Raw genomic sequence first — 112,891 nt, forward strand, 5'->3', positions numbered from 1 at the left:
TGCCGACCTGCGCGCCTTGCGTGCGGTGGCGCGGCGCATCCTGGGCGGCGTGGACCTCGCCTGGTGACGCTTCGGCTGCGACAGCGGCAGGCCTCTCCGCCGGCCACCTGCAAAATGGCCTTTGGGCGCCACCTCGCGGCCGGATACGCTGGTATCGGCGAGAGGTTGAAGGATGGGGCAGGGCGCGAGTGAACAGCCGTCAGATCGAGGTCTTCGCCGCCGTCATGAAAGCCGGGACGGTGTCCCGGGCGGCGGAAATCCTGGGCGTCACCCAGCCCGGCGTCAGCCGCCTCGTCGCGGAGCTCGAGCGATCGCTCGGATTCGCCCTGTTCGATCGGGTGCGCAACCGCATCGTGCCGACACCCGAAGGGCGGACCTTCTTCGCCGAGGTCGAGGCCAATTTCCGGGGCATGGACAGGCTTCGCGCCAGCGCCGCCCGCATCCGCGACTACGGGGCCGGGCAGCTCAGGGTCGCGACCCTTTCGGCTTTGAGCTCGTCGATCGTCCCCAACGCCGTGCTGCGCTTCCGCAATCTGCGGCCGGATGCGACAGTCACCCTTATGGTGCTGCCGTCGCGCGACGTTCGCGACGGTGTCGCGTCCGGCATCTACGACATCGGCCTCGCCGCCGACGAGATCGACGTCACCGGGGTGGTCCACCAGGTCTTCGTCCAGCCGCGCGCGCTCTGCGCGATGCCGCTGGGCCATCCGCTTGCCGAGCGCGAGACCATCGGTCCGCACGACCTCTCCGGCATCGACTTCGTCGCCTATGTTCCGGAGGACCGGGCGCGGCAGCGCTTCGACATGATCCTGTCGGAGGCCGGCGCCGCACCGCCGCGCGTCGTCGTCGAGACGATCTATGCCGCGACGGTCTGCGCGCTCGTGGCCGAGGGGGTCGGCGTCGGCCTGGTCAGCCCCTACGCGATCGCGGGGCATGACCAGAGCCGCCTCGTGCTGCGGCCCTTCGAGCCGGCGGTGCAGAGCCGCAGCTTTCTCATCCTGCCGCCGGACAGGCCGAAATCCCAACTCGTGCGCGACTTCATCGACTGCCTGATGGCGGCGCGCTGAACCATAACGATCCGGCATCGAGCCATGCCGCGGGGATGATTGTCGTTTCGATGTTGGGCGCCCGAGTATCGGCCCGACAAGGGAAATCGACGATGCATGACCTGACACTCTGTGTTCACCACCCGGCCGTCGACGAGGAAGGCTATGCCTCGCTCGCCGTGCCGACGCACCGCGCCTCGACCATCGTCTATCCCGATGGCGCGAGCTTCATGGCGCGCAAATATCGCGGCTTCGACGGCTATACCTACGGGCTGCACGGCACCCCGACGACGCGCACGCTCGAAGCGCAACTGACCCAGTTGCACGATGGCATCCGCACCGTGCTGGTGCCGTCCGGGCAGGCGGCGGTCACCATCGTGATGCTGTCGGTGCTGATGCCCGGCGACAAAGTGCTGATCCCCGATCATGTCTATCCGCCGGTCCGCAGCTTCTGCGCCGATTATCTGGCCCCGCGCGGCATCGCCTATGGCGTCTACGACCCGCTGATCGGGGCCGGCATCGCCGATCTCGTCGACGAGACCGTCAAGCTGGTCTGGGTCGAGTCGCCCGGCTCGAACACGATGGAGGTGCAGGACGTGCCCGCCATCGTCGCGGCGGCGAAGGCGAAAGGCGCGCTCGTCGGCTGCGACAATACCTGGGCGACGCCGCTGATCTTCAAGCCGCTGCAGCACGGCGCTGATTTTGCCTGCGAGGCGCTGACCAAATATGTCGGCGGCCATTCCGATCTGCTGCTCGGCTCGATCACCGTCAGCGACATGGCACTGCGCCAGAAACTGAAGGAAACCTTGCGCGGCTTCGGCGTCGGCGTCTCGCCGGACGAATGCCAGCTCGCCTTGCGCGGCATCGAGACCATGGGCCTGCGTGTCGCCCATATGGGCGGGGTTTCCGAGGATTTCGCCCGCCGGCTCGTCGATCACCCCATGGTCGAGCGCGTCCTGCATCCGGCCCTGCCGTCCTGCCCCGGTCACGCGGTCTGGAAGCGTGACATGGGGCGCTCCTCGGGTCTGTTCAGCCTCGTGCTGCAGCCGGTCGACGACGACGCGATGAGCGCGGCGCTGAGCGCCTTGCGCGTCTTCGCGATCGGCGCCTCCTGGGGCGGTACGCGCAGCCTCGTCGCGCCGCAGGCGATCGCGCAGGACCGCAGTGCGACCGCCTGGACGGCGAAAGGCCCGCTCCTGCGCATCAGCATCGGGCTCGAGGAGCCGGATGAGCTCTGGGCCGATCTGAGCCGCCTGCTGTCGGTGCTTGGACAGGCATCCGCGACCAGAGCCGCCTGACGGCAAGCGGCAAGGAACCGCAGCGGCCAAGGACACGGCGCGGATACCGCGCCGTGCGGGGAGGATTTTGCCCGGAGACGGCAATCCAGACACAACGAGGAAGGGGAAGACATGATGAGATCGTTACGAGCCTTGGCCGCCTTGGCCTTCCTGGCCGCGCTGTGTGCGCCCGCGGCGGCGCAGACCAGCCCCACGCTGGCGAAGATCCGCGAGCGCGGTGAACTGATCTGCGGCAGCAGCCCCGGCGTCGCCGGCTTCTCGATCCAGGATGCGACCGGGCGCTGGAACGGCTTCGATACCGATATCTGCCGGGCGCTGGCAGCCGCGATCTTCGACGATCAGGACAAGATCAAGTTCATTCCGCTGAGCTCCAAGGACCGGCTCATCGCGCTGCAGGCGGGCGAGATCGATGTGCTGCCGCGCACCACGACCTGGACGCTCTCGCGCAACCTCAGCCAGGGCGTCACCTTCACGACCGTCAACTACTACGACGGCCAGGGCTTCATGGTGCCGAAGAAGCTCGGCGTGACCAGTGCGAGCAAGCTCGACGGCGCCTCGATCTGCGTGGCCCAGGGCACGACCAGCGAGCTCAACCTCGCCGACTATTTCCGGCGCAACCGGATGAAATACGAGGTCGCGGCGTTCGGCACGGCCGAGGAAGCGCTGAAGGCCTATGAATCCGGCCGCTGCGACGCCTACACGACGGACATCTCCTCGCTCTCCGCCGTTCGTCTCAAGCTTCAGGACATCGACAACCACGTCATCCTGCCCGACGTGATCTCGAAGGAGCCGCTCGGCCCCTGGGTGCGCACCGGCGACGAAGGCTGGTTCAACCTCGTGCGCTTCACCGTGCTCGCCCTCGTCAACGCCGAGGAGCTGGGCGTGACCAAGGCCAATGTCCGGGAGATGCTCAAATCCGACAATCCCGAGATCAAGCGCTTCCTCGGGCTGGAGGGAAAGTTCGGCGAGGCGCTCGGGCTGACGAATGACTGGACGGTGCGCATGATAGCCGCCGTCGGCAATTACGGCGAGAGCTTCGACCGGTATCTTGGCAAGGGCTCGCGCCTCGGCCTCGAGCGAGGTCCCAACGCGCTCTGGACGAATGGCGGCCTGCAATACGCGCCGCCTTTCCGCTGAAGCACCGCGCCGCACCGCCCGCCGGCATGAGCCGGCGGGCGACTTTCAGTCGATGCCGGCGCCGCCGCTCCCGGGCTCCGTCTCGACGAGATATTCGATGTGCCGGCGTCCGGACGCGCCGCTCCCGATCGCGACCGAGACGCCGAAGATGCGCTGGATCGCGTTCGGCGTCAGCACGGTGTCGGGCGGTCCCGCCGCCTGCAGCCGGCCCTCGTGCAGCAGCGCGATCTCGTCGCAGAACATCGCTGCGAGATTGAGGTCGTGCAGCGCCATGATGCAGGTGATGCCGAGCCGGCGTACCAGGCCGAGGATCGCGAGTTGGTGGCGGATGTCGAGGTGGTTGGTCGGCTCGTCGAGGATCAGCTCGCTCGGCTCCTGGGCGAGCGCGCGCGCGATATGGACCCGCTGGCGCTCGCCGCCGGACAGCGTGTGCCAGGGCTGGTCGTGGCGGTCCGCCAGGCCGACGCGCTCCAGCGCCTGGTTCACGGCCGCCTCGTCCTGGCCGTTCCAGGAGGCGAGCGCGGTCCGGTGCGGCGTGCGGCCGAGGCGGACCACGTCGCAGACGCAGAGCTGGATGTCGGTCGTCGCCTGTTGCTCGACGAAGGCGAGGCGCCGCGCCAGCCTGCGCCGGGGCACGCCGGCGATGTCCTGCCCGTCGAGCGTGACGACGCCGCTCGCGACGTTGCGCAGCCGGCAGAGCAGCCGCAGCAGGCTGGATTTGCCGGAGCCGTTCGGGCCGATCAGCCCGAGCACCCGCCCGGGGGCGGCCTGCAGCGTCACCCCGTCGACGATCATCCGGCCGGCGGCGCCCCAGCGCGCCTCTCGTGTGGCGAGCGTCATGCCGGCAGCCGTGCGCGATGGAGGATGATCGCGAAGACCGGCGCGCCGAACAGCGCGGTGACGACGCCGATCGGCAGGATCTGCTGCGGGATCAGCACGCGGGACAGGATGTCGGCGAGGATCATGAAGATCGCGCCGACGACGAGGCAGGCTGGCAGCAAGCGAGCATGGCCGGAGCCTACGAGGAAGCGCGCGGCATGGGGAATGATCAGCCCGACGAAGCCGACGGTGCCGACGATAGAGACCATGACCGCGGTCATCACCGCCGTCGTCGCGAAGAGCACGACCTTGACCCGCGTCACCGCGACGCCGAGGGAGGCGGCGGCATCGACGCCGAAGGCGAAGGCGTCCAGCACCTTGGCGTGCAGCATGCAGATGGCGAAGCCGAGGACGGCGACCGGCGCCGCGATCCACAGATCCGGCCAGCGCACGCCGCCAAAATTGCCGAGAAGCCAGAACATCACGCCCCTGGCCTGCTCGGCGCTGGCAAGCGTCGTCACGATCGTGGCGGTCGCCGCGTTGAAGATCTGAGAGGTGGCGACCCCGGCGAGGATGACGCGGTCGCTCGCTCCACCGGCCCCGGCCGCCAGCATTGCGACCACCGCCAGCGCTGCGCAGGAGCCGATGAAGGCGCCGGCCGAGACCGTCAGCGTCGTTCCGCCGATCCCGACGCCGAGGATCAGCACCGCGACGGCGCCCGTCGAGGCGCCGGCGGAGATGCCGAGGACGTATGGCTCCGCCAGCGGGTTGCGCAGCAACGCTTGCAGGATGGCGCCCGAAAGTGCCAGCGCCCCGCCGCACAGCCCGGCCATCAGCGCCCGGCTGAGCCGATAGTCGAAAATGACGCCCTGCTCGATCGCGCCGACCGGGAAGTCGAGCGCGAAGAGTCCGTTCGCCAGCGCTTCCAGCGCGGTGCGGAGCGGAATCCGCATCTCGCCGATCGTGACCGCCAGCGCCACCGCGAGGATCAGCGCGATCAGCGCCGCCAGCGCGATGACGATGCGTGCCGGCCAGTTCGGCTCGTGGACGGCGTGGCTCACGGTGCGAGGCCGAAGCCGGCGATCGCCCGGGCGAGCGTCTCGATCCCGTCCACCGTGTCGAGGCCGGCGCGGGTCGCGCCGACATCCAGCACCACGATGCGGTTCTTCTTGACCGCGTCGAGCTTGCTCGCGACGGGGTCGGTCCGCAGGAACGCCAGCTTCTTCTCAATGTCGTCGGCCGGAAAGCGCCGGCGGTCCATCCGGACGGCGACGATCACCGCCGGGTTGGCGGCGGCGATGCTCTCCCAGCCGACGAGTGGCCATTCCTCATTGGTGGTGATGACGTTGCGCGCGCCGAGCTTCGACAGGATGTAGGCGGGCACGCCGTTGCGGCCAGCCATGAAGGCGTCGCCCTTGATGTCCTTGCTCGAGAACCAGACGACGACCGGCGCGTCTTTGGCCTTGAGATCGGCCACGGCCCGGACGGCCCTGGCCTCGCGCGCCTGGAGTTCGGCGATCAGGGCTTCCGCTCTGTCCGACACGTCGAAGATCTGGCCGAACTCGCGAATGTTGCGATAGACGAGCTCCATCGTGAACATCCGGGTGCGCACGCCGTCGCCGCCGCCGGAGTTGTCCTTGCCGACGCAGTCCGTCGGAGACACGTAGGTCGGCACCTTCACCTGCGCGAACTGGTCGCGCTTGCCGACGATGCCGTTGGGCCCGACATGCCATTCGAACATCGCGGTGACGAGGTCGGGCTGCCGGGCCAACACCGCCTCGAAGCTCGGGTCGTTGTCGGCCAGGCGCTTCACCTTGGCGTCGATCGCCTGATAGGGCTTGGCGACGGGCGAGAACCAGACCGCGGTACCGACGACCCGGTCGCCGAGGCCGAGCGCGTAGAGGATTTCCGTCTGCGTCTGGCCGATCGCGACGACGCGCTGCGGCGCGACATTGAAGGTGATGGTCTCGCGGCAGTTTTCCAGCGTCAGAGGGTATTTCGTCGGCGCCGCGGCGGCCGTGCCCGCGGCCAGCGCGCCGAGCAGCGCGGCGGCCGGGAGGCGAAGCAGGTGATGGAACGGGCGCGCAGCCGACATCGGCGTCATCCAAAATGTTACAATGTTGCATTTCCGATAGAATGCGCGGCGGGCAGCCGTCAAGCCGCGCCGAGCGGCCTGGGTTGTGGTCTTCGTGAACATGGATTTCATCGCTCCCCGAGATGACGGCCGGGGTCGCGCTGGGCATGTGGGGCGGAGTGCCGGCCACAAGGACCGCCATCGACTCACAGGCTCCGGAACACCCCGTCCGAAAGACGTCTTCGACGACCGGGGCAGGTCTCCTGGCTCGCGGGTCGGTGCCGGTTCCGCCCGGCCTTCCCGGCGCAGAGCGCCAGTGGACGATGGACGGAGAGCTCGCCGCTTACAGTTGCGGGGGCAGCTTCGGCTTCGGCGCATGGCGCCTCACCGAATTCCCTCTTAGCTCCGGGAGCAACCCGGAGAACCTCGATCGCGGCCAGCCTATCCAGCCGGGCCGCGCCGTCAAGGGCTGTGAGCCTCAGCCGGCCCGCAGCAGGAAGAGGCCGACATCGATGCTCCTGGCGCGGAAGCCGGCCTCGCAATAGCAGAGGTAGAATTCCCACAGCCGGCGAAACCCGTCGTCGAAGCCGAGCGGGGCGATCTCATTCCAGCGCTCGAGAAACCGGCGGCGCCATTCGCGCAGCGTCAGAGCATAGCTGTCGCCGAAGCGGAACGGCGCGTCCATGCGCAGCCCGGCCGCTTGAGCCTGCGCGTCGAGGGCCGCGACGGAGGGCAGGCAGCCCCCCGGAAAGATATAGCGCTGGATGAAGTCCGTCCCCGACTGGTAGCTCTCGAACAGGGCTTCGTCGATGGTGATCGCCTGCAGCACGATTCGGCCTCCGGGGCGTAGCGTGCTGTTCAGTCTGGCGAAGTAGCCCGGCCAGTAGGCGCGGCCGACCGCCTCGATCATCTCGATGGAAACGATGCGGTCGAACTGACCGGTGATGTCGCGGTAATCCTGCAGGCGCAGCTCCACCCGTTCGGCAAGGCCCGCCTCGGCGATCCGGCGCTGCGCGAAGGCGAGCTGGGCCGGCGAGAGCGTCACCGCCGTGACGCGGCAGCCTCGCTGCGCCAGCCGCTCGGCGAGGGCGCCCCAGCCGCAGCCGATCTCGAGCACGTGCTCGCCCCCCTTGAGGGCGAGCATCTCGATGATCCGGTCGAGCTTGTCCTGCTGGGCCGCCTCGAGGCTTTGCGTCGGCGCGGTGTAGAGCGCGGAGGAATAGGTCATGCTGGCGTCGAGCCAGTGGCCGTAGAACGCATTGCCGAGGTCGTAATGGGCCGGGATGTTGCGGCGGCTGCCGGCGCGGCTGTTGGCGTTGCGCCAGTGCCGCAGCCGGTTGAGGAGCCGCGCCGGCCAGGTTCCGGAGACGAGCGCGCGCAGCGTCGCATCGTTGCGGGCCCCCAGCTCGATCAGCGCGGTCAGGTCCGGGGTAGTGAAATCGCCGTCGCGATAGGCATGGGCCAGGCCGACATCGCCATCGAGCAGCAGGCGGCGCATGGCGCGCCAGCGCCGCAGCACCATCATGGCCTGCGGACCCGGCAGCGAGCCGCCGCTCGACAGCCGCTCGCCCTCCGGCGTGACGACATGCAGCCGGCCGATCGCGATGCGCGCCAGCAGCTGCCGCAGGAACCAGCGCGAGAGCCCGAGGCCGCTTGGCAGCGCAAGGGCGGCATCCTTTGCCGGCGCATGATCGGTTTCGGGTAATGTCATCGCTGCATCGATCCTTTCGGATGAGGTGCCGAGATCTGTGCCGGGCTAAACGGCTGCGCCGGCGGCGCGGGGTGCGGCCACCACGGAATCCGCTTCGCCAGGAGCCTTAGCGCATGCCAGTGGATGGCGGCCGTGACCTTCAGGGTCAGAAGCGGATGGGTCGCGAGCAGGCGCAGCAGCGTCGCATCGTCGAGCCTGCGGCGCGTGCCGCTCAGCACCGCCGCGATCAGGCGCCCACCGGCGTCGTGGCCGTCGATGGCGACGCAGACCTGCTCTCCGGGAGGCTCGACCCGGAAGGCGTAGCGCATCGAAAGTCCCATGAACGGCGAGACGTGAAAACGCTTCTGCGCCTCCTGCCGCAGCGGCCGCGCGCCGGACCCGGCCGGCGCGACATAGCTGTGCGTCTCGCCGAAGGTGTTGTGCACCTCGTAGACGGTCGCGCGCAGCTCCCCGTCGCTGGCGTAGCAGAAATAGGTGCTCAGCGGGTTGAAGGCATAGCCGAGGATGCGCGGCATGGTCAGCAGCCTGGCCGTGGCGCCGTCCCAGTCGATGCCGGCGGCCGCCAGGACTTCGGCGAGCTGCGCCTTCAGCGGCCGTCCGCTGCCGTCGCCGTAATCGGCGTCGCGGAAGGCGTAGAGATTGAAACGATTGCGCGAGAACAGGCGCGAGCCCCCGGCGATGGCGTCGATCTCGTCGAGATCGAGCAGCATCCAGAAGACGCGATAGGCCAGGGCGTGCGGCTTCGGACGGAAGCGATGATGCCGGACCCTGCCGACATAGAGGGCGGAGGCGATGCTCATGCCGCGAGCTCGCGCGGGGCGGACGCGGGGATGCGGCCCGATTCGTCCTGGACCCGCCAGGGCCGGCGGGGCGCGCCCAGCGCCTCGGCGACGGCGAGCCCGGACTGCAGGCCGTCCTCGTGGAAGCCCGAGCCGAAATAGGCGCCGCAGAACCAGATCCGGCGCCGTCCCTGCAGGCCCCAGAGCCGGTCCTGGGCGGCCAGCGCGGCCCGGTCGAAGATCGGGTGCTCGTAGATCTCCTCGTGCAGCACGCTTTCGTCGCGCAATGTCGGGGGCGGGTTGAGGGTGACGAACAGGGCTCGCTCGCACGACAGGCCCTGCAGCCGGTTCATCCAGTAGGTCACGGCGCAGGCAGCGTCCGGCCGGCTGCGGTCGCCAAGGTGGTTCCAGCTCGCCCAGGCGCGGCGTCGCTTCGGCATCAGGGCAGCATCGCCGTGCAGGACGGCGCGATTGCGGCTGTACCGGAAGGCGCCTAGCGCCTGGCTTTCCTGCGCGTCTGGGTCGGCCAGAATCGCCAGGGTGCGGTCGGCATGCGTGGCGAAGACGACCTGGTCGAAGCGCTCGCTCCAGCCTTTGCCGGCGACCACGACGCCATCGGCAGCACGGCGGACCTCGCGCGCGGCCGAGCCGAGCCGGATCTCGCCCGTGAACGCCTGCCGCAGCTTTTCGACATAGCGCGCGCTGCCGCCGGCGACGGTGCGCCAGACCGGCCGGTCCGTGAGCTGCAGCAGCCCGTGATTGTGGTGGAAGCGCAGAAAGGCTTCGGCCGGGTAGGACAGGATTTCGGAGCAGGGGGCGGACCAGATCGCCGCGGCCATCGGCAGCAGATGATCGTCGATGAAGGCGCGGCCGTAACCGCCGGCAGCGAGGTAGTCGCCGAGCGTCGCAGCCGTGGCGGCGCCGCCGAGCGCGTCGCGGGTGGCGCCGCGATAGAAGCGCGCGATGTCCTGCAGCATCGCCCAGAAGCGCGGTTTGGCGAGGTTGCGCGGTTGGGCGAACAATCCGCCGAGGCTTGTTCCGCTATATTCGAGCCGTCCTGCGTCGAGCGAGACGGCGAACGACATTTCGGTCGGCTGCGTCTCGACCGCGAGATGGTCGAGCAGGGCGACGAAGTTGGGATAGGTCCTCTCGTTGTAGACGATGAAGCCGGTATCGACCGCGATCTCTCCGCCGGCCTCGTCCGGAACGCGCACCGTGTTCGCATGGCCACCGAGCCGGTCATCGGCCTCGATCAGCACGACCTCGTGCGCTTGGCCGAGAAGCCAGGCCGCGGAGAGGCCGGCGATGCCCGCCCCGATCACCGCGATCTTCTGCCCTTGTCCGATCATCCGTCGCATGGCCGCTCCCGGCGCTTGTTGCGCCATTGGGGTCTATACGGCGCCCGCCGTGCCCTGGATCTGCCGGGGTGGGCCGGAAATTTCGAGGTCGCGGTGAGCCGCCGGCGCTCCTGGTTCGTAAGCGGCAGGATGGAGACAGGAGGTCCTGGTCATGCTCGTCGAGGCTTGGAGGCGGCCGTTTGCCGCAGTCGGCAGATATGCGGCCCATCGCGAGCCGCGTGCGGCGATCGCCAATACCGTGGCGCTGGTGGTCGCATCGAACCAGCCATTCTATCCGCTCTATGTCGGCTGGCTCGTCTCCCCCGTCATCTGGCCGTCTTTCCTCACCTTTCTGTCGACGCCGCTTTTCGTGGCGGTTCCGCTCGCGATGCGTCGCGATTCCCGGCTCGGCCGATCGCTGCTGCTGTTCGCCGGAATCGGCAACACGCTGCTCTGCCGCCTGGCTTTCGGAGCCGGGTCCGGCGTCGAGGTCTTCCTGCTCCCCTGCCTGATGCTGGCGATGCTGCTGTTCGCGGGCCGCGAGCGCGTGCTTGCTCTCGGTTTCGGGGCGCTCTGCTTCGCGGCCTATGCCGTGCCGGTCGCGGCGGTGATGGCACCGCTCCACTCCTACCGGATCGAGGACTACGCGGCGCTGGAGCGCCTCAACTTTCTGAGCGCGGCGTCGCTGACCGCTCTGATCGGCTGGCTTTTTGCCAGGACATCGCCGGATCTGCCGCCCCAGGAGGAAACCGAAACCGGGCGGCGAGCGTAGAAGGGGAAAGGATCCGCAGAGAGGACACCCGCATGAGACGCCTTCTGCTCGCTTCGGCGCTGTTGCTCGCACCGCCGGCCGCGGCCGGCGCCGCCTCCACCGCACTGGACGGCGTCTGGCTGCGCGATGACGGCAACGCCCGCGTCCGGATTGCGCCCTGTGGAGACAAGATCTGCGCCACGAATCTCTGGATCGGCGATACGAGCAAGGGCGAGGAGCCCGGAGACAAGCTGATCATGAGCCTGTCGCGCCAGCCCGACGGCAGCTTCTCCGGCACGGCCTACGATCCCAAGCGGGACTGGACCTATGCGATGACGGTGAAGACCGGTCCGGGCGAGCTCAGCACGCGCGGCTGCGTGCTGGGCCGCCTGCTCTGCCGCGATGTCGGTTGGAAGGCCGCCGAATGATCGGTCTGGCCGCGGCAGGCGAGATCGCAGCCGGATTGATCCACTGGAACGCCGCGGCCGTATCTTGCCTATGGCTGTCGCATTCGCCTTCACTGTCGAACAGATGCGCGAGGCGCCGGCCGTCGCGCGGGGAGATCGGTTCGTCGCTTTGTTCGATCCCAATGCCTTGATCGCCGCGATCGCGCGCTCGGGTGACCGGGCCGCTTTCGCCGAGCTGTTCGATCATTTCGCGCCGCGCGTGAAAGGGTTGCTGATGCGCGGCGGAGCCTCGGCCGAACTGGCCGAGGAGATCGCCCAGGAGACGCTGCTGTCGGTCTGGCGCAAGGCGGCCCTGTTCGATCCCGCCAAGGCCAGCGCCTCGACCTGGATCGCGACCATCGCGCGCAACCAGCGTATCGACATCGCCCGGCGGGAGACCCGCTCGCGGCTTTCGCAGGTTTACGAGATTCTCGATGAAGAAGCGCCCGAACGCCCTGACGAGATGGTCGCCGGAGCCCAGCGCGAAGCGCGGGTCAAGGCGGCCATGACGGAGCTGTCCGCCGATCAGTACCGGGTCGTGGAGCTCGCCTTTATCGAGGGCTTCAGCCATCAGGACGTGGCGAAGCGCCTCGCCATTCCGCTCGGTACCGTGAAATCGCGGTTGCGGCTTGCCCTGTCGCATCTGCGCGGCAAGCTGGAGGACCTGCGATGAGCGCCGCCCATCGCCCGTCGGACGAGACGCTGGCCGCCTTCGCCGCCGGCAGCCTCGATGAGGGGCTCGCCCTCGTGGTGGCCGCCCATGTCGAGCTCGACCCCGAGAGCCGCCGCCGCGTGCGCGAATTCCAGGCCGTGCAAGGCCTGCTGCTCGATGCCGCGGAGCCGGTCGCGATGGCGGGCCGCCCATCGGTCGGCGGCGGCCGAGCCGTCCCCGTGGCGTTCGGGGCCGGCGCCCCGCCGGTCGAGGCTGGAATGCCCCGCGTCCTGAGCCCCTACGCCCTCGGCGCCTGGCGGCCGATCGGCATCCGCATCGCGATGCGGCGGCTGTCGGTGCCGGGCGCGCAATCGCGCGTCTTCATGCTGCGGGCCGGACCCGGTATCGCCCTTCCGCATCACCGCCATACGGGCTTCGAATGGACGACGATCCTCTCGGGAGCTTATGAGCATGAATATGGCCGCTATGCCGCCGGCGATTTCGACGAGGCCGATGCGGAGCACGATCACACGCCGCGGGTGGATCCGGTCGAGGGCTGCACCTGCATCGTCGCCATGACCGGCAATGTGCTGTTCCAGGGGTGGCTCGGGCGGTTGCTGCAGCCGCTGGTGCGGCTGTGACCGCGCTCTCGCTCGGCGCGGCGCTGCTGCTGGCCGCGGCGGCCATGTCGGCGGTAATGGCACTTGCCGCGGCGATCGAGCGCCGATCGGGGAATTCCGGCTGGATCGACGTGGTCTGGACCTTCGGTCTTGGGGCCGTCGCCGCGCTGGGCGCGCTGCTGCCCTTCGGCTCCGGGCCGCACGACCGTCGCCTCTTCGTCGCCCTGCTGGCGATCGCATGGGCCTTGCGGCTCGGGCTGCATATCGTCCGTCGCACCCGCGGCATCGGCGACGACCCGCGCTATGCGAAGATGAAGCGCGACTGGGGGGCGAACGCCGCTGCGAGGCTCGCCTGGTTGCTGCAGCTTCAGGCTCTGGCGAGCGTCCCGCTCGCGCTCGGCGTCGTCCTCGCGGCGCATCGACCTGCGTCGCTCTGGCAGCCGCAGGACCTGATCGGGCTCGCCGTCTTCGTCACGGGTATCGTCGGAGGCGGCATCGCCGATGCGCAGTTGCGCGCCTTCGCGCGCTCGGGAGGGAAGGGCGTCTGCACGCGCGGTCTTTGGGGCTTCTCGCGGCATCCCAACTACTTCTTCGAATGCGTGCTCTGGTGCGCCTACCCTCTGATCGCTTTCGGCTTCGCCTATCCGTGGGGCTGGCTCGCCTGGCTCGCGCCGGCCTGCATCACGCTGCTGCTCGTGCGCGTTTCCGGCATTCCCCCGCTGGAGGAGCACATGCTGGCCAAGCACGGCAGCGCCTATCGCGACTATCAGCGCCGGACCAGCGCCCTGATTCCGCTGCCACCAAAAGGAGCGATGCGATGACGATGATGCAGAGGCTCTCCAATTGGGGCGAGGCGCTGCCCCTGCCGGATGCGATCAGTCGCCTGGTGATCGGCTCGCTCGTCGGACGCACGCAGCGCAGGCTCGCCGGCGAGCCGTCGAACGCGGCCGGCTTCGCCAGGGGCATGGCCGATTTCCCGATCGCGCTTCACACCGACACGGCCAATGCCCAGCACTACGAGGTGCCGGCATCCTTCTTCGACCAGGTGCTCGGGCCGCGCCGGAAATATTCCTGCTGCTTCTATGCCGATGCCGGCGACAGCCTCGCGCAGGCCGAGGAAACCGCCCTGGCGCTGACGGCCGAGCATGCCGATCTCGCCGACGGCCAGGCCATCCTGGAGCTCGGCTGCGGCTGGGGTTCGCTCTCGCTCTGGATGGCCGAGCGCTACCCGCGCTCGCGGATCGTGTCCGTCTCGAACTCCGCTTCGCAGCGCGCCTTCATCGAGCGGCGCGCCCGGGAGAGCGGCTTCGACAACCTGCGGGTCGTCACCGCCGACATGAACGATTTCGCCACGGAAGAGCGTTTCGACCGCGTCGTCTCGGTCGAGATGTTCGAGCACATGGCGAACTGGCGCGCGCTCCTCGGGCGGGTGCGCGGCTGGCTGAAGCCGGACGGGCGCCTCTTCATCCATGTCTTCGTGCACGAGAACGGTTGCTACCGGTTCGATATCGCGGATCGCGGGGACTGGGTCGCCCAGCACTTCTTCACCGGCGGCATCATGCCCAGCGTCGCGCTGGCTCATCAGTTTCCGGAGCTGTTCGAGGTCGAAGCCGAGTGGCGCTGGAGCGGCGAGCATTATCGCCGCACCGCGGAGGACTGGCTGGCGAACTTCGACCGCAATATCGCCGGCATCGAGCCGGTGCTGCGCGAGACATATGGCGCGGAGGCGGGGCTCTGGCGGCGGCGCTGGCGGCTGTTCTTCCTGGCGACCAGCGGCCTGTTCGGCCATGCGGGAGGAACGCCCTGGGGCGTCGGTCACTATCGGCTGCGCCCGACCCCTGCCGATTGAGGGCGAAGCCGAGGCGTCCTAGCCGACCAGGCGCCGCACGGCCTGGTAGGCGATCCAGCTGCACCCGCCCACGACGACCGTGCCGTAGATCACGTCGGCCACGGTGATCGCCAGCGTCCAGGGCCGCAGCGTAGCGTAGTTCGTCAGGTCATAGGTCGCATAGGCGAGAAGCCCGATCAGCGCGCCGTTGATCAGGGCCTCGCTTGCCTGGCCGCTGCGAAGAGCCGGCATCACCGCGAAATGCAGCACACCGAGCGGAAAGCCGAAATAGAACAGGGCCGCGGGCACATAGCGCACCGGCTCGGCGATGAGATCGCCGAGCGCCGGGCGATAAAGCCTCGCCGTCATGGTGCCGAGCCAGGCGGCATCGCAGAGCCCGAAGGCGACGAGGAAGGCGATGTAGCCGGCAACGAAGCGCATGAGGACCTCCAGGCTGTTCTCCAAGATACGCCGGCCGCGCCCGGTCGGTTCAGTCGGAGGCGGCCGTCGCCGGCGATCCGGAACGCCTGCCGGCGCGTATAGCTGGCCATGCAGACCGGATGGCGGCGCCGATCATGATCGCGAATTCACGACGAGCCTTCGTGGCGGCCGTGGCGGCGGGGCTGTCCTCGGGTTGCGCGGTCCTGCGGCCGGGACTCTTCGCAGCAGGCGCCCGCGACGTCGCCTACGGCCCCCATCCGCGCCAGACCATGGACATCTATGTTCCGCGCAGCGGCGGGGCGGATCGCCCGGTCGTGTTCTTCATCTATGGCGGCTCCTGGGCCAATGGCGACAAGGAAAGCTATGCCTTCGTCGGCGATGCCCTCGCGGCGCGCGGCTTCGTCGCCGTGATCGCCGACTACAGGCTGGTCCCCGACGTCCGCTTCCCGGTCTTCGTCGAGGACGGGGCTTCGGCGCTTCGCTTCGTTTATGACAACGTCGTGCGCTTCGGCGGCAATCCGCGCCGCATCCACCTGATGGGCCATTCCGCCGGCGCCTACAACGCGATGATGTTGACGCTCGACGAACGCTACCTCGCTCGTGCCGGCCTGCCCGCCGATCTCGTCCGGTCGACGGTGGGCCTGTCGGGGCCGTATGATTTCCTGCCGCTCGATATCCCGGTGACGAAGGCCGCCTTCGGCAATGCGCCCGACCCGCGGCAGACCCAGCCGATCCGGTTCGTCCGCGAGGACGCTCCGCCGATCTTCCTCGGCACGGGGGGCGACGATCGCACCGTCTTGCCGCGCAACAGCGAGCGCCTCGCGGCGGCGCTGCGGCGCGCCGGCGCGCATTCCGTCGAGCTCAGGATCTATCCGGGGCTGGGCCATGCGGGAACGGCCGCCTCCCTGGCGCGGATCATGAGCTGGCGTGCGAGCGTGCTCGACGACGTGGTCGCTTTTCTCGGCGCTCCGGCCTGACGACCGGACGCATCGCCCTCTCCGGTCAGATCGGCGCCCGCGCCGTTTCCGCCGGCTTATGCGCCGCGCAGTTGACCATGCAGCTCGCTTGCCGTCAGGCGTTCGAGCCCGAGGGCTGGGAGCAGGTCGTTCCCTGCGCGGAAGTCCTGCGCGCAGATCGCGTCGAACAGGGCGATGCCGGCCTGGTGCAGCGGCAGCGGCACGCCGGCCACCCGGCCGAGCGCTTCGAGCGGCACCAGCCCGAAGGGCACGTCCTCGGTGATGAAACGCGTGTCGAGCGTCTTCGGGCCCATCAGTTCCGGACGGTTCCTGTAGACCGCCGCGGCCATTTCGCCGACCGGCCCCGGCGACACGCCGAAGGAATGCACATAATGATCCTGCACGCTTCGGACCGAAAGTCCGAAGGCCCGGGCCAGCGCCAGTCGCTCGACATCCATGGCGTCTACGATGCGGCCGACGCCCTGGGTGATCGAGCCGTAGTTCGGCCAGTCCTCGCCGCGTTCCGCCCGGGTCAGGTTGCCCAGCATGTTGGCGACATGGGCCGGGGGGTTGAGGTTGCTGAGCATGATCGCCAGCACGTCCTCGCTCGCTTTGAAGCGATCGCCGAACAGCGTCTGGCAGACGGCGAGGCCCGCCTGCGCATGGCGGACCGGCAAGGTGGCGACATCGAGTTGTCCCCGGATGCCCGAGATGTGAACGCTGCGCGGCCCGCTCTTGCGCGCGGTGAGTGCCGTCGTCGCCCAGCTTGCGATGGGAATGTCGAGCCCGCGCTCCTTCAGCAGGCGATGGAGGTAGAGCGCCGCAAAGGAGCAATGGGCACTGATGATGACCAGCTGCCCGGCGGCAAGATGGGGCGCGAGAGCATCCAGCACCGCCTTGAAGCCATTGGCCTGCACCGCGACGATGACCGCCTCGGCTCCTGCGACGGCCTCGGCGCAATCGCGGGCGATGCGCAACGGCACGGCGGCTTCGAGCTTGCCAGTGGTGGTGAGCGTCGCATCACCCTCGAAATCGGCAAGTGCGGCACCGCTCGGCGACCAGATGACCGGTTCATGCCCATGAGCGGTCAGGTAGCCGGCATAGCCGCGCCCGATCCCGCCGAAGCCGATGATGGCGACGCGCATGGGGTGGATCCTCTTCACAGTGTCAAACGACTTCGAGGCCGCCGAGGACGTGCTTGTGGACGACGGCTTCAAGGGCCGCCTTGTCGCGTTCGCGCAGGCGCTCGACGATCTCGTAGTGCTCGCGCACGGTGTTCGCGAGGATGGCGGCGGTGTTCTTCTCGCGCGTCAGCGTGACGGGCACGCGGCTGCGCAGATCGAAGATCATCGAGACGAGATCGGCGTTCGGGCAAAATTCGAGCATCGCGGCGTGGAAGGCGTAGTTCGCCTCCTCCTGTGCGATGACGGTTCCGGCATTGACGGCCTCGGCGAAGGCGTCGGCGCGCCGGTGCAGACGCTCCAGCCCCGCCTCGTCGATGTGCTTCAGCACCTCGGCGGCGGCTGCGACCTCCAGAATCGCGCGGATCGTCACGACATTGCGGAAGCGTTCCTTGTCGAAGGTCTCGACGCGGTAGCCGCGATTGGCTTCCAGCTTGACGAAGCCCTTCTCCTCGAGTCGGTCCAGAGCCTGGCGGATGTCGAGGCGGGAGGCGCCGTACTGGGCCTCGAGGTCGACCTGCTTCAGCCATGAACCTGCGCTCAGGCGGCCGGTGCTGATGTCCTTCTCGATCAGTTTCGCGAGCTCGCGCGCCCGGGATGCGCTGCCGCCTGCGGCGCGCCCGCCGCGCGTCGCCCCTTCGGCTGCGCCTTCTTGTCCTGTCTCAAACGTCATCGACGCCGCTTTCCGCAGACGAATCTCACCATGTTCGCGCCCATATTCGCCCGCTTTGCCACCGATCCGCAACGAACGGGCAGGGCGTCCCGGCAGGCTCTCCGGAGATGAGATCTCCTGGCTGTGCACCTTCATTGAGCAAAACGTTCCGCGACGGGCGATTGACAGATGCCAATCATGAACGCAGGATTGGCGCCAAAGTCAATAACAGGGGATTGTCATGCACAACCAGGCCTCAGCCCGTCGTCTCGCCGTCGCCCTTGCCTGCGGGATCGCTTCGATCGCCCTGGTCGCTCCCGCCGCGGCGCGCGATCTGACGATCGCTCTGTCGAGCAACGTCAATACGCTGGATCCGGACAAGTCGACGACGGTCGGCACGGATCTCAGCGTCGCCGCGCATATCTACACCCCGCTGGTCGATCGCGGCCCCGATCTCAAGCTGAGACCCGGTCTCGCGACCAAGTGGCAGGCGATCGGCGACACGGCCTGGCAGTTCACCCTGCGCGGGGGGGTGACCTTCTCCAACGGCGAGAAGCTCGACGCCGAAGCGGTGAAATGGAATGTCGAGCGCGTGCTCGATCCCAAGACCGGCGCGCGCAACAAGCCCTGGTTCGCCGCGATCAGCGAGGTCAAGGTGATCTCCCCGACCACGGTCGAGTTCGTCACCAAGGGGGCCTATCCCGACCTGCCCGACCAGATGTCGATGTTCCTGCTGATGCCGCCGAAATGGACGGCGCAGAACAATCCGTCGGTGGCGGCGCTCGGCAGCGGTCCCTATGAGCTGGTCAATTTCTCCAGCGGCGACCGCATCGTGCTGAAGGCGCGCAAGGACTACTGGGGCGAGAAGCCGGCTTTCGACAACGTCACCTTCCGCATCATTCCCGAGGACGCCTCGCGGATCGCGGCGCTCCAGGCCGGCGACGTCGACCTGATCACGCAGTTCCCCACTTCCGAGATTGCTCGCATCAAGGCCGGCGGCAAGGCCGATGCCGGCTCGGTCCCCGGCACGCGCGGCATGTTCATCAAGCTCAACGCGATGAAGCCGCCGTTCAAGGACAATCCCAAGCTCTGGCATGCCCTCAACCTCGGCATCGACCGCAAGGCGATCAATGACGGGCTGCTCGACGGCCTGGCCCAGATCAGCGCCTGCCAGCCGCTCTCGCCGGTCTATTTCGGTTACAATCCCGATCTCAAGCCGATGCCCTATGATCCGGCACAGGCCAAGAAGCTCCTGGCCGAGGCCGGCTTCCCCAATGGCCTGACGATGGATCTCGAGGTTCCGACGGGCCGTTACATCCAGGCTTCCGACATCACCCAGGTGGTGGCGTCCCAGCTCGCCGATATCGGCGTCACGGTGAAGCTGCGCGAGATGGAGTTCGGCGCCTTCATGAACAAGTATCTCGTGGCCAAGAACCTCGGCGACTCCGCCTATTTCGGCTTGGGCTGGCCGACGCTCGACGCGGGCGGGCTCCTGAATTTCTGGGAGAAGCAGAACCCGCAATCCTACTGGGACAGCCCGAGCTTCAATGAGGATGCGAAGGCGGCGCGATCGACCAACAATCCGATCAGGCGCCTGTCGCTCTACCGCAAGCTGACCAAGCAGCTCTGCGAGGATTCGCCGTCGATCTTCATGTTCTTCACGCCGATCACCTACGCGCAGTCCAAGAGCATCGAATGGCAGGCGCGCGGCGACGACTGGGTCCGCGCGATCGACATCAAGACCCGCTGACAGCGCCCGAGAACACCACCCGGCGGGCCCGACGGGCTCGCCGGCGGCGAAGCCTTGCCCGAATTTCCGATCAACCGGATCGCGACATAGTCATGACCGCTCAAGACGAAACCACCCTGAAGCTGCGCGTCGGCGTCGATTCCGGCGGCACCTTCACCGATGTCTGCATGTTCGACGAGACCCATGGCGAGATCCATGTCTGGAAGGTGTCGAGCACGCCGCAGGACCCCTCGCTCGGCATTGCCGGGGGGATCGAGCAGGGGGTTTCCGAGGTCGCCAGGGCGACCGGGCAGAAGGTCGATGTCGTCTATTTCGGCCATGGCACCACGGTCGCGACCAACGCGCTGATCGTCGGGCGCGGCGCCGAGACGGGGCTGATCACCACCAGGGGCTTTCGCGACGTGCTGGAACTGCGCCGGCAGAAGCGCGATTCCCTCTACGACATCCAGACGCAGAAGCCGCGCATCCTGGTGACCCGCGACAAGCGCCTCGAGGTCAGTGAGCGCGTCCGCTTCGACGGCAGCATCCATACGCCTCTCGACGAGGAAGAGGTGCGGGCGGCCGCCCGCAAGCTCAAGGCGCAGGGCATCACTACCGTCGCGGTCTGCTTCCTGTTCTCCTTCATCGAGCCGGCGCATGAGAAGCGGGTCAAGGAGATCCTGGCTGAGGAGATGCCGGGCGCCTTCGTCTCGATCTCGCACGAGGTCGCGCCCGAATTCCGCGAATATGAGCGGCTCTCGACGACGGTCGTGAACGCCTATCTCGGCCCGATCATGAAGTCCTATCTCTCGAAGCTGCAGCCGCGACTGGCCGAGATCGGCATCGAGGCCCACCCGCATCTCACTCAGTCGAATGGCGGCGTGATCTCCTCGGAGGTGGCGCAGAACTTCCCGGCGCGCACGGTGCTTTCGGGGCCGGCGGCCGGCGTCATCGGCGCGCTCTCGGTCGGCGGGCTCGCCGGCTTCGACAACGTCATCACCTTCGACATGGGCGGCACCTCGACCGACGTCTCGCTGATCGACCGCGGCCGGCCGCAGATGTCGAACGACGCCGTCGTCCACGGCTATCCGCTGAAACTGCCGATGCTCGACATCCATACGGTCGGCGCCGGCGGCGGCTCGATCGCCCATATCGATGCCGGCGGACTGCTCAAGGTCGGCCCGCGCTCGGCCGCCGCCGATCCCGGCCCGGTCTGCTACGGGCGCGGCAACGAGGAACCGACGGTCACCGACGCCAATGTCGTGCTGCAGGTGCTGAACCCGACGCATCTCCTCAACGGCCGCATGAAGATCGACCAGGCCCGCGCCAAGGCGGCGATCGGGCGGCTTGCCGACCAGCTCGGCCTCGGCGTCATGGAGACGGCGCAAGGCATCATCAGCGTGGTCATCGCCAATATGGCGAAGGCGATCCGCGTGATCTCGGTCGAGCGCGGCTACGATCCGCGCGACTATGTCATGCTCGGCTTCGGCGGCGCCGGCCCGATCCACGCCGCGCGGCTCGCACGCGAACTGGAGATCCCGCGCCTCGTCATCCCGAAATATCCGGGCATCATGTGCGCGCTCGGCTTGCTGCTGACCGACCTGCGCACCAACCTGTCCCTCACCCGGCTCCTGCCGCTCAGCGCCGAGGGCGCGCCGGGCATGGAGAGCGGCTTCGCCGGCCTCGAGGAGCGCGCGCAGGATTGGTTCGCCCAGGAGGCGATTCCCGAAGCGCGCCGCTCGCTGATCCGCTCGGTCGACATGCGCTATGGCGGCCAGGGCTACGAGCTCACCGTGCCCTGTCCCGCCGGCCCGATCGACGCGGCTGCGCTCGTCAAGCTGCGCGCGGAGTTCGAGCGCATCCACAAGCAGGTCTATGGGTATATCGCCGCCGAGGAGCCGGTGCAGGTCACGACCCTGCGTATCGAGGCGGTCGGCCTCGTGCCGAAGGCCGATCTCAAGGCCTATCCGTCTGCGACGGAGCCGGTCGAGAAGGCGATCACCGGCCATCGCGAGGTCTGGCTGCCGGAGACCGGCGGCTTCACCCACTGCCCGATCTACGACCGCGAACGGCTGGGCCCCGGCCATAAGGTCACCGGCCCTGCCATCATCGACCAGATGGATTCGACCACGCTCGTCCTGCCGCAACAGGTCGCGACCGTCGACGCCCATCTCAACCTCATCATCGAGGGCTGACCATGCTGGACAAGGCCAAGACGCAGCTCGATCCGATCACCGTCGAGGTCATCGGCAGCGCGCTCACCACCATCGTCGAAGAGATGGGCAAGGCGATCATCCGCGCCGCCTACTCGACCAACATCAAGGAGCGGCAGGACTGCTCGACGGCCCTGTTCGATGCTGAAGGACGCACCATCGCCCAGGCCGAGCACATCCCGGTCCATCTCGGCTCGCTGCTCGGCATCGCCGATCACGTCTTCAAGAACCACGATCTTTCGACGGTCCGGCCCGGCGACGTCTTCGTCGGCAACGACGCCTATACGGGCGGCGGCACGCATCTCAACGACATCGTCTTCCTCGAGCCGATCTTCCACGACGACAGGCTGGTCGCCTGGGTGACGAACCTCGCGCATCACTCCGATTTCGTCGATCGCGGCCACGCCCACATCTTCCAGGAAGGCCTGCGCATCCCGCCGGTCCGCCTCTATCGCGAGGGCGTGCTGCAGGAGGACCTGATGCAGCTCATCCTGCTGAACTGCCAGGTGCCGCGCGAGCGCATCAACGATTTCCGCGCCCAGATGGCGGCCAACCGCCTCGGCGTGCAGCGCTATCAGGCGCTCTGCGACAAATACGGCGCCGAGACGGTGCGCGAAGCCGGCGCGCAGGTACTCGACTATACCGAGCGGCGCACGCGCGCCGGCATCGCGCAGATCCCCGACGGCACCTACAGCTTCCGCCACGACTTCGACAGCAACCTGGTCGACGGCGTGATGGACCTGCAGGTGGTGATCGAGGTCAAGGGCGACGAGATCTTCGTCGATTTCCCCGATGCGCCGCCGCAGGTCCGTGCGCCGATCAACATGGTCTACACGGCGCTGCTCGCGACCGTGTATTTCGCGGTGAAGGCGATCGTCGATCCCGACCTGCCGGCCAATGCCGGTTTCCACCGGCCGATCCATGTCTCGGCGCCGCTGGGCTCGGTGCTGAATTCGACGCCGCCGGCCGCCGTCTACAGCCGCACCGATATCGGCCAGCGCCTCGTCGACATGATCTTCGCCGCGCTCGCCGATGTCGTGCCCGAGCGCATCGCCGCCGCCTCGACCGGTGGCACGCTGCTGACGACCAGCGGAATCCACCCGCGCACCGGCCGCTTCTACGTCTATAACGAGATGCATGGCGGCGGCATGGGCGCGCGCTCCGACAAGGATGGGCTCGACGGCGTGCAGGTGAACACGACCAACACGGCGAACCTGCCGATCGAGGCGCTCGAGATCGAGCACCCCGTCATGGTGAAGTGCTACGAGCTGGTGCAGGATTCAGGCGGCGCCGGCGAATATCGCGGCGGCATGACGCTCAGGCGGCGCGTCGAGATGCTCGACCATACCGCCCGCATCTCGGCCGGCGGCACCAACAGCATCGTGCCGCCCTTCGGCCTCAGGGGCGGCCGGGACGGCCTGACCGCCCGCGTCGAGCTCTCGCCCGGCGCAAAGCCGCTCGACCGCCGCGCCGGCATCCTGCAGCCGGGCGAGTGGGTCGGCATGGTGGCGGCCGGCGGCGGTGGCTTCGGCGATCCGAAGAAGCGTGATCGGGCACTCGTCGAGCGCGACCTGCGCGAGGAGCGGATCTCGCGCCAGGCGGCCGTCGAGATCTACGGGCTGAAGCCGTAGGGGCCGGGCCGGCGAGACGGCAGACGAGGGAGCCAGCGCGATGCCACGCCATCTGACCACCCGCCTCGGCGAGGGCCTGATCGCGATCTGGGGCGTGGTCACGATCGTCTTCATCGTCTCGCGGCTGCTGGGCGACCCCGCCGTGCTGCTGTTGCCGATCGGCGCGACGGAAGCTCAGCTGCACGAGCTGCGCGTGCAGCTCGGCCTCGACCAACCGCTGCTACAGCAATACCTCACCTTCCTGCTCCACGCGTTGAAGGGCGATTTCGGCCAGTCCTTCCAGTTCGCGCGCCCGGCGCTCGACGTCGTGCTGGAGCGCCTGCCGGCGACGGCGATGCTCGCCGGCACCGCGCTCGCGATCGGGGTGCTGATCGGCGGACTGGCCGGCGCGCTCGCGGCGATCTACCGCGGCTCGGCGATCGAGGGGCTCGTGCTGCTGGTGGCGCTGCTCGGCCAGGCGACGCCCTCCTTCTGGCTCGGCATCATGCTGATCCTGTTCTTCGCCGTGCAGCTCGGCTGGTTTCCCACGGGCGGGTACGGCGAACGGCAGAATCTGGTCCTGCCCTCCGTGACGCTGGCCTGCTTCACGACGGCCAGCATCGCGCGCCTGCTGCGCTCCTCGATGCTCGACGTGATGCGGGACGATTATGTCCGCACCGCCTATGCGAAAGGCCTCGCGCCGCGCCGCATCTATCTCTGGCATGTCGGGCGCAACTCGCTGATCCCCGTCGTCACGATGACCGGCATTCTGGCGGGCGAACTGCTGGGCGGGGCCGCCGTCACGGAGACGGTCTTCGCCTGGCCGGGCGTCGGCCGGCTGATCGTCCAGGCGATCGAAACCAAGGACTTTCCCGTGGTCCAGGCCGGCGTCGCCGTGGTCGCGGCGATCTTCGTCCTCGTCAATCTCCTGGTCGACCTGCTCTACGGCCTGATCGATCCGCGCATCCGGCAGGCCTCATGAAGCTCTTCTCGTTCCTGCGCCGGCAGCAAGCCAACTGGCTCGGCCTCGCCGGAGCGGCATTGCTCGTGCTCCTGCTGGCGCTGGCGCTGGCCGAGCCCTGGCTCGGTCTGCCCGACCCGACGCGCGGCGATCTGCGGGCGCGCATGCTGGCGCCGACGATCTCCTGGGCAGGCTTGGGCGCCCATCCCTTCGGCACCGACCAGCTCGGCCGCGACATCCTCAGCCGCATCATCGCCGGCAGCCGGGTGACGCTGACCATCGCCGGTTCCGCCGTGATCCTCGGCGGCATCGTCGGCGTGCTGCTTGGCCTCGTCGCCGGCTATTTCGGCGGCTGGTCCGATCGGGTGCTGATGCGGCTGGTCGACATCCAGCTCGCCTTTCCGCTGATGCTGCTGGCGCTTCTGGTCGTGGCCGCGCTCGGTCCCAGCCTGCACAACCTGGTTGCCGTTCTCGCGCTGACGAGCTGGGTCCGCTATGCCCGCATCATCCGGGCGCAGGTGCTGAGCGTGCGCGAGCGGGAATTCGTGCAGGCTGCGCTGGCGATGGGCGCCGGGCACGGCCGAATCTTGCTGCGCCACATCCTGCCGAACGTGCTGACTCCGGCGCTGGTCGTCGCGACTCTCGAGCTCGCGCGCACCATCGTGCTCGAGGCCGGGCTGAGCTTCCTCGGGCTCGGTATCCAGCCGCCCTCTCCAAGCTGGGGCCGGATGCTGGCCGACGGACGCACCTACATCGCCAGCGCCTGGTGGATCATCACCCTCCCGGGTCTCGCCCTGATGCTGACCGTGCTGAGCGTCAACCTGCTGGGCGACTGGCTGCGCGACTGGCTCGATCCGCGCGCCGAGCGCCGCTGACGAGGAAGGGGACGGCGTCGCCCGGGCCTTGCTTCAGTCCGCGGTCAACTCACGGAGATGGCGCACGAGCCGCGCGGAAGGGGCTGCGAGCGTCCGGCCGCTCTTCTTGACGAGGCCGATCCGCCGATCGTCTCGCCTGTCCCGTCCGCCTTGCCACACGCCGTTCAGCGACGGCAGTTGAGCGGGATCGCGCCCCTGCGTCCAGCGCTTCGGAGCGAGGCGACCATCGGGCTCAGGGAAGAACCCGGTTCGGACCCTCGGGACCGGCGGCCTCGCCCGAGCGTCGGCCGTGCGGGCCTGCCAGGCCCACCGAATCCCGCAGGATGAGCTCGAACGGCAGGATCTTGCGGACGGGCTGGGTGGCGCGGCCTTCGATCATCTCGATCAGGATCAGCGCGAGCGCCTCGCCGGCGCCGCGGATCGAGGTCGCCGTCGCCGTCAACGGCGGCGTGAGGTCGGCCGCTCCGCATCCGCGGACGCCGTCGTCATGACAGACCACCGAGACATCGCCGCCGACGCTGAGGCCGTTCTCCGCGATGGCGCGATAGACCCCGCGCGCCTGGAAGACCGAGCCGCAGAGGAAGGCCGTCGGCCGCTCGGCGTCCTTCAGCCGGCGCATCGCGGTCTCGTAGCCCGTGGCCTCGGTCATCGAGACGAATTCGATCGCGTCCGGCGGCGGTGTCAGCCCGCGAGCGGCGAAGGCGCGGCGAAAGCTGGCGGCACGGGCTGCGACGTAGCGGAACTGCGCAAGCCCGTTGATGACGACGATGCGTCGATGGCCATAGTCGAGGAGAAGGTTGGTCAGGCGCTCGAAGGCGTTGTCGTTGTCGGTGTCGACGAACGAGTACGGCAGCTCGATCTCGCTGCGCCCATGCAGGACGAAGGGCAGGCGCAGCTCGTTCAGCAGGGCGATCCTCGGATCGGCGACCAGCGGGCGCGTGATTATCACGCCATCGATCGCCTTCGACGAGGCGAGCTTGCGCAGCACCGCTGCCTCGTCGCCCTGGAAGGGCGACAGCAGCAGATTGTAGTTGCGGCTGGTGACGGCGGTCGAGATGCCGGCCAGGACATCGACGAAATTGGTTTCGGGCAATTGCAGCCGCTCGAGCGGAAAGGAAAGCCCGATCGTTTCGGTGCGGCCGGTCGCAAGGCTGCGGGCGCGTGCATTCGGCCGGTAGCCCGCCGCCTCGGCCGCTGCGACGACGCGGCGACGCGTGCTTTCCGGGATGCCAGGATGCGCGCGCAGGGCGCGGCTCACTGTCGACTGCGACAGCCCGAGCTCCAGGGCCAGGGTCTTCAGATCTGCCGCATGATCGTGCAAGCGCTTGTTCATTTCAGTGCGTCGAGGGTCCATAGATCAAACGAATCTAGCCTGACGGCCCGGCGTTGACAAATATTCTGGCAAAGCTAGCATGCAAGCGCTTGCATAATACACTGGCAAACAGTGATGCCCGGGAGGATGTCGAGATGAGCTTTGCAAAAGTCGCGCGCCGGTCGTTTCTGGCTTCGGTCATGGCCTTCGGAATTTTCGGCGTTGGAGCGGGGCGCGCCCAGGCGGTCGAGATCCAGTATTGGCAATACGTCTTCGACACCCGTGTCCAGGCGATGACCGAGCTGATCAAGCAGTTCGAGGCCGCGAATCCGGACATCACCGTCAAGCAGGTGACCTTCCCCTATGCCGACTACCAGACGCGGCTGATCGCGGCCAAGGCCGCCGGCCGAGGACCCGAGGTGATGCAGCTTTTCTACGGCTGGCTCGACACCTTCATCGCCGGCAAGCTCGTGCAGCCTCTGCCGAAAGCCGTCTTCAAGGATGCCGAGATCGAGCGCGACTTCTTCCCGATCGTTTCGGCGATGAAGCGTGGCGGGCAGTATTACGGCCTGCCGACGGCCGTGCGCTGCATGGCGCTGTTCTACAACAAGGACCTGTTCCAGAAGGCGGGTCTCGATCCCGACAAGCCCCCGCAGACGCTCGACGAACTGGTCGCCGCCGCCAAGGCGATCGTCAAGCGCGACGCCGCGGGCAATTTCCAGCAGGTCGGAATGGCGCTCGACATCGCGCGGCAGGACCACAACTGGTGGCGCGAAATCCTCCTCCGGCAGTATGGCGGCGAATCCTATTCCGCCGACGGCGCCAAGGTCGCCTACGACACGGAGGCGGGCTCCCGGTCGCTCGCGTTCTATACCGGCCTCCAGAAGGTGCACCATGTCGGTCAGGAGGGCTTCATGGACGAGGGCCAGGCGGCCTTCCGCTCCGGCCTCGCGGGCATGGTCGTGGACGGCACGTTCCGCATCGCCTCCTACAAGACCATCCAGGGCTTCAAATGGGGCGTTGCGGAACTGCCGACGCAGGACGGTCGGAAGGCGAACTTCGGAAGCTACTTCGCCAACGCCATCGGCGCGTCCGCGACAGGCGAGAAATTGGCCGCCGCGGAGAAGTTCCTGGCCTTCATCTCGTCCGAGAAGGCGATGAATGTCTGGCTCGAAAAGGTGGGCGAACTGCCGGCTCGCCGCGCCGTGGCGTTGACCGAGGCGAACATCAAGGACCCGATCTACGGCCCCTTCATCCGCGGTCTCGATTATGCGTCGACGCCGCCGATGGTCGACGAGGCGGCCCAGCGCCAGGTCTCGATCGACATGATCAACGCGGTCCTGCTCAAGGACACGCCGATCAAGGAGGCCCTCTCGGCCGCCGCCGCCCGCGAACAGGCGATCCTCGACAAGTTCAAGGCCAGGTGAGCCGCGGGCGCAGGCCGGCACAGGCGGGAAAAGGGGGCCGTCCATGAGCGTGACGTCACCGCGCCGGAGCCCGGGCTCCGGCGGCGCCTGGGGGCGGCTGTCGATCGCCGGCAAGCAGATCGTCTGGGCCTGGGCCTTCCTTGCGCTTCCGGTCGCGTTCTTCGCGATCGTCCGCTTCTACCCCACGCTGGAAGCGTTCTACCTGTCGCTCACGGACTGGGACCTGCTCAGCGAGCCGCGCCTCGTCGGATTCGACAACTACCGCAAGCTCTTCGCGGACCCGGTCTTCTGGCAGGTGTTTCGCAACACCTTCGCCTATCTGATCTTCGGCACGCCGATCGCGATCGTGCTGTCCTTCGTGATCGCCTACTACCTCGACCGTGTGACCTTCCTGCACGGCACGATCCGTGCGCTCTACTTCCTGCCCTATCTGACCACCGCCGCGGCGATGGCCTGGGTCTGGCGCTGGTTCTACCAGCCTCCGCCGATCGGGGTGATCAACGGTCTCCTCGGCGCTGCCGGCATATCCGCCCAGCCCTTCCTGCGTTCGGTGGACCAGGCGCTTCCCGCGATCATGCTCACCGCCATCTGGGCTCATCTCGGCTTCCAGATCATCATCTTCATGGCCGGATTGCGGGCCATCCCGGCGAGCTATTACGAGGCGGCGAGGATCGACGGGCTCGGCGAGGGCGCGATCCTGGCCCGCATCACCATTCCGCTTCTGAAGCCGACCACCGTCTTCCTCGTGGTCTTCTCCTCGATCGGGTTCTTGCGCATCTTCGACCAGGTCTACAACATGACCAGCAACGATCCCGGCGGCCCGCTCAACTCGACCAAGCCGCTGGTGCTGATGATCTACCAGACGGCCTTTTCCTCCTACCAGATGGGCTATGCGGCGGCACAGACGGTCGTTCTGTTCGCGATCCTGTTCTCGATCTCGATGGCCCAGCTCTGGATCCTGAGGAATCGCTGACATGAGCACGCATTCCGAACGCGGCGCTTTCGCGGTCTACGGCAATCTGCGCCCCGGCCGCATCGTCGCATGGACGATCCTGTTCCTCGGCGGTATCGTCATGGTCACGCCGCTGCTCTTCATGTTCTCGACCTCGCTGAAATCGGCCGGGCACGTCTACGACCTGCGCCTGATCCCGGAGCAGCCGACGCTCGCCAACTACGTCAAGGTCCTGTCCGACGGGCGTTTCGCGCGGTGGTTCCTGAACTCCACGCTGATCGCCACGCTCGTCACGCTGTCCTGCCTGTTCTTCGACAGCCTGGTCGCCTACACCCTGGCCAAGTTCACGTTTCCGGGCCGCCGGCTGGTCTTCCTGGCGATCCTCTCGACGCTGATGATCCCGACGGAGATGCTGGTCATCCCGTGGTATCTCATGGCCAGCAAGCTCGGCTGGATCGATACCTACTGGGGCATCATGTTCCCCGGGCTGGTCACCGCCTTCGGCGTCTTCCTGATGCGGCAGTTCTTCGAGACCGTGCCGAATGATTTTCTCGAGGCGGCCCGCATCGACGGCCTCAACGAGTTCGCGATCTGGTGGAAGGTGGCGCTGCCGCTCGTCACGCCCGCGCTGTCGGCCCTGGCGATCTTCACCTTCCTCGGCAACTGGACGGCGTTCTTCTGGCCGCTCATCGTCACCACCGATCCGTTTCTCTACACGCTGCCCGTGGGCCTTTCGAGCTTCGCCGTCGAGCAGTCGATCCAGTGGGAGCTGATCATGACGGGGGCGGCGCTCGCGACCCTGCCCACGCTCGCGATCTTCCTCTTCTTCCAACGCTACATCGTGCGCGGCGTCATGCTCGCCGGAGTCAAAGGCTAGCCTATGGGTTCCCTCCAGAGCGACGACCTCTCGCGCTTTCCCGACCCGGTCTATCGCGAGACCGTGCTGCGGCCGCTGTTCGACGGAGCCCGCCTCCATCACGCCGACGCCTTGCGGCGGATCGACCGGGCCCACCTCGTCATGCTGGTCGAGACGGGCATCCTCGACGCCGCTCAGGGCGCGGCGATCGCGCGGGCCCTGCTGGCGATGGAGCGCGAGATCGATCCGGCGAGCCTCGTCTATGGCGGGGATGTGGAGGACTACTTTTTCTACATGGAGCGCGAGCTCAAGGCGCGCGCCGGGGGCGATATCGGCGGCCGGCTCCATACCGCCCGCTCGCGCAACGACATCGACCACACCTTCCTGAAGCTCGACCTGTTGCCGCGCATCGACAGGCTGCTCGCGGCCTGCCGGCAGTTGCTGGTGGCGCTGATCGAGACCGCCGGACGTGACCGCGACGTGCTGATCGTCGCCTATACCCATGGCCAGCCGGCCCAGCCGACGACCTATGGGCACTATCTCGCCGCGGTGATCGAGGTGCTGATCCGCGACATCGAGCGCATCGAGGCCGCGCGCGATATCGTCGATCTCTGCCCGCTCGGTGCGGCGGCGATCACCACCTCGGGCTTCCCGATCAGCCGGGAGCGCGTCGCCGGGCTGCTCGGTTTCGCCGCGCCGCTGCAGAACTCCTATTCCTGCATCGCCGCGACCGACTACCTCACCGCGCTCTACAGCGCCGTCTCGCTGTTGTTCCTTCATCTCGGCCGGCCGATCCAGGATTTCCAGTTCTGGTCGAGCTTCGAGGTCGGGCAGCTCTATCTGCCGAACGCCTTCGTCCAGATCTCCTCGATCATGCCGCAGAAGCGCAATCCGGTGCCCTTCGAGCATCTGCGCCATCTGTCGAGCCAGGCTGTCGGGCGCGCTCGCGCCGTCGTCGACGTGATGCACAACACGCCCTTCACGGACATGACCGACAGCGAGTCGGAAACCCATGAGATGGGCTACCAGGCCATCGATGTCGGGCTGCGCGTGCTGGACCTGCTGACCGCGACACTTCGGGCCGGCCGCATCGATGCGGATCGCGTCGCGATCAATCTCAACCGTTCCTGCGCCACGATCACCGAACTGGCCGATTGGCTGGTGCGCAGCGAGGGACTGTCGTTCCGGCTCGGCCACGAGATCGCTGCCGATGTCGCACGCGCCGTCGTCGCCATGACCGGCGATTTGCCGACGGACGGCTATCCGGCCTTCACCACGGCTTTCGAGCATCATGTCGGGCGCAAGCCGGGGGCGGATGCGGCCGAATTCGCCCGCATGGTCTCGCCGGAGCATTTCGTCGCGATCCGCGACCGGCTGGGAGGGCCGGCGCCCGCCGCGCTCGACTCAGCCTTTGCCGGCTATCGCGAGGCGCTGGCCGGCTTCGACCGGCGGGCCGCGCAGGTCGCCGCGCGGCGGGCCGCTGCCGACGCCGAACTGGAACGCCGCGTTCTCGATATCGCCGGAGGGGAGTGATGGCACGCATCGAGCTCGAGCGGATCGTCAAGCGCTATGGCAGCCTCACGACGGTTCATGGCATCGACCTGACCATCGATGACGGGGAGTTCGTCGTCCTCGTCGGCCCGTCCGGTTGCGGCAAGTCGACGACGCTGCGGATGATCGCCGGGCTGGAGCCGATCTCGGGCGGCACGCTGCGCATCGGCGGGGAGGTGGTCAACGACCGCGAGCCGAAATATCGCAACATCGCGATGGTCTTCCAGAACTACGCGATCTATCCGCATCTCACCGTGGCGCAGAACATCGGCTTCGGGCTCTACACCTCGAGGCTCTCCAAGGCGGCGAAGCAGGAGCGCATCCGCGAGACCGCGCGCGCCTTGAGCCTGGAGCCCTATCTGGAGCGCCGTCCCGCTGCCTTGTCCGGCGGGCAGCGGCAGCGCGTCGCGATTGGCCGTGCGATGGTGCGTGATCCCGTCGCGTTCCTGTTCGACGAACCGCTCTCCAATCTCGATGCTCAACTGCGCGGACAGATGCGGCTCGAGATCAAGCAGCTTCACCAGCGGCTCGGCAGCACGATCGTCTTCGTCACGCATGACCAGGTCGAGGCGATGTCGCTTGCCGACCGGATCGTGGTGATGCGCGACGGCCGCATCCTGCAGGTCGGTTCGCCGATGGAACTCTACAACCGGCCGGGCGACGTCTTCACGGCCCGATTCATCGGAACGCCCGAGATGAACATGATCGATGCCGTCATCTCGGGCGGGCGGATCGATGCGGGCGCCAACGCTGCCTCTCTCCGCCTGCCGGACGATGCGGAGCTGGCGCATCGGGTCGGGCAGGGTCGCGAGATCATCCTGGGAATCCGGCCCCAGGCACTGAACCTGCTCGCCGCGGGTCGCAGCGACTATCCCATCACGATCGAGGGCCGGGTGCGCGTGGCCGAGCCGCATGGCCCCGAAACATTCGTGCTGCTCGACCTGCCGCAGGGCAGCGTCGTTGCGCGCGCACCGTCGACAGTGCCGTTCAGGGCCGGGGAAGCCGTCGCGTTCGGGGCGGATATCGCGAGCCTGCTGATGTTCGACAAGCAGACGGAGGCCTTGCTCGGCTGACTCGGGCCGGCCGGCGGAAAGCCGGCGACGACCCGCGGGTCTCGGCCAGCACCCGAGCTCTTTCGCTGTCGCCCGAAACGATCAGCGTCGTGCCCGTAGAGCATGCGGCGCCGTGTCTCGCGGGCAGCGGGCTCATCGAGCCGCTCAAGCGTGGCTTGCCGGCGCGGTCTCGTCCCGCTCCCGGATGAAATCCATGTTGAGCTTGAGACCGAGGCCGGGCAGGTCCGGCACATGCATGCAGCCGTCGATCGGCACCGGCGCGCCGTCGAACACCTGGGCCGTGATCTCCTCAAACATCAGCAGGCGTTCTAGGAAGAGCGCGTTGGGCACGGCCGCGACGAGGTGCAGATGGAGGTTCTCCATCGCGTGGGGCGCGAACTTGACGTTCCAGGCCTGGGTTAGAGCGGCGCATTTCAGCATCTCTGTGTAGCCGCCGGCTCGCGCACCATCGACCTGCACGATGTCGGCGGCATCGTGCATGAGAAGGTCCCTCACACCGAACTTGGTGTATTCGTGCTCGCCTGTCGCCAAGGGGATGTCGGTGCCGCGCTTGAAGCGGGCAAGCCCCGGTATGTCGTCGGCGAAAACCGGCTCCTCGAACAGGAAGATGTCGTATTCGCGGATGCGGTTGGCCAGCTGCACCGCCGTCGCCGCATCGAAGGAATTGTTTGCGTCGACCATCAGGTTGATGTCCGGGCCGACCGCCTCGCGCACCTTGCGGACGCGTTCGGCGTCGCGGCGTGGATTGCGGCCACCGTCGAAGCCGACCTTGAACTTCACCGTCGTGAAGCCGCGCGCGACCATGCCTTTGATCTCGTCGACGAGCTGGTCGTCCGGATAGGAGGTCCAGCCGCCGCTGGCATAGACCGGCACCTGGGCCCGGTTACCGCCGAGCAGCTTGCAGAGGGGAAGATCGACGATCTTGCCCTTCAGGTCCCAGAGCGCGATGTCGACGGCGCTGAGCGCGCAATACATCAGGCCCTTGCGGCCGACCCCGCGCAGATAGTGGAAGAACTCCTGCCAGATCGCCTCGGTCTCGAGCGGATCGCGGCCGATCAGCCTCGGCGTCATGTTGCGGTTGATCAGCTCGCAGGTCGCCTCGCCGCCCACCTCGTGATAGGTGACGCCGATCCCTTCCAGCCCCTGGTCCGTCGTGATGCGAACGATGACGAAGCCGATCGTCTCGACCTTGCGCGTCGCATCCGCGAAGCCCCCGAGGACGGGAGCGGAGACGAGGTGGACGTCGATCTTCCGGACCCTGTGGCGCATGAAACGTCCCCGCGGCGGTCTGCATTGACATCATTATCAATAATGATATCGATATTCACACAGACACACCTTGTCCAGCGAGGCGCCGGCCTTGACCCCGAAGCTCAGCCGCCCCTCCGATCTGGTCTACGGGATCGTCAAGCGGCGGATCATCCTGAATGAGCTGACGCCGGAAACAGTCCTGACCGAGCTCGGCCTCGCCCGCGAGATCGGCTGCAGCCAGGGACCGATCCGCGAGGCCTTGTTGCACCTGCAGGAGGACGGTCTCGTCGTCCGTTCGGGACGCCGGACGATCGTGACCCGGCTGACAGCCGAAGAGGCCGACGAGATGCTGGCCCTGCGCCGCCGCATCGAGACGCGCGGCGCGTTGAAGGCGGCGCTGAATGCCGACGGCTCGGCTCTCGACGATCTGCACGGCATCCTGGCGGCGATGAAGGAGGCCGCCACGGAGGGCGACGAGTACCGTGTGATCGAGGCCGACAAGGATTTTCATCTCGCGCTGTTCCGGCTCTCCGGGCTCGATGCCCTCGGGCAGATCCTGGCGCGCTGCATCATGCACTCGAACCGCTACAAGCTCTGGGCGCCGGAGCATCGCCGCCCCCTTATCGAGACGGCGCGGCGCCACGACGTTCTCTTCGAGCGTCTTGCCGCCGGCGACGGCAGCGGGCTCGCGAAGGCGCTCGGCGGCCATATCGATACGATCGTCATTCAAGGCGGCGACGAGGTCGCGGCGTGAGCGCCTTCGTGCACCCGCAGATGGCCCGGATCCTGGCCGGCTTCGCGGCGGCGCCGGGCGTCGATTTCAAGACCCTCCCGATCGCCGAGGCGCGCGCTTCCGCCGACGCCGCCTCCATCGCCTGGAACGACGGTGCGCCCGAGATCGCTGCGCGCGAGACCGCGGTGCGGGTCGACGGCGCGTCCCTGCGCGGGCGCCTCTATCACCCGAAGCCTGGAACGACCCTGCCGGTCATCGTCTACGTTCATGGCGGCGGCTGGACCTTCGGCTCGGTCGACACCCATGACGGCACGATGCGGACCCTCGCGGCGGCGTCGGGCTTCGCCGTCTTCGGCTTCGACTATCGCCTCGCGCCGGAGCACCCCTACCCGATCCCGCTGGAGGATACGCTCGGCGCCATAGCCTTCGGGCTCAGCGGCGCACTCGGCTCCGATGTCGATGCGCGGCGCTGGGCGCTTGCCGGAGACTCGGCCGGTGCGACGCTTGCGCTTGCGGCCATGATCCAGCGTCGCGATGCCGGCCTCGCCCTCCCTGCCGCGGCGGCCCTGTTCTACGGCTGCTATGCCCCCGATTTCGAGACCGGCAGCCATGCACGCTTCGGCGAAGGCTACCTCCTGACCACGGCGAACATGCGCTGGTACTGGCGCAACTATCTCGGCGCGGCCTTCGGCGCCCCTCCGGCGCTCGCCGCGCCGCTGCATGCCGACCTCCGCGGATTGCCGCCGCTTTACCTGACAGTCGGCGGGCTCGACCCGCTGGTCGACGACACCATCCGTCTGGCGGATCGCCTCGCGGCAGCGGGCGGCGCCTTCCGCCACGACCACGTCCCCGGCGTCGTCCATGGCTGCCTGCGCATGAGCCGGGAACTCGCCCCGGCGCAGGCCATGATCGACGCCGCGGCGGCCTACATCACCGAACGACTATAAAAAACATCAGGGGAGTGAACGTCATGGAACGCAGGACCTTCATGAAACTCGCGGGAGCGGCCGCGCTGTCCTTCGAGGCCGCCAGGCCCACGATCGCCCAGGGCAAGGCGACGGTGCGCTGGTGGTACCACTACGACAATCCGCAGAACACGCCGGCCAGCCTCGTCGCGAAGTTCGAGGCCGAAAACCCGGACATCAAGATCCAGGCCGAGCCGATCCCGTGGGGCGGCGGCACCGACTACATCAACCGGATCTTCTCGGCCTTGGTCGCGGGCAACCAGCCCGACTGCGCCATGGTGCGCCTGTCCTATCTCTCGCGCTTCGGGCAGATGAAGGCGCTGGAACCGCTGGACGCGTTCCTGGGCAGTTGGAAGGGCCGTGGCGATATCGCCGAGGATGTCTGGAAGATCAATCGCGCGCCGGACGGCAAGCAGTACTACATGCCGCTGCACTACGTGGTGATCTATCTCTACTATCGGCCGGATCTGCTGCAGCAGGCCGGGCTCCAGCCGCCGAAGAGCTTCGAGGACTTCCTCACCGCCGCCAAGGCCCTGACCAAGGACGGCGTCTACGGCTACGGCATGCGCGGCGGGGCCGGCTGCCACGACAACTGGGGGCCCTTCGTTCTCGGCGGCGGCGCCAGCTTCGACAAGGGCGGCATGGTCACGGAGAAGGCGCTCGCGGCCAATCGCTGGTTCGTCGACCTCGCCGTGAAGCACAAGGTGGTTCCGCCGTCGGCGCCGACCGACGCTTTCCGCCAGATCGTCGATGCCTTCAAGGCGGGCCGGACCGGCATGGCGATCCACCATATCGGCTCGGCCGCGGAAATGGTCGGCGCGCTCGGCGACAAGGTCTCGGCCGTGCCGGTGCCGCGCGGGCCGGACGGCGGCGGCTGGACCTATTTCGGCGATGAATCCAACGCGATCTTCACCGGCAGCAAGAACAAGGAAGCGACCTTTCGCTGGATCAGCTTCCTGTCGAGCGCCGAGAACAACGTCGAACAGGCCAAGCTCAGCGGCCAGCTGCCGATCACCATCTCGGGCGCCAAGAACTGGACCGTCCATCCCAAGCGTTTCGTCGAGGCGAGCGACGCCTCGCTGCCTATCGCCAGGCCCTTGCCGGACAACGTCAAGACGCCGGATTTCGTCGGCCGCGTCCTGCCCACCAACCTGCAGCGGGCACTGACCGGCGGGATGAATCCCGACGACCTGATGAGGGCGGTCGAGCAGACCTTCCACGGCTGAGGCCGGATCGCATCGCGCGGCGCCGGGCGAGACCCGGCGCCAGCCATCGATCGAGAGGGATGACGCCATGAACAATGCGACGGCGAGCGGCGCGATGCTTCGCGCGGCGACCCCTTATGGATTCCTGCTGCCGGCGCTGCTGGTGACGGCGCTGGTCATCCTGTTCCCCGTCCTGCAGACGGCCTGGTACAGCCTGCACGAATACGTCCTGTACGACCCCGGCAATTTCCGCTTCATCGGCCTGCGCAATTTCGCGACCGCGTTCTCCGACGAGGTCTTCTGGATCGCCCTGCTGAACTCGGCGATCTGGGTCTCGGGCATCGTCTTGCTGCAGCTCCTGCTCGGCCTCGGCGCGGCGCTGCTGCTCAACCAAAGCTTCTGGTGGCGCGGGATGGCCCGCGCCCTCGTCATCATCCCATGGGCGCTGCCGAGCGTGATCATCGGCCTGATGTGGACCTGGATCTATGATTTCAACCTCGGCGTCCTCAACGACATCCTCCTGCGCATCGGCCTGATCTCGGCGCCGCATCCCTGGCTCGCCCAACCCTCCACGGCGCTGGCCTGCATCATGCTGGCGCTGGTCTGGCAGGGCTTTCCGTTCTTCACCGTCACCATCCTGGCGGGTTTGCAGACCGTGCCTCACGAACTCTACGAGGCGGCCGAGATCGACGGCGCCAGCCCGTGGCGGCAGTTTCTGCACGTCACCCTGCCTTCGATCGCCGGCATCGTCGCCACGGCCGTTCTGCTGCGCATCATCTGGGTCGCCAATTCCCTCGACGTCATCCTGGTCATGACCGGCGGCGGGCCGGGCTATGCCACGCACACGCTGCCGCTCTACGCCTTCCTGCGCGCCTATACCGGCATGGAGTTCGGCTATGCCGCCTCGCTCTCGCTGATGCTGACCGCGATCCTGCTTGGCATCGTCTGGCTCTATGTCCGCCGCCAGGCCGGGGAGCTGGAGCGATGATCCGGCGCCGCTCCTTTGTCCGCGGCCTGGTCCAGGTCGAGATTCCCGTCCTGCTGGTGCTCGCCTTCGCGCTGGCCCCCTTCGTCTGGATGCTGCTGACCTCGATCAAGCCGGATGCGGACCTCTCGCGATTCCCGGTGCGCTATCTGCCGAGCAGCACGACCTTCGAGCACTACAGGACGCTGATCCAGCGCACGAGCTTCCCGGTCAACCTGCTGAACAGCCTCGTCATCGCCTGCGGCGCCGTCCTGCTCGGACTCGCGACCAGCGTGCCGGCGGCCTATTCCTTCTCGCGCTTCCGCTTCGCCGGGCGGCGCACGCTGATGACTGGCTTCCTCGTCATCAACATGTTCCCGATCGTGCTGCTCATCATCCCGCTGTTCGTGCTGATGCGCGCCCTCGGGCTGATCGACACCTTCCTGGGCGTCATCATCGGCCACTCGACCTTCTCGATCCCCTTCTCGATCTGGATGCTGGTCAGCTATTTCAATGCGATTCCGAAAGACCTCGACGAGGCCGCGACCATCGATGGCGCCTCGCGCCTGCAGACGATCCGGCTGGTCGTGCTGCCGCTGGTCATGCCGGGCATCGTCACCACCGCGATCTACATCTTCATCACCTCGTGGAACGAATACCTGTTCGCCATGATGCTCTCGGGCGAGACGGTCCGGCCGGTGACCGTCGCCCTGCAATTGTTCATCGGCGAGTTCACGGTGCAGTGGGGCATCCTCACCGCGGGCGGCACGATCATCGCTTTGCCCGTCACCATCCTTTTCCTTTTTGTGCAGAAGCGCCTCGTCGGCGGCCTGACGGCAGGAGCAGTCAAATCATGACCAATGCGATCGGGGTGATCTCGATGTTCTATGCGCGCCCCTTCGGGCGCGAGCATTTCCCGACCTTCCAGCGCATGAAGCAGGCCGGGGCCGATGTCGTCGAACTGCTGGTGCCGGAGCCGGGTGAGCTCGACCTCGCCGAGACGAAGGCCGCCGCCGCCGATGCCGGGCTCTCGATCGTGCTGGCTGCACGAGTGAACCTGACCCGCGACCTCGCCAGCCCGGACGCGGCGGCGCATCAGGCCGGCATCGCCTATCTCGAGCAATGCGTCGACATCGCCGCGGCATTGGGCGCGGGGATCGTCGGCGGGCCGCTCTATGGCGCGCCGCTCGTCTTCGCCGGCCGCGCGCCGCATCCCGTCGAGCCGGCCGAGCGCCGCCGCCGGGTGGATGCCGTCGTCCGTGGTCTGACACAGGCCGCCCGCCGCGCTGCGGACAAGGGTGTCGTTCTCGGCGTCGAGCCGCTGAACCGCTTCGAGACCGACATGTGCAACACCTGCCGCCATGCGCTCGACTATGTCGAGGCCGTCGCTTCGCCGGCTGTCGGCGTGATGCTCGACACCTTCCACATGAACATGGAGGAGTTCGACCTCGCTGCCTCGATCCGGCTGGCGGGCCCGCAACTCGTGCATTTCCAGGCGAACGAGAACAACCGCGGCTTCGTCGGCTCCGGCCATATCGACTGGCCGGCGATCGCGCGTGCGCTTGCCGCCTCCGGCTATCGCGGCCCCATCGTGCTGGAGCCGTTCCGCCGCGACGACGAGGCGGCGGGCGTGACGCTGGCGCAATGGCGCGCGCCCTCCCGCAACGAGGATGCCGAGCTCACGGCAAGCATCGATTATCTCAAGGCGACGCTCGCCTTCGCCGACCGGCTCGCGACGACGAAGGGAATCGCGTGATGACATCCCCATTGCGCCTCGGCTGGATCGGCTGCGGCACCCATGCCAACGAGATGCTGCTGCCGCAGGTCGCGCGGCACGATGTCGTTCTGCAGGCGATCTGCGACATCTCGCCGGAAAACCTCGCCGCGACCGGCCGGCGCTACGGCATCGCACCCGCGAACCAGCTCGGCGACTGGCGCGCCCTGCTCGCCCGCACGGATATCGACGCCGTCGGCCTCGCCATGGGGCCGCAGCAGCATCACGAGGTCGGCCTTGCGGCCATCGCACGGGGGCTGCCGCTCTTCATCGAGAAGCCTCCGGCCGCCACGTCCCGACAGGCGCAGGAACTGGCGGATGCCGCGAAGGCCCGTGGCGTTCCGATCGTGGTGGGCTTCATGAAACGCTACTCCACCGCAAACCGCATCGCGGCCAACGTCATCCGCGCGCCGGAATTCGGGGAGACGGCGAGCTTCCTCGGCCAGTACATGACCGCGCCGACCTACTTCGCGGGGGACGTCGACTACACCGGCTTCTACCTGCATCACTGCGTGCATTATTTCGACCTGGTCCCGCACCTGATGGGCGAGGTCGCGAGCGTCGGGGCACGCCGGCACGAACTGGAGCCCGGCAAGCTCCTCCTCCATGTCGATTTCCGCTTCCGCAACGGCGGCATCGGCACGCTCGTGATGGGCACGCATCAGTCGCGCGGCACACCGATGGAGTGGTGGCAGGTGATGGGCGACCATCGCCGCGTCGAGGTCCGCAACCTCCACGAGGTCCGTTATTTCCGCAGCCCGCCCTTCAAGGTTTCGCGGGACGACGCCACTTTGGCCGACGGGCAGGACACGCTGGTCTGGGAGCCCAACCTCACCGTCGCCGCGAACGAGGATCACAAGGGTTACCACGCGATCCTGGGCGGTTTCGTGCGCGCGGCGCGCGGCGAGGCGGTCGACCTTCCCGACGCGGCGGCTGGCGCCAGGGCGCTTGCGCTGCTCGAGCAAGCCATTGCCGCCGCGGACGCCGATCGCGGGCAGTGATCCTCGGATCGCATCGCGCCGGCGGGCAGAGGTCGCAGTCGGCAGCTTGCGAGGTGCCAGAATATCCAGCATCCGCGCGGCGGACTTCACCTCAGTGTTCATCCATCTGAACGAAATCCGGCCTGGTGGTTCGCTCCAGTTTCATCGTCCATGCCGCCCATAGGCATTGTCGACGATCCGGATGACCGAGCGGTAGAGTTGCTCCAGCCGGCTGAAGTCGCCGCCGTCCTGGGTGATCCAGCCGGCGCTGTCGGCAATGGCGACGAGTTGCAGCGCAATGTCGGCGCGCGGCGCGTCGGCCGAGAGTTCGCCGTTCACGACCGCCTGCTCCACGCCGGCAATGACCAGCCGGTTGAGCTCGGACGCGAAATTCGCCAGGGCCTCCCTGGCCCGCGGGCCGATGACGTTGCTTTCGAGCCGCATCCGGCCGATCAGCGACCAGGGATGGGCCGTTCTGCCGGTCGGGTTGAACTGGAGATAGCGCTTGCGGTTCGACTCCATCATGCCCTCGACCTTCTCGAACAAGGTGCTGTCGCCGGTCCAGTTCGCCGTCCACGCCTCGAGCGTGCGGTCGACATATTCGACGATGACTTCCTCGCAGAGGTTGAGCTTGTTGCCGTAGTGATGGTGGATGTTGGCGCGGGTGACGCCGAGCTGCTCGGCAATGTCGCGAAAGCGCAGGCCCTGATAGCCATGCCGCAGCAGCAAGGCGATCGTCACATGCTTGATCTCGTCCTTCATTCCCGGTTGTCCTGACTTCTCCAGCTCGCGGCACGGCGTGCGAGCTGCCTATCACGCGGAGGCGGCTGCGGCATCCATGCGACCATAGGCGGCCGCGTAGGCGCTGGCGATTGCCGCCTGCGTCTTGCCGGGCACCAGCGCGTCGCCGATGATCTCGATGGGAATGCCAAGGCCTGCGAGCCGCGCCGCGACCCTGGGGCCACCGGGCTCGCGCGCCCGATGATAGAACCAGTCGCGCAACCCCTCATGCGAGGCCGCGGCCTTCAAGGGCCAATGCCGGGCCAAGCCTGTCGCGAGCATGGCGCGCACGGCCGTGCCAAGCCCACCGCGATAAGTCGCGCCAGTCGCAACGACGATGTGATCGAAACCGGCGAGCTGCTCCGGCTTCATCGTCGGATCGCTTGCCATCTCGATCTGAACGCCGCGCTGCCTGCAGAGAAGGAGCGCGGCATCGCCATGCGCGATGAGACTCTGCGGATCCGCGGCCACGCCCTGATAGAGCGGCGCGAGCCCGGCCAGCCGCAGCGCGCCTCCGGGCTCGGTGCTGCGTTCGAACAGCGTGACCCGGTTTTGCGCCGCCGCCAGCCCGGCATAGGTCAGCCCGGCGGGACCGGCGCCGATCACAGCGATCCGCTTCCCGTTCAGCAAGTTCCTGGCCTGGGCGAAGGCACGCTCGCGGCCGGTCGTGGGATTGACGATGCAATGCAGCCTGCTGCCGGTCCGCATGCCGTCGACGCAGGAGTTGCAGGCGAGACAGCGACGCACCTCGCCACCTGCCCTCGCATGGGCGACCCAGTCGGGATCGGCCAGCAGCGGGCGGCCGAGTGCGACGAAGTCGATATCGCCGGCCGCAATCGCCGCCCCCGCCCGCGCGGGATCGCCAAGGCGACCGACGCCGATGACAGGGACCGGAACCGCTGCCTTGACGGCGCGCGCGAAGCCGAGGAACGGGGTCGGCGGCGTCGCCATCGGCGGGATCATGATCGCCGCGGAGGGTTGCGAACGATAATGGCCGCCCGTTACGTGGATTGCATCCGCGCCGGCCTGCGCAGCCCAGCGTGCGATCTCCACGGCCTCCGGAGCCGTCATGCCGTGCTCGAAAAAGTCGTGGCCATTCATCCGGAAGATCACGGCGAGACCCGGTACGGCAGCCTTCACGGCACGCAGGATCTCGAGGCCGAAGCGCGCGCGGTTTGCGAGCGGGCCGCCATAGCGGTCCTCCCGGCGGTTCTCGAGCGGGTTGAGGAACTGTGAGATCAGATAGCCGTGCGCGGCGTGGATCTCGACCGCGTCGAAGCCGGCGGCGCCCGCGCGCCTCGCGGCCTGCGCGAAGGCTTCCACGCAGGCGGCGATGCGGGCCTCGCTCATCGCCCGCGGGACGATGACTTCGGTATGGCCTTCCTGAACGCTGTGCGGAATCGCGGAGGGCGCCACCGGCTCCTCGCCGCAGATGTCGCGCCGTGTGTGTCCCCCACCGTGGCCGAGCTGGATCGAGGCTTTCGCGCCCTGCTCATGGATCAGCTCGACAAGCCGTGAAAGGCCCGGCAGGAAACGGTCGTCGCTGATGCCGAGTTCGAAGCGGCGATGCTTGCCCGCCGGCTCCGGCGCCGCCATCTCGACCGTGACGAGCCCGACGCCGCCTGCCGCGCGCGCGCCGTAATAGGCGAGCCCGTCCTCGGTCACGAAGCCCTCGGCATCGGCATGGCGCGTGGTCATGGGCGCCATGATCACGCGATTCTCGAGATGAAGCGGGCCGATGCGGCCTGGCGAGAAGAGGGGACTGTTCCCGTCGCGCGCCATTGTCGCTTGCCTCGTCGGCGTCAGGCCGCCAACGGCAAGGCGCCGTCGCGCCCGATTCCGGCTTGCTTGAGCGCCTGGCCGATGCGGGCGATCTCGGCGTCCGTGATCTTGACCAGAGGCGGGCGCACGACCGCCTTGTCGAGACGGCCGAGCAGGACCAGTGCCTCCTTCATGCGGTTGTGCATGTCGAGGAAGGGCGGCGCGTAGAACGCCTGCGACAGGGGGACGATGCGATCGTTGATGGCCTGCGCCGCCTTCAGATCGCCGGCCTGGACCGCGCGGAACAGGGCAACCTGCAGGTCCGCGATCACGGAGCCCGAGCCCGAGAGCAGCCCGTTGCAGCCCAGCGTCAGTGAAGCCATGAGCCAGGACGAGTGGGTGGTGAGGACATTCACCGGCCGGGGCAGATTCTGGAAGGTGCGAATGTGCTTCTCGTGCAGCATGGCATCGTTCGACCAGTCCTTGATCGCGGCGATGGTCGGGACTTCGTCAAACAGGGCAAGCAGCGTGTCGAAGGTGAAGCCCAGCCCGCCGGCCATCGGATACTGGAAGGCGATGATGGGCAGATCGGTGGCATCGGCGATGCGCCGGTAATGCGCGAGCGCCATCTCCGGCCGCAGCTGCCCTCCCATCGCCATGCTGTTGGGCGGAAAGACCAGCAGCGCCGAGGCACCTTCCCGGTCCGCCATCGCGGCGATCCTCGCCGCCTCGATCGATCCGTCGGCATAGATCCCGTTGATCAGCGGGACATCGTCGCCGACTTCGGCCAGCGAAGCGGCCAGGATCTGCTGCTGCTCCTCGAAGCTGCAGGCATGAACCTCGGAGGCGTGGCCGTTGACGGTGACGGCCGCGACCCCGTCGACCAGCGCGCAGTCGCGCAGGTGTCGGCGCGTCTGGCGCTCGTCGATGCTCATGTCGTGGTCGAGCGCGAGAAGCGTCGCCGGAATGACGCCGGCCGGGCGGAAGTCCTTGAAACGTCGCATCGTCGATCTCCGTTTGCTGGTTGTTCCGGCGGGGCGACCCCGGAAACCTCAATCGTTCCAGAGGCCGCCGGTCACGCTGATCGTCTCGCCGGTGATGTAGGCCGCCTCGTCGGAGGCCAGGAACAGGACGGCGCGGGCGATGTCGTCGGGATAGCCCGGTCGGCGCAGGGGAATGCCCTGCGCCCGGTCGTGGGCGCTCGGCAGCCCTTCCGCCTTGCGCTGCGCCTCGGATTCGTCGCGCATCTTGGTATCGACGATCAGGCCGGGCCCCACCGCGTTGACCCGCACGCCGAACTCGCCGATCTCGCAGGCGAGCGACTGGGTCATCGCCACGACCGCGAATTTCGAGGCGCAATAGGCGCCATAGGCCGCGGCGCCGGACTTCCCCATCCAGGATGCGATGTTGACGATGGCGCCGCCGCGGCGCTCGACCATCTGCGGCGCGACCTTTCGCGTCACATGGAACAACCCGTCCACATTGATGCCGAAAGTCGCCTGCCAGTCGGCATCGCTCATGTCCAGCAGCTTGCCGACGCGGCAGATGCCGGCGTTGTTGACGAGGATGTCGATGGGACCGAGCGCTGCCATCAGCGCGCCGATGCCGTTTTCGACCGCCGCCTTGTCCGAGACGTCGCCGCTGGCGCAGACGATTCTGCCCGCCGCGCCGAGTTCGCGCGCGGTCGCGTCGGCCGCTGCGCCGTCGAGATCGAAGATGCCGACGTCGCAGCCTTCCGCCAGGAGACGCGCAGCGATGCTCTTGCCGATGCCGTAGGCGCCACCGGTGACGATCGCCTTCTTCCCCTTCAAGCCGTACATCGGATCAAGCCTTCTTGAGTTTGCGGTCGCCGCGGGCGGTCCAGCCGCCATCGACCACCATCACGGTGCCGGTGCAGAAGGAGGCGTCGTCGCTGGCGAGCCAGAGCATCGCCTGGGCGATCTCGACCGGCTTGCCGAGGCGCTCCATCGCCTGGCGCTCCTCGAGGCCGCGACGCAGTTCGGCGCCGTCGGGGCCGCTGAGGATCCTGGCGAAATAGGGCGATTCGATCGTGCCCGGCGCGACGGCGTTGATCCGGATGCCGGCATCGACATGGTCGATCGCCATGGCCCGCGTCAGCGCGGCGACGGCGCCCTTCGAGGCGACATAGGCGGCGCGGTCGTGAATGCCGATATTGGCGGCGGCAGAGGCCGTGGAGACGATGGCGCCGCCGCCATTGCGTTCCATGACCGGGATGACGTGCTTGCAGCCGAGATAGACGCCCTTGACGTTGACCGCCATCAGGGCGTCCCAATCGGCCTCCGAGGTCGAGACCACGGTTCCCGCGATGCCGTAGCCGGCATTGTTGACGAGGATGTCGATGCGGCCGTGCTCCGCGACGACGGCGGCGACCATCGCCGCGATCTGCGCCTCGTTGGCGACATCGACGGCATGCGGCTCCGCCTTGCCGCCGGCGGCGGAGATCTCGTCGGCGACGGCCCTTGCCGCCTCCGCATTGCGGTCGGCGACGATGACCGTCGCTCCCTCGGCGGCGAAGAGCTTGCAGGCCTCATGGCCGATGCCCGAGCCGCCCCCGGTGATGATCGCGATACGACCGTCGAGCTTCATGGAACCTCCTGCTCCCGTTGTCGGACAAGGCTGACTTACATGTTGGTAAGTATCAACCCTGTCCGCGTTCCCTTGCAACCCGCTGCCGGCATGGAGCCCTGCGCCTAAAGCATCACGACAGGCGAGAAATACTGCTCGACCGCCGCCAGCAGGGAGCGTGACACGATCCAGGACGATTTGGGATTGGTGGGCGAGGGCCGGTTCGCGATGGTGATCGCCATGGTGCCGTATTCGCTCTGGGCCCTGACGGAGTGGGTATTTCCCGTGGCGTCCGGATCGCAGACGACCGCGACCCGCGTTGCCTCGAAGCCGGGCCCGGCAAGCGCGAGCGCCGCTGCGACGTTGAGATTCTGCGGATAGGCGGCCGCCGCCTCGCGGGCGGTTCCCTCGAACAGGGTGACCGGCGATGCCAGCGCCTCCGGATCGTGCCCGAGCGCACGCAGTTCCGCAGCCCAGGCGGCAGGAGGTTTTCGCGATTCATAGGCGACCGAGAGTCCGTCGGCCGCGCGCGCTGCGCGGATATAGTCGAGGGCCCCGAGCGCGCCGGATGCGAGCAGCAGGCGGCCGCCATGGCTGCCGGCAAGGCCGGCGAGGCGCTCGAAGAGCAAATCGTCATGCAAGGCCCCGATCGAGGAGATCAGAACCGGTAGGCCGCGCGACAGGCAGTCCGGCACGATTTCGCGGACGGCTTCATGCCCGGCAGCCTCGACCACGAGCTCAGGCGCGAAGGTGGCGGCTTCGTCAAGCGTGGCTGCGATCATCACGCCTTCGGGGACGCGCTCGCGCGAGCGTGAACCGGCGCGCAACAGCGTCGTCACCATATGGCCTCGCTGCCGCAACGCTTCCGAAAGCTCGGCCGCGATCGCGCCATAGCCGATCAGGAGGATGCGTCGTGGACTCACAGCATTCCGATCCATTCCGCGACTTTCGCCGTAAACGCGTCGGGGCGCGAGTTCGGGAAGAAGTGGCCGCCGCTGTCGAGCAGGATCAGCGTCGGCTCGAGCAGGGCCGCAGCCAGCTCCTCCTGAAGGAAGGCGGGGACGATCAGGTCGTCGCGTGCCCCCAGCACGAGCAGCGGCATGGTGAGGGCTCCGGCGTCCGCGCTGCCGTCGAAGGCCAGGAGGGCGTCGATGCGCTCCCGGACGATCTGGCGCGCTTCCGGCGTCTGCGGGGCTGCGGCCGCCGCCGCCTCGAAGACCGGCCAGTTCGCCTCGAGCCAGGCAGGCGGGTAGGCCATCAGCGCGGAGCTTGCCGCATAGGCCTCCGGCAACGGGTCGAGGATGGCCCGCCGTGCGCCGAAGAGCGCGCTCATGTAGCGGCCGGGCCTCAGCCAGCTCGCGCTCAGGATGAGGCCGCGCAGCCGTTCCGGCGCCATTGTCCCGAGAGCCTGGCCGATGCAGCCGCCGGTCGAATGACCGAGCATCACGCAGCTTTCGATGCCGGCCGCATCGAGCACGGCGAGGCAATCGGCCGCGAGCTGCGCGATGGTGCAGGGGGCGCTGCCGCGGCTGCTCGCGCCGATGCCGCGCTGGTCGAAGCGCAGCACGCGAAACTGCCGGCTCAGCGTCGCGGAGGCTCCTTTCCAGAAACCAGCGGTTCCGCCGAGGCCGCTGACCAGCAGCAGCGGTGGCCCCGACCCTTCGGACCAGCATCTGAGCCGGGCGCCGTCCGGCAGCGCGACCTCGAAGCTGCCATCCGCTTTCACCGCCGCGCTCATTGCAGCGGCGAATAGGAAACGGGGGTGAGGATGCGGCTGTTCTGGATATCGATCAGCCCGTCGACGCGGCGCAGATAGTCCTGCCAGCGCGGATCGGCCAGCATCCGGCGGCGGCGGGCGGCGCGATCGTCCAGGCTTTCATAGCTCCACAGCGCGACGACATGGTTGAGCTCGCCGATCTCGGTGGTGAAATAGGCGTGGAAGGTGCCGAGATGTTCCTTCTGCAGGGGCAGGCCGAACTCTCCGTAGAGTTTCACGAATTCGGCCAGCTTGCCGGCCTTGATGCGATAGTCGCGCTCTTCGTAGATCATTGTTCGCTCACCTTTTCGCGTCGAAACTGGAATCGACCCAGCCGAAGACGGTCTCGCGCTCGATTTCGGCGATGTTCTCCGGCCTTGGGAACGGCGCCGGGGCCGGTTCCCCCGTCCGTTTCGGCCGCCCGATCCGCGCGAAGAACTCGTCGAGCCCACCTGGCATGAGCAGGAAGGTGAAGCTCAGCGGCTCGTCGTTGGGGTTGAGGAAATGATGCCTGAGCCCCTGCCCGATATAGGCGCAAGAGCCCCGTTCGATCGGATGGTCGACACCGTCGATGCGCGCGATGCCGCGCCCCTCGAAGACGAAGATGACCTCCTCGTGGGCGTCGTGGACATGCTCGCGAATGGAGCATTGCGGCGCCACCGTCTGCGTGCCCATCGAGAAGCGGCTCGCGCCGCCGGTCTTGGCGGTATTGAGCAGGTTGCGAACGTAGCCGTTGGCCGGCACGGGCTGCCAGAAGCTCTCGCCGTCCTCGGGACCGAGCACGAGAGCCCGGCCCACCGCCTCGTTCGTCGTCATCGGATCCTCCGTCGCGCGCATGCGCTCAGTTTCCGTACATCATTCGCGGCATCCAGGTCGCGAGCTGCGGGAAGGTGATCAGGAGGACGAGGACGATCACCTGGCAGCAGATGAAGGGAATCACTCCCCAATACATGTCCTTCAGCCGGATTTCCGGTGGCGCGATCGCCTTCAGATAGAAGATCGACGGCGCCATCGGTGGGGTCAGGTAGCTGGTCTGCAGCATCACCAGGAAGATCACCGAGAACCAGATCGGGTCGATCCCGAACTGCTTCACCAGCGGCATCGAGATCGGCACCAGGATCAGCACGATCGAGATCAGATCGACGATGAAGCCGAGCAGGAAGGCGATGAACAGGATGATCGCCATCACCGACCAGGGCGAGAGGCCGAACTCCCTCAGGATGCCCTGCGTCGCCGCCATGCCGCCCGAGGCGAAGAAGACGCCGGAGAACATCGAGCCGGCGAGCACGATCGCCAGGATCATCGCCGTCAGCGAGACGGTCTGGATCGAGGCCTGGTACAGCACGCTCCAGGACATCCGCCCGTAGAGGATGGCCAGCAGGAAGACGCCGAAGGAGCCGCAGGCGGCCGCTTCCGTCGGGGTGGCGAGGCCCATGAACAGCGTGCCGAGCACGGTGAAGATCAGGATGCCGGGCGGAACGAGGGCGGTGGCCGTGAATTTCAGCTTCTCGCCGAGGCTGCGCGGATCGGGCTCGGTCTCCGGCGGCGCCAGCTCAGGCTTCATCGCGCAGACCACGACGATGTACAGGATGAACAGGCTCGACATGAGCAGCCCGGGCAGAAGGATGCCCGCCAAGAGGTCGCCGACCGGAAGGGTCGCGATCGGCGCGAGCACGACCACCGGCACCGACGGTGGAATGATGGTGCCGAGCGAGCCGCCGCCGCAGATCGTGCCTGAAATCAGCTTGGGATCGTACCGGCGCTTCATCATCGCGGGGATGGCCAGCATGCCGACGAGCGTCTCGGTCGCGCCGACCACGCCGCTCGCCGCGGCGAAGATCGTGCACATCATCAGCGCGGCGACGGCCAGGCCGCCCGGCATCCGGCGCGTCCACATATAGAGCGCGTCGAACAAGCGCTCGGCGATCCCCGCGCGCTCCAGGATCGAGCCCATGAAGATGAAGAGCGGGATCGCGCCGAGCACGTAGTTCGTCGCGACGTCGTCGACGCGCTGGGCGAACTGGTGAACGAGCGTTCCGCCGAAGCGCATGAGCCCGAAGCCGAGCGCGGTCAGCATCATCGAGAAGGCGACGGGGAAGCCGAGGAAGATCAGCAGCATCAGCGCCGGAAACATCCACAGGACGATCTGGGAGCTCATGGCGCGCGCTCCGCATCGGTCGTGCCCAGGGCGACGATCATCAGGTTCTCGGCGGCGCGGGCGGCGCTTTGCAGCCCGAACAGCGCGAAGCCGATCACATAGATCGTCCGATATGGCCAGATCTTCGGATTCCAGGCCGAAAGGCCCGAGCCCTCGCCGGTGCGGTAGACGGACATCGCGTTGCCGATCAGCGCCTGCGTCAACCAGAGCAGCATTCCGGCGAGGACGGCATAGCCGATGGCGTCGATCAGCGCGACGCCGCGTTTCGGCAGCTTCTGGTGGATGAAGTCGACGTTGACGTGCTGGTCGACCAGCAGGGCGTAGGAGAGGCCGAGCAGGAAGATCGTGCCCATCATCATGTAGCTGAGCTCGAAGGCCCATTGCGTCGGAGCGGCGAAGAAGTAGCGGCTCACGACCTCGTAGACCATGGCGAGGACGAGCGGCAGCACCAGAAGCGCGCCGGCCCTGCCGGACCATAGCGAGAGCCAGCCGATGAGTTTGACGAGTGGCATGCGCTGCGCGATCCCTTCGAAGGCCAGGGAGCGGCGACACGGGGACGCCGCTCCGGCAGGATCGTCAGCGCGAGCCGATGGCGAAGCGGAATTCGCCGAGCGGCTTGACCGAGGTCAGGAACGCGGCCTGATCCTCATAGACCTTCTTGAACCATTCGTTGGACGCGGACTGCTTCTGCGCCCATTCCGTCGAGACCTTGCCGACGGCCTCGACGAGACTCTTGTCGACCGTGACGAACTCGTTGTTCGGATTTTCCTTCATCTTCTTGTAGGCGTCGACGTCGAGCTTGGCGTAGCCGAGATAGGTCTCGAGCATGGTCGCCTTGCCGGCCGTCTCCAGCAGCGCCTTGTCCTTGTCGCCGATCTTGGCCCAGACATCCTTGTTGAAGATGCAGTCATGCGCCGCGCTCGGCGAGTGCAGCCCCGGCATCACGACGTATTTCGCCACCTTGTTGAAGCCTTCCTGCAGGTTGCCGCCGGGGCCGCCCCATTCGATGGCGTCGACGACCTTGCGCTCCAGCGCCGAGAACACCTCGGAGCCGGGCAGAACCACCGTCGAGGCCCCGAGCATCGGCGCGATCTCGGCCCAGGAGGAGGAGGTGCGCAGCTTGAGCCCCTTCATGTCCTCAGGCGTGCGCACGGGCTTGTGGGAATGCATGAAGATTTCGGTTTCGAGCACGCCGCAGGGAATCGCGACGACGTCGAATTTCTCCTTGCGCCATTCCTTCCAGAGCTTGCCGCCGTTGCCGTTGTAGAGCCACATCATCATCTCTTCCGGGTTGGGCCCGCCGGGCCAGCCCGAGAAGATCGCGCCGGTGCGGTCGACCGCCCAGTCATAGCCCGGCCAGGCATGGCCCATGTCGGCGACGCCCTTCTGCACCGTTTCCGTCACCTTCAGCGCCGGGCCGAGCGCCCCGGCCGGGAAGACGTTGATCTTGATGCGGCCGTCGGTGATCTGCTGCACGATCTCGGCGTAGCGCTTCGCTCCGATGTCGAGCCAGTGGCCGCCGGGCCAGGGCGTCGCCATGTTGAGTTCCATCTTGTTCTGGGCCAACGCGGCTCCGCCCGCGAGCGTCATGCCGGCGATGGTCGCGGCGGCGGCGAATGTCCTGAATGCCATTTGTCTTTCCCCTCTGTGTTTGACTGGTTGGCAATCTCGACGTGGCGCGGGCCGTGTTCAGGCCGCCCGGGCCAGGTCAGAGGCTTGAAGGCCGGCGAGCCGGCCCGAGGTGAAGGCCCAGGCGAGATGATGCCCGTGGCCTTCGAGAAGGACGCCGCCCTGTCCGGCTGAGCCGGCCGCGAACAGGCCGGGGATCGGCCTGCCGGAGCGGTGCAGGACGCGGAAGCCGGTATCGATGCGCAGGCCGCCCTCGCTGAAGACGATCCAGGATTTCGCCGGCCCGAGCGCATGGAACGGCCCCTGCGTCATAGGCTTGCGCATGGCGGTGGCGGCCAGGCCGGCATTATGCCTGTCCACGCTTGCCGCCAGCGCCCGGCCCGGCAGGCCCAGCCTCTTGGCCAGCTCCTCCAGCGTCGGCGCGCAGGCGTAGATGTCGGGGCGCGAGCGGGCGTAGTCCGGCAGATAGGCATAGCCGACGCCAGGCGCGGTCGAGATGAAGAAGGGCCAGGTCGAGAACCGGCGGGCGATCGCATCGTCCATGACGATCCAGGCCTGCTGCCCGGGCTGGCGCCCGATTTCGTCCTGGGGCCGCTCGCGCTCGTCGCAGAAGCGTTCACCCGCCTGGTTGACGAGGACTGCCCCTTGCTCGAACAGCCGAAGCGAGGGCGCGAGATAGGTCGTGACGAAGCGCAGCAAGACCGGCCGCAGCAGCCGTGCCGGAAGCCAGCGCATGGCCGTGAGCAGCGCGCGCGCAGCCAGGCGGTGCGTCGGCATGCGTGAGACGATGCTCGGGCGGGGCGGGGCAAGGAAGCGGATCTCCGGGCCCCAGGCGAGGTCTCCGTTCACCACCTCGGCCCCGACGGTTTCGGCCATGCGTTGGCCGTCGCCCGTGCTGGCGGGATTGATCCCGTCGATGTCGAGCAGCGGGCCGCTCATGAATCTCCGCTTGTAGTCCCTGTCCGCCGAGCTGAAATCCCCCGAGGCAAGGATCACGCCATGGCGTGCCGCGATGCGCTCCGGCGCCGCGCCGGGGCGGGCGAGTTCGACGCCGGTGACGCGCCCGGCCTCGGTCGTGAGCGCGGTCGCGCGGGCATTGGTCCGAACGGCGACGCCGTTCGCACGGCAGGCGGCCGCGAGGTGGCGGATGTAGCCGCGCGCATGCGGCAGGATCGCATGCAGGCGCGGCTGGCTGTGCGGCGGTTCCGGCAGCGGGCCCATGAAGGTCACGCCGAGAGCCTCCAGCTGACGGATCGTTTCCGCCACCTCGTCGACGAGAACGCGGCGCAGCGCCGGGCTGTCGCGGTCCAGCAGCGGGCCGATGAACCTTTCCATGTCGGCGTAGTGCGAATCCGGATTGTCCCGGATCCCGCTCGCGGCCTGCAGGCGCGTCGCCGTCGCGCAGATCGTTCCGACCGAGAGCGCGGTCGTGCCGCCGAGTGCGGCGCATTTCTCGAGGAGCAGCACGCTGCGGCCCGCTGCGGACGCGGCCAGGGCGGCCATCAGCCCCGCGCCGCCGCCTCCGACCACAATGATGTCGACAGCCATTGCCGATGAGGTTACTGACATGTAGGTAAGTATGGATAGGACGCCATGGCTGTCAACGGGATCTCTGCAGGTCGCAGCGCGGATGGACCCGCGTGGCGCGGTCTGGAGGATCGTCCCGACTCGCGCTACGCCGGATGCGTCAGGAATGATCGATCGGGAGCCGGCCATGGACCTTCTTGAGCACGAGACGCAGCCGCTGGAGGCCTGGCGGGACGGCGTGATGACCCGGATGCGGGTCTCGGCCCTGGTGAAGGCCCATCAGCTCTGCATCTTCGAGCAGTTCTGTGATCCTGGCCTCGGCGCTCCGCTGCACATCCATGCCGTCGAAGAGGTGCTGGAAGTGATGGAGGGCGTGGCCGAGATCCATCTCAACGGCGAAAGCCGCATCGTGCAGCCCAACGTCTCCGTGCTCATTCCGGCAGGCGCGAAGCATGGCTTCAAGAATGTCGGGACCGGCATCCTCAAGGTGCGTGCCACGCTGGCGGCCTCGATCTTCGAGGCGAGCTACGACGACCGGGCGGAACTGTCGCGCCGGTACACGCCTTAGGCGTGCGCTGCAACGGGCGGCTGATCACCGTACCCGGCATCGGCGATGACGGCGCGGCAATGTCGCTTGGCGCTGCGGCTTGGCGGTTGGAGAACAGCATTCCGCCGGTCTCGGCTCGGAAGCCGCAAAAAAGGCGGTCGCTTCAGTTCGGGCTGGACGCCGTCATGAGCCGCACCCGTAAGGCGACGATGCGTCGCGCGTTGCAGGTCAGGTGCTGGGGTTGGACGGCGCTCAGAACCTGACCCTGAACTGGGCCGACGCGCCGATGCGGTTGCTGTTGGCGGCAAGCTCGCCATCGAGGTTGAAGCCGAGGGTGACGCGTTCGCCCAGCCTAGCGCTGACACCGGCGGCAAGGAGCGCGCTGTCGCGGTCGGCCTTTGCTCCGGTCGCGGTGAAGGCCGCAGCCGGCAGGCCGACGAGGCTCGCCGTCAGATCGGCATCGCGTTGGAAGGAATGCGCCCACGCCGCCCGGACGTAGCCGGTGATCGGCATCCCGCCGAAGACGCCGTCGGCGTCGATCTGCAGGCCGAGCTCGCCGCGCGAGGAGACCGCGCTGCGCTTAGCCAGCCTGAGCGCTCCGGCACTGGCTCCGGCCCAGTTCGTCTCGGTCAGCGCCGGGTTGCGCGCCCGCGTGGCCTGCAGCGCGGCCAGCGGCGAGAAGCTCAGCCGGTTCCACGAGAACGCCGCGACGCTCGCCTGCAACCGGCCGCTCCAGGCCGTGGTCTCGTAGGACGAGGACAGGCTTGCGCCAAGCGCGGGGATACCGCGGCTGACATCGTTGTCGAGCCTGGCATAGCTCGCGGCCGCGCCGAGCTTGACCGGGCCAAGCTGGCTCACGCCGTAGAGGCCGGCCTGGAAGACCTCGGCGTCGATCTTGCCCAAGAGCCCGGGCAGCGAGGCGCGGGCCTTGCCGCCGGCCACCGCGAGACCGGCGACGGTGCCCGGCATCAGCCGAATATCGATGCCGGTGGCGAGATGGGCGTCGTCGAGACCGCGCCGGGCCGAGCCGGCCGCGGCGTCGCCGTCGCTGCGGCCATGGGAGCCGAAGGCCGTCCCCCAGATCGAATAAGCCGGCGTATCGAGCCGCGTCGGCGCCGGCGTCCGATCACCCTGCCGCCGCGCCAGCCCCGCGAAGGCGGCGGTGCCCGGCCCGGGAGCGCCGGGGGGCAGCCGGCCGGCCGCCATCGGATCGAGCATGGCGCGCAGGAACTGGTCGGAGGCGAGGTTCGCCAGCGCCGGCGCGGCACTATGGATTTCGCCCGAGAGCTGGTTGACCGCGGCCGGGATCGCGACCGCCGACAGGTTATAGATCCCGAACAGCGCGGATGGGTCGCCTCCGGCCGCGACCGCGCCGTCGATCGCCGCCGCGACGGCGTAAGCGTTCGCCGGGGCGGCGACGCCGAGGCGCGGCGTCGCGACGATCGGCGTCAGCGGCTTCGGAGCCAGCGTCAATCGGACGTCGGTGGCGGTGTAACTCACCGTCGTGGTGACGCCATCGCCGAAAGGCCCGGTCGCGTCGACCGGGCTGAACGTGCCGTTGCGGCCGCCCGTTGCCGAAAGCAGCGTGTAGGGACTGTTGAACGCGTAGGCGCCGCCGAGCGGGATGATCTTCAGCGTGCCGGCCAGCGCCGCCGTGCCGGAGACGTTGACCCGGTCGGAAACCGCACCCTGAACCTCGGCCTCGTAGGCCGAGCCCGCAGCCAGGGTCAGGTTGCCGCTGACCGTCATCGTTCCCGGCGAATTGCCCGGAGCGAGGGTCCCGTTGACCGTCAGCGAGGGCACGATGCCCGAACCGCCGATCGCCGCGCCCGCAGCAACCGTCACGCCCGATGACGACGCGATCGTGCCGTTCACGACCAGCTTGCCGCCGTTGACCAGCGTCGCGCCGTCGTAGCTGTTCGTGCCGGAGAGCGTCAGCGTCCCGGGCCCGGTCTTGGTGAGCGACCCGCTGCCGACAATCGTGCCGGAATAGCTGTAGCTGTCGGTGAAATTCGCGACGATCGCGCCGTCGTTGACGATCGCCCCGGAAGCGACGTCGATGCGGCCGGCGCGGCCGCCATTGCCGATGTTCAACCGGCCGAGCGCCGCGATCTGCAGGTCTCCGGACGCGATGCGAAGCTCACCCCCTTCGGCCACCGTGACCGAACTCGCCGTGGTCGCTCCTGGGGCGATCGAGAGCCCGCCTCCACCCACGATCCATCGTGAGCCGTTTCCGCTGACGAGCGCTTCGGCCGAGCCGCCGAAACCGATCAGGCTGGCTCCGCCGCTGCCGGTCAGCGATGCGCCGCCCGAAATGGTGAGCGAGGTCGTGCCAGCGAAGCTCTGGACCAGCGTGATGCCGGTCGAGATGGCGGAGCCCGCTCCGTCGACCGTAACCTTGGAGGCGACAAGAAGGGTCCCGCCGCCATTGTCGAGTTGGCCGCCCTGATCGACGAGAAGCGTGCCGCCCTGAACTTTGACATCGTCGCCGAGGGTCAGCGATCCCCCCCGGACCACGAATTGGCCGGTGGCGCAAACGCATGTGGCGAAGCCGCCCCCCAGCGTGCCGGTGCCCGTATAGATCTGCATTCCCGCGCCAGTGAAGCCGAGAGCGCCGTCGCCCGAGAAGCTCCCGGAGAAGGTCTTGCTCTGGTCCGTCGTTCCCGTGATCAGCGTCGCGCCTGAAGCGATCTCGACGCTGCCCGCCCCCGAAAGAGAGCCGACCGCCGCAACGATCCCTCCGGAAACGGCGAGTGTCGCTCCGGCCGACACCGTGACATTGGAGTCCAACGAGAAGCTGGAGGCGGTGTCGCCAACCAGCCGGCCGGCCTGCACCAGTGTATCGCCCGTATAGCTGTTCGAGCCTGACAGAACGAGCGTGCCGGCGCCGAGCTTGGTCAGGCCGCCCGAGCCGTCGAAGCTGACCGAGACGACGATGTCATAGCCGTTGCTGTCGAAGAAAGCACCGTTCGCGCCGATGGTCTGCCCGCCGACGCTGTCGAAGAACGACGCGTGATTCATGCGTGCGCGCAGGATGCCGCCGTTCAGATTGACGGTCCCGTAATTGCCGATCAGGTAATTGATCTCCAGGACGCCGCGTCCATCGATGGCATCGCCGAGCAGGTTCAGCGTGCCGCCAGTCGTTCCGGACAAAAGCATCGCAGCCGTGCTGACATGACCACCTTTTTCGACGCTCAGCGTGCCGGCATTGCCAATTTCGATGATGGTGCCGTACCAGGCCGAGCCGGCGCCCGTCACGGTCACCGTGCCGCTGCCGCTGCCGTTCTTTCCGATAGAGCTCCAGGTGGTGCCCTGGACCGTGCCGCCATCGGCGATGGTCAGCGTGCCGGTGCCGGCATTGCCAACATTGAGTGCGCCGCCGACAGACCAGACAGGGAGCGGCGGCGCGGGTACGCTTGGGTTGATGTCGCCCGTTCCCGTCACCGACTGAGCCAAGGCTGATTGCGTGCCGGCTAGCAACCAGAGCCCCAGCGCAGGTACGATCAGCCTCGCCGCCAGCAGTGGCAAGGCCGTGCCAGTGAGCAGCCGCGCTGCAAGCCATGCGCCCGGTCGCCTTTCGGCAAGGCCAAAAGGCATCACGACATCGAAATTCGTCGGCGCAAGCAAAGCGATGTCCCCACCAGCAGGGCTTCTGTTGCCGATCGGATGCGCGACGACAACGCCTGCAGGCGAGATCCGGACTGACTATTTTTGAAACAGCGGAATGGCGGAAGCCGGATAATGCGAGGCCGATGCCCGCCGTTACTGACGCGGGCGAGAGACTTGTATAGGATACCCCCCTATCCTATAATCCAGAGATGTCGCACACCATCTATGAGAAGCAGAAGCTGATCGCGCGCGTCCGCCGCATCAAAGGTCAGGTCGAAGCGATCGAGCGAGCGCTGGAAACCGAAGCCGGCTGCGACCGCATCATGCCGTTGATCGCTGCCGTGAGGGGGGCGACGGCCGGCCTGATGGCCGAGGTTGTCGAGGGCCATGTGCTTCACCACCTCGTCGACCCTGACAAGCATCCCGGTGCGCTCAACGACGACGCTGCCCAACAGTTGCTGGAACTCATCCGCACCTATCTGAAGTGACCGCGCGATGACCCCGTTCTCGGAGCTGCTCCAGCAAGGTGTGGCGCATGCCTGGTTCTTTATCCCGTCCGCCATCCTGCTGGGTGCGCTGCACGGGTTGGAGCCGGGCCATTCGAAGACGATGATGGCGGCCTTTATCGTCGCGATTCGAGGCAGCGTGCCACAGGCCATTCTGCTCGGCCTGTCTGCGGCGCTGTCGCACACGCTCGTCGTCTGGGTCGTCGCGCTCGTCGGGCTTCATTACGCGAACAGCTTCGACGTGAAGACGTCAGAACCTTATTTTCAGCTCGCATCGGCCGTCATTGTGATCGGTGTTGCAGCTTGGATGCTGTGGCGCACGCGGCAAGACGAGCTCGCGGCGCACGGGCATCGTCACGATGATCATGACCATCACCACCACCATCATCACGGGCATGCTCATGTCCATAGCGATTCCAGCGAGCAGAAGACGGCCGGCCAAACCGCGTTTCAAGATGCACATGAGCGCGCTCATGCGCGGGACATCGAGCGGCGATTTGCCGGTCGAAAGGTAACCACCTGGCAGATTGCGCTGTTCGGCTTGACGGGTGGCCTGATCCCGTGCCCGGCGGCCATCACCGTCTTGCTGCTCTGTCTTCAGCTCAAGGAATTCACGCTCGGCGCGACCCTGGTGCTGTGCTTCTCCATCGGCCTTGCCGTCGTGATGGTCGGCGTCGGCGTGGCAGCCGCTATCGGCATGCGCCATGCTGAAAAACGCTGGTCGGGAGCCTTCGATCGGGTGGCCCGCCGGGCGCCGTATTTCAGCGCCGCGCTGATCCTGATCGTCGGGCTCTACATCGGCTGGAGCGGCTGGACCTCTCTGCCCTGACGACGGTGCGGAGGACTGCTCGCGGGCCGTTGCCGACGTGTCGGCCGGAGCGACCTTGGCCCGGGCCCTTCATCCCCACCGCCACCCGGTCGCGCCGCTGCCCGTTCGGTCCGAGAGGCGGGGCGCCATTCCGGGGCGCGAAGCTGGAGGCTGCGTGAGTCCGGCGCTGCGGCATCCGCGCCGAGGCCGATGGCCGATCCGCGATCGAGAACGGGCCTCGCTGCCGACGCTGACGGGTCAGCGGATGCCGCTGCATCGCGATCGCGATCCGGCGCGATCTTGCGCTCGGGCGGGGGATTATCCCGGGCTGCGCCGGCGGGAGGCCGACCTCTTTTCCCAGTTTTCGATGGCCGCCCTCAATGCCTGCCGCTCGCGAAAGCTGCATCCGTCCTGGACCGTGAGCGCCTCGATCCGGCGTTTCGCGAGCAGTCCCCGGCCGTTTCGAGCGTGAAGACCGGCGGGGCTGAATCGTAGCCGTTCGGTCCGTGCCTGACCGTCGTTCTCATGGCGACCTCCCTCGAACTGATGCGCTCATGCTAGTGCCGAACCCGGGGTCGTGATTTGCGTCAGATCAACTTTCGCGCGCCGCTCCACGCTTTCGGCGTCTTGCGGGGACACCGGAGAAGACAATGGGCCGACCATTCGCTCGTGTTTCATCAGCACGCAACGCGAGGTGCGCAGGGAACCAGCGGGCGGCTCTCCATGTTGAGGCCGCGCCAGCCTCGCAAGAGGCTTTCTCGCGACCCGAGAAGACCCCGATGTCCTGGCGAGAGAGGTCCCGATGCCGCTGCCGAACCCGGGATTCTTCGAGGCGCCGGGACAGCGCCGGCCAACCAGGCGCGCACTTTTGGGCCTCGATGCCCTGAACTTCTTCCTGGCCGACGTGCGCGACGGCCTCGGGCCCTATCTGGCGATCTACCTCATCGCCGTGCGCGGTCCGGAGCGGGGCTGGAACGAGGCTACCATCGGCCTCGTCATGACGATTGCCGGCATCGTCGGACTGATCGCGCAGACGCCGGCCGGCGCCGCCATCGACAGGGGCCGCCACAAACCGGCGATGGTCATCGCCGCGGCGATCGCGGTGACGCTCTCCTGCATCGCGCTGCCTTTCATCGAAAGCTTCTACCTCGTCGTCGGCACGCAGTCGGTGGCGGCGGTCGCGGGTGCGGTCTTCCCGCCGGCCCTGGCTGCGATCACGCTCGGCCTCGTCGGTCCGAAGATGTTTTCCAGGCGCATCGGCCGCAACGAGGCGTTCAATCACTTCGGCAATGCCGTCTCGGCGGCGCTGGCGGGCGGGACCGCCTATTTCTTCGGCCCTGCCGTGGTGTTCTGGCTGATGGCGATCCTTGCGGTTCTCAGCATCGCAGCCATGCTGATGGTGCCGGAGAGTGAAATCGACGACGATCTCGCTCGCGGGCTCGACGAGGCCGTCGAGGGAGAGAAGCCGTCTGGATTGAAGGCTCTGCTGAGGAACCGCCACCTGATGCTGTTCGCGTTGCTCTGCGCCGTCTTCCATCTCTCGAATGCCGCGATGCTGACCTCGGTCGGGCAGTTGCTCGCTCGCGTCGTCGGCAAGGACCAGGCGACCTCGCTGGTCGCGATCTGCATCGTCGCCGCGCAATGCGTCATGGTGCCGATGGCGGTCATGGTCGGCGCCAAGGCCGATGCCTGGGGCCGCAAGCCGGTCTTCCTCGCCGCCTTCGGCGTGCTGGCGCTGCGCGGCGCGCTCTACGTCCTCTCCGACAATCCGTTCTGGCTGGTCGCGGTCCAGGCGCTGGACGGGGTCGGGGCGGGCATCTTCGGCGCGCTCTTTCCGATCGTGGTCGCCGACCTCACCCGTGGCACCGGCCGATTCAACGTCGCGCAGGGCGCGGTCGCGACCTTTCAGGGCGCCGGCGCGGCGCTGTCGGCCTCGCTTGCCGGCGTGATCATCGTGCAGGCGAGCTATGCGGCGGCCTTTCTGGCACTCGCTGCCATCGCCGCTTGCGGATTCGTGATCTATCTCGTTGCCATGCCTGAAACGCGCGACTATCAGCCGCCGACCGACCATGACGCCGTCCCGGCGCGTGCGACGACGGGCGAGCAGGCGGCGTGACGGCAATGACGGTTTGGGGGCTCAGCGCGACGCAGATCGCCGCGGTCGCGATCTTCCTCGCGACCTATGTGGCGGTCGCCATCGGCCGGATGCCGGGTCTGCGCGTCGACCGGGCCGGCGCGGCGCTGATCGGCGCGGGCTTGATGGTCGCCTGCGGCGTCCTTTCGCTGGAGCAGGCCTATCGGGCTATCGATCTCGACACCATCACGCTGCTGCTCGGCATGATGATCGTCGTCGCCAATCTCCGGCTTTCCGGCTTCTTTCGCATGGTGACCGGCTGGGCGGCCGGCCGGGCACATCACCCGGCGCTGCTCCTGGTGGCGGTGGTGGTGACGACCGGCCTGCTGTCCGCAGTCCTCGTCAACGACGCCATCTGCCTGGTGATGACGCCGATCGTGATCACGCTGACCCGAGCGCTCGGCCGCAATCCGGTGCCCTATCTGATCGCGGTCGCGCTGTCCTCCAATGTCGGCTCCACCGCGACGATCACCGGCAATCCGCAGAACATGATCATCGGCAACCTGTCGGGGATGTCCTACGGCGCCTTCGCCGCGGCGCTGGCGCCGGTCGCCGCAGCGGGTCTGCTGGTCACGATCCTCGTCCTGCTGGTGCTCAACCCGCGCGAATTCCTCACGAGGCGAGGCCTGCCGCGCGTCACCGTCCCGTCCCATTATCATGGCTGGCTCGCGGCCAAGTCCGCCCTGGTCTCGGTGGCCATGATCGGGCTGTTCTTCACGGGGCAGCCCGTGGCCAAGGTCGCGATCTGCGCGGCTGCGCTGCTGCTGCTGACGCGGCGTATCGAGCCGAAGAAGGTCTATGCCGAGATCGACGGCCAGCTGCTCTTGATGTTCGCCGGCCTCTTCGTCGTGGTGGCCGGGCTGGAGCATGCGGTTCTGACCAAGGATGTCCTCGCCCGGGCCGCGCATGTCGACCTCGGCAACGTCGCGCTGCTGACCGGCGTCACCGCCGTTCTCTCCAACCTCGTCAGCAACGTTCCGGCCGTGCTGGTGCTGAAGCCTTTCGTCGAGCAGTTGCAGGACCCGACTCACGCCTGGCTCGTCGTGGCGATGGCATCGACCCTCGCCGGAAACTTCACGCTGCTGGGCTCGGTCGCCAATCTGATCGTGGCCGAGCGCGCCGCCAAGGACGGCGTCAGGATCGATTTCTGGACTTATTTCAGGGTTGGGGCGCCGCTTACCGCGGTCACCATGGCCATCGGAGTGCTTGTGCTGGGTCGATGAGAGCGCCGGCTGTCGTCGCGTAAGCAGCGAATTCCGGCTGCGGCAGGACATTTCTTGCTTTAATCGGACGCTGGAAGCCGTCGTATCGATCACCGATTGGGTCTTCTGGAAGATCCTCGATCTCCGCAATCGGCGCTGACGCTGAAGGCGGCCAGCGCTCCGTGTGTCGGTTTGGGCCAGCGACACGAACCGTTGACGATCGAGCCGCAAATCCGGCGGGAGCGCCCCGCGCGCACCGCTACCGATGCCGCGAGGCGCTCCCGTTTCTTCAGATGAGGCCTGCGGTCTTGAGGAACTCTCGCGAGACATCCGGGATCGAGGCCTTCTCGACATCGACCCTGGCATTGAGACCCTGCAGGACCTTGTCGTCGAGCTTGGCCGAGAGAGCCTCGAGCGCTTGGCCGAGCTTCGGATTGGCCTTCAGCACCTCGGTACGGACGACCGGAACGGCGGCGTAATCGGGGAAGAAGCCCTTGTCGTCGGTCAGGACGCGAAACTTGAAGCCCTTGATCCGCCCGTCGGTTGCGAAGACCAGCGCGACATCGACTTGCCCGTCCTTGAGGGCCTGGTAGGTCAGCCCGGAATCCATCGAGCGCAGATTGGCGCGGCTCGTCTTGAAGCCATAGGTCGACTGCAGGCCCGGCAGGCCATCGGGGCGGCCCGGGAATTCCGCATTGACCGCGATGACCGGCTTGTCCTTGCCGCTATTGAAGGCGGCTGCGAGATCCGACAGCGTCTTGATGGCGTCCGTCTTGGGGTTCTCCTGGCGGACGGCGAGCGCATAGGTGTTGTTCGCGGCCGAGGGCTTGAGCCACGTCAGCCCTCGCTTCGCATCCAGCGCCTTGACGCGCTCATAGGTGTCCTTGGCGTTCAGCCGCTCCTTGACCTTGTTGTAGGTCACGAGCGAGGTGCCGGTGTACTCCCAGTACACGTCGACCTGGCCATTCACCTGCGCGTCGCGCAGGACCTGCGAACCCAACCCGTCCCGCTTCTCGACCTCGAAGCCCTTCTTCGCGAGAAGCTGCGCCGTGATCTCGGTCAGCAGAAGCTGCTCGGTGAAGTTCTTGCCGCCGACGACGATCGGCTTGGCCTGCACCGGCATCGCCCAGGCGGCCGCGATCGCCGCCACGGCAAGAATCCGGGATGAGAGCTTCATGGGAATCTCCTTGTATTCGTTGCTGAAAAGCCCGGCGGTCAGCGCAGCGGATTGACACCGCGGGGGATGGTCCAGAACTGAAGCTGGGCCACGATGAAATCGATCAGGACCGCCAGGAGGGCCGTCGGGATGGCGCCGGCAAGCATCGTCCCGAATTCGTTCAGGGCGATGCCGGTGAAGATCAGCTCGCCGAGCCCGCCGCCGCCGATCAGGAAGGCCAGGGGAACGGTGCCGACATTGATCGCGAGCGCCGTACGGATGCCGGTGTAGATGACGAACAGGCTGTTCGGCAGCTCGACCTGCAGGAGCGTGTGGCGCGGCGACAGGCCCATGCCGCGCGCGGCCTCGAGCAGCGCGGGCGGCACGTCGCGCAAGCCGGCCATCGTGTTGCTGACGATGGGCAGGAGCGACGCGATGAATAGCGCGAAGACGGCCGGCCTATCGCCGAGGCCTAGCAGGCTCATGGACAAGGCCAGCACCGCCAGCGTCGGGATGGTGGCGCCGATGTTGAGGATCTGCACCGCGGCATCGCCGATCCGGCGGAAGCGAGGCCGTGTCAGCACGATGCCGAGCGGCACGCCGAACAGGATCGCCGCGCCGCCCGAGAGGGCGACCAGCTCGACATGCTGCTGGCCGAGATAGGCGATGTCCTCCCATCTCTCCAACAGGCCGGGCAGGAGCCCGCTGCCCCAGGCCCAGGCCCCGAGCAGGAAAATGCAGAGATGGGCCGCGTTCCGGCGCATCTGCGCGATCATGCCGGGCGCCAGGACATCAGCCATCCCGATAGGTCTCTGAGAGCAGATGGGTGATGCCGCGCAGCGTGACATAGCCGACGAACATTCCGTCGTCGTCGACGCAGGCCAGCCACAGCGTGTCGTGCCGGAACATGGTCGAGACCGCGGTGCGCAAGTCCTCCTGCGGCCTTATGGTGGTGGGCAGGGCTTCGTAATTCTCTCCGACCGTTCCGTTGCCGCTGCGCGCCATCTGCAGGTTTATGTAGCCGCGCGCCCTGCCGCGCGGGCCGACCAGGACGATCGACTGATGGCCGTGCGCCTCCATCGCGGCTGCGGCCTGCTGCAGGCTGTCCGCCGCCCGGACCCTCGGCGGATCGGCGATCATCGCGTCGCGGACGGTGAGCAGTTGCAGGCGCTTGAGCGTGCGGTCGCCGCCGACGAAATCGGAAACGAACTCGTTCGCCGGATGGGCCAGCATGGTGTCGGGCGTGTCGTACTGGACGAGCCTGCCGTTGCGGAAGATGGCGATCCTGTCGGCCATCTTGACCGCCTCGTCGATGTCGTGGCTGACGAAGAGGATCGTCTTGCGGATCTGCGCCTGCATCTTCAGGAACTCGTCCTGGATGATGACGCGGTTGATCGGATCGATGGCGCCGAAGGGCTCGTCCATCAGCAGGACGGGCGGATCCGCCGCAATGGCGCGCAGAACGCCGATGCGCTGCTGCTGACCACCGGACAATTCCTTCGGATAGCGCTTGAGGAACACGCCGGGATCGAGCGCGACCATCTCGAGCAGATCGGCCGCCCGTTGGCGCGATTTGCGCCGGTCCCAGCCGAGGATGTCGGGGACGATACAGATGTTGTCCTCGATCGTCTTGTTCGGAAACAGGCCGATCTGCTGGATGACGTAGCCGATGCTGCGCCGCAGCTGTGTCACGTCGTAGTCGGAGGTGTTGCGGCCATCGATGAAGATATCCCCCGCGCTCGGCTGGATCAGGCGGTTGACCATCTTCATCGTCGTGGTCTTGCCGCAGCCGGAGGGGCCAAGCAGCACGCAGATTTCGCCTTCCGCCACCTCGAGCGAGACGCGGTCGACGGCCGGCATGGTGGTGCCTGGGAAGGTTTTGCTGACTTGGTCCAGTCGGATCATCGTTTCCTGAGTCCCGGGGAGGTCAGTCGCTTCTGCAGCCCGAGCAGGGCGAGATCGGCGACGACGGCAAGAATGCTGACCGCGAGTGCGCCGGTGACGAGCTGGCGCGGGTCGGTCTGGCTGATGCCGCGTGCGATGAAGGCGCCGAGCCCGCCGGCGCCGATATAGGTCGCGATCGCCGTGACGCCGATGTTCATTACAACGGCGACGCGCACGCCGGCCATGATCACGGGCACGGCGATCGGGAGCTCGACCTCGCACAGCCGTTGCATCCGGGTCAGCCCCATGCCTCGCGCAGCTTCACGCAGAGCCGGATCAATATTACTGAGAGAGGCATAGGTATTCCGGATGATCGGAAGCTGCGAGTACAGCAACACGGCGATCACCGCCGGCAGGTAGCCGATGCCGTGACCGATCAGTGAGAGCACCGGAATCATCATCCCGAACAGGGCGATCGAGGGGATGGTGATCATGATCGACGCGACATAGAGCACGGCATCGGCGACGCGGCGGTTCTGGGTGATGGCCACGCCGATCGGCACGCCGGTGGCGATCGCCAGAGCGACCGCGACACCGACGATGGCAACATGTTCGCCCGTCCGGGTGGCTATAAGCCCCCAGTTGTCGATAATGTAATTTAAAATGTCCATTGCCTCGCGGCGATTCCTAAAGCAGGATATCGGTTCGTGACAACCCCTTTCCTGAAAAAAATGAGGAATTTATGTAGTCTATTTTGACGAGCGGATATTACTTGAACTAAAGTGTTCATAACTTTGATTGGGACTTAGGGAAATTCGTATCAAAATTTATTGCTGAGATCGAAAGTCGAAAGGCGAGTTTGTTCTTTAGAATCTTAAAGATCCATCTTTTCGACTCTGCCTTTCGCCCAACCCAATTCGCCAGACAGTGAGAGAAGAACGAGACGGTCCATGTGTGGTTTTGTGTGTCTTTGGAAGGTCGATGACGTAGGCGGGAGCCTGATCGAAACGATGCTCGCGCGCCTCGGCCATCGGGGCCCGGATGCGACGCAGGTCGCCCGGCCAAGGGGGGTGCCGCTTGCGATGGGGCATTGCCGGCTGGCGATCATCGGCGCCGAAGACGGCGTCCAGCCTATTGCCGTTGATTCAGAGATACTTGTCGCGAACGGGGAGATCTATAATCACGGCGATCTCAGGGCGATTTTGGACCCGGATATCTTTCGGACGACGAGCGACAGCGAGACTATTCTTCACCTCTTCCGCAGCGGGGCGCAGCGCTGGGTCAACCGCCTCGACGGCATGTTCGCCTTCGTGCTCGCGACGCCGGATCGGATCGTCGCGGCGCGTGACCCGCTGGGCATCAAGCCACTCTACATGGCGAGACGCGGGAAGGGGCTGGCTTTTGCTTCGGAGCTGAAGGCGTTCGACGGGCTCGGCTTTGACGACATCACCGCGCTTCCTCCCGGCGCGCTGTTCGACAGCGCGGGTGGCCTGAGGCACTGGTATCGCGTCCCCTCCGGGGCGGCCGCAGCCGAGCCCGGCTTGGATGTCGATGCGGTCGCCGGCGAGTTGCGCCTCACGCTGGAGGAGGCTGTCGCCAAATGGATGGTTGCCGATGTCGAGGTCGGCTCCTTCCTGTCCGGCGGCCTCGATAGCTCGGTCATCGCCGCGATCGCCCAGAAGGTCAGGCTGGCAGCCGGGCGAGCCCCGTTGAAGACCTTTGCCGTGGGTACCGCCGGCTCGCCCGATCTGCGCGCCGCCAGGCGCGTCGCCGGCCATATCGGCTCCGATCATCACGAATACAGCTTCTCGGCGCGGGATATCGCCGAGAACCTGCCGCACGTCATCTACCACCTCGAAAGCGCCGATGCCGATCTCGTCCGCAGCGCCGTGCCCACGCTTTTCGCGGCCCGGCTGGCACGGCGCCATGTCAAGGCGGTCCTGACCGGCGAGGGGGCGGACGAGCTCTTCGCGGGCTATGCCTATCACCACGACTATGTCGAGGACCCGCGCGCGCTTGCGGACGAGCTGACCCGCAGCCTGGGAGCGATGCACAACATCAATCTCCAGCGCGTCGACCGAATGACCATGGCGGAGTCGCTGGAGGCGCGCACGCCGTTCCTCGATCGGGACCTGATCGCCTTCGCGCAGTCCGTGCCGGCGGAGTTGAAGCTGCGCCGCACCGATCCGGACGCGCCGGAAGCGACCGGACCCACCACCGAGAAATGGCTGCTGCGGAAGGCTTGCGCCGATCTGCTTCCGGCGGATCTCGTCTGGCGCAAGAAGGCGCAGTTCGATGAGGGGTCGGGAACGGTCGAAGCCCTGCAGCAGGCGCTGCGGCTCATCGTCGGAGGCGAGGGGGAGGTCCCCCGCCTGCGCGAGGAGGCGCTGTATCGCGAGATTCTTCGCGAGCGCTTCGCCGATCCCGAGATGATCCTGAGCCAGGCCGGGCAGTGGAACGCCAATCGCGTGGCGGCCTGAGGCCAGGCGTCGAGGCGCCCGTCCTCCGCGCTCCTTCTCGGTCATGGCCGCCCCATCAAGGCTTTCATGATGTCGGGCGTTTCTCTGCCTCCAGGAAGAACCGAATCTGCGGGTGGCGGCAATGTTGCCGCCACCCTCGGCGACGTCACACCAATGTAATGGCGTCGTAGCCAAGCGCGTCATTGATATCTTCGATCGATGTGAATGCCCCTCCACCGGAAACACCGTCGATCTGAATGGAGCCGAAGCCGAAATCCAGAACGACGCTGGAGCCGGAATCGTCCACCGTCACGGCAACTGTCGCCGGATCGGCCACGTCGATCTGAATCGTGTCCTCATCGGCCGCATTCAGGTCGGCGACCTCGTCATCGCCGAACGGATTGTCGGCGCCGTCCCCGAAATAGAAGGCATCGGTGCCCGCACCGCCCGTCAGCAGATCGTCGCCAGCCTCGCCATAGAGGCTGTCGGCGCCGTTGCCGCCGTCGATCTCATCGTTGCCGTCGCCGCCATGGAGCTCGTCACTGCCGGCGTCGCCGCTGAGCTGATCGTCTCCGGCATCGCCGGAGAGACTGTCGTTCCCGGCCCCGCCGGCGAGAACGTCATTGCCGTCGCCGCCGCTGCCGGTGTCGTTTCCGGCTCCTCCATCCAACTCATCGTCGCCGGCCTCGCCGTTCAGCGTATCCGCTCCGGCTCCGCCGCTCAGCGTATCGTCGCCGTTGCCGCCGCTCAGGGCATCCACCCCGTTTCCGCCGTCGAGGGTGTCGTCCCCGGCGCCGCCTCCCATGGTATCGTCGCCATCGCCGCCATTCATCACGTCGTCACCGGCGTCACCTTCCATGGTGTCGTTGCCGGCATCGCCATTCAGCGTATCGTTGCCGGCGTTGCCATGCATCGTGTCGTCGCCGTCGCCGCCGTTCAGCGCGTCGTTGCCGATTCCGCCGTTCATGACGTCGTCACCGGCGTCGCCATTCAAGGTGTCGTTGCCGGCGCCGCCGTCTATCGTGTCGACCCCGGCCCCGCCATTCAGCGTGTCGCTACCGGCCGCGCCGCTCAGCACGTCGTCGCCATCGCCGCCGTCGACCGTGTCGTCGCCGGCGCCGCCATTCATGATGTCGTTGCCCGCGTCGCCGGAAAGCGTGTCGTTGCCGGCATTGCCGTTGATAACGTCGTCGCCGTCACCTCCGCCGACCGTGTCGTTGCCGGCACCGCCAGACAGGGTGTCGTTGTCGGCGCCGCCGAGAATGTTGTCGTCGCCGGCACCGCCGTCGATCGTGTCGTTGCCGGCATCACCCGCCAGGATATCGTTCCCGGCGTTGCCGTTGATGACATCGTCGCCGTCGCCGCCTCCGATGGTGTCGTTGCCGGCATTGCCATCCAGGGTGTCGGTTCCGGGACCGCCAAGAATATTGTCATCGCCCGCTCCGCCACTGACGACATCGTTGCCGCCATCGGCGTCGATCGTGTCATTGCCTGCGAAGCCATTGATGGTGTCGTCACCGCTGGTATCGGGCGGGGGGATGATGTCGTCGCCGGGTGTACCATTGATAAGCGCCATGGCCGTTCTCCCTGCTGCAGATGCCTTCGCATAGGCGCACGCCGTCCATGCGCGGTCTTGCGCAGGGTATCGATCGCTGCGGCTCGAGAAATTTGCGAAGGTGGCGGAAGCTAGGGAGATATCAGGGCGCGACGCAATCCCCATTTGGAGACACAAACCATCGACATCGATGCTGTTCACTCATTGGATCGCGCGCTCATCTTGCTACAAATCCAACAAGACCAGAATTATCCGCTGTAAGTTTTGCGAAAATTCTAATAGAGGAGCGCATCGCCCTCAACCAACTATATTCGGCATCCGCGTTACAGGGGCATCGAAGGTGTCGCGCCGAACTGTTTCTGTCACCAAATGGGGATTATGCCGAAGCACAAGCTTCCCTAGCGTCGCCTCCCGGCTTTCGGGGCACGTTCCGCAGCGGTAAGACGGACGGCCCGAGACCGGTACCGGCGGCAATCCAAGAAGGGGCGTGCTGGATCAAGGGAGGCGAGATCATGGCTGCGGTGGTGCGGGCGCTGAGACATTTCCCGATAACGACACGGCTGTGCAACAGGGGCTCGCCGCCCCCGGCCAGAGACCCGAAGGCTTGGGTGACGTCGCGATACGGCGCGATCTGAAGTCTGTTCCCGCTTCACCGTGACGGAGCGTGATCCTGCCCGGCCTATCGGTCTGGCCGAACCGGCATCATCCTCCCGCACCTCGCGCCAACGCTTCTTTCAGCCCGAGGACTCATGTCCGACGCGCCTGCAAGCCGCACGACTTCCGGGTTTCGAACCAGGGTCAACGCCGACACGGCCGTGCTGAGAAGCAGCAGGCTGCTGATGGCGGTCCCGGGCTGGCGCGCCCTGTTATGGGTCGTCGTCTTCAGCCTCGCGATCAACCTTCTCCTCCTGATCCTGCCGTTCTATTCGATCCAGGTCTTCGACCGCGTGCTCACGAGCGGCAGCATCGAGACGCTCATCGGGCTGACGAGCCTCGCGGTCATGGCGCTGGGCTTCAGCGCCTGCTTCGATATTCTGCGCAGCCGCCTGCTCGGCCGCTTCGCCGTCAGCTTCGAGCGATTGCTCGCGCCCCTCGTGTTGAAGGCCTCGATCGCGGAGGCGGCGAAGCGCAACGAGGCCGGGACGCACGACATGGTCCGGGTCCGCGAACTCCGGAATATCCTGTCGAGCGGAACGGCCACGACCTTAATCGACGCACCCTTCCTGCCGGTCTTCGTCGTCGTGCTCTACCTGATCCATCCCTGGTACGGCACGGTCGCGCTGATCGGCTCGCTGCTTCTGCTCTTTCTGGGCTTTGTCAGCGGGCGCGTGGCGCGCGCCGAACTGGCGGAGGCCATGGGCACGGCCTCGCGGGCACAGCGCGCGCTCGACGGCATCGTCGGTCACGCCAATCTGGTTCGGGCGATGGGATGGACGCATGGTGCCATCCGCGAGTTCCTCCGGCTCAACGACGCGGCGCTGGTCCCTGTGGTCAAGGCCAACGAGCGCGTCGCGCTGATCGCCTCCATCGCCCGCGCGATCCGGATCGTGCTCCAGGTCGCGGCGATCGGGATCGGCGCATGGCTCGTGCTGCAGAACGAAGTTCTCAGCGGCAGCATGATGGCGAGTTCTATCCTCATCAGCCGCACATTGGCGCCGATGGAGCAGCTTGTCGGCGGATTGCGCACGCTGACCTCGGCGCGCGATGCCTGGCTCCATGTCCGCGCCGCCGCCGCCTGCGCCCTGATCCGTCAGAGCCGAACGCTCCTTCCGCCGCCTCTGGGCGCGCTCGATATCAGCGCCGTCGCCTTTCGCAGCCCGAATGCGCGGCGGCCGGTCCTGGCCGGCATCAGTTTCCGCTGCCCGCCGGCGAGCGTCATCGTCGTCATCGGACCGACCGGCGCGGGCAAGTCCACGCTCCTGCGGATGATCGCGGCCCTGGAGAAGCCGACGACGGGTACGATCCGTCTGGACGGCGCCTCGCTCGAACACTGGGATCCCGACCAACTCGGACATTATGTCGGCTACCTGCCCCAGGACGTCGAATTGCTGGGCGGCACGGTGGCGGAGGCCATCGCCGGCTTCGACGAGACGGCGACCGACGCGGATGTGATCGGCGCCGCCAAGCAGGCCAACGCCCACCAGATGATCCTGGCCTTGCCAAACGGCTACGAGACCGAGATCGGCCGCGACGGCAACAAGCTTTCAGGCGGGCAGCGCCAGCGCATCGGGCTCGCCCGCGCGCTCTTCGGAACGCGCAAGCTGATCCTGCTGGACGAGCCCAACTCCAATCTCGACCCGGATGGCGAGGAGGCCCTGTGCGCCGCGATCCGCGAGGCGAAGGCGCAGGGCGCGACTCTCGTGATCGTCACGCATCGCCCGCGGCTCTTCACCGTCGCCGACATGATCCTGTTCCTGCGGGACGGTGTTCAGGTCGCCTTTGGCCCGCCAGGCGAAGTCCTGCCGCAGACCATGGCCGGGGTCACGCCGATGCGGCCCTCGCGCCCTGCCCCGGGCGGGAAGGTCAGATCCGACATCCTCGACGGGAGGCGCTGATGTCCGTCGTCGATCTTCCATCCGCGCCGGCCGACCGAAGCATCGTCCAGGAGGGCAGGTCTGGCCGGCTGATCCGGGCCATGGCCGTCGACCTGCAGGAGCTGCCGGAGCGTCCGCGGTCTGAGACGGCGAAGCTCGTCCGCTGGGGCGCGGCGCTGGTCCTCGTCCTCTTCGGCATCTTCGGCCTCTGGGCCGCCACCGTGCCGCTGGCGAGCGCGGTGATCGCGCCAGGGGTGGTCAAGGTCCTGTCGCGGCATCGCGCGGTGCAGCATCTCGAAGGGGGAATCGTCAAAGCCATTCTCGTTCAGGAAGGCGAGCAGGCGGAGCGCGGCCAGCTCCTGGCGCGGCTTGACACGACACAGATCGAAGCCAATCTTGGCGTTCTCGAGACCAAGCTTTTCGCCGACCTTGCGACGGTGGCGCGCCTGGAGGCCGAGCAGGCCGGCGCTGCCGAGATTGCCTTCCCCGACGAGCTTCAGAACAACACGACAAGCAGGGAGGCGCGGTCTGCCATGGCGGCCCAGCTTTCCGAATTCGCAGCGAGGGCCACGTCGCTCCAGGGCGAGCGCAAGCTCATTGATCAGCAGATCGCGCAGCTTGAGGACGCGATCCGCGGGTTCCAGAGCGGTTCGGAGGGCTTGGCGCGACAGCTCTCCTACCTCCAGGAGGAAATCAAGGATTCGGACTTTCTGCTGGCAAAGGGCCTGGCTCGGAAGCCGAGGGTTCTCGCTCTCAAGCGGACGCAAGCCGATGTCGAGGCCAGGATCGCGGCGAATGCATCCTCGCTCGCCCAGTCGAGAGGCAAGATCGCGGAGCTGGAAGACCGGCGCCGGCAAACCAGTTATGCTTGGCTGGAGGATATCGCCAAGCAGAGCCACGCGACCCGGGAGCGGATCTCCGATACCCGCTACCGCATCGCGGCGGCGCAGGACATGCTCCGCCGCAGCGAGATCCGCGCCCCCGAGGCGGGGACGATCGTCGGCCTCAACACGCGGAGCCTGAACGCGGTCCTCAACCCGCGCGAAACCCTGCTCGACATCGTTCCGACGCAGGACCGCTTGGTCGTCGAGGGCGAGGTGAAGCCGAGTGACCGCAACGAGGTCAGGCTCGGGCAGCCGGCTCGCGTCAGGGTCCTCGCCTTCAATTCCCGGCGAACGCCCATGTTCATCGGCGCTGTCACCATGGTCACGGCCGATGCGCTCGTCGACCCGCGATCCGGCAAGCCGTTCTACAAGGCCGAGGTCGACCTCCGGCAAACGCCGGAGCTCGGTCCCTATTTCGCGTCCCTGCAGCCGGGGATGCCGGTCGAGATCTTCGTGGAGACCGGCCACAGGACGTTTGCGGAATACCTGCTGGAACCGTTGATGCTGCGCGTGCGGCGCGCTTTCAGGGAGAGTTGAACGACGCGGGGGGATCAGTGCGGAGAGGAGGCCTCGATGTTGAGGGACGATTCCATGGCGCCGGCACAGCCGGACAGAGCGGCGATAGGTCTTGCTCTAGAGGCCTTCGGCCGGGCCATGCTGGGGTTGCTCGAATGCCGGCGATGCCTTGTCCTGACGTTATCGCGGCCGAGCGGCTTCGCAACCGTTGCCGCCCGTGTCGGCTTCGACGACGACATACAGCCCTCCGCGGATGTGATCACGCATCTGGTGCACAGGCCGGATTGGGAAGGCAGCGGCCTCTTCAACGCCGACTCATCCGACGCGCTGGTCACGGAGTTGCTGGGTCGAGGACCGGAAGAGGCGACGAAGGCGCTGGCGGGGCGCCTGCCCGCCAGCGACGGGAGCGACCTGTTTTTTGTGGCCGGCTGGAGGACGCATGCTCTCTCTGCCCCGGAGATGGTCTGCGTGACGCGCGCGGCGAGCGTGATCTGGGCGACAACCCAGGGCTTCACGCAACGTCGGCACGAAAATCTGAGCCTGGATACCCTCCTGCAGGAGCTGGCCTTTCCGGCCTTCGCCGTCGACCATCAGCTGCGGGTCCTCGAAACCAACGATGCCGGCCGGCAGATGCTGCTGGCCAAAAAGCCCGTCCGCCTTGACCGGGGCGCCCTCGCTGGCCCCAACTCGCTCGTCAACAACCTCCTGCACCATGCGCTGCGCGACACCATGGCCTCCCGTTCCGACCGGAAATGGACGAATACGATCATCCCGTTGTCGACCGACCATCGCGCCTTCGCCTTCGCATGGATCGGTGCAGCACCGGCCGAGCGGGATATGGACCGGCTGCTCGTTGTCATCCCCCAGATCGACCCGGCGGCGGGCGCCAGGCGGATCGCGACGGCTTTTGGCCTGCCCTGGGCCGAGGAAAGGATCGTGATGCGCGTCCTGGGCGGCGAACCGCCCTGGAAGATCGGGCAGACCCTCGATCTGACCGAAGCAACCGTTCGGACCTATATCAAGCGCATCATGCTCAAGCTGGGGATCAACCGTCAGATCGAGTTTTTCCTGCTCTATATTCTGACGTTGTCTCCTTTCGCGGAAGGCTGTCGCGGCCAGATTTTCCGTGGCGAGCCGCATCCCGCGAGTTCATCCGTCGAGCGGGATCGATGTCCGCATGAGGAAGCTCGATAACCGGGCCGTAGACCGCTGGCTTCGCGCCGCTCTGGCCCTCGCTGTTTTTGTCTTCCCGCCGGCCGCGATGGCCGAGGAAGCGCCAGTCTTCGCGCTACCCATCGCATGTGAGCTCGGAAGCAGCTGCGTCATCCAAAACTATGTCGATGTCGACCTTTCCTCCGCGTCCCGCGACTATCAATGCGGCACCCTGACCTATGACGGCCATAACGGGACGGATTTTCGCCTGCCCAGCATGGCCGCGCAGCAGGCCGGCGTGGATGTCCTGGCCGCCGCGGCCGGCCGGGTGGTGCGGCGCCGCGATGGCATCCCCGACGTGTCCGTTCGCAGCGCCGGTGAGGCGGCTGTGAGGGACGTCGAATGCGGCAACGGGGTTGTAATCGAGCATGCCGCCGGTTGGCAGACGCAATACTGCCATTTGGCCCGCGGCAGCCTGCGTGTCGAGGTCGGCGATCGGGTCGCAGCGCGCCAGCCCGTCGGGCGGGTCGGCCTGTCCGGCCTGACCGAATACCCGCATCTCCATTTCATCGTCCGTCATCGCGGCGCGACGATCGATCCCTTCGCTTACGAGGCATCGCCGCAATCATGCGGAGGCGGCCATATGCTTTGGGAGCCGGGTCTGCGCCCCCAGCTCGCCTACCGGCCCCGCTGGGCCTTGAACACCGGCTTCTCCACCGGCTCGGTCACCATGGCGGCGCTGGAGTCGGGCCAGACTGAACAGCAGCCGGGCGTCGATGCCCCCGCGCTTGTCGCCTATGCCCGCGGCATCGGCCTCAAGGCCGGCGATATCCAGACAATCGTCCTGAGCGGCCCTTTTGGTCAGGTCCTCGCCAAGCATCAAGCCGAACCGCTTGCGCGACACCAGGCGCAGTCCTTGATCTTCGCGGGTTTCCGGAAACCTCCGGCAGGGTGGAGCCAAGGCACCTATCGCGCGAAATATCTGATTTCGCGTGATGGCAGCACTGTTTTCGAGCGGGATTTCGAAATCCTGCTTCCGTAGAGCGGGCCTGACGACGCTCTCGGATTACTGATCGGCCCTGACCGCGCCAAGCGGCCCGGAGCCGACCGGTTCCGGCAGCTCGGTCGCAGGTCAGTCCCACTCGCTTTTTGTTCGGAAGGTTGTTTGGCGCGGAAGATGTAGAAGTCATCGACCATCTGCCCCAACTGCGACAGCTATTTCGAGCCAGACGATTTCCGCTCCTTCGGCCACCGCTCGCGCATGAGCCAGAAGGGCTATGCGCCCGAGGAGTATCGCGGCAAGCCGGTGATCGCGATCATCAACACCTGGTCCGACCTCAACCAGTGCCATGCGCATTCCAGGCAGCGTGCCGAGGATGTGAAGCGCGGCTTCGGCGGCCCACTGCCAGCTCCTGTGTAATCGGCCGCGGCGCCATAGCGGATGTTGCGGCCGCCGAAACGGCGGACGCGAATATTCGCCTGTTCGGCGTAGCCTACGAATCCCTCCATGATGCAGAGACGCGAGCAATACTCGCCAACGGAAGCCGAGGCCTCGTCGGACGGCACCCGCTGGCAGGTGCAGGTCCTCAGGAACTTGGCGACCCAAAGGCCCCCGGTGTACCGGGCGGCTTTCTTCGCGGGTAGCGTGTGGTTGGTTCCAATCAGCTTGTCGCCGTACGCGACGCTGGTCCTCACACCTGGGAAGAGCGAGCCGTAATTCGTCATTCGGTCGAGGAAGTATTGTGGGTCGGCCGTCATCACCTGGACATGCTCTGAGGTGATCCGGTCCGTCTCCTCTACGAGCTCATCGACTGTGTCGCACACGATCCCCTCGCCGTGATCCTCCCACGCCCTGTGGGCGATTTCCGGCAATACCGGCCTGACTCAAACGAAACGGATGTCGGCGCCACTGCGGCGATGTGCCCAGGCCGAGCCCGGCCATCGATCGATCTCCACCGGTCTCGATGCCTGCTTGTCGAATAGGAAGGCGCGTCGTGGTTTGGACGCGCCCCCCGAACCGCACCGGCTCCTTCGAATTGAGGTCAGCCCTTGTGAACGTCGACGGCGAGGGTCAGCTCGTCCACATGCGGCTCATAGCGTAATGCCCCCCGGGTCGCCCAGATGTTCTTGAAGTGGAACAGCGGGATGATCGCGACGTCCTCGGTCACGGTCTTGACGGCGTCGACTACGAGCGCCTCGCGCTTGGCATCGTCGGTTTCCGAGATCGCCTTTGCCGTGATGGCGTCCAGCTTCGGATTTGCGTAATGTCCCCAGTTGTAGAGGCCCCAGCCGGTTTCCTTGTTCCGGGTGCCCAAAAGGTCACGTAAAAGCCCGGTGCCTTCCATCGAGTTGTTGCTCCAGCTGCCGAGATAAGCCGTGAAATCGCCTTTGGCTCCGCGCGACGAGTAGACGCTGAACGGGATGGCGTCGATTTCGGCCTCGACCCCGATGCGGCTCCACATCTGGGCAATCGCCTGAGCGACCTCGACGCTGTAGGGCACGCGATCGTTGGAGGTCGACAGGGCGAGCTTGAAGCCGTCGGGGAAGCCAGCCTCCTTCAGCAGCTTCGCAGCCGCCTTCGGATCATAGGGAGGAACCGGCGTCTTCGGGTCATAGCCGAGAATGCCGGCCGGCAGCCACTGGCCCGTCGGCGTCGCGGTCCCCAGCATGATGCGCTCCGCGATTCCCTTGCGGTTCAGCGCAAGCGAGAGGGCTTGGCGAACCTTCGGGTTTGCCAGGGGAGAGGGGCTGAGCTTCTGTCCCTTCTTGTCGGTAACCGCCGGTGCGCTATCGGCAGGCTTGTTCATGGGAACGACATAGGTGACGCGCATGCCGGCCACCGAGGCGACATGCACGTCCGGCTCCTTCTCGAGCCGAGGCAGGTCGCTGGCCGACGGCGTGTCGATCATGTCGAGGTCCCCGGCCAGCAAGGCGGCAGTCCGCGCGGCGACGTTGGGAATGAGCCGGATCGTCAGATTGGTCCAGGCCGGCTTTTTTCCCCACCACTTGTCATTGCGAACGAATTCGATCCGCTCTCCGGGCGTATAGCTCACCAGCTTGAACGGCCCGGTTCCGATCGCGGCCTTGCCGCTGTTGTAGTCGGCGGTCGTGGCGCCTTCGCCGGCGTGGCGCGAGACGATCGCCAGACGCGTCAGATCGCTGGGCAAATTCGGCACCGGATCCTTGGTGTGAAGCCGGATGACGTCCGGGCTGACCACTTCGGCTTGCGTGATCGGGCGGATGATGCCGGCGAAGCCGCCGAGGTTGTTGGGGACGTCGAGGGCCCGCTTGAGCGTGAAGGCGACGTCGTCGGCGCTGAAGGGCTTGCCGTCGTGCCACGTGACGCCGTCACGCAGCTTGAACTCCCAGACGGTCGGCGAGACCGCCTTCCAGGACACCGCCAGCCCGGGGATGAGCTTGCCGTCGGGGCTGCGATGGACCAGCCGGTCGTAGATGTGGAACGCAACGAGGTTGTTCGGCGTCGTGCTGTAGAAGTGCGGGTCGATCGAATTTACCGACCCACCGATGCCGATCGAGAGCTTGTCGGCGAAAGCGGACTGAGCGCCCACGCCCAAGAGAACCACGGATGCCAGCGCAAGCCGGCGCAGGGCGCCAACCATATGACGAGTCATGCCTTATCCCCTGTTTATTGTAATTCAATAATCAATATTTGAAACCAATTTCATAGCTCTGTCAAGATTCGCGCCCGGGCACGGCCATGCCGAGGCTCCCGACCCGGTGGGGATCGGCGACCTTGAACACTGGAAGAAGGAGACGGGTTTGACCGAGGTTTAGGAGACCAAGGCCTCGGTCGTCCGGAGAGCTGCCTGGGCGACGAGGGGGGCAAGGTCGCGCAGCGCGGCCTCCCGATCGTAGCGCGTCGTCAGCGTCGACAGGTTGATCGCGCCGATCGCTCGCCCCGCCCGATCGTGCACCGGAGCGGAGACCGAAATGGAGCCTTGCTCCATGTTCTTCTCCGTGACGGCGAAGCCGGTCGCCTTCGCGGCCTCCAGGATGCGGACCATCTCGGCCGCGTTCGCGGCTTTGGTTCGCTGTGCCACCGATGGGTGGGAAATCGCCCAGATCTTCTCGACATGGCTGGGAGCCGAATGGGCCAGCAGCATCTGCCCCGACGACGAGGAAAGCGCCGGAAAGCGCGTGCCCACCGGCAGGTTGACCGACGAGATATGGGTGCTCGGGACGGTCGCGATGATCACGATCTCCGCACCGTCGACCTCGACCCAGGAAATCGTCTCGCGCGTCCGCTCGGCGAGCTCACGCATGGCCGGATAGGCGGCATCAAGCCCTGCATTGGCGGAAACCGCATTCTGGGCGAAGCGAAAAACCTTGCGGGACAGGCTGTAGCGCTTGGTCTGCTCGTCCCGGTCGAGATAGCCCAGCCGTTCCAGCGTGTAGATGAAGCGCTGCGAGGCGCTGCGGCCGAGCCCCGTCCGGATCGCGATGTCCGAAAGCCCGAGCGTCGAGGCCGACTTGTCGAAAGCTTCCAGCACCTTCATCGCCTTCCCGACGGAGGCCACGAACAGACGCTCGTCGATGACCTGCGACGGTGCGGGACTGCTTGCGTCATTCGCCGACGATGTCGGAGCGCGGTTCATCGGCGACGAGGCCATCTTCGGTTCAAAATCCCATGGTCGGGCTTGCAGGTGTAGCAGCTTCGTCCCGGTGCTCAAGGCCGGGGAAGGTGATCGAAGCGCGAGAGAAAGCGCTGCCTGAGCAAGTTCTTCTGGACCTTGCCGAGTGTATTGCGCGGCATGTCTTCGAGGATTTCGATATCTTTCGGGAGCTTGTAGCCGGACAGGGACGATTTGAGCTTTTTCAACGCTTCGGACCTGTCGAACGCCGCACCCGCTCCGTCGAGTTGTACCACGGCCAGGACCGCCTCGCCGAAGTCCGGGTGCGGTACGCCGATCACCGCGCTTTCCAGGACGCCGTCGATGGCATTCAGCGCGGCTTCGACTTCCTTTGGATAGACGTTGAGCCCGCCTGTGATGATGAGATCGGCTCCCCGTCCGAGGACGCTCACCTGGCCATCCTCGTCCATCCGGCCGAAATCGCCGGTGACGAACCAGTCGTCGCGGAAAGCCTTGGCCGTCTTCTCCGGATCCCGCCAGTAGCCGAGAAACCGATAGGGCTGGCGTAGCTCGATCATGCCAACCGCCCCTGGACGAACAGGCTCGCCGTCACCGTCGACGATGCGGACCTGCGACCCCGGCAGGGCCGCTCCCGAGTTGTCGGCGCGTCGCTGGTCCCCGACCCGGTTCGAGGTCGCGATGAGCACCTCGGTCAGGCCGTAGCGATCCAGCAGCACATGGCCCGTGCGCTGGCTGAAGGCGGCGAAGGAGTCCGCGCGCATCGGCGCCGAGCCCGTCACGAACAGGCGCATCCCGCCGACCAGCTCGCGATCGAACCGCGGGTCGGCCATCAGCCGGCTGTAATAGGTCGGGACGCCGGCGAAGATCGTTGCCCGCGGCAACTGGGCGAGCACCGCCTCGGTCTCGAATTTCGGCAGCAGGATCATCGAGGCGCCGCCAGCGAGCGCCGGCGTCGTGGTGCCGAACAGGCCATAGGCCATCGGATTGGCGTGCAGCAGCACGTCGCCGGCATGGATACCCCAGCAGGCCGCCAGGGAGCGCGCGTTCCAGATCACCGATCCGCAGGAGAGGAGCGCGCCCTTCGGCTTGCCGGTCGTTCCGGAGGTGTAGACCATCGCGTTGGGCGTATCCGCGGTCGCGGCCGCGAGCTCGCGACGGGGCTGGATCGGCGCGCTGCCTTCCGTGAACGTTCCGCTCCCGTCGGATGCCAGCGTGAAAACGCTTTCCGCGCCCGTCGCATCGATGGCGGCGCGGCGGCTGGGATCGCAGACGACAGCAGCTGGTCCGGCGTCGCCGACGATGTGCTCAATCTCGGCATCGGTCAGCCCGATATGGATCGGAAGATAGATCGCGCCGAGCCGGCAGGTCGCCAGATAGAGCAAGATGCCTTCCGGCGATTTCTCCAGGATGCCCGCAACAAGGCTTCCCGGGCCGACGTCCGATCCGGCCAGCAGAGCCGCGTAGCGTGCGGTGATGTCATCGACCTCGCCGAACCGGATGCGGCGCCCGTCGAAGGATTCCATGAAGATGCGGTCGGGTTCGCGGGTGGGATCGAACAAGGCCGCGAAGACATTCGCATCGGCGGGCACGGATACGGTATTCATGGCTGCGCCCTCCTGCTTCCGCTCAACGGCCCTTGAAGACCGGCTTGCGCTTTTCGGCGAAAGCCCGGCTGCCCTCGCGATAATCCTCGCTGCGGTCGGCAGCTTCGGATAGCGCGGCGATTTCCGGGGCGACGGTGGAAAGCGCGCCTTGCGCGATCGCATCGCAAGCCCGTTTGGCAGCACGAATCGAGAGCGGCGCGTTCTCGAGCATGGGCTGGAGGTAGGTGAGGGCGGCTTCCACCACGTCACCCTCGATGCGCTGAGAGATGAGTCCGCAATCGAGCGCAGCCTGAGAATCGATGAGCTGGCCGGTATAGAGCATATGCCGCGCCATCGCGATGCCGGCCGTGGCCGCCAGAAGCTGCGTGCTGTCCGCCGGGTACACCAGTCCGAGCTTGGCTGGTGGCACACCGAAGCGGGCGGTTCCATCGGCGATCCGGAAGTCGGCACGCAGAGCCAGCGTGCAGCCGCCGCCCACGCAGGGGCCGCTGACCGCTGCGGCGACGGGGACGGGCACCGCCGAGACCGCGGCGTAGCAGGCCATGATCCCATCCCAGTACTCCCGGCGCGCCGCCGGATCGTCGCGCACGGCGGCGAAGGCGCCGATCTCGTCGCCGGCGCAGAACGCGCCGCCTCGGCCGGTCAGAACCACGGCCCGCAGATCGGGGTCGGACCCAAAAGCCTCAAAGATGGCGCCCAGCTGGCGCCAGGCGCGACCGTCGAGCGCGTTGCGCTTGGCGGGGCGATTTATGGCCACGATGGCGACGGGGCCGCGTCTCTCCAGTTCGATATCAGCCATGGGATCTCCGTTCACGCGTCCGCCGCAGCCTTGACACGAACGGGTCGGCAATATCAATATACAATCATAAATATTGACTGACAATAATTTGTGAAGGCGGCTTCCAGCCGCGGCGGGCCGCAGGACACGATATGCAGACAGATGTCGTAACGATTGGCGAGCTTTGGGACCGGCGGGCCGCGCGCGATCCGGCGCATGTCTACTGTCGCTTCGAGGATCGGGACTGGACGGTCGGCGAACTCGACGAGCGCATCAACCGGCTCGCCAACGCCTTGCTGGCGCAGGGCCTGGTCAAGGGAGACCGGGTCGCCTTGATGCTGCCCAGCCATCCCGACCATATCGTCGCGATCTTCGCGCTGGCGAAGGCGGGACTCGTGCGCGTTCCCGTCAATGTCCACCTCAAGGGGGCTTCTCTCGACTTCGTCTTCGATCGCTTCGAGCCCCGGGCGATCATCGCCGACCGGGCCTATTCCGAGGTCCTTGCGCCTATCGTCGGGCGTCTTCCCGGATTGAAGGTCGTCTGGCGCGGAACCGACGCGCCGGCGGATTTCGCCGCGATCATCGATGCGGCCTCGCCGGCCCGGCCTGCGGTTTCAGTGATGGCCGACGATATCATCGCGATCACGCCCAGCTCGGGAACCACAGGCGAGCCGAAAGGCGTCCTCAAGACGGACCGCAGCCTGCGGGCCGGGCCGATGGGGACGCTCGCTCTCACCGGGGCAAGGTCGGGCGACGTCCTGCTGCTCTGGGAGCCGCTCCACCACGGGGCCGGCGTCGCCGTGCTGATCGCTGCGGTGATGGAGCCGCTGACGCTGGCGATGGTCGAGAAGTTCAGCGCTTCGCGCTTCTGGGACCAGGTGCGCCGCTACGACGTCACCCATATCCACTATCTCGGCGGCGTGCTGCCGTTGCTGCTCAAGCAGCCGGGCAGCCCGCTGGACCGGGACCACAAGGTCAGGATGGCCTGGGGCGGGGGCTGTCCCGTCGATGTCTGGCGGGCCTTCGAGCAGCGCTTCGGGGTCGTCCTGCGCGAGGGCTACGGCCTCTCGGAGATGACCACCTTCGTGACCATAAACCCCGAGGGGCGGCTGGGTTCCTGCGGGCGCCCGCTGCCGTTCTACGACGTGCGGCTCCAGGGCGAGGACGGCGTGGAGGTTCCTGTCGGCGAGCCGGGCGAGATCGTCGTGCGCCCTCGCGAGGAAGGCCTGGCCTTCAAGGGCTATTTCCGGATGCCGGAAGCCAGCGCCGCGCTGGTGAAGGACGGTTGGTTCTCGACAGGCGATCTCGCGAGGCGGGACGAGGACGGCTTCCTTTTCTACGCGGGCCGCCGCAAGGACAGCGTTCGCCGGCGCGGGGTCAATATCTCCGCCTGGGAGGTCGAGCGCATTATTCTGACCCATGACGAGATCGAGGAATGCGCCCTCATCGGTGTTCCGAGCGAGATGGGCGACGACGATCTCAAGCTCTTCATCCGGACGGCGGAAGGGCGCTCCACCGACCCGCTCGCATTGCTGCGCTGGTGCGAGAGCCGGATGCCCTATTTCCAGATCCCGCGCTACGTCGAAACGATCGCCGAGTTCCCCAAGACGCCGACGCAGCGCATCAAGAAGAGCGATCTGAGCCGCGGCGTCGATTCCTGCTTCGATCTCGAACGATCCGGCCACAAGATCGGCCGCTGAGGGATCGAGGATTCCGTAACCCGAAGCCGCGGGGCAGGATGATCCTCGGGCCGGATTTCTGTCCCAAGGTCGCGACGCGGCGTTTTCGGAGCTGATGCGATGAGTGCCTGGCTTTTGCGCCGTCTGCTGCAGGCCTTCTTCGTCGTCATGGCGATGACCTTGATCGTCTTCATCGGGATCAGTGTGATCGGTGATCCGGTCGAGACGCTGATCTCGCAGGACGCGGATCAGGGAGAGCGACTGCGCACCATCGCGGCCTTCGGGCTCGATCGGCCGCTCTGGGCGCAGTATCTCGCCTTCCTGAACGGCGCCATCCATGGCGATCTCGGCAACAGCTTCGTGTACAACGAGCCGGCGCTGCGCATCATCTTCCAGCGGATGCCGGCGACGCTCGAACTGGCGCTTGCGGCGACCATCCTCTCGATCCTCATCGGCATACCGCTCGGACTCTATGCCGGCGTCAGACCGCGCTCGCCGGTGACCAAGTTCATCATGACGGGCTCGATCCTGGGCTTTTCCCTGCCGGGCTTCTGGGTGGGCCTGCTTCTGATCATGGTCTTCGCGGTCCAGCTCGGCTGGTTGCCCTCGGGCGGTCGCGGCCAGACACGGGAGCTCTTCGGCGTCGACTGGTCGTTCCTGACTATCGACGGCTTGCGCCATCTTGTCCTGCCGGCTCTCAACCTCGCGCTGTTCAAGATTTCGCTGGTCCTGCGCCTCGTGCGCGCCGAGACTGCCGAGATCCTGCCGCAGGATTACATCCGCACCGCGCGCGCCAAGGGGCTTTCCGAGCGGGCGATCATGTTCCGCCACCTGCTGCGCAACATCATGATTCCGGTGATCACCATCATCGGACTGGAGTTCGGCTCCGTCGTCGCGTTCTCCGTTGTCACAGAGACGATCTTCGCCTGGCCCGGGATGGGCAAGCTGATCATCGACAGCATCCATGTGCTCGATCGCCCGATGATCGTCGCTTACCTGATGATCATCGTCCTGCTCTTTGTCGTGATCAATCTGCTCGTTGACTGCCTCTATACGGTGCTGGATCCGCGCGTGAGGGTGAGCTGATGAGCACCGCGCCGATCGTCGGGGCGGCGCCGCGCCCCGGAGCGTTCCGTCGCTTCCTGAGCGCCTTCCGCTCCTCCGGCGTCGCGATGACGGGGCTCGTGCTGCTGGTCGCGATCGTCCTCGCGGCGTTGCTCGCGCCCTGGATCGCACCGCAGGATCCCTACGATCTCACTCAACTGGACATCCTCGACGGGCGCCTGCCGCCGGGTTCTGTCTCGGCGACCGGCATGACCTACTGGCTCGGCACGGACGACCAGGGGCGCGACATGCTCTCGGCCATCCTGTACGGCCTGCGCATTTCGCTGTTCGTGGGCGTCACTTCCGCGCTCGCGGCTGCCACTGTCGGCGCCATCCTGGGGCTGGTCGCGGCCTATGCCGGTGGGCGGCTCGAAAGCGCTCTGATGCGCCTGGTGGATCTGCAGCTCTCGTTCCCCACCATTCTGATCGCGCTGATGATCCTGGCGTTCCTCGGCAAGGGCATTGCCAATGTCGTCCTGGCGCTCGTCATCGTTGAGTGGGCGGCCTATGCCCGCACCGCCCGCGCCAGCGCCCTCATCGAAAGTCGCAAGGAATACATCGAGGCGGCGACGGCGATGGGAGCCTCCTCGGGGCGGATCCTGTTCCGCCATCTGCTTCCGAACTGCCTGACGCCGCTGCTGGTGATCGGGACGGTGCAGGTTGCTCGCGCGATCGCGCTGGAGGCGACGTTGTCCTTCCTCGGGCTCGGCGTTCCGGTGACGGAACCCAGCCTCGGCATGCTCATTGCCAACGGCTATCAGTACATGCTGTCGGGCAAGTTCTGGATCAGTTTCTATCCCGGCGTCGCTCTGCTGCTCACCGTCATGGCGATCAACATGGTCGGCGATCACCTGCGCGATGTCCTCAACCCTCGCCGCGGGGAATAGTGCGGCTCCTTTCAAGAATCGTCCGTGCAGCGCCGCAGCAGGACTGAGACAGACACTGGCGTTTCGCGAGCATGACCTGTCAGTCCTTGCGACCCCCGCCTGCTCGACCAGATCTGGCCGCAGGTCTGGGAGCTGCGGAACGCGGCCAAGGCCGATCATATCGAGATGGAGGTCATCAAGCTGGACGTCTTGAACGAGATCGACCGCACCAAGGCGCTCAGCATCGAGATCGGCGTATTGTTCAACAATGCCGGCATCATGGAATCGGGGCCGATGGTCGAGATTCCGATGACGGTGTTCCGGTCGGTTTTCGAGACCAATGTCTTTGCCGCGCTGGAGCTGGCTCAGGGCTTCGCTCGCGCCATGGCGAAGCGTGGTGCCGGGCGGATCGTCTGGACCTCTTCGGTCGCCGGCCTGGTTAAGGTTCCCTTTGACGGCGCCTACGCTGCTTCGAAACACGCGGTCGAGGGTATCTGCTCGGCGATGCGCGAGGAGCTCAAGCCCTATGGCGTGCAGGTGGTGACGGTAAACCCCGGCGCATTCCGCACCGGCTTCAACGACACGGGCATGGAAAGCATGGATCAGTGGTGGGGTCAGGACGAGCGCGTCGTCGCCCACTGGCCGGTGCGCGCGCTTGATCGTCAGCACGATCCCGATGAGATGATCGAGGCGATTATCGATGTCATCGAGGCAACGGACCCGCCTTATCGCACTGTCCGCCCCGCCAGCGCCGAAGAGATGGTTCGCAAAGAGCAGGCGGAGATTTGGGATCGGCGCGCCTGAACGCCCGCAAAATCTTTGAGATCGCGCTCGATGGGGACGTTGCGGCAATGTCCGCTTCTTGGCTGTAAGCGAAGTTCTGCTATTGGCGCACAGAGGTCGCTCCTGACTACCGCCGCGCGACCCAGCAATCGCTCCACTTGTTGGCGGCAGTTCGAGCTCATATCGCTGTCTGATCGCGCTAGACTTGTTGGCGTCGACCGAACCAGCGCAGTGCATTCGCCCTGATGACAAGGCTCATGGCATCGCCCGGAGCCAAACCGCGGAGCGTATCCGGCGGGACGGAGGCAACGATCGCACTTCCGTCAGATAGTGTGCCATGCAGATTGGCGATGGAGCCTTGATAGGAAATTTGTTCGACGGTTGCCTTGAGTGTGTTGGCTGGGCCGGCATCGGTGACCGAAACGGCCTCGGGGCGAAGCAGAACCTCACCATCGTCTCCTGGGGAGCCGGCCACGCCACTTGCCTGCAACTCGACTGTAATGCCGGCGGCAAGGGCAATCGAGACATGCGTGTCGTTTCGGCCGGTAATACGGCCGGGGAGGAAGTTCGCCCGGCCGATAAAGTCCGCGACGAAGCGGTTCGCCGGCTTTTCATAGATTTCGCTCGCGCTGTCGAGCTGTTGGAGCTCGCCATCCTTCATGACTGCAATCGTATCGGCGATGCTCATCGCTTCCGACTGATCATGGGTCACGAATATCGATGTCAGGCCGAACTCGCGCTGCAGCCTCGACATCTCCAGGCCGGTGCTTTCGCGCAGCTTGGCGTCGAGATTGGAGAAGGGCTCGTCGAGCAGTAGGATCGAGGGATTGATCACGAGCGCGCGCGCCACCGCGACCCGCTGCTGCTGACCGCCGGAGAGTTGGCGCGGCAGGCGATCCGCGAGGCCGGAGAGCTTCAGCTTGTCGAGCATGACGCCGACCCGCTGGTCGCGCTCCGCCCGGCCAACGCCGCGCCGGCGCAATCCGAAGGCGATGTTCTCGGCTGCGCTCATATGGGGAAACAGCGCGTAGTTCTGGAACACCAGGCCGGTATCGCGCTTGTGGGCCGGTATCCGGGTGATGTCGGAGCCGCCGGCCCTGATCGAGCCGGAAGTCGGCTCGATGAAGCCCGCGACCATGCGCAGCGTGGTGGTCTTGCCGCAACCGGATGGCCCGAGCAATGCCAGCATCCGGCCCTGCGGAACCTTCACGCTAAGATCGGCGACCGCAACGGCCGAGCCATAGGTCTTGCGCAGATGGTTGATCTCGATGTCCATGGTCAGTTCCGGGAGCGCCCGACGGAGCCCAGCAGGTGATAGAGGAGCATGAAGCCCAGGGTCGCCAGAACGAGCAGGCCCGAGACCGCCGCCACGGAAGGCTCGAAACCGAGCTGCACGGCGGAATAGATGGTCACGGGTAGCGTCGGAGCGCCCGGCTCGGCCAGGAAAAGCGCAAGCACGACCTCGTCGAACGAGGTGATGAAGGCGAGGACCGTGCCGGCGACGATGCCTGGTCGCACGACCGGCAGCACCACCAGGAAAAAGGCGGCGACCGGTGAGGCGCCGAGATTGCGCGCGGCTTCTTCCAGACTGCGGTCGAACCGGCGCAACACCGGCAGAGAGACCCGCAGCACATACGGCGTGCAGACGATGACATGCCCGGCAACGAGCTTCCACGGGCCCGCTAGAAGGCCGGTTCGGGTGAAGAACAGCGTCAATCCGACGGCAAGCACCAGTGTCGGCAGGATCAACGGCGACAGGAACACCGCCTCCAGAAGTCGCCGGCCCGGAAAGTCGAAGCGCGTCAATGCGTAGGCGGCGGACACCCCCAAGGCGCAAGCGATGATCGCGCTGATCACGGCAATGCGCAGGCTGACCAGCAGCGCGGTCAGATAGCGCGTGTCATGCAGCGCCGCAGCATACCATTTCAGCGTGAGACCCTGCGGCGGGAAGGCGAGATAGCCGGTATCCCCGAGCGGTGCGGCGACGACGACGAGGATCGGCAGCAGCAGGTATCCGAAGGCCAGTGCCGTCAGGACCAGCATGGCGATGCCGAGCGGAGAGCGCAGTGAGATCGTCATCGCGAAGCCTCCTTGTCGGCACGGCCTTCCAGAAGGGCGCCATATGCGAGCGACACCGCCAGGACGACGACGAGGAGGATGGTCGCCAGCGCCGCCGCGAACGGCCAATCCAGCAGCTCGACGGCCTGTTCGTAGATGGCTGTCGCCATGACGTTGGCGCGTGCGCCGCCGACAAGGCTCGGCGTCGCGAAGGCGCTGATCGCCAGCGAGAAGACGAGAAGCGAGCCCGCGACGATGCCGCCGCTTGCGAGCCGGAATGTGACGAGGCCCAGCGCCACGCTCGGGCGTGCGCCAAGGCTCATCGCGGCGTATTCGAGATCGCGATCGATCGATTTGAAGACCCCGTGCAGGGTCAGGATCATCAGCGGCAGCAGCACCTGCGCGAGCGCGATGATGACGCCCGTCATCGTGTACATGGTCTGCACCGGGTGGTTGACGATGCCGAGCGCGAGCAGCGTCCGGCTGAGCAGCCCGTCGCGAAAGAACAGCACCATCCAGCCGAAGGAGCGCACGACGGCGCTGACCAGCAGGGGAAAGGTCGTCAACAGCAGGAGGAAGCTTGCCCAGCGCGATTGCGAGCGCGCCAGCAGATAGGCCGTCGGGACACCCAGCAGGAGGGTGATCGCCGTGACGGCGAAGCCCAGCCAGAGCGTGCGGCCCAGCATCTCCCAGTAATAGGAATCGACGAAGAAGCGCTCATATTGCGCGAGCGTGAAACCGGCCTTCTCTGTCGCGCTCATCGCCAGCAGCGATGCCTGCGGCCAGATGAAGAAGACCGCATAGGCGAACGCGCAGGGAGCAAAGAGCAGGACGGGCGCGAAACGCGCCACGCCCGAGCCTGAAGCGGCTGTCGTCACCGTGCGATCTCGCGATTCCAGCGTTCGATCCAGCTGGCGCGCTTGGCGTTGATCTTGTCACGGTCGAGTTGGGCGAGCTTGTCCACGGCAGGAACCTCGGCCGCCAGATCCGCCGGCAGCTTGGTTTCGGGATTGGAGGCTGTCCATCGCATCCGCCGCGCGATCTCGATCTGCGCTTCCGGCTTCAACATCATATCGATGGCTGCCCCGGCGACATCCGCGTTCTTGGCGCCCTTGGCGACGCAGGCAGTAATGTTGACGGCGGGGCTGCCTTCTTGCGGAGTCGCGAAGGCAACAGGCAGGCCGGCCTGCTGCAACTTGAAAGTGTTACCGGTATCGTAAGGCATGATCCAGATGTCACCCTGCCCGAACAGGGTCGGCAGATCAGAGGCCGCCTTGAAGATCGTCTCGCCCTTGATCTTCTTCATCGCCTCGAAGCCCGGCTCGATATTGTCTTCGCTACCGCCGAAGGCCTTGGCGAGCATGACGAGGAAGTCGACGCCGTAGCCGTTCGTGATCGCCGGGAAGGCGATGTGGCCCTTGTATTCCGGCTTCAGGAAATCCTTGTAGCTCGTCGGCGGCGTCTTGATCTTGTCCTTGTTGTAGACGATGCCCTCGGCGATCACGGCCCAGGTTACCCAATGTCCATCCGGATCCTTCAGGGCGGCCGGGATTTGGGCCATGCGGGAAACGCCGGCCATCGGCTGGCTCAAGCCTTCGCTCTTGGCGAAGGCTTCCTGGCCGCCGGAGAACTGGAACATGTCGATCTGCGGATTGCCGGCCTCCGCCTTCATGCGGGCGAGGGCAGCGGCCGACTGCATTGGCACCTGGGTCGTGGACGCCCCGCTTTCCTTGTCGAAAGGCGTGAAGACCGCCGCCTGGATGATATCCATGGTCGAGCCGCCGAAGCCCGAGCTCACGAGCTTGCGGCCGGCGAAGGACTGCGCCTGCGCCGCACCCGGCAGCAGCGGAAAGGTGGCAGAGGCGGCAAGTGCCGCCATCGCCTGGCGGCGGTTGATGTGGCTGATACCCATGATGATCCCCTGTTGTTGGGCCGGGTATCGAGACCCGGCCATGTTACCGAGTTCTGTTGCGGATTCAGGCCGCGTCGTATCCCTTTGTGCCGACCAGCTCGAAAACCTGGTCGCCGTTATAGATGGGCATATGCGGCCGGCGGATCGAGCCGACCCAGGCCTTCTCGACCGGGCAATGAACCTCCTCAACGACTTCGCCGAAGAGATCGACGATATCGGCGAGATGCTGGCCCTTCACCACATCGTCCCCGGGGCCGACCTTGGGAATGAACAGGCCGCCATGCGTGGCCTTGTGATGAATCGCATCTCCGCCGAGGCGGAACTGCGCCGGCACGACCGGCTCCCCCGGGAGCATGCCGCGAGCTTTGCAGACATTGAAGATTGCCAGCGTCAGCCGCTCGAGGTCTTCCGCCGTGACCCTTGCGCCACCGCCGCTCTCAACGATCAGAGAAGGCTTGCCGCTCTTGGTGTAATGGGTGAAGTGGCACCCGGAGAGGCCCTCCTCCAGCGAGTTCCAGACATTCGGGGCGCCACAGGCGCGCCCGAGCCGCTCGGACTCGATGCCTTCCGCCGTCCCGTTGTTGTGGAACAGCGTATAGTGGCAGGTGATCGTAAGGTCGCCCCCGGAATGCAGATCCAACATGGCGTCCGAGTTCGCGAGCGAGAGCTCCAGCAGTCGATGGGCCAGCTGATAGGTGTGATGGCCTTGGCGGTCGCCGGGGAACACGCGGTTGAGGTTGTACCCGTCCTGCGGGGTCAAGCGATTGTAGCCGCGGAAGCCGAGCGGATTGGCGAGCATGAGGCAGACGACGCGGCCGGAAAGCTGGCTGAGATCGACCGTCTTCAGGAAGCGCTGGATCGCGAGAGGGCCGACCACTTCGGGGCCATGGATGCAGGCCTGCAGCCAGAGCGTCGGGCCGTCCTTCTGGCCCTCTGCAATCAGCACCGGGGAATAGATGGGGCCGTCGGGATAGGAGCCGAGCTCAACATGGCCCTTTGTGATCTGCCCTTTGGCAGGCTTGGCGGTGCCAATCATCATCTGCTGCGCGCTCTCGTTGGCTATCGTGCAGCGGCTCGTGCTGCTGCTATAAGAGAACCCGACGTACCATATATGTCAACGCTGTTATCGCATATGGAACAATCATGAGCTCGCTGGAAAACGGATTGCGCATTCTCTCGCTCCTCCACGAAGAACGGACTGTTCTCCGGGTCGGAGAAGTTTGCCGCGAGCTCGACATGCCCAAGGCGTCGGTGTCCCGGCTGCTGAAAACGCTATCGGAAGCGGGGCTTCTGGAGCGCGAGGATCGCGATCAAGGTTATGTCGTCGGCGGACGCGCCCTGGACCTCGGCGCCCTTTACCTCGCTCGTCACAGCCTGCTCGATCTGGTTCGCGTCGCAATCGACGACCTCGTTCGTGAATTCGGTTTCACCGGGCATGCGGGAATCGTGTCAGGTCACGAGCGCGTGCTGCTGGTCGCCCAGCAGGGCACCTATGCTCTGCAACACACTGGCGCCGTGGCCGAGCGCAAGCCAGCGTTCGATTCCATCATCGGACGGGCGATCCTGGCGCGCATGGACGACGAGCGCGCCATGGCGCAACTCGATGCGCAGGGAAAGCTGGGCCTGCGCGCCATGATGAGCGATCAGGAGGTCAAGGCGGAGTTCGCCGCTATCCGGAAGAGCCGAATTGCGCGCTCTTCCAGCCTGATCACTCCGGGCATTTCTTCAATCGGGGCCGCAATCGCCGATCCTGGTCGCAACGAGATCATGGGGCTCTGCCTGTCATTCCCGACAATTGCGGCCGACAGTGGTGTGCAGGATCAGATTGCCGCGCGCGTCGCGCAGCATGCGCATTCGATCGGCATGCGCATGCGCGATCCAGTCTGGTCCTAAGGGCGCTCCCGGACGAAAGCCGCGCAGCCGGAAGCAGCCGCTCATCAGCGAACCAAGCACGAGATCGACCTGCCCCCAAATGTCTGCTTCCGGGGAGTGACCCAATGTCCGGGGATGGCGCGCCATCCCCTTAACCGCGAGCGGTGGCAGCGCAGACATTCAACCGATGTGCAGGCGGGACTGCCAATCCGGCGATGGAGAGCCCCCTTCGCAACGGATATAATTCCGCAGCCCGTCGCTCAGGGCATCCATGACGGCGCGAATGCGCGGGATCGCGCGGAGATCCTCATGCGTGACGACCCATGTTTCGAGGTCGAAGCGCACCTCGCTGGGAAACAGGCGTACAAGCGCATCGTCGCCAGCGGCGAGCGGTACCTGGCACAAACCGTAGCCGACCCCGGCGCGGATCGCTGCGAGATGGGCAAGGTGATTGTCGCTGCGAAAGATGGTCCTGGCGTCGGCGAGCGGCGAACCGGCGGCGCGCATAGCCTTCAGCACCGCATCGTCATGTTCGAGTCCGATGAGTCCGGTCGCGACGATATCGGCCAGGGCGCTCGGCCACCCTGTTCTGTCGAGATAGTCCCGGCGGGCGTGCAACCCGATCGGAATCGCTCCGACCCGACGCGCGACCAATCCACCCTGCGCCGGGGGCGACATCCGTACGGCTATGTCGGCCTCGCGCCGCAATACATCCTCGTTACGGTTGCTCGGGCTGAGCGCGATGACGAGGCCGGGATGTGCGGCCCCCAATCGAGCGATGATCGGCGGCAGCACCTCGATCGCGATCACCTCGCTGGCCGAGACCCGCACCACTCCTGCGATCTCGCCGGCAGTGCCTGAAGCTGTGCGCAGCAGAGCGTCCGCCGCATGGCCCATCGCCTCTGCATGGCCAACCAGCATCAAGGCCGTTTCCGTCGGCGTCAGGCCGGCCGGGGACCGTGTGAACAGCGCCATGCCGATCTCGCGCTCCAGCGCCTCGATCCGATGGCGCACCGTCGGCTGCGCAAGGCGCAGCGCGCGAGCGCCGCCGGCGAGGCTTCCCTCGCGTGACACCGCCAGAAAGGCCTGCACATCATCCCAGTTCATCAATTCATGTTAGGCTGACTGTCAGACTTCGACAATTTTCTTCATGGCCCGCGAGGCGCATCCTGCTCTGAAGGAACAGGAGCGAACTTATGCGGACGGCTTTGGTACTTGGTGCGAGCGGCGGGATTGGTGGTGAAACGGCCCGAGCGCTAGTTACGCATGGCTGGCAGGTCCGCGGCCTGAGCCGCACCCCGAGGCAGCACGGAGTTATCGACTGGCGGATCGGCGATGCACTGGACATTGCAGCCGTTCTCGCAGCGGCCAAGGGTGTTGAGGTCATCGTACATGCCGTGAACCCACCGGGGTACCGCGACTGGGACAGGCTGGTCATGCCGATGCTCAAGAACAGCATCGAGGCGGCCCTTACAAATGAAGCGCGCCTGGCGCTGCCAGGCACGATCTACAATTACGATCCGTCCGAGGAGCCCCTTGCCGACCCGGAAACGCCACAGCATCCCCGCACGCACAAGGGCGCGATCCGCAAGGCGATGGAGGAGTGCATGGAAACGACGCTAGGCCTGCGATCACTCGTACTGCGCGCTGGCGACTTCTTCGGACCCCGCCCCGGCAACAGCTGGCTTTCGCAAGGGATGATCCGGCCCGGCAAGGTGGTGCGCCGCGTGATAAACCCCTCGCGTCACGGTGCGGGCCATGCTTGGGCCTACCTGCCGGACGTCGCCGAGACCTTCGCCCGCCTGCTCGACCGCCAGGATTGCTTGCCGGCCTTTGCCCGCTATCATTTTGCCGGGTATTGGGACACCGATGGCGGCTCCTTCGCCCGCGCGATCCTGCAGGCGGCCGGGCGCTCGACGGGGCCGATCTGGCCGTTCCCATGGTTCGTCCTGCCGATCGCAGGCTTGTTCAACGTCACGATGCGCGAGCTCGTTGAGATGCGACCCTTCTGGACGCATGCCCTGCGCCTGGACAATACGAGCCTTGTCGAGACAATCGGCCCTGAGCCGCATACACCCCTCGATGATGCGCTTCGCACAACGCTTGTGGCCTTAGGCTGTCTTCCCCAGGCATCGGCAGCACGGAATTGAATGTCGGCTTCCGAGCGCCGGGCCAACGTCAGGAAGTGACGCGTCGGAGCTGCTAATCAGCTCGTTTGCGCTGGCTTCCTGTCCTGGGAGATTTTTCCTTGGGCTTCAAGATAGGCGCAGAACATATCGGCGAGGCCATCGGCGTAGACCTGAATTTCCACCTCGGTCCTCGGTGTTTCCGAAAATTCCTTGCCAACCGCGCTCATCGTCGTGGTGATGAGATTGCCCGCCAGCGCGCGCTTGCTCGCCGATGCCGCTGGCAATGCCTCCTCCATGAACCTCCTGAACAGGCGCGCGCCAGCGGCGCGTGCCTCCTTCGCCTCGGGTGCGTCGCGGTAAAGCGGGGCTGCATCATTGAGCGCTCCTCGCACGGCGGCCTCTTCGCATTCGGAGCGGACGAAGGCGTGAACGAGTTCGCGAAGCCTGGAGAGCGGAGGCTTCGCGGCATCGCCGAGGATATCGGTGAGCATCGCGTGCGTCTGTCGCCATTCGTCGCTCTGCAGGCGGAACAGGATAGCCGCCTTGTTGGGGAAGTACTGATACAGAGAACCGACGCTGACCCCGGCTTTATCCGCGACGCGGGCCGTGGTGAAGCGCTGCGCGCCCTCCTGCGCCAGAACCTGAATAGCTGCCTCCAGAATCGCCGACACCAACTCGGTCGAGCGGGCCTGCTTCGGCGCTTTTCGTGAGGAAATCCGGGATGTTGGCCGCTCGGCCATGGCGCACTCTGGCAATGCGAATAGGAAACGCGACGAATTATTCGTATTTTCTGCTCCGAGACAAGCACCCGTTTCTTGCCCTTTGGAGCCTTCCATGACGACCCTGACGACTGCGCCCCTCGCGCCTCTTCTCGATCGCCTGTTCGAGCAGGCCGATGCAGCCCCCAGCTCCGCGTTCGCCGGCTTCTCCCGTGAGGAACGCGAGCGCCTGATGCGCAGCAAGACCGAGTATCTCGATCTCTACGGCCGCCTGAAGGATCTCTGGCTTCCGGTATCGCGGGAGACCGGCGTGCTGCTGTACATGCTCGCCCGAAACAGCCGCGCCCGAACGATCATCGAATTCGGTACCTCCTTCGGCATCTCGACCCTGCATCTTGCCGCTGCCCTGCGCGACAACGGCGGCGGACGCCTGATCACCACCGAATTCGAACCGGCCAAGGTGGCGCGGGCGCGCCAGCACCTCGAAGCTGGCGGTCTTGCCGACCTCGTCGAGGTCCGGGAAGGCGATGCATTGAAGACGCTCGCAGCCGATCTCCCCGAACAGGTCGACCTGCTGCTGCTCGACGGCGCCAAGTCGCTTTACCCGGAAATCCTCGATCTGATCGAGGGAAGCCTTCGTCCCGGGTCGCTCATGGTCGCGGACAATGCCGATCACAGCCCGGATTACCTGCAGCGGGTCCGCGCCCACGACAGCGGCTACCTGTCCGTCCCCTTCGCCGAGGACGTCGAACTGTCAATGCGGATCCGCTGAACAGCAAGGAACCAACCATGCATGTTTTCGTAACGGGAGCGACCGGTTGGGTTGGCTCCGCCGTCGTCGCCGATTTTCTCCGCGCCGGTCACCGCGTGACCGCGCTCGCGCGAACGACCGAAAAAGCGTCGGCTCTCGCTGCCGATGGCGTGGAGATCGTGCCGGGCACGCTCGACGACCTGGATGTTCTCCAGAGCGCGGCGGCTCGGGCAGATGGCGTAATCCATACCGCCTTCAACCATGACTTCCTGAAGGACTTCTCGCTGTTCGCCACCAATGCGGCTCAGGACGAACGAGCAATCATCGCCCTCGGGCAGGCCTTGGCCGGATCGGATCGCCCGATCCTGGTGACATCCGGTCTCTCGGGACTGCAGCCCGGCGCTACGGAGGCGGATCGCCCGGTGTCGGGCTCGCCGCGGCGATCCGAGGCCGCCGCGACAGCATTGGCTGAGCACGGTGTAAGGGCGGCGACGATCCGCTTGGCGCCGTCCGTCCATGGCATTGGTGACTACGGCTTCGTGGCAATGCTCGCTCGTCTGGCGCGGGAAACCGGCGTCTCGGCCTATATCGGCGACGGCTCGAATTGCTGGTCGGGCGTGCATCGGCTCGATGCGGCCAAGGTGTATCGGCTCGCGCTGGAAAGAGGAGCGACCGAGGCCATATACCATGCTGTCGCCGACGAGGCGGTGCCGTTCCGAGAGATTGCCGCAGCGATCGGCCGCCGTCTCGGGCTCCCGGTCGAAGCACGGCCTCGCGAGCATTTCGGCGGGTTTGCCATGATGGTTGCAGCGTCGATGGCCGCAACGAGCGAAGCCACCCGCTCGCGCCTCGGCTGGGAACCGTCCGGCCCCGGCCTCATCGCGGAGCTCGACCGGGCGGACTACTACGCCGCCTGAGCGCGAAGCGACGCCAACGTCCAAGCAGAGATACCAAGATGACTGACACGGATCGGCCTGATCCGGCCTATCGCCGCGTGCTTGCCCTGACGGGCGCGCTGTTCCTTTCCTACCTGACCGTCGCCATGTCGCTGCCGGCGGTGCCTGTGCATGTCGTGCAGGGGCTCGGGTTCGACAACGCCTATGGCGGCCTGGCGGTCGGCATCGCGTTCCTGTCGACGATCCTGACGCGTGGCCGGGCAGGCGCCTGGGCAGACCGGCTCGGCGGCAAGCTCTGCATGCAGCGCGGCCTGGTCATCTATGCTGCCGCGGGGCTGATCTGCCTGGCGGCCAGTTGGGCGGGCTTCTCCGCGACCACGAGCTACGCCGTGCTGATCGCCGGCCGCCTGCTGCTCGGCCTCGGCGAAAGCGTTGCGATGGTCGGCATGATCGGCTGGGCCATCGGCCTGATGGGGCAGACCCGCTCTGGCTTGGTCATATCGCTCGTCGGAATGGGAATGTACGGCGCTTTCGCGGCCGGCGGGCCGCTCGGCCTGGCTTTGCTCGACCGTTTCGGCTTCGGCGGACTGATGCTCGTCTGCGCGATCCTGCCGCTCGCCGGACTTCTCGCCATCCATTGGCTGCCGGCCGTGGCGCCGCATGCGGGCCAGCGGCAGTCCTTCTGGACGATCATCGGCCAGATCTGGCGTCCGGGTCTGGCGGTCGGCCTGCAGGGTGTCGGCTTTGCGGCGCTGGGAGCCTTCTTCTCGCTCTATGTGCTGAGCAAGGAATGGGCGCATGCGAGCCTCGGCCTCACGTTCTTCGGCATCGGCTTCGTTGCCATGCGTCTTCTCTGCGGCCATCTCCCGGATCGGATCGGCGGAAGGCCCGTCGCGATCGCGTCCCTCTGCGTGGAGGCCTGCCGCCAGTATCTCATCTGGCTCGCACCCAGCCCCTACGCAGCGCTGGCCGGCGCGCTCCTGACGGGGATTGGCTGCTCGATGGTGTTTCCGGCCATGGGCTCCGAGGTGGTCAAGCGCGTGCAGCCCCATATGCGCGGAACGGCAGTCGGTGGTTTCGCCGCCTTCCAGGACCTAGCCTATGGCGCGACCGGACCGCTTGCCGGCGCGCTCGCCGACCGAACAGGCTATGCGTCGATCTTCCTGATCGGTGGCTTCGCCGCAACGCTGGGGCTGTTGCTGGTCGTATCGGATCGGCAGGCGCCGGAAGCGGTGGGAATAAAGCTCGGCGGCTAATGCGAGTTGGTGCCAAGAGGCACGCGTGTTTGGGTCCGCTTTCGGGAACAAACCCAACGTCCGCAAGTGGCGCGATTCAGCCGATAGGCGCCAATAGCCCACATCCCCATCCCGGTACCTTTCCGAGCAAGAACACCTGTTGGGGTAAAAGTTGGGGCGAGGCGATGCGTTCAGTGCAATTTTTCTAATGATATCAATTATTTATGAAGGTTCAAATGGCGGACAGGGCGGGACTGGCCCAAATCCGCCGAGAGTCATGCAAAATCAATTACTTAGCAGGCGCCGATTTCGGTCGTGTGTACCACCACTGTGACCCACCGTCCAGCCAGAGAAGGGAGCGCTGTCCGCTCGCGCTGAGCTTCGCCGACTACCCCTTCGGCTCCGGGTTTGGGCCATAGACCTCATAGATATCATACATGTCCTCGCCGGTTCCATCGACGACGGTCAGCTCGTTTTGCTGCGGCATATACTCGACATAGAAGTCGATCGGCGTCGGTTGCCGAGGCGCGTGACAGCGCAATGTCGACGGGCCTGAGCGAGGGCCGCCAGCGTTGTCGAAGGTGCAGGACCAGCCCTGAGCCTTCACGAACGTGTAGAAGTAGCGGATTTCACCAAGCTCGACGGTCTTGCCGTTCAACACTGCCTTGACCTTGGTCGCCGGCGGGAAGTCCATCGCCTTCCATTTGATGCGCGGGGCCTGTGCGAAGGCGGCAGTTGCCGCAAGGCAGGCAGCCAGGATGAGCGGGAGGCGCATGAGAGCTCCTTGGTCTGACGAGAAAACGGACCTGCCGCCGGTCACTGGAACAGGAGAGCGAGCACGTGATCCCGCTCCTTGCCTTCCCAGGCCTTGCTGGAGAGGTGCGTCAGGTCGAAGCCCTCGCCATCAACCCTGATCGTCCATTGCACCGTGACCGGCGTTCCGACCGGCCAGTGAGCCTGAGAGGCCCAAGCGTCGATGGCGTCGCCCAGGAAGCTGTAGAGGTGCTCCTTGCAGCCCGGCAGCATGCCGACCCACGGACCGGCCAGATTGACCTGCTCGACCTTGCTGCAATCCCACTTCTGCAACAGGCGCTGGAGCTCGGGCCTGCCTTCTAGATAGCGGTAGGCAAGCTGGAAGATGTTCGCCCGGTAGTTGAATCCGAGATGATCGCCCTCGTCTTTGGTTCGCGCACCCTTTCGCAGATCCTCCTCGGCTTCCCAGAGCCGCTGCTCGGCATTCGCATGGAGCGCTGCGTTGATCTTGCCGGTGAACTCGACGACCTTCTGACCCTTCGGAGTGGTGAAGCTACGCCAAGCGCCCTCATCGAAGTTCCCGGCGAAGGCCTTGCCGACCGTGGTGCTGGGATAGGCGGTCACATGGCCATCGCGGACCAACGCGACGGGATCACCCCAGCCGATCAGATTGAGATGCGGAATGACCGCCGCGGCGATGACCAGGACGAGCGCCACGATCGGAGCGATCACATTGACCCCGCCGGCTTCATTGGCCTTTGCGAGCGCAACGGCTTCATCGGGTTCCCGGCGCAACTTGTCCCAGCGCCTATGGACGACGTCGAGATACCAGGCGTTGCCGTACAGCGCGGTCATGATGGCCATGCCGAATGTGGCGAATAGGAACGCTCGCGCCAATGAGGTCGGCACGCTGTCCGGCAGCAGCACATAGGCAAGCTGGACGGCGAGCATGATGCCGCCGAGCACGTAGAGCTTGCGGTAGAGCAGCCAGCCATAGGGCAGGAACAGGGCTGGCCAATTCCATGAGCTCGTCATGGCGAGCTTCTTCGGGTCGGTCCCAGCCTTCGCCAGGATGGGCCGCCACTTCGCAAGGTAGTGGGCCTGCTTCGTACCGATCAGCGCCTTGGTCAGAGCGCTGTCGAGGAAGTCGCTGGGCTTGGCCGCCGGCTGCTCGGGCTTGGGCGGAAGGGCCGGCGGTTCCTTTGATGGTAAGGGAGGTGGCGCGACCGGCGGCGGCGGGGCAAGCTCGGTATCGCCGAGCCGCTTCCACTCACTCCCGAAGGCTCCCGTCCACACGAGGCTGGCGACGCCGATCGTACCGCTCGCCAGCATCGCCTTGAGCTCGTCGGCACCGACAGGCCCGCCGCGCTCGCCGTTCTTCTCGTAAAACCAGTCGCTCACACCAGCCCGCCTTTGTCGCCGATTTCCATGCAGCGAAGGCGAGCGAAGACAGCCCAATCGCGTTCGAGCCGCGATCGTCCTGGCTACTGTCGAAGAACTCCCCCGCTTCCTCGGTGCAATTCACGCGAACACGCAGTTTCTTTCGTGCGCCACCGAATTGTGTCGAACATATTCGATGGTTTACGACGCGGCAAGTTGCTGGCTTCGCGCTCATGGATGCGCGGACGCGAGTGGCATGGAATCTGCGGCGGCTTAGGGTTGAGCGAGGTCTCTCGCAGGAGAACCTGGCCGTCGATGCGGACGTGGATCGAAGCTACATCAGCGGGATGGAGCGTCAGGAATTCAACCCAACCGTTGATCTGCTCGATCGTTTGGCAGCCGCGCTTGATGTTGACGTCGGCAGATTATTGGAGCCCCCCGATGTCGGGGCGGAAGCGCCGAAGCCTCTGAAAAGCGGACGGCGACCCAAATAGCGCTGACGCTGTCATAGCCGAATTCTGGAAGCCGTACGGAACGGTTGCGGAAATCGGCTGCAGAAATTCCCGGTTTTTCAGTCGTTTGGCTGACACGAACTGTACCTGCCGGATGGAGCGGCCAAATTGGCCCCTAGCCGACGTCTGGAAGGTCTGCTTCAGGCCAACTTGCTCGACCCCGACGGTATCGTCTGCCGGCAGGGCTTGACCGTTGGGTGCGATGTCCGGGGACTTTGAGGACGCCCGGGTTGACGGGCCTGCTCAACTCTCTATTCCGCCGTCGAGGGTCCGGCGGACCACTGTTTCTTCCACCGCCAGGTTACCGGCTACGGTACAGATCCCGACGGTATGGAGCAGAGACCCAGTGCGGAAAGATGTGGCTTTGGACGGCTTGGCTGCGCACGGCAACGTGGCCCAGTTCCTCGGCTTTCGACCGGGGGACGGCGATCGTCTCATCCAGACATTCAACCGTATCCGAGGATATCCTGCCAACCATGCATTCGAGTCGCCGAGGGCAGGTATTGAGGCTCTGCTGAAGCGCAGTCCCGAAGCCCGTGTGAACATCCGCAGCTATCATCCGGAAGATCCGCGCAGCCGTGAGTTTGTCTACGGACTCGAAACGGTCGAAGCAGCGTTGGAAGCGGCCGAGCGACTCGTTCGTGAAAGGCTCTTCATATTAGTGAATGAAACCGTCGACGTCACAGATGGGGGAGTTTCGGGCGTCGTACACGGCGGCATCATTGAATTCGCGCCTGACGACACGCCGCGATGTGTCGAGATGCCCGGCGTCTGTTCATTGCCGACCGCATGGGGCCTTTCGATTTTCGAGACGATCTATGGGGCGAAGCCACCCTCCTTTGCGGATGCCCGGCTGGAGTTCAGCATTCATCCCCGCCCGCGAGGTTATCGGCATGGCCATGTGCTGGCATGGGAGTTTGAGCAGACTCCTCCCCCTGCGAACAGCGCTCGGGTGATCTGGCCAAACAGGTTCAGCCGGCTGATAGGTGACAAGGCGTTCGGCCTACTCATTGCGAATGAAATCGGCCTGCCGGTGCCGCGGACGCTCGTGGTCGGCAGACGGGTTTCCCCCTTCTGGTTCGGTACACCAACAGGCAGCAATGAGTGCTGGACCCGAACTTGCCCCTTCGAGCCCCAACCAGGCCTTTACACCACGGTGAAGGGTTGGCTCGACCCCTTCGCCCTGCTCCAGCAGGAAGACCCGTCGGGAACCGTCATTGCCTCGGTCCTTCGGCAGGACGCTGTCACCGCAGCCTACTCCGGCGCAGCCATCGTAGGATCTGAGGGCGCCCTCATTGTTGAAGGCGTACGGGGCGAAGGTGATACCTTCATGCTCGGCGAGGACCTGCCGGCAGCCTTGCCAGAGCACGTGCTCCGCGACGTTGGCGACGTTTACGACAGCGCCAAGGACCACCTAGGTCCCGTTCGATTTGAATGGGTTCATGACGGTGAGAAAGTCTGGGTAGTTCAGCTGCACGTCGGCTCGACGGAGAGCTCGCCCCAGATGCTGGTACCTGGCGAAGCGGCGGCGTGGGAGAGATTTCCTGCGGAGAAGGGCCTCGCTGGGCTTCGGGAGCTTCTACGCGACCTGGCGCCGGATGTCGGGCTTGTCATAGAGGGCGAGATTGGTCTCACCAGCCATATCGCGGATCTGATCCGCAAGGCGCAGCGACCGACGAAGCTGATTCCCAGATCAGCGACCTGATCGGCCGGCACCGTAGTAATGCTGGCCTTCTGGTCGCGCGCTCAGATCGGCTTGAACATGCTCTGCGCGGTATCTCCATGGAGACGGCCGTAGAACTCGATTGCGTAGCGATCCGTCATGCCGGCCACGAAGTCGCATATGATGCGCATCTGGCGGTCGTGATTGCCCTTCGAGGCTTCAAACGCACCACGAACGTCGTCGGGCATAAGCAAGTGCCCTCGATTCCCAGCGAGGGCCTCGAAAATGCGCTTCACAACCTCATAGCCCCGGAATTCTGGAATGGTCACTCGGCTGGAATAGATCGTAGCTATATATGTGTATTTCTTGAGAATCTCGACACGCCGCTGAGCCTTCTTTTCTAACGTAACCTTGCTAAGGGTGGGGTCCCTTTCGTTTATATCAACCTCAACGGAATCAATCGCTTCTTTGACAAGTTGTGAGGACAGTTTAGTGCGAAACGTTCCGGATGACGTAAGCTTTCGATACCCCTTAAAACGTTGGGCAAACGCCGTCAGGGTATCTTCTTGGCCCAGTGTTTCTCCGGGAAGCGTATCAACTTCGAAGATTTTTCCGAAAACATCAAGAACATCCAGAGCGGTTACGCTATCTCCCAGCGCCTCACTGACCTCCTCGGCAACCTTTGTGAGGAGAGAATCCGACGATGCCAATATTCCCGCCGGCGTCAGAAATTCAGCCTTGAACGAATCCTCCAGGTCAAACGTCGAATAAGCGATATCATCCGCCAGATCCATGATCTGACACTCGATGGTCTTAAATTCCTTTACCTGCGTCCAGTCGCTTCCAAGGACGGCTCGCTTTATCTTTGCAACAAGCTTCGCCTCGTCGGCATAATATCCTTTCGCCAGCTTATCCTCTGGTCGACGCGACCTCGGGATCTCGCGATCATATTTTAGGATCGACGCCAGCGTCCTGAACGTAAGATTCAGGCCGAACGGCCTTCCGGCATCGTCGACAATCTTCTTCTCAAGCCTGGCGACGATCCGAAGCGTTTGCGCGTTGCCTTCGAAGCCCCCATGCCTGCGCATCGCGTCATCCAGTGCGCGCTCGCCGTTGTGCCCGAACGGCGGATGCCCAAGATCGTGGATCAGGCCTGCTGCCGAGCAAACCTGCGTATTGATCGGGTTGGCTTGGAAGAACGGAAGGAGGTGGTTCAGACGCTCCGCAATCCCAACCGCAATTTGCGATACCTCCAGGGAATGCGTCAGTCGATTTCGGAAGAAATCCGATTCATGCCCGGGGAAGACCTGCGTTTTTCCCTGTAGTCGGCGAAAGGCCGCGCTATGGATTACTCGCGCATAATCGCGCGAGTAATTGCTTCTCCATGCGCGCTCATCGGTCCCGTTTTCAGGGAACTCGCGCTTCTCGTTGCCTCGCTTGGGCGGATAGAGCTGCTTCGTCACTTCTTCTCGATGACCTTAGCAGCCTGGGCCGTCACACTGGGCTTGGGAGCCGCCCCTTTTTCGGCCTTGGCGGCCTCGGCGCGCCGCTTGGCGAGTTCAGTCAACAATCGGCTTTCCCGCTGGGATACCCGAAATGCGTCTGCGACTGCCTGATATTGGGCCATGATCTGCTCCTCTAGTGTCTGGTTATCTCACAGACTCGTGAATGCAACGCAAACGCGGTTTTCGAATTCAGCAGCGCTATCCACTAGCGCTGCTCGGCCTCTCCAACCCCCGACTTATGAGACAGCGTCACAGGAGATTTGTGGCCAGCGCCGGTGAAGGTCATCGAGCACGTTGAGATGCTTGTTGCATCCTCTGCACCTCAAACACGGCACGTCCGAGGCAAAGCAAGAATGCGTCCACCCGAGCACTTCGGGAGGAATGCCCGACGCACGGATCAGGTCTGTGCTGGTCATGCTCGCGGCCGGCGCCTCGACGCCGATACATCCCTCTTGCAGTTTCATGACCGTGTCCAACGCCAACCTGAACGCCGCCGTTCCGTCGGCGTTCACCTCGTCCTCCGCGACCGAGCCAATGACGATCGACTTTAGGTGACCTCGCCGTAAGGCGATAGCCGCAGCCATCGTGATCAGCAGTTGGTTCCGATATGGCCACCATTCTGGGGTTGGGGCTTCGGGCAGTGCGGCGCTGCCGACCAGTTGTCCTGAGCCCAGAGGCGAACAGTCGATATGAACCGCCTCAAACGGAATACCGACTTCTTCTGCGATCTTCTCCGCGGCACGCTTTTCGGCCGCAGCGGGACGCTGGCCATAGTCGATGAAGACAGCCAGGTCCGGCTTTAGCCACCAGGCAAGTGCAGCGGAATCCATACCTCCGGAAAGCAGAAGCGCCTTCCCCACCTCAGCACCTCCAGGCGGCGTGATAGACAGACGTAGCAAAGTCGCCGATGAGCCGGCATCCGGATCCCGTGATCATTTTGCTGTTCTCGGGATCAATCGTCTCCCCGTAGCAATAGACGGGAATGCCCATCTTGCGAGCGTAGCCGATCTCGAAAATCGTGCCTGAGTCCAGCCCGTCAGCGATGGCGAAAACGCGGTCGCACTGTTCGAGACCCTGCAAATCGAGTGGTGCAACAGTCTCGGCCGGGCCTCTCCCGACCTGATGAACCGGCGAAAAGACATCGAGGCCCAGTTGAAGAAACTGGTCCCGGGTCTCCTCGACAAGCCAACGCTGCGCCATCGTGAAGAAGGGTCCGGCCAGGTAAATCTGGCCGGATGTGACGGCGACCTTTCTGCGCTCCGCAGCCAGTTCTTCGTCGCTCGCAAGCCGATCACTACGTGTCTCCACGTAATGACTGACAGAGCGTGATGCCTTTTCGGCGGCGGCGGCGGCGGCCTCTCGACATTCGCCCCAGTAGTAGGCGAAGGCCGCGGCGAAGAAATCCCCTGATCCGATGCCGAACATTCCCTTGGAAAAAAACGCGGGCACGTCGACTGGCCGATCCGCTCCGCGTTCGAAGACCAAAGCACCTCGAGGGCCGGACTTGATGATGACGACTGTGGCGGCGTTATCCTGCAGGATCCGCTTTCCCGCAGCCTCAATGTCATCCGTTTCAGCTGTGCGCAGCGCTTCTCCGGCATTCAGGAGAATGGCCAGGCGTTCTTGAGCTGCACAGCCGGACTCCCGATACGGAACGGGCATGATCCCATCTTGAGGGTCGTAGACGATGGTGCCCGCCGTCGCGGAAGCTTGGCCCTCAAACGTGCCAAACACCACCGCGACCTCGCCCGGGACGTCGATATGAAGGCGCGTCGTGTTGTCGAACGAACCTCGTATCGGCGAGACATACAAGGACTGAAGCGGGTGCACATACCCGAAGGTGACGTCGACAGCCGCTGACGTGAGGGAGAGCTCAAATCCGCCCAAGGCAGCGAGCTTTTGTACATCTCGCCTGCTGCGCGGGCCTACGAATGTGTGCAGCCGCACCTTGGTCCGAGCAGCCAGGGCCGTCGCCGCGCGACCAGCAGAGCCATAAAACTGGGTGACTTCCGGCGACATGCAGACTTCACGGTAGCAGCCGCCTACAACGTGAATCATGGCACGCGCCTGACCTGGACGGCCACCACGCCGCCGTGCAGCCGATGAACGGTCGCTTGGTATTGATGCCCACGGCCCATGCACTGGATGATGGCTTGCTCGTCCGGGCAATCGATCGCCCCAGCGCTTCCCAGCGGATTGTGCCGCGCTTCAAGAACATCGATGCCGCTGACGTTGATCACAGCTACTTCAAGCGCCGTTCCGATCGAAAGAGCAGCGACGACGGAGGGTACCGGCGACCGCAGCGTGCCTAGCGACGTAATGTTGCAAGGGTCTCCAGGCGTTGCTCCTTCGCCCCCTCCTCCGCCTACGGAGGCTCCACCAACCGGCCGTGTATCGTCATAGTAGGTGTTGCGCCCACTGCCGCTCATCTACCGTCCCCCCGCCCGCGGATTCCGTTCTAGAATCAACTTGAGCTTGATCATGGCGAGCTTGATCGTCGTCGTCACCTGTCCAAAGGGACGCATTCATAGCATCCGCGCGTGCGAGGCGTGTCAGGGATATACCTCGCATGATGTCCCAGATCGCAATGTCCAGGATCGAGGCGGGCACTCCGCAAGCGGCCGCGAATGCCAGGAAGCGCGCTTCGAGCTTCATGTAGTCCGATGGGAGGCGCAGGTTCCGCGGGAAGATGCGCGCGATCTGGCCCGCGCGAATGAGATGAATGTCGAGGATGGCGACCTCGTCCGACAGCAGATGATTGCGTACGACGAACGATGCGGTCTTCGGACCGATACCCTTGATCTGAAGAAGCTGCCGCCTCAGCGCGATGCCGTTCTGGGCCGGCGTGATCGAACTCAGCACGCGAAGCGCTCCATGCAAATACTCGGCCCGTACCCGAGGGAAGCGGTATCGCACCTTGCGCCCGCCGACATCGAGCGGCTGTTCGAGCACCTCTCGAATCGTGGCAGCATCCGGCATTCCCTCCAGGACGCCCATGTCAGTGAGTTTGTGATAGGCCGCGCGTGCCACCTCGGCTCGAATGCCAAATCCGCTGAGCAAGCAGAAGGCGACCTCGCCGCGCAATGACGTGACTTCGCCCCCGAAGAAACCCTCATAGGCGCGCTGGCGCCACCGCATGTGGGCCTGCTTGGCGATCCAGGATGGCGTAAGCGGAACTGCGGCATCCCCCCATCGGCAGCCAGCGATCCATTCAGCGTCGGCCGCCGGCAATTCGACGCGCTCAATGCCGTGTTCGGCCGCGATGTGGAAGGCTTGCATGCGTGACCTCTAGATGTAACATAAGATACACCTAGTCGGCGCCGATGCAAGAAACAAAGCCACTCAAGCGACTGATTGACGAGGCCCTGGAGCGCGGAATCACCACGTCGGAGCTCGCGCGCCGCATCGGTTGTTCGCGAATGCAGATATGGCGCTTAATGCGCGGCGAATGCAGTGAGGATGCGCGTGTCGGGCGCCTATTGCGCAGCGAACTAGAGCCGCGGGAGAAAACACTGGGCTCGATGCGCGAACTAGCGGAAGCCCTCCAACAGATCACCGGAGGGGAGCCCGCCCGTACGCGGCAAGCGTTGCAGATGTTACAACTGCTAGCCAGCCTGGCCCGGCGCGACTCCTAGCGCATCAAGTTCAAACCTGATCCCATCCCTAAACTTGCCATTCAGACGCCAGCCACGGGCCAAGTTCGACCAGCGTGTCAGTCAGCCCGAGCAAGTCGGTCGTCAGTGTCCAGGCGGCTCAGATCCGCCGCCAGCATCGCCGCCTTAGACGTGATCCTGGGATATGGGCGCCCCCTATTGGAGTGAGCGGAGCATATGCCTTAGAAGCCGTCCGTCGGCAGCGCTGCCGTCTTTCTTGTCTCTTTCCCACCGGCTAGGTGGAGCTCAGCTGCCCTCTTGCGAGCCGTCTCGGCATGGCGATACCACGTGTTACGATCCGCGCTCGGGGTGGCGAGGACAAGGTACACGCCGTCGATCAGGCATTGTCGCGTGTCACGCACAAGCGCAAGCAGCTTAGGGCCGAGAAGAGGGCGTAGCACCTCAGTGAGCGCCTCGACTTCCTCCATAGGCGCCAGGCAACGTGTCAAGCGCTCGTCCCGAAGCGGGCCTTCGAATGCAATCTCGAAGACCTCATCGCCCGCACTGACGAGTGTATCGATTTCATCCGCGAGCCTGGCGATTTGCGCTCCGAGTTCAGCGCGTCGCACGTCCAATAGCCCCGATCGATCCGAAACCTCGGCAATCAAACGTTGCAGCGCCGGGATAAGCGTTTCCGGACTCCTGAAAAGCCCTCCAGGCTCCTCGACCACCCCCGAAAGGCGGACGGGATAGCGATTGGCTAATGCAGCTTTGGCGGCAAGGCCCAAGTCAAGGCACGCACCAAGCAAAGTGGCGATCTCGTCGAAGTTGCCGATCCTCAGGCTCGGTGACTCACCCATCTCGTCGTACAGGTGTCCGCGCAGGTGTTGTTCGAAACGATCTTTTTCAGCGAGAAGCGAACGTAAAACTGTTTTTTGCAGATGCTCTTGGGCGGCTTCGGTTAGATCTTGAAGGCTTGTTAGTGTCACATTTGTGTTGCGGACGGATTTAAGTGCGCCGGCCTGGAAGCCACTCTCTGACAAAAGGAACGCTCGGTCGGCTCCGACATCTTGCGCGATCTGCGCCAACGTCATCGCTTGTTCTTTTTGGACGGACGCTTTCCAGAGCTTGCACTCAACGATCCATAGCACCGAGACGCCGGCGATCGTGAAACGCGTTACGACATCGATGTCGTGCATCCCACGCGCGCCGTTTAGCCTTTCCTCAACCTTGGCCTCGAAGCCCAAAGCGCGAAATAGCTCTGCGACGTGGTGCTGGTACTTTCGCCACTTGGTCGACATGCCTCACCCTGGCCCCTTGTCGATGCTGGGTCTCAGGCCATGCCGTGCGGCCGCTGGAATTTGCGCATGTCTGATCGTTGCCCCGGTGCGCATTCGCATCGTCGTGACGCCTATATCAAGCATTGGACGACGTAGCCGACTGCGCTGCGATCCGTATGTCGGCCAACCTTCCCTCCTCGTGGAACCAGAGGTCAGCTATTGCGGTGTCGTCGCTCCTTGGTCGAGGGAAGGCGTCGCCGACCTTGAAAGTCGTTGGCAGATTGACCGATGTTCCGAACACGAGCGCATGCTGACGCGGAAGCGATGGCAGCCGTTTCAGGACGGCATCCGAAATGAAGGGTGTCATCTGCCTAATCTGAGACAGGTCGTCGGGGTTTTGGATGCGGTGCACCAAAAAATTCGAGCACTGACTGAGGACCGTCTTTGACAGCTCGTTTGGCCGTTGAGACGCCAGCATGACGAACATTCCGTATTTTCGACCTTCTTTCGCAATGCGCTCGAATATTTTGGACGCGTCGATCGAAAAGCGGGAAGGCGTGGACGCGATGTAGCGATGTGCCTCTTCAAGCAGGAGGTGGATCGGGAAACGGTTGCGCGGTTCGGCCTGCCGAAGCAGGCGGAAAAGCATCCGCGCTACGACGGCGCTGACCAACTCGACGACCTCGTCCTCAACGGCGTTTAGATCGAGGATGATGATCTGATCGCTCTTGAACAGTTGTGTCCCTCGCACGGTCAAACCGACGATGCTAGCCAAGAACTCGCGTTCGCTTGAAGCTCTCGCCGCATCGGCGCCCTGGTGGCGCAGGAACGCGTATTCAGGACGCTCTTGCAGCGACTTGAGCCGGGTCACCATCGACGAGCAATAGTCCCGGATTTGACGGTTGCCGTGGGCCTCCTCGTAGAGAATGGCGAAGTCCAGGCACTCATGGAGTTCTTCGAACGAGAAGGGCGTGCGGTCATAAGCTGGGAGGGGAACATCCTCCCGGAGCTTTTTCCGCACCTCGCTCAGGAACAGCGACTGGCCGTTTGCAGAGCTGAAGTTGCCATACTGCAAATTGGGGCTGAACCGGTTGAGGAGCTCCATATTCAGGTCGTCAGTCGGATATTTTTGCAGGAGGGACACAACCCGCTGAAACTTCGAGACTGGCGAGTCCCCATCGGCCCCTCTAAAACACTCGATGATGCAGGTCGCAATGAAATGTTCTCGCAGCGCCAAGGCCGTTTGCGACTTTGCGTGAAACAGGCTTGTCAGACCCAGAGCTGTTCGCAAAACAGGCAGTTGGGTCCGCTCGCTAGCCTGCAGAAGCAGCTCCCACTCGGCCATTTCGAGAAACCAGTGAGGAACTCGAAAACCGGTTGCGGACCCGTCCAGCACAACGCGTCTGACGCCGATCGCCCCCGTTTCAGCCAGCGGTATTAAGGCCTCCCCATACTCTCCATTGACGTCAAGAACGACGAATGTGGCGCCGCGCGCATGATGTTCGGTAGGCTTTCGGAATAGGGCCTGGAGGATGGACGCAACAGTGCAGGACTTCCCGCTTCCCGTATTGCCCAAGACCGCCACGTGCCCACCGAAGAACTCGTTGAGCCTGACCTTGACCTCATAATCCTCGAAGACAGCGGACTTTCCGATGGGCAGCGCGCGATACCTGTCGGCATCGGGGGGTACAGGGAGCATCCCGGCTACGACCGGCGCGGGTTCGACCGCTCGGTCTGTATCGAATATCCGGTCTAGTTCGCCATCGAGCGCGTATAGCGCATCGGCATACAGCGAGGGAAAAGTTGAAACCCCGAAGCGGAAAACGCCGCCCTTCATTGGAAGCATGCCGACCGGAACAACATCCAGATACTTGGATGAGCCTGCTCGATCGAAGTCCCCACGGTCTGAAGGCTGCCCAGCGTCGCGATCGCGCAGACCGACGACCTCGACCACTACGTATTCCCCTGACACCGGGACCATCAGGAACGAGCCTAGCCGGGCGACGTAATGGACATCATCGAAGCCAACCACAGTGAAATTATCCGTGCCGGCATGCAGTTCCACGACGAGCCGGTCTGCCGCAACCGATACGACCTTTCCAATAGCACGCCGACGATCATCGTGGCTCATTCGGATTGGTCCTTCTTCCTGGGAGCCAGGTCGGACAGGACCTTACGGACGGCATCGTCAATGCGATCGCCCGGCCGCTGAGGCATGAAATGTTCGACGATCACGTCGAAGTAGTGGGCCCAGGTTTCGTCGACGGGACCGTCTCCGCCGATGATCCAGATTCGGGGATCCTGCAACGCTCTTAACTTCGCAATCTCGCCTTCGGAATCCGGAGACGCAAAGATGATTAGACGGAACGTCGGGATGGTCAGGGCCTGATAGATGATGTTGTTCAGGTGTTCGTCCGCGAAAGCATACCCGGCAGTGAAAAGGATACTCTGCTCTCGTACGATCCGTCCCTGGAACTCGCGGAACAGGTCGGCATACGGAGAGCCCAGCGAAGAATTCTGCTTGGCCGGCGTCGGATAGATGAGCATGCGACCCGCGTCGCCAGGCGGCCAGACCTCTCGTATCGGGAACAGTCCGTGGTCGTCCTCGGTCCAGGTCACCGAACCGTGCAGCTTGGCGAGGTAAACGAAGGCATCGACCGCGCTCCATTTCCTATTCGCCAGATCCAATTGCTCGGCGAGGGCATAGCGGAAGCTGGCTGGATTGAACCGTCGTTCGATCACTCCCGAGAAGCCGTTCGCGTAAGGAATGCCAAGGCGATCCATGGCGACTTCATTGAAGTGATCGTAGTTCGTCGTGAACACCCACGGGCGCGGGAGCGCTCGGTCCCTCAGCACCAGCTTCCGATAGAACTTCTCGTAAACATCCCTGACAGAAGTGTCCCCGTCAGTGAAACGGCCGGTTGTGACGTGATCCCATAGGAAGTCCTGGACCTTGCGGATGAGCCCCTCCAGGTGGACGAGTATCTCAGCATGATTTTTGTGGTCGCTCAGCCGCAAAACGAAACGCTGAGCGAACAGCACCTCCATCAAACGCTCAAGATTGCGCGAGAAGTCGCGCGACAGATCGACCCCTAGTTTATCGAGGACAGAGAGCTCTTCACTAGTCGGCCTCCATTTGGGCGCTGTCATTGGTGCAACGCTCGGCTCCTCCGATGTACCGAGCAAGTCTTCATTTGGATCGAGAGTGTCGGCTGCGAGCCCACCCTCCACGGCAGGCCCATTCTCCGGTACGTCGCTGGGGCGGGCTTTTGCAGCCTCTTCACAGAACTTCCGTGCCAAGGGCGCCATAGTCGGAATTCCAAACTCGATGCCGCCTTTGACCAATGACGAGCAACCTGCTCCCAGCAGGAATGCAACGTTCTTGGCATTCAGGGCCTCGGAGATTGCCTGTCGCGCAGTCTCTATGCCTGTATCCCAGTCCAAACTGTCCGGATCAGCATTGCCGTTCCGGAGAAATTGGAACCTGCGCGATCCAACGCCTTCGCTCATACGCGTTCATCCCCCGTCACCTGATTCAAAGAATCAACTGAACCGCCTTGAGGCTATCGTTGCCTATGGCGGGGAGCCAGCAGGGAAGTCTGGAGGCCAGCCGCAGCACAACCTTCGTGGGCCAGATTTTGTCGTCGCCTGGATCGATGTGAGCTCCTTCCTGACCAGCCCTCAACCGCTCGGGGTAGGCACGGCGACCGACGACGCAGGCGGGCTCAGCGAGTCAGAACCGGTCGATCACGAGAACGTCGAGCGCGCACCGGGCTAGCAATCGAGAACGGTGCAAACGAAGGTCCGGAATTGGGCAGGGTTCCAAGGTCGGCTCATGGCGCATTCCGCCCTGTCTCTGGCCGTTACGCTTCCATAACGCAATTCTGGAAGCGTATCGGAGCCATTCTGGAAAACCGCTCCGGAGAGTGCAGTAAAATCAGGGCCTTGGCCCTGCGGCTTGGTACTGCCGATATGGCCGTGGACCGAGCCATTTGCGCGCCGACCTGATCGGGCTGGCGTGAATTGGCCAGCTCGGCAAAACCTTACCGCATCTTTGCCGAGCCGGCGGCGATCTGCACGAGGATGATGGCGCATTCGTTGTCGCCGGCGATTTGAAGCTCGCCCCGCAGTTGGCGCCAGAGGCGAGCGACCAGCTCGCGGTCTTGACCCTCCGGCTGGCAGCCGAAATGCCGCCAGCGGCGATGCTCGTAGAACAGGCATAGCCAAAGTTCGAGGGCGGTACCGCGCCATGAACCGATCCGGGCGGCTTCGTCCGCGCGCTTGTTCGCCCAGCCGTGTAGATTGCCCAGCCCGACGTCTATCGAAGTCGCATAGCCGTTGAGGAGATGGGCGAGACGGGCAGATTGCAGCCAAGTCGGTGCGTGCGGGATCGAGGCGAAGTCGCCGCCGCGAACTTGATCGAGCCAGCCGTCGTCCTCATTGGCGAGCGTGCTCACGCGACAACTCTGCCCTGGCGGCGGGCGTCGGCGGCATAGGCCGAGAGCGGCTTATCCGGCCGGAAATGCTCGTCTCGCTCGATCGGCAAGCCGAGGAATCCGCGGACGCCGACGAGCTCGGCAAGGGAGAGGTAGCCGAGCTCGGGCGAGCCGAGACCGAGATCGCAGAGGCCGAAGGCGATGCCGGGATCCTCCGGGTCGAGCTCTGACAGGAGCCAGGTCGCATTTGCGTCGGGCGTGAAGAGTTTCACGACCGGCAGCGGGTCGATCTCTTCGCCCCGCGCGCTCGCCCGTCCGTTGGCGAGCAGGCGCTCGCGTTCGGCCGGGAGCATGAAGGGCGCGCTCACGTACGCCCTCCCGGCAGGAGCTTGAGCGGCCCGGCCAGAGCTGTGGCCTCTTCCGCCTTGCCGATCGGGCCGTCGCCGGCCCAGAACAGGTTCAATTCGCCGTCGACCAAGGAAAAGTCCGCGTACCTCCGGTAGAGCCTGGCCGCATATTCCTCCTCGCCGGCCATGGCGAGCGCGACGATGGTGTCTTCCAGCGTGATGCTGGCGAAGCCGACTTGATCCTCGCCGGCAGGCTTGAGCTCGGCCTGATAGCTAGCGACGGCGGTCGCTACCAGGGTGTTGAGTCGCGGGGCGATGACGACGAACCGGCCCTCGTCGAAGTCGGCACGCATCAGCATCGCCTGGGCGAGCAAATGCTCGCGGAAGAGCTGCTGGTAGGGGTTGGTCCTGAGGGCAGGCTTCTGCGGCTCGACGAACAGGCCGGAAACGTCGGCGAGATCGTTGTAGCGCGGCCGGATCGCCGGCACCGGCTCCTGGCAGGACTCCGTGTACTTCGTCTCGATCGCGATGAAGCCCTTGCGGCCTGCGGGCGTCTCGTAATGGAGGAAAACGTCGAAGGCGCTGTGGTCGCCCGTAAGAGCCGGGTCGCCCCGTCCCGGCGAATGCTCGAACAGGACGGCGTGGACCTTGGCGCCGCTGAGATCGGGGAACAGCTCAGCCAAGACGCGGGAGGCGAAAGCGAGATCGAGCTTGAGCAGGCCGAAGACGTTGAAGGCCATGGGCATCGAGCTGAGCAGGTTTCCGTAGAGGCGCGCCTCGTCGATCATCGCAGCCGGCTCGCGATAGGCAAGCTCGCGGCGCACCAGCCAAGCGATGGCCGGCAGCATGAAGTTGGCGCCGGCTCGCGCGGCTGCGGGGCTGATCCGCGAGCCGAGCTTCTTGCGCTTGGCGCCGACCTTGTAGCTGCCGATCGGCAATTCGCGGTCCTGCCGCCAGATGCTTTGGAGCAGGCGTGCCGCCGAGCGGAAGCGGTGGTCGAGCGGCTCGAAGATGTGGTGCCGGCGGAGCAACTCCTCCGGCAGCAGCGGGACATGGGGGAAAGTGTCGGGGAGATCGTACGGCATGAAGCCCTCTGCAATCTAACGAATGCAAAGGCTTCA

103 protein-coding genes, 2 pseudogenes and 1 riboswitch are annotated in these 112,891 nt (G+C 65.8%); of the genes and pseudogenes, 49 read left to right on the forward strand and 56 right to left on the reverse strand.

The genetic code is table 11. The features are described from left to right. Positions 1–188: 188 nt before the first annotated feature. The 3 genes from BGO20_RS03005 (at position 189) to BGO20_RS03015 (ending at position 3,481) form a co-directional block, all read left to right on the forward strand. Positions 189–1,067 (forward strand): LysR substrate-binding domain-containing protein, encoded by an 879-nt coding sequence (locus BGO20_RS03005; protein WP_291663297.1) that lies wholly within the window; start codon positions 189–191, stop codon positions 1,065–1,067. A gap of 92 nt (positions 1,068–1,159) precedes the next feature. Then, on the forward strand, positions 1,160–2,344 hold the full coding sequence (locus BGO20_RS03010) for a trans-sulfuration enzyme family protein (RefSeq protein ID WP_291663298.1): 1,185 nt from the start codon (positions 1,160–1,162) through the stop codon (positions 2,342–2,344). A gap of 114 nt (positions 2,345–2,458) precedes the next feature. Next, a complete protein-coding gene (locus BGO20_RS03015; RefSeq protein ID WP_291663513.1) occupies positions 2,459–3,481 on the forward strand; it encodes an amino acid ABC transporter substrate-binding protein in 1,023 nt (340 codons plus the stop codon). 45 nt (positions 3,482–3,526) lie between these two features. Here BGO20_RS03015 and BGO20_RS03020 read toward each other — a convergent pair whose 3' ends face one another. From BGO20_RS03020 to BGO20_RS03045, 6 genes are all read right to left on the reverse strand, one after another. Further along, positions 3,527–4,321 (reverse strand): ABC transporter ATP-binding protein, encoded by a 795-nt coding sequence (locus tag BGO20_RS03020; protein ID WP_291663299.1) that lies wholly within the window; start codon positions 4,319–4,321, stop codon positions 3,527–3,529. Then, the gene (locus BGO20_RS03025) at positions 4,318–5,361 is read right to left on the reverse strand and encodes a FecCD family ABC transporter permease (protein ID WP_291663300.1); all 1,044 of its coding nucleotides are present in this window, start codon (positions 5,359–5,361) and stop codon (positions 4,318–4,320) included. Before BGO20_RS03025 ends, BGO20_RS03020 begins: the two co-directional genes overlap by 4 nt. Next, positions 5,358–6,395, reverse strand: coding sequence for an ABC transporter substrate-binding protein (locus tag BGO20_RS03030; protein WP_291663302.1), 1,038 nt, complete (start codon positions 6,393–6,395; stop codon positions 5,358–5,360). The genes BGO20_RS03025 and BGO20_RS03030 overlap by 4 nt, the downstream gene beginning before the upstream one ends. Positions 6,396–6,610: 215 nt before the next feature. Beyond that, positions 6,611–6,818: riboswitch (cobalamin riboswitch) on the reverse strand. A 34-nt stretch (positions 6,819–6,852) separates the two neighbouring features. Further along, complete coding sequence (locus BGO20_RS03035; RefSeq protein WP_291663304.1) at positions 6,853–8,085, reverse strand: SAM-dependent methyltransferase; 1,233 nt, start codon at positions 8,083–8,085, stop codon at positions 6,853–6,855. Then, positions 8,082–8,885: a DUF1365 domain-containing protein gene (locus BGO20_RS03040; RefSeq protein WP_291663305.1), complete on the reverse strand. Its 804-nt coding sequence runs from the start codon at positions 8,883–8,885 to the stop codon at positions 8,082–8,084. The genes BGO20_RS03035 and BGO20_RS03040 overlap by 4 nt, the downstream gene beginning before the upstream one ends. Then, a complete protein-coding gene (locus BGO20_RS03045; RefSeq protein WP_291663307.1) occupies positions 8,882–10,222 on the reverse strand; it encodes an NAD(P)/FAD-dependent oxidoreductase in 1,341 nt (446 codons plus the stop codon). Before BGO20_RS03045 ends, BGO20_RS03040 begins: the two co-directional genes overlap by 4 nt. A gap of 151 nt (positions 10,223–10,373) precedes the next feature. Between BGO20_RS03045 and BGO20_RS03050 the strand changes: the two genes are divergently transcribed. The 6 genes from BGO20_RS03050 (at position 10,374) to BGO20_RS03075 (ending at position 14,519) form a co-directional block, all read left to right on the forward strand. Beyond that, positions 10,374–10,973: a hypothetical protein gene (locus tag BGO20_RS03050; RefSeq protein ID WP_291663308.1), complete on the forward strand. Its 600-nt coding sequence runs from the start codon at positions 10,374–10,376 to the stop codon at positions 10,971–10,973. 32 nt (positions 10,974–11,005) lie between these two features. After that, positions 11,006–11,380, forward strand: coding sequence for a DUF2147 domain-containing protein (locus tag BGO20_RS03055; RefSeq protein WP_291663309.1), 375 nt, complete (start codon positions 11,006–11,008; stop codon positions 11,378–11,380). A 70-nt stretch (positions 11,381–11,450) separates the two neighbouring features. Beyond that, complete coding sequence (locus BGO20_RS03060; RefSeq protein ID WP_291663310.1) at positions 11,451–12,071, forward strand: sigma-70 family RNA polymerase sigma factor; 621 nt, start codon at positions 11,451–11,453, stop codon at positions 12,069–12,071. Beyond that, positions 12,068–12,691 carry a cupin domain-containing protein gene (locus tag BGO20_RS03065; protein ID WP_291663312.1) on the forward strand — a complete coding sequence of 208 codons (624 nt, stop codon included), beginning with the start codon at positions 12,068–12,070 and terminating at the stop codon, positions 12,689–12,691. The genes BGO20_RS03060 and BGO20_RS03065 overlap by 4 nt, the downstream gene beginning before the upstream one ends. Next, positions 12,688–13,491: a DUF1295 domain-containing protein gene (locus tag BGO20_RS03070; RefSeq protein WP_291663314.1), complete on the forward strand. Its 804-nt coding sequence runs from the start codon at positions 12,688–12,690 to the stop codon at positions 13,489–13,491. Before BGO20_RS03065 ends, BGO20_RS03070 begins: the two co-directional genes overlap by 4 nt. Next, positions 13,488–14,519 (forward strand): SAM-dependent methyltransferase, encoded by a 1,032-nt coding sequence (locus BGO20_RS03075; RefSeq protein ID WP_291663315.1) that lies wholly within the window; start codon positions 13,488–13,490, stop codon positions 14,517–14,519. Before BGO20_RS03070 ends, BGO20_RS03075 begins: the two co-directional genes overlap by 4 nt. Positions 14,520–14,537: 18 nt before the next feature. On the opposite strand, the gene BGO20_RS03080 is transcribed toward BGO20_RS03075, so the two are convergent. Then, complete coding sequence (locus BGO20_RS03080; RefSeq protein WP_291663317.1) at positions 14,538–14,939, reverse strand: DUF2177 family protein; 402 nt, start codon at positions 14,937–14,939, stop codon at positions 14,538–14,540. Between the two features lie 134 nt (positions 14,940–15,073). On the opposite strand from BGO20_RS03080, the gene BGO20_RS03085 reads away from it, so the two are divergent. Next, a complete protein-coding gene (locus tag BGO20_RS03085) occupies positions 15,074–15,916 on the forward strand; it encodes an alpha/beta hydrolase (RefSeq protein ID WP_291663319.1) in 843 nt (280 codons plus the stop codon). Positions 15,917–15,972: 56 nt separating this feature from the next. Here BGO20_RS03085 and BGO20_RS03090 read toward each other — a convergent pair whose 3' ends face one another. Both BGO20_RS03090 and BGO20_RS03095 read right to left on the reverse strand, forming a co-directional pair. After that, on the reverse strand, positions 15,973–17,040 hold the full coding sequence (locus BGO20_RS03090; RefSeq protein ID WP_291663320.1) for an NAD/NADP octopine/nopaline dehydrogenase family protein: 1,068 nt from the start codon (positions 17,038–17,040) through the stop codon (positions 15,973–15,975). Positions 17,041–17,062: 22 nt separating this feature from the next. Beyond that, complete coding sequence (locus tag BGO20_RS03095) at positions 17,063–17,749, reverse strand: GntR family transcriptional regulator (protein WP_291663322.1); 687 nt, start codon at positions 17,747–17,749, stop codon at positions 17,063–17,065. A 220-nt stretch (positions 17,750–17,969) separates the two neighbouring features. On the opposite strand from BGO20_RS03095, the gene BGO20_RS03100 reads away from it, so the two are divergent. The 5 genes from BGO20_RS03100 (at position 17,970) to BGO20_RS03120 (ending at position 25,116) form a co-directional block, all read left to right on the forward strand. After that, positions 17,970–19,478, forward strand: coding sequence for an ABC transporter substrate-binding protein (locus BGO20_RS03100; RefSeq protein WP_291663323.1), 1,509 nt, complete (start codon positions 17,970–17,972; stop codon positions 19,476–19,478). Between the two features lie 92 nt (positions 19,479–19,570). Further along, entirely contained in the window at positions 19,571–21,652 is a 2,082-nt protein-coding gene (locus BGO20_RS03105; protein WP_291663324.1) for a hydantoinase/oxoprolinase family protein, read from the forward strand. A 2-nt stretch (positions 21,653–21,654) separates the two neighbouring features. Further along, a complete protein-coding gene (locus BGO20_RS03110; protein ID WP_291663326.1) occupies positions 21,655–23,301 on the forward strand; it encodes a hydantoinase B/oxoprolinase family protein in 1,647 nt (548 codons plus the stop codon). A 40-nt stretch (positions 23,302–23,341) separates the two neighbouring features. Next, positions 23,342–24,262 (forward strand): ABC transporter permease, encoded by a 921-nt coding sequence (locus tag BGO20_RS03115; protein ID WP_291663327.1) that lies wholly within the window; start codon positions 23,342–23,344, stop codon positions 24,260–24,262. Beyond that, positions 24,259–25,116, forward strand: a complete 858-nt coding sequence (locus BGO20_RS03120) for an ABC transporter permease (RefSeq protein WP_291663328.1) — start codon at positions 24,259–24,261, stop codon at positions 25,114–25,116. Before BGO20_RS03115 ends, BGO20_RS03120 begins: the two co-directional genes overlap by 4 nt. A 232-nt stretch (positions 25,117–25,348) precedes the next feature. Here the strand turns inward: BGO20_RS03120 and BGO20_RS03125 are convergent, their stop codons facing one another. Next, on the reverse strand, positions 25,349–26,449 hold the full coding sequence (locus BGO20_RS03125; RefSeq protein ID WP_291663329.1) for a substrate-binding domain-containing protein: 1,101 nt from the start codon (positions 26,447–26,449) through the stop codon (positions 25,349–25,351). Between the two features lie 134 nt (positions 26,450–26,583). Here BGO20_RS03125 and BGO20_RS03130 point away from each other — a divergent pair, with 134 nt between their 5' ends. Genes BGO20_RS03130 through BGO20_RS03150 form a run of 5 tightly spaced genes read left to right on the forward strand, consistent with a single transcriptional unit; the run spans position 26,584 to position 32,287 of the window. Further along, complete coding sequence (locus tag BGO20_RS03130) at positions 26,584–27,855, forward strand: extracellular solute-binding protein (protein WP_465245985.1); 1,272 nt, start codon at positions 26,584–26,586, stop codon at positions 27,853–27,855. A 43-nt stretch (positions 27,856–27,898) separates the two neighbouring features. Continuing rightward, on the forward strand, positions 27,899–28,828 hold the full coding sequence (locus BGO20_RS03135; RefSeq protein WP_291663330.1) for a carbohydrate ABC transporter permease: 930 nt from the start codon (positions 27,899–27,901) through the stop codon (positions 28,826–28,828). A gap of 1 nt (position 28,829) precedes the next feature. Beyond that, positions 28,830–29,684 (forward strand): carbohydrate ABC transporter permease, encoded by an 855-nt coding sequence (locus BGO20_RS03140; protein ID WP_291663331.1) that lies wholly within the window; start codon positions 28,830–28,832, stop codon positions 29,682–29,684. Between the two features lie 3 nt (positions 29,685–29,687). Continuing rightward, positions 29,688–31,196 carry an argininosuccinate lyase gene (locus tag BGO20_RS03145; RefSeq protein WP_362888748.1) on the forward strand — a complete coding sequence of 503 codons (1,509 nt, stop codon included), beginning with the start codon at positions 29,688–29,690 and terminating at the stop codon, positions 31,194–31,196. Then, a complete protein-coding gene (locus BGO20_RS03150) occupies positions 31,196–32,287 on the forward strand; it encodes an ABC transporter ATP-binding protein (protein WP_291663332.1) in 1,092 nt (363 codons plus the stop codon). The genes BGO20_RS03145 and BGO20_RS03150 overlap by 1 nt, the downstream gene beginning before the upstream one ends. A gap of 144 nt (positions 32,288–32,431) precedes the next feature. On the opposite strand, the gene BGO20_RS03155 is transcribed toward BGO20_RS03150, so the two are convergent. Next, on the reverse strand, positions 32,432–33,556 hold the full coding sequence (locus BGO20_RS03155) for a mandelate racemase/muconate lactonizing enzyme family protein (protein WP_291663334.1): 1,125 nt from the start codon (positions 33,554–33,556) through the stop codon (positions 32,432–32,434). A gap of 91 nt (positions 33,557–33,647) precedes the next feature. Between BGO20_RS03155 and BGO20_RS03160 the strand changes: the two genes are divergently transcribed. The 7 genes from BGO20_RS03160 (at position 33,648) to BGO20_RS03190 (ending at position 40,180) form a co-directional block, all read left to right on the forward strand. Next, complete coding sequence (locus tag BGO20_RS03160; RefSeq protein ID WP_291663336.1) at positions 33,648–34,292, forward strand: GntR family transcriptional regulator; 645 nt, start codon at positions 33,648–33,650, stop codon at positions 34,290–34,292. Continuing rightward, positions 34,289–35,218 (forward strand): alpha/beta hydrolase, encoded by a 930-nt coding sequence (locus BGO20_RS03165; RefSeq protein ID WP_291663337.1) that lies wholly within the window; start codon positions 34,289–34,291, stop codon positions 35,216–35,218. Before BGO20_RS03160 ends, BGO20_RS03165 begins: the two co-directional genes overlap by 4 nt. Before the next feature lie 23 nt (positions 35,219–35,241). Then, on the forward strand, positions 35,242–36,462 hold the full coding sequence (locus tag BGO20_RS03170) for an ABC transporter substrate-binding protein (protein WP_291663339.1): 1,221 nt from the start codon (positions 35,242–35,244) through the stop codon (positions 36,460–36,462). Between the two features lie 67 nt (positions 36,463–36,529). Next, on the forward strand, positions 36,530–37,429 hold the full coding sequence (locus BGO20_RS03175) for a carbohydrate ABC transporter permease (RefSeq protein WP_291663341.1): 900 nt from the start codon (positions 36,530–36,532) through the stop codon (positions 37,427–37,429). After that, entirely contained in the window at positions 37,426–38,262 is an 837-nt protein-coding gene (locus BGO20_RS03180) for a carbohydrate ABC transporter permease (protein ID WP_291663343.1), read from the forward strand. Before BGO20_RS03175 ends, BGO20_RS03180 begins: the two co-directional genes overlap by 4 nt. Next, positions 38,259–39,161, forward strand: a complete 903-nt coding sequence (locus BGO20_RS03185) for a sugar phosphate isomerase/epimerase family protein (protein ID WP_291663346.1) — start codon at positions 38,259–38,261, stop codon at positions 39,159–39,161. The genes BGO20_RS03180 and BGO20_RS03185 overlap by 4 nt, the downstream gene beginning before the upstream one ends. Further along, positions 39,161–40,180 (forward strand): Gfo/Idh/MocA family protein, encoded by a 1,020-nt coding sequence (locus tag BGO20_RS03190; RefSeq protein WP_291663348.1) that lies wholly within the window; start codon positions 39,161–39,163, stop codon positions 40,178–40,180. Before BGO20_RS03185 ends, BGO20_RS03190 begins: the two co-directional genes overlap by 1 nt. Before the next feature lie 141 nt (positions 40,181–40,321). Here the strand turns inward: BGO20_RS03190 and BGO20_RS03195 are convergent, their stop codons facing one another. From BGO20_RS03195 to BGO20_RS03255, 13 genes are all read right to left on the reverse strand, one after another. Continuing rightward, positions 40,322–40,921 (reverse strand): TetR/AcrR family transcriptional regulator, encoded by a 600-nt coding sequence (locus BGO20_RS03195; protein WP_291663350.1) that lies wholly within the window; start codon positions 40,919–40,921, stop codon positions 40,322–40,324. Positions 40,922–40,972: 51 nt separating this feature from the next. Further along, positions 40,973–42,721 (reverse strand): NADH:flavin oxidoreductase, encoded by a 1,749-nt coding sequence (locus BGO20_RS03200; protein ID WP_291663352.1) that lies wholly within the window; start codon positions 42,719–42,721, stop codon positions 40,973–40,975. Positions 42,722–42,741: 20 nt separating this feature from the next. Beyond that, a complete protein-coding gene (locus BGO20_RS03205) occupies positions 42,742–43,704 on the reverse strand; it encodes a dihydrodipicolinate synthase family protein (protein ID WP_291663354.1) in 963 nt (320 codons plus the stop codon). Between the two features lie 48 nt (positions 43,705–43,752). After that, a complete protein-coding gene (locus BGO20_RS03210; protein ID WP_291663356.1) occupies positions 43,753–44,520 on the reverse strand; it encodes an SDR family NAD(P)-dependent oxidoreductase in 768 nt (255 codons plus the stop codon). 4 nt (positions 44,521–44,524) lie between these two features. Further along, positions 44,525–45,307: an SDR family oxidoreductase gene (locus BGO20_RS03215; RefSeq protein WP_291663359.1), complete on the reverse strand. Its 783-nt coding sequence runs from the start codon at positions 45,305–45,307 to the stop codon at positions 44,525–44,527. 104 nt (positions 45,308–45,411) lie between these two features. Next, positions 45,412–46,209 carry an aspartate dehydrogenase gene (locus BGO20_RS03220; RefSeq protein ID WP_291663361.1) on the reverse strand — a complete coding sequence of 266 codons (798 nt, stop codon included), beginning with the start codon at positions 46,207–46,209 and terminating at the stop codon, positions 45,412–45,414. After that, entirely contained in the window at positions 46,206–47,012 is an 807-nt protein-coding gene (locus BGO20_RS03225) for an alpha/beta fold hydrolase (protein ID WP_291663363.1), read from the reverse strand. The genes BGO20_RS03220 and BGO20_RS03225 overlap by 4 nt, the downstream gene beginning before the upstream one ends. An 8-nt stretch (positions 47,013–47,020) precedes the next feature. Next, entirely contained in the window at positions 47,021–47,335 is a 315-nt protein-coding gene (locus tag BGO20_RS03230) for an NIPSNAP family protein (RefSeq protein WP_291663364.1), read from the reverse strand. A 7-nt stretch (positions 47,336–47,342) separates the two neighbouring features. Then, positions 47,343–47,858, reverse strand: a complete 516-nt coding sequence (locus BGO20_RS03235) for a cupin domain-containing protein (RefSeq protein WP_291663366.1) — start codon at positions 47,856–47,858, stop codon at positions 47,343–47,345. Between the two features lie 25 nt (positions 47,859–47,883). Further along, positions 47,884–49,200, reverse strand: a complete 1,317-nt coding sequence (locus tag BGO20_RS03240) for a TRAP transporter large permease (RefSeq protein ID WP_291663368.1) — start codon at positions 49,198–49,200, stop codon at positions 47,884–47,886. After that, positions 49,197–49,712 (reverse strand): TRAP transporter small permease subunit, encoded by a 516-nt coding sequence (locus BGO20_RS03245; protein ID WP_291663369.1) that lies wholly within the window; start codon positions 49,710–49,712, stop codon positions 49,197–49,199. Before BGO20_RS03245 ends, BGO20_RS03240 begins: the two co-directional genes overlap by 4 nt. Positions 49,713–49,776: 64 nt before the next feature. After that, on the reverse strand, positions 49,777–50,832 hold the full coding sequence (dctP, locus tag BGO20_RS03250; protein ID WP_291663370.1) for a TRAP transporter substrate-binding protein DctP: 1,056 nt from the start codon (positions 50,830–50,832) through the stop codon (positions 49,777–49,779). A gap of 57 nt (positions 50,833–50,889) precedes the next feature. Continuing rightward, a complete protein-coding gene (locus tag BGO20_RS03255; protein ID WP_362888762.1) occupies positions 50,890–52,545 on the reverse strand; it encodes an FAD-dependent oxidoreductase in 1,656 nt (551 codons plus the stop codon). On the opposite strand from BGO20_RS03255, the gene BGO20_RS03260 reads away from it, so the two are divergent. After that, positions 52,544–52,924 carry a cupin domain-containing protein gene (locus BGO20_RS03260; RefSeq protein ID WP_291663372.1) on the forward strand — a complete coding sequence of 127 codons (381 nt, stop codon included), beginning with the start codon at positions 52,544–52,546 and terminating at the stop codon, positions 52,922–52,924. The two genes, BGO20_RS03255 and BGO20_RS03260, sit on opposite strands and share 2 nt — an antisense overlap. 231 nt (positions 52,925–53,155) lie before the next feature. Here BGO20_RS03260 and BGO20_RS03265 read toward each other — a convergent pair whose 3' ends face one another. Continuing rightward, positions 53,156–56,500, reverse strand: coding sequence for an autotransporter outer membrane beta-barrel domain-containing protein (locus BGO20_RS03265; protein WP_291663373.1), 3,345 nt, complete (start codon positions 56,498–56,500; stop codon positions 53,156–53,158). A 221-nt stretch (positions 56,501–56,721) separates the two neighbouring features. Between BGO20_RS03265 and BGO20_RS03270 the strand changes: the two genes are divergently transcribed. The 4 genes from BGO20_RS03270 to BGO20_RS03285 all read left to right on the forward strand — a co-directional run bounded on the left by BGO20_RS03270 (position 56,722) and on the right by BGO20_RS03285 (position 61,183). After that, the gene (locus BGO20_RS03270) at positions 56,722–57,000 is read left to right on the forward strand and encodes a metal/formaldehyde-sensitive transcriptional repressor (RefSeq protein ID WP_291663374.1); all 279 of its coding nucleotides are present in this window, start codon (positions 56,722–56,724) and stop codon (positions 56,998–57,000) included. A 7-nt stretch (positions 57,001–57,007) separates the two neighbouring features. Then, positions 57,008–57,847, forward strand: coding sequence for a nickel/cobalt efflux transporter (locus BGO20_RS03275; protein ID WP_291663375.1), 840 nt, complete (start codon positions 57,008–57,010; stop codon positions 57,845–57,847). A gap of 781 nt (positions 57,848–58,628) precedes the next feature. Then, positions 58,629–59,942 (forward strand): MFS transporter, encoded by a 1,314-nt coding sequence (locus BGO20_RS03280; protein WP_291663376.1) that lies wholly within the window; start codon positions 58,629–58,631, stop codon positions 59,940–59,942. Between the two features lie 5 nt (positions 59,943–59,947). Next, positions 59,948–61,183: an anion transporter gene (locus tag BGO20_RS03285; RefSeq protein WP_291663377.1), complete on the forward strand. Its 1,236-nt coding sequence runs from the start codon at positions 59,948–59,950 to the stop codon at positions 61,181–61,183. 268 nt (positions 61,184–61,451) lie between these two features. Here BGO20_RS03285 and BGO20_RS03290 read toward each other — a convergent pair whose 3' ends face one another. The 4 genes from BGO20_RS03290 to BGO20_RS03305 are packed head-to-tail and all read right to left on the reverse strand — an operon-like array spanning position 61,452 to position 64,873. Continuing rightward, positions 61,452–62,339, reverse strand: a complete 888-nt coding sequence (locus BGO20_RS03290) for a glycine betaine ABC transporter substrate-binding protein (RefSeq protein ID WP_291663379.1) — start codon at positions 62,337–62,339, stop codon at positions 61,452–61,454. 38 nt (positions 62,340–62,377) lie between these two features. After that, positions 62,378–63,118 carry an ABC transporter permease gene (locus BGO20_RS03295; RefSeq protein WP_291663380.1) on the reverse strand — a complete coding sequence of 247 codons (741 nt, stop codon included), beginning with the start codon at positions 63,116–63,118 and terminating at the stop codon, positions 62,378–62,380. Further along, a complete protein-coding gene (locus BGO20_RS03300) occupies positions 63,111–64,223 on the reverse strand; it encodes an ABC transporter ATP-binding protein (protein ID WP_291663382.1) in 1,113 nt (370 codons plus the stop codon). Before BGO20_RS03300 ends, BGO20_RS03295 begins: the two co-directional genes overlap by 8 nt. After that, positions 64,220–64,873, reverse strand: a complete 654-nt coding sequence (locus tag BGO20_RS03305; RefSeq protein ID WP_291663384.1) for an ABC transporter permease — start codon at positions 64,871–64,873, stop codon at positions 64,220–64,222. The genes BGO20_RS03300 and BGO20_RS03305 overlap by 4 nt, the downstream gene beginning before the upstream one ends. A gap of 279 nt (positions 64,874–65,152) precedes the next feature. On the opposite strand from BGO20_RS03305, the gene asnB reads away from it, so the two are divergent. Beyond that, positions 65,153–66,682, forward strand: coding sequence for an asparagine synthase (glutamine-hydrolyzing) (asnB, locus tag BGO20_RS03310; protein ID WP_291663385.1), 1,530 nt, complete (start codon positions 65,153–65,155; stop codon positions 66,680–66,682). 145 nt (positions 66,683–66,827) lie between these two features. Here asnB and BGO20_RS03315 read toward each other — a convergent pair whose 3' ends face one another. After that, on the reverse strand, positions 66,828–68,237 hold the full coding sequence (locus BGO20_RS03315) for a calcium-binding protein (RefSeq protein ID WP_291663387.1): 1,410 nt from the start codon (positions 68,235–68,237) through the stop codon (positions 66,828–66,830). Between the two features lie 728 nt (positions 68,238–68,965). Between BGO20_RS03315 and BGO20_RS03320 the strand changes: the two genes are divergently transcribed. The 5 genes and pseudogenes from BGO20_RS03320 to BGO20_RS03340 form a co-directional block, all read left to right on the forward strand. Continuing rightward, positions 68,966–70,771, forward strand: a complete 1,806-nt coding sequence (locus tag BGO20_RS03320) for a type I secretion system permease/ATPase (protein ID WP_291663389.1) — start codon at positions 68,966–68,968, stop codon at positions 70,769–70,771. After that, positions 70,771–72,171, forward strand: a complete 1,401-nt coding sequence (locus tag BGO20_RS03325; protein WP_291663391.1) for an HlyD family type I secretion periplasmic adaptor subunit — start codon at positions 70,771–70,773, stop codon at positions 72,169–72,171. Before BGO20_RS03320 ends, BGO20_RS03325 begins: the two co-directional genes overlap by 1 nt. Positions 72,172–72,207: 36 nt before the next feature. Continuing rightward, positions 72,208–73,344: a helix-turn-helix transcriptional regulator gene (locus BGO20_RS03330; RefSeq protein WP_291663393.1), complete on the forward strand. Its 1,137-nt coding sequence runs from the start codon at positions 72,208–72,210 to the stop codon at positions 73,342–73,344. Beyond that, the gene (locus BGO20_RS03335; protein WP_291663395.1) at positions 73,277–74,344 is read left to right on the forward strand and encodes a M23 family metallopeptidase; all 1,068 of its coding nucleotides are present in this window, start codon (positions 73,277–73,279) and stop codon (positions 74,342–74,344) included. Before BGO20_RS03330 ends, BGO20_RS03335 begins: the two co-directional genes overlap by 68 nt. A 153-nt stretch (positions 74,345–74,497) precedes the next feature. Continuing rightward, positions 74,498–74,692, forward strand: a pseudogene (locus BGO20_RS03340) (dihydroxy-acid dehydratase); the annotation flags it as partial. Positions 74,693–74,721: 29 nt separating this feature from the next. Here the strand turns inward: BGO20_RS03340 and BGO20_RS03345 are convergent. From BGO20_RS03345 to BGO20_RS03365, 5 genes and pseudogenes are all read right to left on the reverse strand, one after another. Further along, positions 74,722–75,165: pseudogene (locus BGO20_RS03345) on the reverse strand (histidinol dehydrogenase); the annotation flags it as partial. Positions 75,166–75,344: 179 nt separating this feature from the next. After that, positions 75,345–76,934, reverse strand: a complete 1,590-nt coding sequence (locus tag BGO20_RS03350) for an ABC transporter substrate-binding protein (RefSeq protein ID WP_291663397.1) — start codon at positions 76,932–76,934, stop codon at positions 75,345–75,347. 159 nt (positions 76,935–77,093) lie between these two features. Next, complete coding sequence (locus tag BGO20_RS03355) at positions 77,094–77,840, reverse strand: IclR family transcriptional regulator (protein ID WP_291663399.1); 747 nt, start codon at positions 77,838–77,840, stop codon at positions 77,094–77,096. Between the two features lie 149 nt (positions 77,841–77,989). Beyond that, on the reverse strand, positions 77,990–79,519 hold the full coding sequence (locus BGO20_RS03360; RefSeq protein WP_291663401.1) for an AMP-binding protein: 1,530 nt from the start codon (positions 79,517–79,519) through the stop codon (positions 77,990–77,992). 22 nt (positions 79,520–79,541) lie between these two features. After that, the gene (locus tag BGO20_RS03365; RefSeq protein WP_291663403.1) at positions 79,542–80,318 is read right to left on the reverse strand and encodes an enoyl-CoA hydratase/isomerase family protein; all 777 of its coding nucleotides are present in this window, start codon (positions 80,316–80,318) and stop codon (positions 79,542–79,544) included. A gap of 131 nt (positions 80,319–80,449) precedes the next feature. Here BGO20_RS03365 and BGO20_RS03370 point away from each other — a divergent pair, with 131 nt between their 5' ends. The 4 genes from BGO20_RS03370 (at position 80,450) to BGO20_RS03385 (ending at position 84,750) form a co-directional block, all read left to right on the forward strand. Next, the gene (locus BGO20_RS03370; RefSeq protein ID WP_291663405.1) at positions 80,450–81,997 is read left to right on the forward strand and encodes an AMP-binding protein; all 1,548 of its coding nucleotides are present in this window, start codon (positions 80,450–80,452) and stop codon (positions 81,995–81,997) included. A 99-nt stretch (positions 81,998–82,096) separates the two neighbouring features. Then, positions 82,097–83,062: an ABC transporter permease gene (locus tag BGO20_RS03375; RefSeq protein WP_291663407.1), complete on the forward strand. Its 966-nt coding sequence runs from the start codon at positions 82,097–82,099 to the stop codon at positions 83,060–83,062. Beyond that, positions 83,062–83,967, forward strand: a complete 906-nt coding sequence (locus BGO20_RS03380) for an ABC transporter permease (protein WP_291663409.1) — start codon at positions 83,062–83,064, stop codon at positions 83,965–83,967. Before BGO20_RS03375 ends, BGO20_RS03380 begins: the two co-directional genes overlap by 1 nt. A gap of 111 nt (positions 83,968–84,078) precedes the next feature. Continuing rightward, positions 84,079–84,750: an SDR family oxidoreductase gene (locus BGO20_RS03385; protein WP_291663515.1), complete on the forward strand. Its 672-nt coding sequence runs from the start codon at positions 84,079–84,081 to the stop codon at positions 84,748–84,750. Positions 84,751–84,928: 178 nt separating this feature from the next. Here BGO20_RS03385 and BGO20_RS03390 read toward each other — a convergent pair whose 3' ends face one another. The 5 genes from BGO20_RS03390 to BGO20_RS03410 all read right to left on the reverse strand — a co-directional run bounded on the left by BGO20_RS03390 (position 84,929) and on the right by BGO20_RS03410 (position 89,738). After that, complete coding sequence (locus tag BGO20_RS03390; RefSeq protein ID WP_291663410.1) at positions 84,929–86,005, reverse strand: ABC transporter ATP-binding protein; 1,077 nt, start codon at positions 86,003–86,005, stop codon at positions 84,929–84,931. A gap of 2 nt (positions 86,006–86,007) precedes the next feature. Next, positions 86,008–86,808 (reverse strand): ABC transporter permease, encoded by an 801-nt coding sequence (locus tag BGO20_RS03395; protein WP_291663412.1) that lies wholly within the window; start codon positions 86,806–86,808, stop codon positions 86,008–86,010. Then, the gene (locus BGO20_RS03400; protein ID WP_291663414.1) at positions 86,805–87,665 is read right to left on the reverse strand and encodes an ABC transporter permease; all 861 of its coding nucleotides are present in this window, start codon (positions 87,663–87,665) and stop codon (positions 86,805–86,807) included. Before BGO20_RS03400 ends, BGO20_RS03395 begins: the two co-directional genes overlap by 4 nt. Further along, positions 87,662–88,699, reverse strand: coding sequence for an extracellular solute-binding protein (locus BGO20_RS03405; protein ID WP_291663416.1), 1,038 nt, complete (start codon positions 88,697–88,699; stop codon positions 87,662–87,664). The genes BGO20_RS03400 and BGO20_RS03405 overlap by 4 nt, the downstream gene beginning before the upstream one ends. Positions 88,700–88,763: 64 nt before the next feature. Continuing rightward, positions 88,764–89,738, reverse strand: coding sequence for a succinylglutamate desuccinylase/aspartoacylase family protein (locus BGO20_RS03410; RefSeq protein WP_291663417.1), 975 nt, complete (start codon positions 89,736–89,738; stop codon positions 88,764–88,766). Between the two features lie 104 nt (positions 89,739–89,842). Between BGO20_RS03410 and BGO20_RS03415 the strand changes: the two genes are divergently transcribed. Then, on the forward strand, positions 89,843–90,592 hold the full coding sequence (locus BGO20_RS03415; RefSeq protein ID WP_291663420.1) for an IclR family transcriptional regulator: 750 nt from the start codon (positions 89,843–89,845) through the stop codon (positions 90,590–90,592). A 159-nt stretch (positions 90,593–90,751) separates the two neighbouring features. On the opposite strand, the gene BGO20_RS03420 is transcribed toward BGO20_RS03415, so the two are convergent. Then, a complete protein-coding gene (locus BGO20_RS03420; RefSeq protein WP_291663421.1) occupies positions 90,752–91,678 on the reverse strand; it encodes a LysR family transcriptional regulator in 927 nt (308 codons plus the stop codon). Positions 91,679–91,767: 89 nt separating this feature from the next. Between BGO20_RS03420 and BGO20_RS03425 the strand changes: the two genes are divergently transcribed. After that, on the forward strand, positions 91,768–92,721 hold the full coding sequence (locus BGO20_RS03425) for an NAD-dependent epimerase/dehydratase family protein (protein WP_291663422.1): 954 nt from the start codon (positions 91,768–91,770) through the stop codon (positions 92,719–92,721). A 56-nt stretch (positions 92,722–92,777) separates the two neighbouring features. Here BGO20_RS03425 and BGO20_RS03430 read toward each other — a convergent pair whose 3' ends face one another. Next, positions 92,778–93,440 carry a TetR/AcrR family transcriptional regulator gene (locus BGO20_RS03430; RefSeq protein ID WP_291663424.1) on the reverse strand — a complete coding sequence of 221 codons (663 nt, stop codon included), beginning with the start codon at positions 93,438–93,440 and terminating at the stop codon, positions 92,778–92,780. Between the two features lie 94 nt (positions 93,441–93,534). On the opposite strand from BGO20_RS03430, the gene BGO20_RS03435 reads away from it, so the two are divergent. The 3 genes from BGO20_RS03435 to BGO20_RS03445 are packed head-to-tail and all read left to right on the forward strand — an operon-like array spanning position 93,535 to position 96,322. Then, a complete protein-coding gene (locus tag BGO20_RS03435; RefSeq protein ID WP_291663425.1) occupies positions 93,535–94,191 on the forward strand; it encodes an O-methyltransferase in 657 nt (218 codons plus the stop codon). A gap of 17 nt (positions 94,192–94,208) precedes the next feature. Then, complete coding sequence (locus BGO20_RS03440; protein ID WP_291663426.1) at positions 94,209–95,087, forward strand: SDR family oxidoreductase; 879 nt, start codon at positions 94,209–94,211, stop codon at positions 95,085–95,087. A gap of 38 nt (positions 95,088–95,125) precedes the next feature. Continuing rightward, positions 95,126–96,322, forward strand: coding sequence for an MFS transporter (locus tag BGO20_RS03445; RefSeq protein ID WP_291663428.1), 1,197 nt, complete (start codon positions 95,126–95,128; stop codon positions 96,320–96,322). A 367-nt stretch (positions 96,323–96,689) separates the two neighbouring features. Here the strand turns inward: BGO20_RS03445 and BGO20_RS03450 are convergent, their stop codons facing one another. Together BGO20_RS03450 and BGO20_RS03455 are read right to left on the reverse strand one after the other, a co-directional pair. Continuing rightward, entirely contained in the window at positions 96,690–97,076 is a 387-nt protein-coding gene (locus BGO20_RS03450) for a hypothetical protein (RefSeq protein ID WP_291663430.1), read from the reverse strand. A gap of 41 nt (positions 97,077–97,117) precedes the next feature. Next, complete coding sequence (locus BGO20_RS03455) at positions 97,118–98,455, reverse strand: GYF domain-containing protein (protein WP_291663432.1); 1,338 nt, start codon at positions 98,453–98,455, stop codon at positions 97,118–97,120. A gap of 212 nt (positions 98,456–98,667) precedes the next feature. On the opposite strand from BGO20_RS03455, the gene BGO20_RS03460 reads away from it, so the two are divergent. Together BGO20_RS03460 and BGO20_RS03465 are read left to right on the forward strand one after the other, a co-directional pair. Further along, positions 98,668–98,928 (forward strand): helix-turn-helix domain-containing protein, encoded by a 261-nt coding sequence (locus BGO20_RS03460; protein ID WP_291663434.1) that lies wholly within the window; start codon positions 98,668–98,670, stop codon positions 98,926–98,928. 376 nt (positions 98,929–99,304) lie between these two features. After that, on the forward strand, positions 99,305–100,651 hold the full coding sequence (locus BGO20_RS03465) for a hypothetical protein (protein WP_291663436.1): 1,347 nt from the start codon (positions 99,305–99,307) through the stop codon (positions 100,649–100,651). A 41-nt stretch (positions 100,652–100,692) separates the two neighbouring features. Here the strand turns inward: BGO20_RS03465 and dgt are convergent, their stop codons facing one another. The 12 genes from dgt to BGO20_RS03525 all read right to left on the reverse strand — a co-directional run bounded on the left by dgt (position 100,693) and on the right by BGO20_RS03525 (position 112,855). Beyond that, a complete protein-coding gene (gene dgt / locus BGO20_RS03470) occupies positions 100,693–102,072 on the reverse strand; it encodes a dGTP triphosphohydrolase (RefSeq protein ID WP_291663438.1) in 1,380 nt (459 codons plus the stop codon). Next, positions 102,069–102,236, reverse strand: a complete 168-nt coding sequence (locus tag BGO20_RS03475; protein ID WP_291663440.1) for a hypothetical protein — start codon at positions 102,234–102,236, stop codon at positions 102,069–102,071. Before BGO20_RS03475 ends, dgt begins: the two co-directional genes overlap by 4 nt. Before the next feature lie 114 nt (positions 102,237–102,350). Continuing rightward, positions 102,351–102,974 carry a 7-cyano-7-deazaguanine synthase gene (locus BGO20_RS03480; RefSeq protein WP_291663442.1) on the reverse strand — a complete coding sequence of 208 codons (624 nt, stop codon included), beginning with the start codon at positions 102,972–102,974 and terminating at the stop codon, positions 102,351–102,353. A gap of 1 nt (position 102,975) precedes the next feature. Continuing rightward, positions 102,976–104,172 (reverse strand): PfkB family carbohydrate kinase, encoded by a 1,197-nt coding sequence (locus BGO20_RS03485; RefSeq protein WP_291663444.1) that lies wholly within the window; start codon positions 104,170–104,172, stop codon positions 102,976–102,978. Further along, positions 104,169–104,354 carry a hypothetical protein gene (locus tag BGO20_RS03490; RefSeq protein WP_291663445.1) on the reverse strand — a complete coding sequence of 62 codons (186 nt, stop codon included), beginning with the start codon at positions 104,352–104,354 and terminating at the stop codon, positions 104,169–104,171. Before BGO20_RS03490 ends, BGO20_RS03485 begins: the two co-directional genes overlap by 4 nt. 157 nt (positions 104,355–104,511) lie before the next feature. Beyond that, positions 104,512–105,393, reverse strand: coding sequence for an 8-oxoguanine DNA glycosylase (locus BGO20_RS03495; RefSeq protein WP_291663446.1), 882 nt, complete (start codon positions 105,391–105,393; stop codon positions 104,512–104,514). 556 nt (positions 105,394–105,949) lie between these two features. Further along, positions 105,950–107,008 (reverse strand): restriction endonuclease, encoded by a 1,059-nt coding sequence (locus tag BGO20_RS03500; RefSeq protein WP_291663448.1) that lies wholly within the window; start codon positions 107,006–107,008, stop codon positions 105,950–105,952. A gap of 115 nt (positions 107,009–107,123) precedes the next feature. Next, complete coding sequence (locus BGO20_RS03505; RefSeq protein WP_291663449.1) at positions 107,124–109,118, reverse strand: ATP-binding protein; 1,995 nt, start codon at positions 109,116–109,118, stop codon at positions 107,124–107,126. Further along, complete coding sequence (locus BGO20_RS03510; protein ID WP_291663450.1) at positions 109,115–110,497, reverse strand: SIR2 family protein; 1,383 nt, start codon at positions 110,495–110,497, stop codon at positions 109,115–109,117. Before BGO20_RS03510 ends, BGO20_RS03505 begins: the two co-directional genes overlap by 4 nt. Before the next feature lie 533 nt (positions 110,498–111,030). Then, complete coding sequence (locus BGO20_RS03515) at positions 111,031–111,444, reverse strand: hypothetical protein (RefSeq protein WP_291663451.1); 414 nt, start codon at positions 111,442–111,444, stop codon at positions 111,031–111,033. Further along, positions 111,441–111,776, reverse strand: coding sequence for a DUF2958 domain-containing protein (locus tag BGO20_RS03520; RefSeq protein WP_291663516.1), 336 nt, complete (start codon positions 111,774–111,776; stop codon positions 111,441–111,443). Before BGO20_RS03520 ends, BGO20_RS03515 begins: the two co-directional genes overlap by 4 nt. Before the next feature lie 11 nt (positions 111,777–111,787). Next, a complete protein-coding gene (locus BGO20_RS03525) occupies positions 111,788–112,855 on the reverse strand; it encodes a PGN_0703 family putative restriction endonuclease (RefSeq protein WP_291663453.1) in 1,068 nt (355 codons plus the stop codon). Positions 112,856–112,891 lie beyond the last annotated feature (36 nt).

This window comes from Allobosea sp. 67-29 (assembly GCF_001898115.1).
In the GTDB taxonomy this organism is placed as follows: domain Bacteria; phylum Pseudomonadota; class Alphaproteobacteria; order Rhizobiales; family Beijerinckiaceae; genus Allobosea.

What these genes read in the sequence shown, in the direction of transcription:
- BGO20_RS03120 (WP_291663328.1), top strand. Translation starts at nt 24,259, where the DNA reads ATGAAGCTCTTCTCGTTCCTGCGCCGGCAGCAAGCCAACTGGCTCGGC.
- BGO20_RS03125 (WP_291663329.1), bottom strand. Translation starts at nt 26,449, where the DNA reads ATGAACAAGCGCTTGCACGATCATGCGGCAGATCTGAAGACCCTGGCC.
- BGO20_RS03015 (WP_291663513.1), top strand. Translation starts at nt 2,459, where the DNA reads ATGAGATCGTTACGAGCCTTGGCCGCCTTGGCCTTCCTGGCCGCGCTG.
- BGO20_RS03360 (WP_291663401.1), bottom strand. Translation starts at nt 79,519, where the DNA reads ATGAATACCGTATCCGTGCCCGCCGATGCGAATGTCTTCGCGGCCTTG.
- BGO20_RS03245 (WP_291663369.1), bottom strand. Translation starts at nt 49,712, where the DNA reads ATGCCACTCGTCAAACTCATCGGCTGGCTCTCGCTATGGTCCGGCAGG.
- BGO20_RS03175 (WP_291663341.1), top strand. Translation starts at nt 36,530, where the DNA reads ATGAACAATGCGACGGCGAGCGGCGCGATGCTTCGCGCGGCGACCCCT.
- BGO20_RS03510 (WP_291663450.1), bottom strand. Translation starts at nt 110,497, where the DNA reads ATGAGCGAAGGCGTTGGATCGCGCAGGTTCCAATTTCTCCGGAACGGC.
- BGO20_RS03235 (WP_291663366.1), bottom strand. Translation starts at nt 47,858, where the DNA reads ATGACGACGAACGAGGCGGTGGGCCGGGCTCTCGTGCTCGGTCCCGAG.
- BGO20_RS03195 (WP_291663350.1), bottom strand. Translation starts at nt 40,921, where the DNA reads ATGAAGGACGAGATCAAGCATGTGACGATCGCCTTGCTGCTGCGGCAT.
- BGO20_RS03105 (WP_291663324.1), top strand. Translation starts at nt 19,571, where the DNA reads ATGACCGCTCAAGACGAAACCACCCTGAAGCTGCGCGTCGGCGTCGAT.
- BGO20_RS03440 (WP_291663426.1), top strand. Translation starts at nt 94,209, where the DNA reads ATGCATGTTTTCGTAACGGGAGCGACCGGTTGGGTTGGCTCCGCCGTC.
- BGO20_RS03215 (WP_291663359.1), bottom strand. Translation starts at nt 45,307, where the DNA reads ATGAAGCTCGACGGTCGTATCGCGATCATCACCGGGGGCGGCTCGGGC.
- asnB (WP_291663385.1), top strand. Translation starts at nt 65,153, where the DNA reads ATGTGTGGTTTTGTGTGTCTTTGGAAGGTCGATGACGTAGGCGGGAGC.
- BGO20_RS03430 (WP_291663424.1), bottom strand. Translation starts at nt 93,440, where the DNA reads ATGGCCGAGCGGCCAACATCCCGGATTTCCTCACGAAAAGCGCCGAAG.
- BGO20_RS03140 (WP_291663331.1), top strand. Translation starts at nt 28,830, where the DNA reads ATGAGCACGCATTCCGAACGCGGCGCTTTCGCGGTCTACGGCAATCTG.
- dctP (WP_291663370.1), bottom strand. Translation starts at nt 50,832, where the DNA reads ATGGCATTCAGGACATTCGCCGCCGCCGCGACCATCGCCGGCATGACG.
- BGO20_RS03315 (WP_291663387.1), bottom strand. Translation starts at nt 68,237, where the DNA reads ATGGCGCTTATCAATGGTACACCCGGCGACGACATCATCCCCCCGCCC.
- BGO20_RS03395 (WP_291663412.1), bottom strand. Translation starts at nt 86,808, where the DNA reads ATGACGATCTCACTGCGCTCTCCGCTCGGCATCGCCATGCTGGTCCTG.
- BGO20_RS03185 (WP_291663346.1), top strand. Translation starts at nt 38,259, where the DNA reads ATGACCAATGCGATCGGGGTGATCTCGATGTTCTATGCGCGCCCCTTC.
- BGO20_RS03045 (WP_291663307.1), bottom strand. Translation starts at nt 10,222, where the DNA reads ATGCGACGGATGATCGGACAAGGGCAGAAGATCGCGGTGATCGGGGCG.
- BGO20_RS03240 (WP_291663368.1), bottom strand. Translation starts at nt 49,200, where the DNA reads ATGAGCTCCCAGATCGTCCTGTGGATGTTTCCGGCGCTGATGCTGCTG.
- BGO20_RS03330 (WP_291663393.1), top strand. Translation starts at nt 72,208, where the DNA reads ATGTTGAGGGACGATTCCATGGCGCCGGCACAGCCGGACAGAGCGGCG.
- BGO20_RS03055 (WP_291663309.1), top strand. Translation starts at nt 11,006, where the DNA reads ATGAGACGCCTTCTGCTCGCTTCGGCGCTGTTGCTCGCACCGCCGGCC.
- BGO20_RS03450 (WP_291663430.1), bottom strand. Translation starts at nt 97,076, where the DNA reads ATGCGCCTCCCGCTCATCCTGGCTGCCTGCCTTGCGGCAACTGCCGCC.
- BGO20_RS03020 (WP_291663299.1), bottom strand. Translation starts at nt 4,321, where the DNA reads ATGACGCTCGCCACACGAGAGGCGCGCTGGGGCGCCGCCGGCCGGATG.
- BGO20_RS03460 (WP_291663434.1), top strand. Translation starts at nt 98,668, where the DNA reads ATGGATGCGCGGACGCGAGTGGCATGGAATCTGCGGCGGCTTAGGGTT.
- BGO20_RS03205 (WP_291663354.1), bottom strand. Translation starts at nt 43,704, where the DNA reads ATGCGACGTTTCAAGGACTTCCGCCCGGCCGGCGTCATTCCGGCGACG.
- BGO20_RS03060 (WP_291663310.1), top strand. Translation starts at nt 11,451, where the DNA reads ATGGCTGTCGCATTCGCCTTCACTGTCGAACAGATGCGCGAGGCGCCG.
- BGO20_RS03210 (WP_291663356.1), bottom strand. Translation starts at nt 44,520, where the DNA reads ATGTACGGCTTGAAGGGGAAGAAGGCGATCGTCACCGGTGGCGCCTAC.
- BGO20_RS03040 (WP_291663305.1), bottom strand. Translation starts at nt 8,885, where the DNA reads ATGAGCATCGCCTCCGCCCTCTATGTCGGCAGGGTCCGGCATCATCGC.
- BGO20_RS03075 (WP_291663315.1), top strand. Translation starts at nt 13,488, where the DNA reads ATGACGATGATGCAGAGGCTCTCCAATTGGGGCGAGGCGCTGCCCCTG.
- BGO20_RS03325 (WP_291663391.1), top strand. Translation starts at nt 70,771, where the DNA reads ATGTCCGTCGTCGATCTTCCATCCGCGCCGGCCGACCGAAGCATCGTC.
- BGO20_RS03030 (WP_291663302.1), bottom strand. Translation starts at nt 6,395, where the DNA reads ATGTCGGCTGCGCGCCCGTTCCATCACCTGCTTCGCCTCCCGGCCGCC.
- BGO20_RS03135 (WP_291663330.1), top strand. Translation starts at nt 27,899, where the DNA reads ATGAGCGTGACGTCACCGCGCCGGAGCCCGGGCTCCGGCGGCGCCTGG.
- BGO20_RS03300 (WP_291663382.1), bottom strand. Translation starts at nt 64,223, where the DNA reads ATGATCCGACTGGACCAAGTCAGCAAAACCTTCCCAGGCACCACCATG.
- BGO20_RS03290 (WP_291663379.1), bottom strand. Translation starts at nt 62,339, where the DNA reads ATGAAGCTCTCATCCCGGATTCTTGCCGTGGCGGCGATCGCGGCCGCC.
- BGO20_RS03095 (WP_291663322.1), bottom strand. Translation starts at nt 17,749, where the DNA reads ATGACGTTTGAGACAGGACAAGAAGGCGCAGCCGAAGGGGCGACGCGC.
- BGO20_RS03475 (WP_291663440.1), bottom strand. Translation starts at nt 102,236, where the DNA reads ATGGCCCAATATCAGGCAGTCGCAGACGCATTTCGGGTATCCCAGCGG.
- BGO20_RS03280 (WP_291663376.1), top strand. Translation starts at nt 58,629, where the DNA reads ATGCCGCTGCCGAACCCGGGATTCTTCGAGGCGCCGGGACAGCGCCGG.
- BGO20_RS03370 (WP_291663405.1), top strand. Translation starts at nt 80,450, where the DNA reads ATGCAGACAGATGTCGTAACGATTGGCGAGCTTTGGGACCGGCGGGCC.
- BGO20_RS03130 (WP_465245985.1), top strand. Translation starts at nt 26,584, where the DNA reads ATGAGCTTTGCAAAAGTCGCGCGCCGGTCGTTTCTGGCTTCGGTCATG.
- BGO20_RS03200 (WP_291663352.1), bottom strand. Translation starts at nt 42,721, where the DNA reads ATGGCGCGCGACGGGAACAGTCCCCTCTTCTCGCCAGGCCGCATCGGC.
- BGO20_RS03265 (WP_291663373.1), bottom strand. Translation starts at nt 56,500, where the DNA reads ATGCCTTTTGGCCTTGCCGAAAGGCGACCGGGCGCATGGCTTGCAGCG.
- BGO20_RS03110 (WP_291663326.1), top strand. Translation starts at nt 21,655, where the DNA reads ATGCTGGACAAGGCCAAGACGCAGCTCGATCCGATCACCGTCGAGGTC.
- BGO20_RS03270 (WP_291663374.1), top strand. Translation starts at nt 56,722, where the DNA reads ATGTCGCACACCATCTATGAGAAGCAGAAGCTGATCGCGCGCGTCCGC.
- BGO20_RS03375 (WP_291663407.1), top strand. Translation starts at nt 82,097, where the DNA reads ATGAGTGCCTGGCTTTTGCGCCGTCTGCTGCAGGCCTTCTTCGTCGTC.
- BGO20_RS03100 (WP_291663323.1), top strand. Translation starts at nt 17,970, where the DNA reads ATGCACAACCAGGCCTCAGCCCGTCGTCTCGCCGTCGCCCTTGCCTGC.
- BGO20_RS03350 (WP_291663397.1), bottom strand. Translation starts at nt 76,934, where the DNA reads ATGACTCGTCATATGGTTGGCGCCCTGCGCCGGCTTGCGCTGGCATCC.
- BGO20_RS03425 (WP_291663422.1), top strand. Translation starts at nt 91,768, where the DNA reads ATGCGGACGGCTTTGGTACTTGGTGCGAGCGGCGGGATTGGTGGTGAA.
- BGO20_RS03170 (WP_291663339.1), top strand. Translation starts at nt 35,242, where the DNA reads ATGGAACGCAGGACCTTCATGAAACTCGCGGGAGCGGCCGCGCTGTCC.
- BGO20_RS03180 (WP_291663343.1), top strand. Translation starts at nt 37,426, where the DNA reads ATGATCCGGCGCCGCTCCTTTGTCCGCGGCCTGGTCCAGGTCGAGATT.
- BGO20_RS03190 (WP_291663348.1), top strand. Translation starts at nt 39,161, where the DNA reads ATGACATCCCCATTGCGCCTCGGCTGGATCGGCTGCGGCACCCATGCC.
- BGO20_RS03230 (WP_291663364.1), bottom strand. Translation starts at nt 47,335, where the DNA reads ATGATCTACGAAGAGCGCGACTATCGCATCAAGGCCGGCAAGCTGGCC.
- BGO20_RS03485 (WP_291663444.1), bottom strand. Translation starts at nt 104,172, where the DNA reads ATGATTCACGTTGTAGGCGGCTGCTACCGTGAAGTCTGCATGTCGCCG.
- BGO20_RS03405 (WP_291663416.1), bottom strand. Translation starts at nt 88,699, where the DNA reads ATGGGTATCAGCCACATCAACCGCCGCCAGGCGATGGCGGCACTTGCC.
- BGO20_RS03285 (WP_291663377.1), top strand. Translation starts at nt 59,948, where the DNA reads ATGACGGTTTGGGGGCTCAGCGCGACGCAGATCGCCGCGGTCGCGATC.
- BGO20_RS03260 (WP_291663372.1), top strand. Translation starts at nt 52,544, where the DNA reads ATGGACCTTCTTGAGCACGAGACGCAGCCGCTGGAGGCCTGGCGGGAC.
- BGO20_RS03435 (WP_291663425.1), top strand. Translation starts at nt 93,535, where the DNA reads ATGACGACCCTGACGACTGCGCCCCTCGCGCCTCTTCTCGATCGCCTG.
- BGO20_RS03145 (WP_362888748.1), top strand. Translation starts at nt 29,688, where the DNA reads ATGGGTTCCCTCCAGAGCGACGACCTCTCGCGCTTTCCCGACCCGGTC.
- BGO20_RS03085 (WP_291663319.1), top strand. Translation starts at nt 15,074, where the DNA reads ATGATCGCGAATTCACGACGAGCCTTCGTGGCGGCCGTGGCGGCGGGG.
- BGO20_RS03420 (WP_291663421.1), bottom strand. Translation starts at nt 91,678, where the DNA reads ATGAACTGGGATGATGTGCAGGCCTTTCTGGCGGTGTCACGCGAGGGA.
- BGO20_RS03410 (WP_291663417.1), bottom strand. Translation starts at nt 89,738, where the DNA reads ATGATGATTGGCACCGCCAAGCCTGCCAAAGGGCAGATCACAAAGGGC.
- BGO20_RS03320 (WP_291663389.1), top strand. Translation starts at nt 68,966, where the DNA reads ATGTCCGACGCGCCTGCAAGCCGCACGACTTCCGGGTTTCGAACCAGG.
- BGO20_RS03500 (WP_291663448.1), bottom strand. Translation starts at nt 107,008, where the DNA reads ATGTCGACCAAGTGGCGAAAGTACCAGCACCACGTCGCAGAGCTATTT.
- BGO20_RS03065 (WP_291663312.1), top strand. Translation starts at nt 12,068, where the DNA reads ATGAGCGCCGCCCATCGCCCGTCGGACGAGACGCTGGCCGCCTTCGCC.
- BGO20_RS03380 (WP_291663409.1), top strand. Translation starts at nt 83,062, where the DNA reads ATGAGCACCGCGCCGATCGTCGGGGCGGCGCCGCGCCCCGGAGCGTTC.
- BGO20_RS03090 (WP_291663320.1), bottom strand. Translation starts at nt 17,040, where the DNA reads ATGCGCGTCGCCATCATCGGCTTCGGCGGGATCGGGCGCGGCTATGCC.
- BGO20_RS03495 (WP_291663446.1), bottom strand. Translation starts at nt 105,393, where the DNA reads ATGCAAGCCTTCCACATCGCGGCCGAACACGGCATTGAGCGCGTCGAA.
- BGO20_RS03390 (WP_291663410.1), bottom strand. Translation starts at nt 86,005, where the DNA reads ATGGACATCGAGATCAACCATCTGCGCAAGACCTATGGCTCGGCCGTT.
- BGO20_RS03505 (WP_291663449.1), bottom strand. Translation starts at nt 109,118, where the DNA reads ATGAGCCACGATGATCGTCGGCGTGCTATTGGAAAGGTCGTATCGGTT.
- BGO20_RS03445 (WP_291663428.1), top strand. Translation starts at nt 95,126, where the DNA reads ATGACTGACACGGATCGGCCTGATCCGGCCTATCGCCGCGTGCTTGCC.
- BGO20_RS03295 (WP_291663380.1), bottom strand. Translation starts at nt 63,118, where the DNA reads ATGGCTGATGTCCTGGCGCCCGGCATGATCGCGCAGATGCGCCGGAAC.
- BGO20_RS03155 (WP_291663334.1), bottom strand. Translation starts at nt 33,556, where the DNA reads ATGCGCCACAGGGTCCGGAAGATCGACGTCCACCTCGTCTCCGCTCCC.
- BGO20_RS03010 (WP_291663298.1), top strand. Translation starts at nt 1,160, where the DNA reads ATGCATGACCTGACACTCTGTGTTCACCACCCGGCCGTCGACGAGGAA.
- BGO20_RS03150 (WP_291663332.1), top strand. Translation starts at nt 31,196, where the DNA reads ATGGCACGCATCGAGCTCGAGCGGATCGTCAAGCGCTATGGCAGCCTC.
- BGO20_RS03305 (WP_291663384.1), bottom strand. Translation starts at nt 64,873, where the DNA reads ATGGACATTTTAAATTACATTATCGACAACTGGGGGCTTATAGCCACC.
- BGO20_RS03525 (WP_291663453.1), bottom strand. Translation starts at nt 112,855, where the DNA reads ATGCCGTACGATCTCCCCGACACTTTCCCCCATGTCCCGCTGCTGCCG.
- BGO20_RS03275 (WP_291663375.1), top strand. Translation starts at nt 57,008, where the DNA reads ATGACCCCGTTCTCGGAGCTGCTCCAGCAAGGTGTGGCGCATGCCTGG.
- BGO20_RS03050 (WP_291663308.1), top strand. Translation starts at nt 10,374, where the DNA reads ATGCTCGTCGAGGCTTGGAGGCGGCCGTTTGCCGCAGTCGGCAGATAT.
- BGO20_RS03115 (WP_291663327.1), top strand. Translation starts at nt 23,342, where the DNA reads ATGCCACGCCATCTGACCACCCGCCTCGGCGAGGGCCTGATCGCGATC.
- BGO20_RS03255 (WP_362888762.1), bottom strand. Translation starts at nt 52,545, where the DNA reads ATGGCCGGCTCCCGATCGATCATTCCTGACGCATCCGGCGTAGCGCGA.
- BGO20_RS03365 (WP_291663403.1), bottom strand. Translation starts at nt 80,318, where the DNA reads ATGGCTGATATCGAACTGGAGAGACGCGGCCCCGTCGCCATCGTGGCC.
- BGO20_RS03035 (WP_291663304.1), bottom strand. Translation starts at nt 8,085, where the DNA reads ATGACATTACCCGAAACCGATCATGCGCCGGCAAAGGATGCCGCCCTT.
- BGO20_RS03415 (WP_291663420.1), top strand. Translation starts at nt 89,843, where the DNA reads ATGAGCTCGCTGGAAAACGGATTGCGCATTCTCTCGCTCCTCCACGAA.
- BGO20_RS03080 (WP_291663317.1), bottom strand. Translation starts at nt 14,939, where the DNA reads ATGCGCTTCGTTGCCGGCTACATCGCCTTCCTCGTCGCCTTCGGGCTC.
- BGO20_RS03520 (WP_291663516.1), bottom strand. Translation starts at nt 111,776, where the DNA reads ATGCTCCCGGCCGAACGCGAGCGCCTGCTCGCCAACGGACGGGCGAGC.